The sequence below is a fragment of the Sulfitobacter sediminilitoris genome (genome assembly GCF_010667575.1).
GTDB lineage: Bacteria > Pseudomonadota > Alphaproteobacteria > Rhodobacterales > Rhodobacteraceae > Sulfitobacter > Sulfitobacter sediminilitoris.
In genome coordinates, this window is sequence record NZ_JAABNT010000009.1 from 1 (window position 1) to 115,343 (window position 115,343).

Annotated in this window: 108 protein-coding genes (1 of these 108 running past the window's edge); 43 read left to right on the top strand and 65 right to left on the bottom strand. The window is 58.1% G+C overall.

Going from position 1 to position 115,343, the window contains the following annotated elements; translation table 11 throughout:
• The 3 genes from GV827_RS23405 to GV827_RS14320 form a co-directional block, all read left to right on the top strand.
• Positions 1–1,084, top strand: a 1,084-nt coding sequence (locus tag GV827_RS23405; protein WP_204325902.1) for a hypothetical protein, incomplete at its 5' end; no start/stop codon positions are given.
• Positions 1,085–1,727: 643 nt separating this feature from the next.
• Positions 1,728–2,255, top strand: coding sequence for a hypothetical protein (locus GV827_RS14315; RefSeq protein ID WP_164354500.1), 528 nt, complete (start codon positions 1,728–1,730; stop codon positions 2,253–2,255).
• Between the two features lie 68 nt (positions 2,256–2,323).
• Entirely contained in the window at positions 2,324–4,444 is a 2,121-nt protein-coding gene (locus tag GV827_RS14320; protein WP_164354501.1) for a hypothetical protein, read from the top strand.
• 12 nt (positions 4,445–4,456) lie between these two features.
• Here the strand turns inward: GV827_RS14320 and GV827_RS14325 are convergent, their stop codons facing one another.
• The 4 genes from GV827_RS14325 to GV827_RS14345 all read right to left on the bottom strand — a co-directional run bounded on the left by GV827_RS14325 (position 4,457) and on the right by GV827_RS14345 (position 8,584).
• Positions 4,457–5,395, bottom strand: coding sequence for a phosphatase PAP2 family protein (locus GV827_RS14325; protein ID WP_164354502.1), 939 nt, complete (start codon positions 5,393–5,395; stop codon positions 4,457–4,459).
• A gap of 434 nt (positions 5,396–5,829) precedes the next feature.
• Positions 5,830–6,417, bottom strand: a complete 588-nt coding sequence (locus GV827_RS14335; protein ID WP_164354504.1) for a tetratricopeptide repeat protein — start codon at positions 6,415–6,417, stop codon at positions 5,830–5,832.
• Entirely contained in the window at positions 6,383–7,618 is a 1,236-nt protein-coding gene (locus GV827_RS14340; protein ID WP_164354505.1) for an adenylate/guanylate cyclase domain-containing protein, read from the bottom strand. Before GV827_RS14340 ends, GV827_RS14335 begins: the two co-directional genes overlap by 35 nt.
• A 318-nt stretch (positions 7,619–7,936) precedes the next feature.
• A complete protein-coding gene (locus GV827_RS14345) occupies positions 7,937–8,584 on the bottom strand; it encodes a GntR family transcriptional regulator (RefSeq protein WP_164354506.1) in 648 nt (215 codons plus the stop codon).
• Between the two features lie 142 nt (positions 8,585–8,726).
• Between GV827_RS14345 and dctP (GV827_RS14350) the strand changes: the two genes are divergently transcribed.
• The 8 genes from dctP (GV827_RS14350) to GV827_RS14385 all read left to right on the top strand — a co-directional run bounded on the left by dctP (GV827_RS14350) (position 8,727) and on the right by GV827_RS14385 (position 17,981).
• Complete coding sequence (dctP, locus tag GV827_RS14350) at positions 8,727–9,713, top strand: TRAP transporter substrate-binding protein DctP (protein ID WP_164354507.1); 987 nt, start codon at positions 8,727–8,729, stop codon at positions 9,711–9,713.
• 72 nt (positions 9,714–9,785) lie between these two features.
• A complete protein-coding gene (locus GV827_RS14355) occupies positions 9,786–10,334 on the top strand; it encodes a TRAP transporter small permease (RefSeq protein ID WP_164354508.1) in 549 nt (182 codons plus the stop codon).
• Positions 10,334–11,650, top strand: a complete 1,317-nt coding sequence (locus GV827_RS14360) for a TRAP transporter large permease (protein ID WP_164354509.1) — start codon at positions 10,334–10,336, stop codon at positions 11,648–11,650. Before GV827_RS14355 ends, GV827_RS14360 begins: the two co-directional genes overlap by 1 nt.
• Entirely contained in the window at positions 11,647–12,885 is a 1,239-nt protein-coding gene (locus GV827_RS14365) for a malonyl-CoA decarboxylase (protein ID WP_164354510.1), read from the top strand. The genes GV827_RS14360 and GV827_RS14365 overlap by 4 nt, the downstream gene beginning before the upstream one ends.
• 11 nt (positions 12,886–12,896) lie before the next feature.
• A complete protein-coding gene (locus GV827_RS14370) occupies positions 12,897–14,417 on the top strand; it encodes a malonate--CoA ligase (RefSeq protein ID WP_164354511.1) in 1,521 nt (506 codons plus the stop codon).
• 274 nt (positions 14,418–14,691) lie between these two features.
• On the top strand, positions 14,692–15,804 hold the full coding sequence (locus tag GV827_RS14375; protein WP_164354512.1) for a DUF4214 domain-containing protein: 1,113 nt from the start codon (positions 14,692–14,694) through the stop codon (positions 15,802–15,804).
• A 159-nt stretch (positions 15,805–15,963) separates the two neighbouring features.
• Positions 15,964–16,749 (top strand): HAD-IIB family hydrolase, encoded by a 786-nt coding sequence (locus GV827_RS14380; RefSeq protein WP_328823156.1) that lies wholly within the window; start codon positions 15,964–15,966, stop codon positions 16,747–16,749.
• An 11-nt stretch (positions 16,750–16,760) separates the two neighbouring features.
• Complete coding sequence (locus GV827_RS14385) at positions 16,761–17,981, top strand: glycosyltransferase family protein (protein ID WP_164354514.1); 1,221 nt, start codon at positions 16,761–16,763, stop codon at positions 17,979–17,981.
• Here the strand turns inward: GV827_RS14385 and GV827_RS14390 are convergent.
• The 8 genes from GV827_RS14390 to GV827_RS14425 form a co-directional block, all read right to left on the bottom strand.
• On the bottom strand, positions 17,978–19,726 hold the full coding sequence (locus tag GV827_RS14390; RefSeq protein WP_164354515.1) for a sugar phosphorylase: 1,749 nt from the start codon (positions 19,724–19,726) through the stop codon (positions 17,978–17,980). The genes GV827_RS14385 and GV827_RS14390 overlap by 4 nt on opposite strands.
• Positions 19,727–19,891: 165 nt before the next feature.
• Positions 19,892–20,317 carry a GlcG/HbpS family heme-binding protein gene (locus GV827_RS14395; protein WP_164354516.1) on the bottom strand — a complete coding sequence of 142 codons (426 nt, stop codon included), beginning with the start codon at positions 20,315–20,317 and terminating at the stop codon, positions 19,892–19,894.
• 85 nt (positions 20,318–20,402) lie between these two features.
• Entirely contained in the window at positions 20,403–21,620 is a 1,218-nt protein-coding gene (locus GV827_RS14400) for a CaiB/BaiF CoA transferase family protein (protein WP_164354517.1), read from the bottom strand.
• On the bottom strand, positions 21,605–22,390 hold the full coding sequence (locus GV827_RS14405) for an enoyl-CoA hydratase/isomerase family protein (RefSeq protein ID WP_164354518.1): 786 nt from the start codon (positions 22,388–22,390) through the stop codon (positions 21,605–21,607). The genes GV827_RS14400 and GV827_RS14405 overlap by 16 nt, the downstream gene beginning before the upstream one ends.
• On the bottom strand, positions 22,387–23,667 hold the full coding sequence (locus tag GV827_RS14410; RefSeq protein ID WP_164354519.1) for a TRAP transporter large permease: 1,281 nt from the start codon (positions 23,665–23,667) through the stop codon (positions 22,387–22,389). Before GV827_RS14410 ends, GV827_RS14405 begins: the two co-directional genes overlap by 4 nt.
• Entirely contained in the window at positions 23,667–24,233 is a 567-nt protein-coding gene (locus GV827_RS14415) for a TRAP transporter small permease (RefSeq protein WP_164354520.1), read from the bottom strand. Before GV827_RS14415 ends, GV827_RS14410 begins: the two co-directional genes overlap by 1 nt.
• 111 nt (positions 24,234–24,344) lie before the next feature.
• Positions 24,345–25,325, bottom strand: a complete 981-nt coding sequence (locus tag GV827_RS14420) for a TRAP transporter substrate-binding protein (RefSeq protein ID WP_164354521.1) — start codon at positions 25,323–25,325, stop codon at positions 24,345–24,347.
• Between the two features lie 76 nt (positions 25,326–25,401).
• A complete protein-coding gene (locus GV827_RS14425; RefSeq protein ID WP_164354522.1) occupies positions 25,402–26,559 on the bottom strand; it encodes a pyridoxal-phosphate-dependent aminotransferase family protein in 1,158 nt (385 codons plus the stop codon).
• A 154-nt stretch (positions 26,560–26,713) separates the two neighbouring features.
• Between GV827_RS14425 and GV827_RS14430 the strand changes: the two genes are divergently transcribed.
• From GV827_RS14430 to GV827_RS14455, 6 genes are all read left to right on the top strand, one after another.
• Positions 26,714–29,611 (top strand): FAD-binding and (Fe-S)-binding domain-containing protein, encoded by a 2,898-nt coding sequence (locus GV827_RS14430; RefSeq protein WP_204325903.1) that lies wholly within the window; start codon positions 26,714–26,716, stop codon positions 29,609–29,611.
• A gap of 13 nt (positions 29,612–29,624) precedes the next feature.
• Complete coding sequence (locus GV827_RS14435; RefSeq protein WP_235930370.1) at positions 29,625–30,320, top strand: GntR family transcriptional regulator; 696 nt, start codon at positions 29,625–29,627, stop codon at positions 30,318–30,320.
• A gap of 235 nt (positions 30,321–30,555) precedes the next feature.
• On the top strand, positions 30,556–31,605 hold the full coding sequence (locus GV827_RS14440; RefSeq protein ID WP_164354523.1) for a peptidase M29: 1,050 nt from the start codon (positions 30,556–30,558) through the stop codon (positions 31,603–31,605).
• 17 nt (positions 31,606–31,622) lie between these two features.
• Positions 31,623–32,930, top strand: a complete 1,308-nt coding sequence (locus tag GV827_RS14445; protein ID WP_164354524.1) for an acyl-CoA dehydrogenase family protein — start codon at positions 31,623–31,625, stop codon at positions 32,928–32,930.
• A gap of 4 nt (positions 32,931–32,934) precedes the next feature.
• Entirely contained in the window at positions 32,935–34,224 is a 1,290-nt protein-coding gene (locus GV827_RS14450) for an alpha/beta fold hydrolase (protein WP_164354525.1), read from the top strand.
• Positions 34,221–34,895, top strand: coding sequence for a TetR/AcrR family transcriptional regulator (locus tag GV827_RS14455; protein ID WP_164354526.1), 675 nt, complete (start codon positions 34,221–34,223; stop codon positions 34,893–34,895). Before GV827_RS14450 ends, GV827_RS14455 begins: the two co-directional genes overlap by 4 nt.
• 33 nt (positions 34,896–34,928) lie before the next feature.
• On the opposite strand, the gene GV827_RS14460 is transcribed toward GV827_RS14455, so the two are convergent.
• The 5 genes from GV827_RS14460 to GV827_RS14480 all read right to left on the bottom strand — a co-directional run bounded on the left by GV827_RS14460 (position 34,929) and on the right by GV827_RS14480 (position 39,652).
• A complete protein-coding gene (locus tag GV827_RS14460) occupies positions 34,929–35,810 on the bottom strand; it encodes an isocitrate lyase/PEP mutase family protein (protein WP_204325904.1) in 882 nt (293 codons plus the stop codon).
• A 4-nt stretch (positions 35,811–35,814) separates the two neighbouring features.
• A complete protein-coding gene (locus GV827_RS14465) occupies positions 35,815–37,089 on the bottom strand; it encodes a TRAP transporter large permease (RefSeq protein ID WP_164354527.1) in 1,275 nt (424 codons plus the stop codon).
• A complete protein-coding gene (locus GV827_RS14470) occupies positions 37,086–37,583 on the bottom strand; it encodes a TRAP transporter small permease (protein WP_164354528.1) in 498 nt (165 codons plus the stop codon). Before GV827_RS14470 ends, GV827_RS14465 begins: the two co-directional genes overlap by 4 nt.
• Positions 37,584–37,641: 58 nt before the next feature.
• On the bottom strand, positions 37,642–38,634 hold the full coding sequence (locus tag GV827_RS14475; RefSeq protein ID WP_164354529.1) for a TRAP transporter substrate-binding protein: 993 nt from the start codon (positions 38,632–38,634) through the stop codon (positions 37,642–37,644).
• Between the two features lie 124 nt (positions 38,635–38,758).
• A complete protein-coding gene (locus GV827_RS14480) occupies positions 38,759–39,652 on the bottom strand; it encodes a LysR substrate-binding domain-containing protein (protein WP_164354530.1) in 894 nt (297 codons plus the stop codon).
• Between the two features lie 172 nt (positions 39,653–39,824).
• Between GV827_RS14480 and cuyA the strand changes: the two genes are divergently transcribed.
• The 9 genes from cuyA to GV827_RS14525 all read left to right on the top strand — a co-directional run bounded on the left by cuyA (position 39,825) and on the right by GV827_RS14525 (position 48,640).
• Entirely contained in the window at positions 39,825–40,862 is a 1,038-nt protein-coding gene (gene cuyA, locus GV827_RS14485; protein WP_456243346.1) for a D-cysteate sulfo-lyase, read from the top strand.
• Positions 40,863–40,896: 34 nt separating this feature from the next.
• The gene (locus tag GV827_RS14490; protein WP_164354531.1) at positions 40,897–41,856 is read left to right on the top strand and encodes an ABC transporter substrate-binding protein; all 960 of its coding nucleotides are present in this window, start codon (positions 40,897–40,899) and stop codon (positions 41,854–41,856) included.
• 98 nt (positions 41,857–41,954) lie between these two features.
• Positions 41,955–43,010: a quaternary amine ABC transporter ATP-binding protein gene (locus tag GV827_RS14495; protein ID WP_164354532.1), complete on the top strand. Its 1,056-nt coding sequence runs from the start codon at positions 41,955–41,957 to the stop codon at positions 43,008–43,010.
• Complete coding sequence (locus tag GV827_RS14500; protein WP_164354533.1) at positions 43,007–44,548, top strand: ABC transporter permease; 1,542 nt, start codon at positions 43,007–43,009, stop codon at positions 44,546–44,548. The genes GV827_RS14495 and GV827_RS14500 overlap by 4 nt, the downstream gene beginning before the upstream one ends.
• Positions 44,545–45,105, top strand: a complete 561-nt coding sequence (locus GV827_RS14505; protein ID WP_164354534.1) for an alpha/beta fold hydrolase — start codon at positions 44,545–44,547, stop codon at positions 45,103–45,105. Before GV827_RS14500 ends, GV827_RS14505 begins: the two co-directional genes overlap by 4 nt.
• Positions 45,098–46,000 (top strand): L-threonate dehydrogenase, encoded by a 903-nt coding sequence (gene ltnD / locus GV827_RS14510; RefSeq protein ID WP_204325905.1) that lies wholly within the window; start codon positions 45,098–45,100, stop codon positions 45,998–46,000. The genes GV827_RS14505 and ltnD overlap by 8 nt, the downstream gene beginning before the upstream one ends.
• Positions 46,000–47,238 (top strand): 3-oxo-tetronate kinase, encoded by a 1,239-nt coding sequence (otnK, locus tag GV827_RS14515; RefSeq protein WP_164354536.1) that lies wholly within the window; start codon positions 46,000–46,002, stop codon positions 47,236–47,238. The genes ltnD and otnK overlap by 1 nt, the downstream gene beginning before the upstream one ends.
• Complete coding sequence (gene otnC, locus GV827_RS14520) at positions 47,235–47,882, top strand: 3-oxo-tetronate 4-phosphate decarboxylase (RefSeq protein WP_164354537.1); 648 nt, start codon at positions 47,235–47,237, stop codon at positions 47,880–47,882. Before otnK ends, otnC begins: the two co-directional genes overlap by 4 nt.
• Positions 47,879–48,640 carry a hydroxypyruvate isomerase family protein gene (locus GV827_RS14525; protein WP_164354538.1) on the top strand — a complete coding sequence of 254 codons (762 nt, stop codon included), beginning with the start codon at positions 47,879–47,881 and terminating at the stop codon, positions 48,638–48,640. Before otnC ends, GV827_RS14525 begins: the two co-directional genes overlap by 4 nt.
• A gap of 19 nt (positions 48,641–48,659) precedes the next feature.
• Here the strand turns inward: GV827_RS14525 and GV827_RS14530 are convergent, their stop codons facing one another.
• The 4 genes from GV827_RS14530 to GV827_RS14545 are packed head-to-tail and all read right to left on the bottom strand — an operon-like array spanning position 48,660 to position 57,302.
• A complete protein-coding gene (locus tag GV827_RS14530) occupies positions 48,660–50,642 on the bottom strand; it encodes a DNA/RNA non-specific endonuclease (RefSeq protein WP_164354539.1) in 1,983 nt (660 codons plus the stop codon).
• A gap of 43 nt (positions 50,643–50,685) precedes the next feature.
• Positions 50,686–53,826, bottom strand: a complete 3,141-nt coding sequence (locus GV827_RS14535) for an ATP-binding protein (protein WP_164354540.1) — start codon at positions 53,824–53,826, stop codon at positions 50,686–50,688.
• Positions 53,826–55,673 (bottom strand): trypsin-like serine peptidase, encoded by a 1,848-nt coding sequence (locus GV827_RS14540; RefSeq protein WP_164354541.1) that lies wholly within the window; start codon positions 55,671–55,673, stop codon positions 53,826–53,828. Before GV827_RS14540 ends, GV827_RS14535 begins: the two co-directional genes overlap by 1 nt.
• A 15-nt stretch (positions 55,674–55,688) precedes the next feature.
• A complete protein-coding gene (locus GV827_RS14545; RefSeq protein ID WP_164354542.1) occupies positions 55,689–57,302 on the bottom strand; it encodes a S8 family serine peptidase in 1,614 nt (537 codons plus the stop codon).
• 572 nt (positions 57,303–57,874) lie between these two features.
• On the opposite strand from GV827_RS14545, the gene GV827_RS14550 reads away from it, so the two are divergent.
• Together GV827_RS14550 and GV827_RS14555 are read left to right on the top strand one after the other, a co-directional pair.
• Entirely contained in the window at positions 57,875–58,276 is a 402-nt protein-coding gene (locus tag GV827_RS14550) for a c-type cytochrome (RefSeq protein WP_164354543.1), read from the top strand.
• A gap of 100 nt (positions 58,277–58,376) precedes the next feature.
• Complete coding sequence (locus GV827_RS14555) at positions 58,377–59,594, top strand: cation:proton antiporter (RefSeq protein ID WP_164354544.1); 1,218 nt, start codon at positions 58,377–58,379, stop codon at positions 59,592–59,594.
• Here GV827_RS14555 and GV827_RS14560 read toward each other — a convergent pair.
• From GV827_RS14560 to GV827_RS14580, 6 genes are all read right to left on the bottom strand, one after another.
• Positions 59,518–59,847, bottom strand: coding sequence for a TraR/DksA family transcriptional regulator (locus tag GV827_RS14560; RefSeq protein ID WP_164354545.1), 330 nt, complete (start codon positions 59,845–59,847; stop codon positions 59,518–59,520). The genes GV827_RS14555 and GV827_RS14560 overlap by 77 nt on opposite strands.
• Positions 59,848–59,914: 67 nt before the next feature.
• Entirely contained in the window at positions 59,915–60,340 is a 426-nt protein-coding gene (locus GV827_RS14565; RefSeq protein WP_164354546.1) for an ion channel, read from the bottom strand.
• A gap of 27 nt (positions 60,341–60,367) precedes the next feature.
• Positions 60,368–60,814 (bottom strand): YeeE/YedE family protein, encoded by a 447-nt coding sequence (locus GV827_RS14570; protein WP_164354547.1) that lies wholly within the window; start codon positions 60,812–60,814, stop codon positions 60,368–60,370.
• A 2-nt stretch (positions 60,815–60,816) separates the two neighbouring features.
• The gene (locus GV827_RS14575) at positions 60,817–61,248 is read right to left on the bottom strand and encodes a YeeE/YedE family protein (protein WP_204325906.1); all 432 of its coding nucleotides are present in this window, start codon (positions 61,246–61,248) and stop codon (positions 60,817–60,819) included.
• A gap of 3 nt (positions 61,249–61,251) precedes the next feature.
• Positions 61,252–61,464, bottom strand: a complete 213-nt coding sequence (locus tag GV827_RS23410; protein WP_204325907.1) for a YgaP family membrane protein — start codon at positions 61,462–61,464, stop codon at positions 61,252–61,254.
• A gap of 78 nt (positions 61,465–61,542) precedes the next feature.
• Positions 61,543–62,211, bottom strand: coding sequence for a Crp/Fnr family transcriptional regulator (locus GV827_RS14580; protein WP_164354548.1), 669 nt, complete (start codon positions 62,209–62,211; stop codon positions 61,543–61,545).
• A 162-nt stretch (positions 62,212–62,373) separates the two neighbouring features.
• On the opposite strand from GV827_RS14580, the gene GV827_RS14585 reads away from it, so the two are divergent.
• The 3 genes from GV827_RS14585 to GV827_RS14595 all read left to right on the top strand — a co-directional run bounded on the left by GV827_RS14585 (position 62,374) and on the right by GV827_RS14595 (position 65,765).
• Entirely contained in the window at positions 62,374–63,516 is a 1,143-nt protein-coding gene (locus GV827_RS14585; RefSeq protein WP_164354549.1) for a site-2 protease family protein, read from the top strand.
• A gap of 3 nt (positions 63,517–63,519) precedes the next feature.
• Positions 63,520–64,098, top strand: coding sequence for an NAD(P)H-dependent oxidoreductase (locus tag GV827_RS14590; protein ID WP_164354550.1), 579 nt, complete (start codon positions 63,520–63,522; stop codon positions 64,096–64,098).
• Between the two features lie 116 nt (positions 64,099–64,214).
• On the top strand, positions 64,215–65,765 hold the full coding sequence (locus GV827_RS14595) for a PAS domain S-box protein (RefSeq protein WP_164354551.1): 1,551 nt from the start codon (positions 64,215–64,217) through the stop codon (positions 65,763–65,765).
• On the opposite strand, the gene GV827_RS14600 is transcribed toward GV827_RS14595, so the two are convergent.
• Entirely contained in the window at positions 65,732–66,505 is a 774-nt protein-coding gene (locus GV827_RS14600) for a response regulator (protein ID WP_164354552.1), read from the bottom strand. The genes GV827_RS14595 and GV827_RS14600 overlap by 34 nt on opposite strands.
• A 168-nt stretch (positions 66,506–66,673) precedes the next feature.
• On the opposite strand from GV827_RS14600, the gene GV827_RS14605 reads away from it, so the two are divergent.
• On the top strand, positions 66,674–67,351 hold the full coding sequence (locus GV827_RS14605; protein ID WP_164354553.1) for a helix-turn-helix domain-containing protein: 678 nt from the start codon (positions 66,674–66,676) through the stop codon (positions 67,349–67,351).
• Between the two features lie 28 nt (positions 67,352–67,379).
• On the opposite strand, the gene GV827_RS14610 is transcribed toward GV827_RS14605, so the two are convergent.
• Positions 67,380–67,811, bottom strand: coding sequence for a DUF2267 domain-containing protein (locus tag GV827_RS14610; RefSeq protein ID WP_164354554.1), 432 nt, complete (start codon positions 67,809–67,811; stop codon positions 67,380–67,382).
• 23 nt (positions 67,812–67,834) lie between these two features.
• Positions 67,835–69,016, bottom strand: coding sequence for an EI24 domain-containing protein (locus GV827_RS14615; RefSeq protein ID WP_164354555.1), 1,182 nt, complete (start codon positions 69,014–69,016; stop codon positions 67,835–67,837).
• Between the two features lie 192 nt (positions 69,017–69,208).
• Here GV827_RS14615 and GV827_RS14620 point away from each other — a divergent pair, with 192 nt between their 5' ends.
• Complete coding sequence (locus tag GV827_RS14620; protein ID WP_164354556.1) at positions 69,209–70,048, top strand: universal stress protein; 840 nt, start codon at positions 69,209–69,211, stop codon at positions 70,046–70,048.
• On the opposite strand, the gene GV827_RS14625 is transcribed toward GV827_RS14620, so the two are convergent.
• Positions 70,038–70,748, bottom strand: a complete 711-nt coding sequence (locus GV827_RS14625) for an endonuclease/exonuclease/phosphatase family protein (protein ID WP_164354557.1) — start codon at positions 70,746–70,748, stop codon at positions 70,038–70,040. The two genes, GV827_RS14620 and GV827_RS14625, sit on opposite strands and share 11 nt — an antisense overlap.
• Positions 70,749–70,834: 86 nt before the next feature.
• On the opposite strand from GV827_RS14625, the gene GV827_RS14630 reads away from it, so the two are divergent.
• Positions 70,835–71,458: a hypothetical protein gene (locus GV827_RS14630; protein ID WP_164354558.1), complete on the top strand. Its 624-nt coding sequence runs from the start codon at positions 70,835–70,837 to the stop codon at positions 71,456–71,458.
• A 7-nt stretch (positions 71,459–71,465) separates the two neighbouring features.
• Here GV827_RS14630 and GV827_RS14635 read toward each other — a convergent pair whose 3' ends face one another.
• Together GV827_RS14635 and GV827_RS14640 are read right to left on the bottom strand one after the other, a co-directional pair.
• Positions 71,466–71,765 (bottom strand): chaperone modulator CbpM, encoded by a 300-nt coding sequence (locus GV827_RS14635; RefSeq protein WP_164354559.1) that lies wholly within the window; start codon positions 71,763–71,765, stop codon positions 71,466–71,468.
• Between the two features lie 4 nt (positions 71,766–71,769).
• Entirely contained in the window at positions 71,770–72,756 is a 987-nt protein-coding gene (locus GV827_RS14640; protein WP_235930371.1) for a DnaJ C-terminal domain-containing protein, read from the bottom strand.
• Between the two features lie 112 nt (positions 72,757–72,868).
• Here GV827_RS14640 and GV827_RS14645 point away from each other — a divergent pair, with 112 nt between their 5' ends.
• The gene (locus GV827_RS14645; protein WP_164354561.1) at positions 72,869–73,714 is read left to right on the top strand and encodes a universal stress protein; all 846 of its coding nucleotides are present in this window, start codon (positions 72,869–72,871) and stop codon (positions 73,712–73,714) included.
• Positions 73,715–73,748: 34 nt separating this feature from the next.
• Here GV827_RS14645 and GV827_RS14650 read toward each other — a convergent pair whose 3' ends face one another.
• The 20 genes from GV827_RS14650 to GV827_RS14745 all read right to left on the bottom strand — a co-directional run bounded on the left by GV827_RS14650 (position 73,749) and on the right by GV827_RS14745 (position 93,954).
• Positions 73,749–74,369, bottom strand: coding sequence for an ABC-type transport auxiliary lipoprotein family protein (locus GV827_RS14650; RefSeq protein ID WP_164354562.1), 621 nt, complete (start codon positions 74,367–74,369; stop codon positions 73,749–73,751).
• Position 74,370: 1 nt separating this feature from the next.
• A complete protein-coding gene (locus GV827_RS14655; RefSeq protein ID WP_164354563.1) occupies positions 74,371–76,086 on the bottom strand; it encodes an MCE family protein in 1,716 nt (571 codons plus the stop codon).
• Positions 76,086–76,880 carry an ABC transporter ATP-binding protein gene (locus GV827_RS14660; protein WP_164354564.1) on the bottom strand — a complete coding sequence of 265 codons (795 nt, stop codon included), beginning with the start codon at positions 76,878–76,880 and terminating at the stop codon, positions 76,086–76,088. The genes GV827_RS14655 and GV827_RS14660 overlap by 1 nt, the downstream gene beginning before the upstream one ends.
• Positions 76,880–78,013 carry an ABC transporter permease gene (locus tag GV827_RS14665; RefSeq protein WP_328823158.1) on the bottom strand — a complete coding sequence of 378 codons (1,134 nt, stop codon included), beginning with the start codon at positions 78,011–78,013 and terminating at the stop codon, positions 76,880–76,882. Before GV827_RS14665 ends, GV827_RS14660 begins: the two co-directional genes overlap by 1 nt.
• Before the next feature lie 131 nt (positions 78,014–78,144).
• On the bottom strand, positions 78,145–79,002 hold the full coding sequence (locus tag GV827_RS14670; protein WP_164354565.1) for a GNAT family N-acetyltransferase: 858 nt from the start codon (positions 79,000–79,002) through the stop codon (positions 78,145–78,147).
• Position 79,003: 1 nt separating this feature from the next.
• Complete coding sequence (locus GV827_RS14675; protein ID WP_164354566.1) at positions 79,004–79,768, bottom strand: polysaccharide deacetylase family protein; 765 nt, start codon at positions 79,766–79,768, stop codon at positions 79,004–79,006.
• A 213-nt stretch (positions 79,769–79,981) separates the two neighbouring features.
• On the bottom strand, positions 79,982–80,623 hold the full coding sequence (gene eda / locus GV827_RS14680; RefSeq protein ID WP_164354567.1) for a bifunctional 4-hydroxy-2-oxoglutarate aldolase/2-dehydro-3-deoxy-phosphogluconate aldolase: 642 nt from the start codon (positions 80,621–80,623) through the stop codon (positions 79,982–79,984).
• A gap of 9 nt (positions 80,624–80,632) precedes the next feature.
• Positions 80,633–82,441 (bottom strand): phosphogluconate dehydratase, encoded by a 1,809-nt coding sequence (gene edd, locus GV827_RS14685; RefSeq protein ID WP_164354568.1) that lies wholly within the window; start codon positions 82,439–82,441, stop codon positions 80,633–80,635.
• Positions 82,442–82,534: 93 nt separating this feature from the next.
• A complete protein-coding gene (locus GV827_RS14690) occupies positions 82,535–83,032 on the bottom strand; it encodes an OsmC family protein (protein WP_164354569.1) in 498 nt (165 codons plus the stop codon).
• A complete protein-coding gene (locus tag GV827_RS14695; RefSeq protein ID WP_164354570.1) occupies positions 83,032–83,958 on the bottom strand; it encodes a BKACE family enzyme in 927 nt (308 codons plus the stop codon). The genes GV827_RS14690 and GV827_RS14695 overlap by 1 nt, the downstream gene beginning before the upstream one ends.
• Before the next feature lie 3 nt (positions 83,959–83,961).
• Entirely contained in the window at positions 83,962–84,738 is a 777-nt protein-coding gene (locus tag GV827_RS14700; protein ID WP_164354571.1) for a cyclase family protein, read from the bottom strand.
• Positions 84,739–84,755: 17 nt separating this feature from the next.
• A complete protein-coding gene (locus GV827_RS14705) occupies positions 84,756–86,060 on the bottom strand; it encodes a TRAP transporter large permease (RefSeq protein ID WP_164354572.1) in 1,305 nt (434 codons plus the stop codon).
• Positions 86,047–86,580 (bottom strand): TRAP transporter small permease subunit, encoded by a 534-nt coding sequence (locus tag GV827_RS14710; protein ID WP_164354573.1) that lies wholly within the window; start codon positions 86,578–86,580, stop codon positions 86,047–86,049. The genes GV827_RS14705 and GV827_RS14710 overlap by 14 nt, the downstream gene beginning before the upstream one ends.
• 3 nt (positions 86,581–86,583) lie before the next feature.
• Positions 86,584–87,630 (bottom strand): C4-dicarboxylate TRAP transporter substrate-binding protein, encoded by a 1,047-nt coding sequence (locus tag GV827_RS14715; protein WP_164354574.1) that lies wholly within the window; start codon positions 87,628–87,630, stop codon positions 86,584–86,586.
• Positions 87,631–87,654: 24 nt separating this feature from the next.
• The gene (locus GV827_RS14720; protein WP_164354575.1) at positions 87,655–88,299 is read right to left on the bottom strand and encodes a TetR/AcrR family transcriptional regulator; all 645 of its coding nucleotides are present in this window, start codon (positions 88,297–88,299) and stop codon (positions 87,655–87,657) included.
• An 84-nt stretch (positions 88,300–88,383) separates the two neighbouring features.
• Positions 88,384–90,069 carry an amidohydrolase gene (locus GV827_RS14725; protein ID WP_164354576.1) on the bottom strand — a complete coding sequence of 562 codons (1,686 nt, stop codon included), beginning with the start codon at positions 90,067–90,069 and terminating at the stop codon, positions 88,384–88,386.
• A 52-nt stretch (positions 90,070–90,121) separates the two neighbouring features.
• Entirely contained in the window at positions 90,122–91,141 is a 1,020-nt protein-coding gene (locus tag GV827_RS14730) for an ABC transporter substrate-binding protein (RefSeq protein WP_164354577.1), read from the bottom strand.
• A gap of 25 nt (positions 91,142–91,166) precedes the next feature.
• On the bottom strand, positions 91,167–91,967 hold the full coding sequence (locus tag GV827_RS14735; RefSeq protein ID WP_164354578.1) for an ABC transporter permease: 801 nt from the start codon (positions 91,965–91,967) through the stop codon (positions 91,167–91,169).
• Positions 91,960–92,871 (bottom strand): ABC transporter permease, encoded by a 912-nt coding sequence (locus GV827_RS14740; RefSeq protein ID WP_164354579.1) that lies wholly within the window; start codon positions 92,869–92,871, stop codon positions 91,960–91,962. The genes GV827_RS14735 and GV827_RS14740 overlap by 8 nt, the downstream gene beginning before the upstream one ends.
• 3 nt (positions 92,872–92,874) lie before the next feature.
• Complete coding sequence (locus GV827_RS14745; RefSeq protein WP_408056271.1) at positions 92,875–93,954, bottom strand: ABC transporter ATP-binding protein; 1,080 nt, start codon at positions 93,952–93,954, stop codon at positions 92,875–92,877.
• A gap of 151 nt (positions 93,955–94,105) precedes the next feature.
• Between GV827_RS14745 and GV827_RS14750 the strand changes: the two genes are divergently transcribed.
• Complete coding sequence (locus GV827_RS14750) at positions 94,106–94,906, top strand: helix-turn-helix domain-containing protein (RefSeq protein ID WP_204325908.1); 801 nt, start codon at positions 94,106–94,108, stop codon at positions 94,904–94,906.
• 12 nt (positions 94,907–94,918) lie between these two features.
• Here GV827_RS14750 and GV827_RS14755 read toward each other — a convergent pair whose 3' ends face one another.
• The 6 genes from GV827_RS14755 to GV827_RS14780 are packed head-to-tail and all read right to left on the bottom strand — an operon-like array spanning position 94,919 to position 102,085.
• Positions 94,919–96,289, bottom strand: a complete 1,371-nt coding sequence (locus GV827_RS14755; RefSeq protein ID WP_164354581.1) for an FAD-dependent oxidoreductase — start codon at positions 96,287–96,289, stop codon at positions 94,919–94,921.
• Positions 96,282–97,145, bottom strand: a complete 864-nt coding sequence (locus GV827_RS14760) for an isocitrate lyase/PEP mutase family protein (RefSeq protein WP_164354582.1) — start codon at positions 97,143–97,145, stop codon at positions 96,282–96,284. The genes GV827_RS14755 and GV827_RS14760 overlap by 8 nt, the downstream gene beginning before the upstream one ends.
• Entirely contained in the window at positions 97,142–97,762 is a 621-nt protein-coding gene (locus tag GV827_RS14765; protein WP_164354583.1) for a cysteine hydrolase family protein, read from the bottom strand. The genes GV827_RS14760 and GV827_RS14765 overlap by 4 nt, the downstream gene beginning before the upstream one ends.
• Positions 97,759–99,822, bottom strand: a complete 2,064-nt coding sequence (locus GV827_RS14770) for a hydantoinase/oxoprolinase family protein (RefSeq protein WP_164354584.1) — start codon at positions 99,820–99,822, stop codon at positions 97,759–97,761. Before GV827_RS14770 ends, GV827_RS14765 begins: the two co-directional genes overlap by 4 nt.
• On the bottom strand, positions 99,819–101,522 hold the full coding sequence (locus GV827_RS14775) for a hydantoinase B/oxoprolinase family protein (protein ID WP_164354585.1): 1,704 nt from the start codon (positions 101,520–101,522) through the stop codon (positions 99,819–99,821). Before GV827_RS14775 ends, GV827_RS14770 begins: the two co-directional genes overlap by 4 nt.
• Entirely contained in the window at positions 101,519–102,085 is a 567-nt protein-coding gene (locus tag GV827_RS14780) for a tautomerase family protein (RefSeq protein ID WP_164354586.1), read from the bottom strand. Before GV827_RS14780 ends, GV827_RS14775 begins: the two co-directional genes overlap by 4 nt.
• 99 nt (positions 102,086–102,184) lie before the next feature.
• Here GV827_RS14780 and GV827_RS14785 point away from each other — a divergent pair, with 99 nt between their 5' ends.
• The 6 genes from GV827_RS14785 (at position 102,185) to GV827_RS14810 (ending at position 107,991) form a co-directional block, all read left to right on the top strand.
• Complete coding sequence (locus tag GV827_RS14785; RefSeq protein ID WP_164354587.1) at positions 102,185–103,006, top strand: GntR family transcriptional regulator; 822 nt, start codon at positions 102,185–102,187, stop codon at positions 103,004–103,006.
• Complete coding sequence (gene leuC, locus GV827_RS14790) at positions 103,003–104,409, top strand: 3-isopropylmalate dehydratase large subunit (RefSeq protein WP_164354588.1); 1,407 nt, start codon at positions 103,003–103,005, stop codon at positions 104,407–104,409. The genes GV827_RS14785 and leuC overlap by 4 nt, the downstream gene beginning before the upstream one ends.
• Positions 104,409–105,020, top strand: coding sequence for a 3-isopropylmalate dehydratase small subunit (leuD, locus tag GV827_RS14795; protein ID WP_164354589.1), 612 nt, complete (start codon positions 104,409–104,411; stop codon positions 105,018–105,020). Before leuC ends, leuD begins: the two co-directional genes overlap by 1 nt.
• Positions 105,021–105,112: 92 nt before the next feature.
• Positions 105,113–106,123 (top strand): TRAP transporter substrate-binding protein DctP, encoded by a 1,011-nt coding sequence (dctP, locus tag GV827_RS14800; RefSeq protein ID WP_164354590.1) that lies wholly within the window; start codon positions 105,113–105,115, stop codon positions 106,121–106,123.
• Between the two features lie 54 nt (positions 106,124–106,177).
• On the top strand, positions 106,178–106,684 hold the full coding sequence (locus tag GV827_RS14805) for a TRAP transporter small permease (protein ID WP_164354591.1): 507 nt from the start codon (positions 106,178–106,180) through the stop codon (positions 106,682–106,684).
• Positions 106,684–107,991: a TRAP transporter large permease gene (locus tag GV827_RS14810; protein WP_164354592.1), complete on the top strand. Its 1,308-nt coding sequence runs from the start codon at positions 106,684–106,686 to the stop codon at positions 107,989–107,991. Before GV827_RS14805 ends, GV827_RS14810 begins: the two co-directional genes overlap by 1 nt.
• Positions 107,992–107,995: 4 nt before the next feature.
• Here GV827_RS14810 and GV827_RS14815 read toward each other — a convergent pair whose 3' ends face one another.
• The 4 genes from GV827_RS14815 to GV827_RS14830 form a co-directional block, all read right to left on the bottom strand.
• Positions 107,996–108,664 (bottom strand): DUF1045 domain-containing protein, encoded by a 669-nt coding sequence (locus tag GV827_RS14815; protein WP_164354593.1) that lies wholly within the window; start codon positions 108,662–108,664, stop codon positions 107,996–107,998.
• Between the two features lie 61 nt (positions 108,665–108,725).
• Positions 108,726–109,733 (bottom strand): type I glyceraldehyde-3-phosphate dehydrogenase, encoded by a 1,008-nt coding sequence (gene gap, locus GV827_RS14820; protein ID WP_164354594.1) that lies wholly within the window; start codon positions 109,731–109,733, stop codon positions 108,726–108,728.
• A 106-nt stretch (positions 109,734–109,839) separates the two neighbouring features.
• Positions 109,840–111,612 (bottom strand): TRAP transporter permease, encoded by a 1,773-nt coding sequence (locus GV827_RS14825; RefSeq protein ID WP_164354595.1) that lies wholly within the window; start codon positions 111,610–111,612, stop codon positions 109,840–109,842.
• A gap of 52 nt (positions 111,613–111,664) precedes the next feature.
• Positions 111,665–112,621 (bottom strand): TAXI family TRAP transporter solute-binding subunit, encoded by a 957-nt coding sequence (locus tag GV827_RS14830; RefSeq protein ID WP_164354596.1) that lies wholly within the window; start codon positions 112,619–112,621, stop codon positions 111,665–111,667.
• A 371-nt stretch (positions 112,622–112,992) separates the two neighbouring features.
• On the opposite strand from GV827_RS14830, the gene GV827_RS14835 reads away from it, so the two are divergent.
• The gene (locus GV827_RS14835) at positions 112,993–114,012 is read left to right on the top strand and encodes an extracellular solute-binding protein (protein WP_164354597.1); all 1,020 of its coding nucleotides are present in this window, start codon (positions 112,993–112,995) and stop codon (positions 114,010–114,012) included.
• Between the two features lie 70 nt (positions 114,013–114,082).
• On the opposite strand, the gene GV827_RS14840 is transcribed toward GV827_RS14835, so the two are convergent.
• The gene (locus GV827_RS14840) at positions 114,083–114,856 is read right to left on the bottom strand and encodes an HpcH/HpaI aldolase family protein (RefSeq protein ID WP_164354598.1); all 774 of its coding nucleotides are present in this window, start codon (positions 114,854–114,856) and stop codon (positions 114,083–114,085) included.
• Between the two features lie 39 nt (positions 114,857–114,895).
• Positions 114,896–115,343, bottom strand: the 3' end of a protein-coding gene (ugpC, locus tag GV827_RS14845) for a sn-glycerol-3-phosphate ABC transporter ATP-binding protein UgpC (RefSeq protein WP_164354599.1). Its footprint extends 560 nt past the window's final position; the window shows 448 of its 1,008 coding nt (coding positions 561–1,008); its start codon lies off the right edge, out of view — the gene reads right to left on this strand; the stop codon is at positions 114,896–114,898.

Consider the following 115,343-nt stretch of genomic DNA (forward strand, 5'->3'; position numbering starts at 1 on the left):
CACCAAGGGTTCCGGCTCTGGCGGCACCGGGGGCTCAGGCTCAGGCGGTACCAAGGGTTCAGGCTCCGGCGGCACCGGGGGTTCCGGCTCTGGCGGCACCAAGGGCTCAGGCTCCGGCGGTACCAAGGGCTCAGGCTCCGGCGGCACCGGGGGTTCAGGCTCTGGCGGCACCAAGGGCTCAGGCTCCGGCGGCACCAAGGGTTCAGGCTCCGGCGGCACCAAGGGTTCCGGCTCCGGCGGCACCGGGGGTTCAGGCTCCGGCGGCACCAAGGGCTCAGGCTCAGGCGGTACCAAGGGTTCCGGCTCTGGCGGCACCGGGGGCTCAGGCTCAGGCGGTACCAAGGGTTCAGGCTCAGGCGGTACCGGGGGTTCAGGCTCTGGCGGCACCAAGGGCTCAGGCTCCGGCGGTACCGGGGGTTCAGGCTCAGGTGGCACGAAGGGAAGCGATCCGACGAACGATCCCGCAGGTGACGCCAAGACGACCTATACCTATCAGATGGGCGAGCCCGGAGATATTGAGGTCGACGTCACGACGACGCCTGAGGGGTCACTGTTCTTTGTGGTCAAACAAGGGAACTTCGACGGCAACGACAATGACATCGACGGAATGCTCTTTGATGTCGCCGATGAAAGCGCTCTGGACGACCTTGTCATCTATCCGGACGAGAACAATCCTGCGCAGGGCGATCTCACCGATCTGCAAGTGGACGCCAATGGTGTGACGGGCTTGTCGAACGGAGCGGAGGCCGGAGGCGCTTATGACGTCGGACTGCAATTCGGTTCTGTGCCTGACGAGGTGACCGGTAATATCACACAAACGAACTTTACCGTAAGCTCTGGAGACGGGACGGCTGTTGGTTTCGAAGACATCGACCTGAACAACATGAAGGTCATTGTGAATTCGGAAAATGGCACTCCCAACGTGCTGGGAGTGACCAACAGTAACGCTCCGGACTGGACACCAGCTGCTGCTGACCCTGAACCGACTGTCGAGGACTTTATGTCCCTGATGATCCCGGTGGAGGAAGACGGTGCAATGAGCGGAATGGCTGAAGAGACGATGGAAGACGAACTCTTCATCTGATCTTAGAAAAAGCGGATTTACGGGCAGGAGGCGCAGGTCTCTTGCCCGTTTTTCATTTCAGGATGACGCGCGGATTCTTTCAATTAAGAGCGCCATTCAGCACGCGCCGATTGCATAAGGGTATCGGTGTGGGTTTTGTAATGTCACCACAGCGAAACTCCGTTTGCTGGCAGCTCAAGCTACAGCGCTCCTTTCCGCAAGGTTCCTGACGGGTATGCATCAAACGTGCAGTCCAGGATCAGCGTCGCTAGATCCGCGCCTCACAAAAATCCGGGACGCGCAAGAAAGGACGTAGCCGTTGCCGCAAAGCGCGGCTGCGTGCTGACGTGAATCTCGTGCAGGTAGGCTCACGCCATAGTGCTCAGTCAAAACTGAGAGATGACGGGCAGTCAGAGATGGGGCCGGATCATTCGGTTTTCCTGAACTTACCCCAACTGGCCAATTCACTATCGGAATCACGATATTTCGGATAGTCTGGTGTTACTTGCCCCATCTTCATCAAACAAATGTTTAAAGGAAAGGGAGCAGTGTCTTGGCTTTTGATTTTCCAAGTTGGCCGAAGGAGCCGTACAACTCCAGCAGTTGGCCAGATCACTGGCTTCGATTTGAAACGGAATACCCCGGATCAGGACGGCCATCGTGTTTGGCGTCGCATTCTGTTGCCCCATACATCATTGAGGTAACCGGTGTGCAGCCGGAGCGGGACACTCTGGGTGCCATCGCATCGGACTACCTGAAGAAACTGAAGGAGTATCTGAGCAACCACCACAAGACGTTGAATGCTCCGATGGGATGGGATGGCAACCTGCTCAGAAACGCAGAGAACGAAGACGTCGATCTGATGCACTGGCTTCATGTCTGGCCACCGGTCGGCAGCGACGAAATCGAAAAATCCCCGCAGATTGCGTCGTGGAACCTGTCGCGCAACCCGCTTCATGATTTGCCTGCGACCATCGTGATGGTCGCAACGGAATTCCTTGATGGACAGGGCGACATAGCGCAGTTTACGAACGGTTTCACAGTTCCAATGCTTGTTGAGCCGATTGACGATGGGTTTCGCGTCATCATCCGGTCCATGACGGCGGAATATCCCAGTTTGTCTCAGCAAAGCTGGTCAACTGTTAAGGAACTTATTGAATTTCCCCCCACGTCACACGCCGGAGCCTATTAAGTGCCTTGGTCGGAAAGCTGACCGACAAGACATCTGACATTATCGATGCCATCGGCAAAGCGGCTTCCGTGAGTCCAAATTCCATCAGTCTCGAACAGATATATATCCTGTCGAGCCTCGGCCAGAATGTTGTAGAACAGCCGATCGTCATTGAAACAGTGTCCAAGGCCCGTGGGGCAATCAAACGGTTTCCCAATAAGCTGAGTTATTTGGTGGTCAACCGGATTGAAGTCACTGTGATTTCCGCAACTCTGCCAATTCAGGTCGATCTCAAACTTTTGGGCACGGAAACCTGTTCCTTGATCACGCATGTCGGTGCCGGAGAAGCAAAGGTTTTTGTGCAGACCCCGCCTGCCTCCGTCCGCCCCTTTGACCCGGCAGAGCCCGATGCTGCTTATCAATGGACACAGCGCCGTCCAACGCGCACCGACAACATTCTGGACAGATTCAGAGAGACGGTCGTAATTACCAACGGCACAAGCAAGACCCTTGAATATCCGGGGTTTCGGGTTCGGCTGTGTCCAAAGTTTGTCCCCCAAGACAAAGACCTTTTGGGGGCTCCCAACGAAACCAAGATTATTCATCTACCAGCGCACAAAGAAATACCGCCGCGCAGGGACGAGTTTTCCGCTCTGAGTGCGTATTACAATTCCGAGGACTTTTTTCAGGTGTTGGGTGCTTACGGCATTGATCCAGTTGAATTTGTCGCGCGTGCCGAACCGGATATTCAGGTCTATTACCGCTATGGCATTGCGCCGGGTCCCGGAAAGGACGGGCGAACTGTAAACGCGCAAGTCGCCTATGATTGTAAAGCCGATGGTGCAACGCGACCAGCCATTCGTATGAACCTCGCCTTGGCCGAGTTGTCACGGTGGGATCGTCCAAAGAACAGTGATGGAGATCGCACCTGGGCGCAACCGCTCGGGATTGCGACAGACAAACGCTGGATCCTGCACGAGTTTGGCCACTATCTGCTGGCCGCGCGCATCGGGAAGCTTGAATTTGATTTTTGCCATAGTGCAGGCGACGCGATGGCCGCCATTGCATGCGATCCGGACTCCCGTCTCGCTGACCCGCGCAATGGTGTTGCCGAAAGCTTTCGTGGGATCACTTATCCCTTCGTGTTCTCAAACCGCCGCCATGACAGATCACCCACCTTGGGTTGGGCCTGGTACGGCGAACTGAACCGGTCCGTGATCGAGGCGCCGCCAATCGGTTGTGATGACCTTAAAGGGTATCTGACCGAGCAGATCCTATCTTCATCTCTGTTCCGGCTTTATCGCGCATTGGGTGGGGATTCCGTGGCCGAGGACGACCCGGATATGTACTTGCGCCAACGCGCCTCATTTCTGACCCTGTACTTGCTGGTAAAATCCATTCACGCACTTGGACAATCACCTTCAAAAGCCGAGATGCTGGAGCTTGGCATGGAACAAGCCGGTCGATTGCAGGCCGGAGAATTGGACATGGTCCCCCAACAGCTTGCGCCTGCCGGTGTTGAGTTGCCCGATAGCTGGAAAGGTGGATTAACCCACAAAGTTGTTCGATGGGCGTTTGAAACGCAGGGGATGTTTGTCGCCCATCCTAAAGACACACATAACGGACCCGGCCGTCCACCCCTAGTCGATGTTTACATCGAAGATCAGCGCCCCGTCAGCGAAATGGTCAATGGCAACAGGTTTGAGTACGGTCCCGGCAGTTATTGCCCTGTCTCGCTTGATTGGGGCGATGCAGCCCTCTGGCAGATGTCTGATCAAGTCACATTGGGAAACCGCGGGTTTGCAACTGCGCAGGGGTGTACGTTGCGTAGATGGTTCGGGTTTGTCATGAATCCCGACGAGGATTGGGGTTTGACGTCCGAGATATTCTGGTTGTCAGTTTTCCTAGAAGGAACTGTACCAGATATCGCAGCAGGAGAACGGCGGTCTTTCCGGTCAGATGGTTCAGACGCGGCGATCGCCGAGGCGCGGCAACAGGCACAAGCACAGGCCCCAATGAATAGTTCCGCCTTTTTTCTGCAGCTTATTGAACTCACTTGCCCAGATGACCGGGCCAATACGGACCCTCTGCAAGCCCTTGCTGTGGCTGTTGGTCTCACCGTTGACAATCTGCCCAAGACGCCACGTGCGTTGACCGATCTGGTGGCCAACGACAACAACCTGGGACTAAGAGCAGACCGTCTTCTGTAGGCCTAACGCTGGCTATTCGATCCAGGGCGTTGGCCACTCGACCTTGGCCTGTTCCAGAACAGTATCAAGGGTCGGGCAATGTATAGGATGAATCACTGCTGCGGCATCGCTGTTTTGCATCGGCCGATTGATCAACGCATCCCAGACCCCAGCTGCCAGATGACGCCCACCAGAACTGTCGGACTGGTAGTGAACCCCGATACGCTCACGGTTAACAGCAATCCGGTGCGCAATCGACAGCAATGGCGATTTTATCGGCGCTGTTCCGGCCAAATCACTCCATACTGGCTTCCGAAGCAGATGCCCGTCCTGCGGACTGGGAGCAACGGTCACACCGTCAATCTCGACATCGTCTTTGAGGACACCGTTGCGGAAATAGATGCCGGGGATCTCAAGCAGCAGTAGCGAAATGAAATGCGCGAGGAATGAGTGGCCGCTTGGGAACGCCGGATGTGCGGGTGGTCCGAAAGGCACCGTCAGGCCGGGGCGCAGGATCGATGGACGAACCCTTTTGAAGTGCGCTTTATACGCCATGTAGATGACATTCCCCATCGCCAGACAGATGTCGATTAGCTGCAGCGTATGGGGGTGGTCGAACGCGTTTATCCCAAGAAAATGAACGAGGTAGTTCGGCAGGCCGTCGGCTTGAATATCACATTCCACCAAATAGTTCTGGCGGTCATCCTGCATGTAATAGACCAGTTTCTCCAACTCACCCTTGATGAAATCGAACGCGTTGTTTTCAGTGCGTTGCCATTTAAGGTCTTTTGGCTCCAGCCATTTCAAGGCTTTGGGGTCGATACCAGGTTGGCTACTGCCGATCACTTTGGGCAGCCACTTTTCGAATTGTCCCGCAAGTTCCAGCGCTGCCAGTGTCCCTGGTTCGGATCTGTCCGCTGCACGCAACCATTCGGTCAGGTGAGGATCGAACGTTAAGGTCCAGAACCGCAACGCGGGATCCCAGTCTGCGGTCGTCCACTCCAGCGGAGGAATTGGGCGCGGCGGATCGCCCTGCGTGCCAGGTTGATAGGGGTTGATAATGAACTCGAGAGGAAACGGTGAAACACCCGAGTTGTCCGGCGTAAAGTCAAGCGCCCATGGGAGAAGCGCCAGTTCAATCGGGGTCGCATAGTAGCTGCGAACCCATCCGATGCCACCGTCGGCGCCAACGGGAATAGCACTGGGAGAAAAACGGTGTTGCCCATACCCATGCCGTTGCCCATGCCGCTGCCCATGCCCATGCCGCTGCCCATGCCGCTGCCCATGCCCATGCCGCTGCCCATGCCCATGCCGCTACTTGTGCCTCGCCCGTTTCCCATCCCAAAGGCCATCTAAAATCTCCCTTCTAAATTCGGCGGAACGAAATATGCGACGTTCCAAGTCTATCAGCGCGGTAAGCCCGCAATGAATAGTCCGCTTTTCAGAGCTAATTTGTCTTCGCTCCGTACGAAAGGGTACCACGAAACGAAGCCATCAACGGAAAAGTTTTGATCAAGCGCCAATAGCTCCGCGCCAACGACGCGTGCCTCATCCTCTTGACCGGCCAATGCGAGGCTCGCCGCCAATATGCGCAAGGTTGCAATAAAGTGGGGATTGACGTGCCGCGCCTTCTGGAGCCATGACACCGCTTCGTCGTAATTTCCGGATACGAAACAAGCTATGCCCGCACCCGTCCACCAGGTGAAGTTCAATGTATCGAAAGGACTGAGCTTGAAGGCATTTCGAAACCTTAGCATCGCTTCTTCACCGCGGCCAAGATAGGATAACGTAACGCCACTTGTCGCCCATCCCAAAGCGTTGTTTTGATCAAGAGAAAGTGCCAAATCGAACATCGACATGGCTTGATGCGGATTTCCTTCGAGCAGGCTAGTAAGATGACCGGCAACCACCTGGCAGAAAGAGTCGTCGGGATCCAACGCAATGGCATGGCGCGCGTGTTCAATCGCGAGCTTTTTTGTCCCGATCAGGATCATTCGACCGTCCTTCACCAAAAAGATAGTTCAACCTCCAGGCCGAATAAGCATATGCGCGCGCATATGTTGGATCGAGTTCCATTGCCCGACGCAGGGCAAAACCTGAGTTGGAATAGCCTTGATCTTTAAAGCGGTAGAGTTCCGATGCCGCCTTTAGCACGCAATCATAGGCATCCAGACTATCAGTTGATCGGTTTCGAACCTTTTCAATGCCATGTGCTTTCAAGCGCGGCTCAAAAGATCCCACCACGGAAGCAACAATTGTATCCTGAAAATCGAAAAGATCTTCGGCATCCCCGTCGAAACGGTCAGACCAGATCGAACGGTTCAATGCGACATCAACCAACTCCGCTGAAATTCGCAGTTTGTCCCCGTGCCGACGCACACTGCCATCCATCACATAATTGACGCCCAACTGGGATGCGATGTCCCGAATATCGGTCGAACGGTCCGCAAACTGCAAAGTCGACGCGCGCGCAATAACATGAAACGCATGGCTACGGGACAAACCGGAAATGATGTCTTCGGTGATACCCGATCCAAAATACTCCTCCATTTCATGACCGGATCCAGCGCGGAAAGGTAAAATCGCGACCGCCGGGCGTGATGTCCATTCAATGAATGGTTGATGCAACGTCGATTCGTCTGCGTTAGTGCCTGTAACAGACGCGACCTGAAAAACATGAACAATGCGCTTGATGTTCTTTAGCCGAGGTGTCCCAAGATCAATGAACCGAGCATTGACCCTGTTTCCCACGAGTTCCCGGACCAGCCCCGTCGTCACGATTTGTCCCGGCTCTATGGCATCATGAATCCGCGACGCGATATTGACGCCGTCCCCCAATATGTCGCCTTCGTGCACCAAAACGTCCTCGATATTGACGGCGATGCGAAGCTGCAACGGGTCTTTGGTTCCGTCGCGCGCTTTACTCTTTGACGCCTTTTGTGCGTCCACCGCCCATCTCAGCGCCATTATGGTGCTTCTGAACTCAACCAGGATGGCGTCACCCGCTGTATCAACCAACCTGCCCTCGTACTGTTTCAGCAGTGGCAGCAACAATTCCTCACGCAATGAATCCCATTGACTGATTGCCCAAGCATCGTCTTCCGCTATGAGGCGGGAAAACCCCGCGACGTCAGCAAACGCCACAGCTGCCAGCCGACGCGTTTCCAAAGCGAGAGGTTTTTGTTCAACCACCATCAAAATATGCCTTAGAACAGACCCGGTATAAAGCCTATGCACGTTGGGTCACACCGCAGCTTAGCGTAACCTATCCCCTCGGTCCATGGATGCTGCAATTGAGAAGCGCCAAGTTGATGCCTGGCCCTCTTTCGAAGGATAGCACGAACTGGGTTTGCGCCGATCGAGCAGACGCGGTCAAAGCGCGTTGATGGCTCCTTGGGCCCTTTGGGTACACGGGTCTTGACCCTGCCACATACCGCTTGAAACGGACTTTCATCCAAGCGCTTGAGAGACTGCATACCCTGGGCCAGATCGTCATGGCACCTGTGGGACAACCTACCGCTTCAGGCTGGCCATCAGCTGATGAAACTTTTCACCCTGAACAGCGACGTGGCTGCGCAAGATATTGGCGGTTCTTTCCGGTTCACCGTCTGTGATTGCCGTCAGGATTTCTGAATGCTCATCCATGGATTGATCCAGTCGGCCCCGAAACCGAAGCTGCGTTTTCCGGTAAGCGCTCAACCTGTTCTGAAGCTGTAGCGTCTGTTTTTCCAGATATCTGTTTGCCGCGCCACGGTAGATGATTTGGTGGAACTTTTCATTTTCGGCGTAATAGCGGTCATAGTCCGTGTCTTGGATCGCTTGGCGGCAGTTTTCATTCGCAAGCGCAAGCTGTTCAAGATCATGATCTGTCATGCGCGTCGCAGCCAAACGGCCGCAGACGGCTTCCAGCTCTGCCATTGTTTCAAACATTTCCATCAATTCGACCGGACCGGGCTGCCTTATGAAGACACCGCGATGCGGGATCTGTTCAGCCATTCCGGAAGAGACCAACACCTGCAAGGCTTCGCGGATCGGAGTGCGGGAAACATGGAACTGTTCGGCTAATTTGAGTTCATCAAGCCGCTCTCCATCTTGAAACTCTCCCGCGAAAACGAGCTGTTCAAGCGTGTTGGCGATTTGATCTGCGCGTCTTACGTCCATGAAAATTTTCTAAACGGCAACCTGCAAAAATGCAATCACGGATTCATTGTATACAATATTGTTGACTCATTATGCGGAGCGTGAAACATTTCCCCGATCTAGAACCGGCTTAAAAAGTCCGTTCACACCTAGGGAGGATACGATGAAATTCAAAAAACTCACAGCAGCAGCAACGGCAGCTTGCCTGGCCCTTGGCGCTGCTGCGCAAGCAGAGACACTGCGTCTGTCGCACCAGTGGTCCAACAAAGATGTACGCCACCAAGTTGCGCAAATCGTCGCTGATGGCGTGGCAGAGGCCGGTGTGGACCTCGAGATCCAGATCTTTGGCTCAAAGTCGCTGTTCAAACCCCGCGAGCAGTATCGTCCGCTAAGCCGTGGTCAGCTTGATATGACCATTCTGCCGCTAAGCTATGCAGGCGGTCAACAGCCAGCCTACAACCTGACCCTGATGCCAGGCATGGTGAAAAATCATGATCACGCGGCACGTCTGAGCGCCTCACCTTTCATGGCCGCCCTCGAAGAAAAGATGGCAGAAGATGACGTCATGGTATTGGTCCACGGCTATCTGGCCGGTGGCTTTGTCGGCAAAGACAAGTGCATCACCAAGCCAGAGGATGTGAAAGGTCTGCAAACCCGGGCTGCTGGTAAAGCGTTCGAGCAGATGCTGGCCGGTGCCGGTGCGTCCATCGCGTCCATGGCCTCGTCCGAGATCTACAACGCCATGCAAACAGGCGTTCTGAACGCGGCGAACACGTCCTCTTCATCTTTCGTGTCTTACCGCATTTATGAGCAGGTCAGCTGCTACACACCAGCCGGTGATATCGCGCTTTGGTTCATGTATCAGCCCCTGCTGATGAACAAATCGAAGTTTGATAGTCTGACTGCAGACCAGCAGAAAGCCTTGAGGGATGCGTCGGCTAAAGCGCAGGCCTTCTACCTCGAAGAGGCGAAAAAGCAGGACGCCGCATCCGAACAGGTGTTCCGTGATGCTGGTGTCGAGATCGCCAACATGTCCCCTGCCGACTTTGATGCATGGCGCGCGCTGGCACAGGAAACGTCTTACAAGTCTTTCGTTGAAGAAGTCGAAGGCGGCCAAGAGCTTCTCGATATGGCGCTTGCTGTCGAGTAATCGATTCTTTGGAAGGTCGCGGACTTTGCGGCCTTCCATCCCAATTTAGTTACTTCATCCAAGGACGTTGCCATGGCGGGTCAAAGCCCTGCTGCGATTGCGCAAACCGGGAATAACCCGTTTCTGCGCCTTGTGGCTGCACTTTCTACACTTGCGGGGTGGTGCTCTGCGGCGATGATTGTCGCGGCCGTCGCAATCACCTGCCAGATGATTTTTGTCCGCTTTGTCCTGAACGGGTCCACTGTTTGGCAGACGGAAGCGGTGATCTACCTTGCGATTGCGGCGACACTGATCGGTCTGCCCTATGTGCAACGCTTGCGCGGTCATGTGAATGTGGATCTGATCCCTTTGTGGCTGGGCGCGCGGGCGCGTTTCGGTTTGGCCATGTTCACACTTTGCTTTTCCATCCTGATGGTCGCGATCATGCTTTGGTACAGTTATGAATTCTGGCACCTGACGTGGGAACGGAATTGGAAATCCGACACGGTCTGGGGTGTCCGGCTTTGGATCCCATATGCTGCGTTGCCGATTGGATTTGCCCTGTACCTGTTGCAATTGATCGCTGATCTTGTGGCAATTCTCCTCAAGATCGAGACGCCGTTCGGCTTGGAGGAGGGCTGATGGATCCGCTTACACTTGGCGCGTTTGTCGCTGTCTGCACTATCTTGGTCCTGTTCTCCGGCGTGTCGGTGGCCCTTGGGCTGTTGATGGTCTCGACCGGTTTCCTGATCGCTTTCGACGGGCTCCGCTCGCTGGAGCTTTTGCCGGAAATCCTGTTCGGAAAGCTTGATAATTTTGCGCTTTTGTCGATCCCGATGTTCATCATCATGGGCTCTTCTATCGCCTCTACCCGCGCAGGCGCCGATCTTTATGAGGCGTTGGAGCGCTGGTTGACGCGGGTGCCCGGTGGTCTGGTCATCTCGAACCTCGGGGCCTGCGCCCTTTTCGCGGCGATGTCGGGGTCAAGCCCGGCAACCTGTGCTGCCATCGGCAAGATGGGCATCCCAGAGATGCGCAAGCGTGGCTACCCTGACGGGGTCGCCGCGGGGTCCATCGCTGCGGGCGGCACGCTTGGAATCCTGATCCCGCCCTCTGTCACCATGATCGTCTATGGGATCGCGACTGAAACCTCCATCGGACGGCTTTTCCTTGCCGGTGTGATCCCCGGTTTGATGCTGGTTGGTCTGTTCATGGCATGGTCGCTGTATTCCACCTGGCGTTCCGGCGACCGGGCGTTGCTGGCCACTGGAAACTACACGTGGAAGCAAAAGCTGGAGATCCTGCCGCGGGTGCTGCCATTCCTGCTGATCATCATCGGCGTGCTTTATGCGATGTATGGGGGTGTCGCCACGCCGTCCGAGACTGCCGCCGTCGGTGCATTACTGTGCCTGCTGATTGCGATGATCATCTACAAGCTGTGGAACCCGAAAGACCTGTGGGTTGTGCTGCGCGACAGCACCAAGGAAAGCGTGATGATCCTGTTCATCATCGCGGCCGCCGGTGTGTTTTCCTATATGCTGTCCAGCCTGTTCATCACCCAGTCCATCGCCGCCTGGATCGGCACGCTTGACGTGAACCCCTGGGTTTTGATGGGCGCGGTGAACGTCTTTTTGCTGATCGCCGGTTTCTTCTTGCCGCCGGTCGCGGTGATCCTGATGGCGGCACCGATCCTGTTGCCCATCATCACGACCGCCGGTTTCGATCCGATCTGGTTTGCCGTTGTCCTCACGATCAACATGGAAATCGGTCTGATTTCGCCGCCTGTGGGTTTGAACCTTTACGTGATCAATGGAATCGCGCCAGACATCTCGTTGAAGACCATCCTGACCGGATCGCTGCCGTTCGTCGCCTGCATGGTGCTTGCAATCGTTCTGCTGTGCATCTTCCCCGGTTTGGCAACTTGGCTTCCTGATGCAGTGATGGGTGCGGCAGTATGAGCTTTTTCGGTGATCTGGTTTCAACAGTATTTGAGCGCCGCTACAGTCGGGCGGTGCCGTCGGATGCTGCAGGGCGGACGATCACCGAACTTGCACAAGATTTGCTGGGCGCAAAGGGAGAAGTGTCAGGCAGCACTTTGGCGCGTCTCATTTTGGATCAATACGCCGCGATGGAGGCGCAGGAGAAAAATGCGTTCTTTATGTTTATGCTTCAGGAGCTTGAGATCGATCCCGTTGATGTGGTCGAAAAGCTGAAGACCTACAAAGAGGCGCCATCGAAACGCAGCTACCGTGAATACGCCGCAGCAAGTGAGCCAAAACGGCAGGAGCTGTTGCGGCGGTTGAACCAAGTTCCCGGCGCCACTGGACTGTTGGTGTCAATGCGCAAAGACCTTTTGAGGATGATGCGTGACAACCGGGAGATTGAACCGCTTGATGTGGATTTCCAGCACCTGTTCGCCTCCTGGTTTAACCGGGGGTTTCTGGTGTTGCGGCCAATCAACTGGTCCAGCCCGGCGGAAATTCTGGAAAAGATCATCGCCTATGAAGCGGTTCACGCCATCGACAGCTGGGATGATCTGCGTCGGCGGCTGCAACCCAAAGATCGCAGATGCTTTGGGTTTTTTCACCCGGCAATGCCGGATGAGCCGCTGATCTTTGTCGAGGTGGCCCTGACGAAGGGCATCCCGAATGCCATCCAGTCCCTGCTGGCAGACATGCGTGATCCCATCGAAGCGGATCAGGCCGATACGGCTGTTTTCTATTCCATTTCAAACTGTCAGGCTGGCCTTGCTGGGATTTCGTTCGGCAACTCTCTGATCAAACAGGTCGCTGCGGACCTGTCCCGCGATCTTCCGTCGCTCAAGACTTTCGTGACACTCTCGCCCATCCCCGGCCTGAATGGCTGGCTGGATCAATCGGGACTGGCAGTGACACAAGATACTCCTGAGCACGCGCTTGCCGCGCATTACCTGCTTGAGGCAAAACTTCCCAATGGGCTGCCTGTTGATCCTGTCGCCCGGTTCCACCTTGGCAACGGAGCCGCCGTGCACGCGGTCCACGCCAAGGCGGACCTGTCGGACAACGGGCTTCGCCAGTCGGGCGGGGTCATGGTCAACTATTTGTATGACCTGTCGCAAATCACAACAAACCACGAACAATTCGTCACCGAGAAAACCGTCGCCGCATCAGCAGAGGTGCGCACGCTGAGTGCGACGGTTTCGTCCGCCAATTAAGGAATCGGGCCATGGCCAATCCGCTTTTTGACACCCTGTTTGGACAGCATATCGGCAGCGATGCCGTGTTCCTGCATTTGCCGGGCAATGAGACGCTGACATATGGCCGCTTCTTGCAGATGACCGCACAATATGCAGGGCTGCTGACCGACTTCGGGCTTGCGCCCGGTGACCGTGTCGCGGTTCAGATCGAAAAATCTCCACAGTCGCTGGCAGTCTATGCCGCCTGCGCACAAGCCGGTCTGGTGTTTCTGCCTTTGAATACCGCTTACACGGCGGATGAAGTTGCATATTTCATTGAGAATAGTGGAGCCGGTGTGGTGTTGGCGGATGACGCGAAGCGGGATGCGCTGGCCCCGATTGCGGAGCGTTGCAATGCGCGCCTTGAGACCTTGAACGCCGATGGCTCTGGCTCATTTTCGGACAAGGCCGCTGCGTTCCCTGACACGTTCGAAACCGTGCCTCGTGATGAGGACGACCTTGCCGCGTTCCTTTACACATCAGGAACGACGGGTCGGTCAAAAGGTGCCATGCTGAGCCAGGCCAACCTTTTGTCGAATGCCCAAGTCCTGCTGAAAGAATGGCGGTTCACATCCGAAGACGTTCTGCTGCACGCTCTTCCGATATTCCACACGCACGGGCTTTTTGTAGCGACGAACATCATTCTGCTGTGTGGCGGGCAGATGATCTTTTTGCCGAAATTCGACCTTGATCAGGTGATTGAAGCGTTGCCACGCGCAACAACAATGATGGGCGTCCCTACGTTCTACACACGCCTGCTGGGTGATGCGCGTTTTACCAAGGATCTTGCGCAACATATGCGCCTGTTCGTGTCAGGCAGCGCGCCTCTTTTGGCCGAAACACACATCCAGTTCGAAGCGCGTACCGGGCACCGCATTCTGGAACGCTACGGCATGACGGAAACCAACATGAACACCTCAAACCCTTATGACGGGGAACGACGGGCGGGCACTGTCGGCTTTCCGCTGCCCGGTGTGGAGCTGAAAATAACGGACAGCAAGACGGGCGAAACGCTCAAGCAAGGTGAGATCGGAGAGATCGAAGTCCGGGGACCGAATGTGTTTCAGGGGTATTGGCAGATGCCGGAGAAGACCGCCGAGGAACTGCGCCCGGACGGATTTTTCATCACTGGCGACCTCGGTCAAATTGATGCGGACGGATATGTCAGTATCGTTGGGCGCAACAAAGACCTTATCATTTCCGGTGGATACAACATCTATCCGAAAGAGATCGAACTGCTTCTGGATGAACAAGATGGTGTTCTGGAAAGCGCTGTTATCGGTGTTCCACATCCGGATTTCGGGGAATCTGTCGTCGGGATATTGGTAGCGCTGCCTGACCAAGACCCTGATCTGGAAGCCATCCGGAAAAACATTGGTTCGTCCCTGGCACGCTTCAAGCGACCACAAAAGCTGGTTGTTCTGCCAGAACTGCCCCGCAACACGATGGGTAAGGTCCAAAAGAAAGCATTGCGGGACATGTTCGCTTCCACGTTCACCACAAAAGACTGAGCTTTGCCTGCTGCCGGCCGATTGCTGCGGTCAATCATCAGGATCGACTTTGGGCGGATCAATGACGCGCCTGTTGGGGTGCGGCAGCCAAACGTGGTGCGGCGGGCATCGCCGCTTCGATATATCATCGCGCGCATGTGACCGAAGATTGCCCACCCTCACATCCTTTGAATGCCTCTTGATCCAGATCATTCCTGCGCTCAAAAACTAATATATTCTAAAAACTGAATATGACATGGCATTGCCGCCATGAGGCCCGGTACAGGAGACGGCGATGGATAATTCCGTGATAGAGCAGGTCGAACTGATCGCAGCAAGCGAGGTTACAGGCCTAGAAATCCTCGGCACCTCTGGGGATGACAACCTCGTCGGAACATCAGGCAGCGACTTGATCGACGGCGGTTTTGGACTCGACACCATTTCAGCAGGTGCTGGTGCGGACACGATTTCGGGCGGATCAAATTATGATGAAGGTGCCCCTGCCCTGCCGGGCGCTTTGGGATTTGGTGACAGTGGAGAAGTCATCGTGCTTCCGGGTCAGCCGGTAGAATTGATCAACGGCGGTGGTGGCACTGACACGGTCCTGCTGTCGGGTCCGCAGTCAAGCTATACGCTGTTGCTTGGAACAAATGGCATGACAATCGTGGATCGCCGTGCGGGAGGCGATGGCGTGGACAGTTTGACCAACGTCGAGTTTCTGGATTTTGCAACGGAACTGGATGTGTTCGCCGCGCTGCCGATGGACTTGGATTTGTTTGGACGTCAGCCCACAGTGGGGGCCGATGATCTGGAAAGCATCATTGAGCTGTATATCGCGTATTTTAATCGGGCCCCGGATGCCATCGGCCTGTCGTTCTGGGCCGACGCCTTTTCAAATGGCACCACGTTGGAAGAAATGGCCAGCCTGTTCATGCAGCAGGATGAAACGTCAGCCATTTTTTCGAGTAGCCTTTCGAACGGTGAACTGGTCGATATCGTTTATCAGAACGTGCTGGGCCGTGCACCAGACGAAGACGGGCGTACGTTCTGGGTAGACCTGCTTAAAGCGAGTGTCGTCAGCCAAGATCAACTGATCCTTGAAATCATCGCAGGTGCGCAGGCTGAACTCTACGATGATGCATCTCAGGGCTTCATGGATCAGCAACAGATCGACCGCTTCTATCTGTCCAACAAAACAGACATCGGTGCATATTTTGCGGTGCACCGCGGGATGTCAGATATCGGCAATGCCTCTGCTGTGATGGGTCTGTTTGATGGCAGCCTGACCAGCCAGTATGCGGCTGTCTCCGAGATTGATGACCTCTATGCAAGCGCCCTGGATGCGTTAGACGGGGAGTTCCTGATGCCCTTGGTCGGAGTGTTGGACAACCCGTTCGACTTTGGTTGATCGCCATGGTTGGCCCACACATACGCGCAGCTATCTGGCGACGCTTGTCGGCCGGTTGATTTATGACCTAAGGCGTAGGAGTCTAGAAAAGACCATGCAGGTACGACTTACCTCCCAATCCGGTTGCAACACCCAATGCCAGGGCGCAATGTACAAGGCGTGATTACCAAACTGCCGCTGCTTGTTTTTACCGATCTTGACGGGACGCTGATTTCCCATGCCGACTATCGTTGGGATGCGGCGAAACCTGCGCTGGATACCTTGAGGGCCATCGGGGCCGGGATTGTCATGGCCAGCAGCAAAACCGCGCCAGAGATCATCGCGCTGAGACAGCAGCTTGATCTTGAAGACTGGCCTGCGATTGTTGAAAATGGTGCCGGTGTGCTCGCACCGAACAGTCACGCCTCCCCTCCGACTGATGAATATTTGGCAGTGCGCAGCACGTTGAACCAGATACCCGCGAACCTGCGCCGCCAGTACCGCGGATTTGGCGACATGGACGTGGCGGAAATTGCGGGGATTACGGGGCTGACTGCGGAGGCTGCCGCCCTTGCGGCGCAAAGAGCCTTTTCTGAGCCGGGAGTTTGGTCAGGCACCCCCGAAGAGCGCAAAGATTTCTTGGCCGCACTTGCGCAGCACGGCGTAATGGCGCGCGAAGGGGGGCGGTTTCTGACCCTGTCTTTTGGACAGACAAAGGCGGACAAGATGGCGGAATTCATCGCAACATACAGCCCAAGGCATACCGTTGCTCTTGGCGATGCCCCGAATGATGTGGAAATGCTAGAGGCGGCAGAGTTCGGAATTATAGTTGCAAACCCTCATCGCAAGCCGCTGCCATTGTTGGATGGCGAAAGGCACGGCCGTGTTGTCCGGACCACGCTTGAAGGCCCAGAAGGCTGGAACAAGGCGGTTTTGGAGCTAATTAGTATACTCGAAGTGACGTAAGGAAGACCCACATGGCCGATTTCCATCAGAACGGAAATATTGCGACACTGCATAACCTCAGGACGCGGCCCATCGTTGAAATGACTTACGAACTTGAGACGTTTGCGCAAAACAAGAAGATGTCATTGATCCTGCCCTGTCTGTACTCGGAGCTGGAAACGGACGCGATGCCACGCATCTTGGACGAGTTGTCCAAGGTCACTTATCTGCATCGCATCATCATTGGTCTTGATCGCGCGGATGAAGCTCAATTCCGCCATGCCAAGAAATTTTTCAAAGGGCTGAACCAGAACCATATCGTCATTTGGAATGACAGCCCACGTATGCTGGAACTTGGGGCGCTTCTCAAGGAAATGGGGCTTGCCCCCAAGGAACAAGGTAAGGGCAAGAACGTGTGGTCAGCCATGGGCTACCTGATTGCCTGCGAAGACAGCGACGTGATGGCGATCCATGATTGCGATATCGTGACCTACACCAATGAGTTGCTGGCGCGTCTGATCTATCCGGTCGCGAACCCAAGTTTTCCCTATCAGGTCGCCAAAGGATATTATGCGCGGATCGGCAATGAAAAGCTGAACGGGCGCGTGACGCGGCTTTTGGTCAGCCCGCTGCTCATTGCGCTCAAGCGCGTGGTGGGTGACCGGGACTACATCGATTATTTGCGCAGCTTTCGCTATCCACTGTCAGGCGAGTTCGCGATGCGGACGAACATCCTGCCTGACCTGCGCATCCCTTCCGACTGGGGCCTTGAGATTGGGGTGCTGTCCGAGGCCTGGCGCAATCTGGCCCCCAAGGCCGTCTGTCAGGTTGAGATCGCCGATGCCTATGACCACAAGCATCAAACCCTCAGTGAAGAAGACGCGAATGCCGGGCTGAACCGCATGTCCACCGACATTTGCAAAGCAATCTTTCGCAAGCTTGCCGCCGACGGCACTGTGTTTACGGCGAATGTCTTCCGAACATTGAAAGCCACCTACTATCGCTGCGCGCTGGACCTGCTAGAGGCCTATTACAACGATGCCAGGATGAATGGCGTGAGCATAGATCGCCATGCCGAAGAAAGCGCGATCGAGCTGTTCGCGGAAAACATCATGCGTGCGGGCCATTTCTTTTTGGAAAACCCGCATGAGACACCATTCATTCCGACGTGGAACCGGGTCCATGCGGCTGATCCAACGTTCCTCTCCGCCCTGCGCAAAGCCGCTGCATCGGATGAGGCTGAATTCGCCTAACGCCGGTTGGTGATCCACATGCATTGGTATGGTAACAATGTGATATCCTCGGCGCTGGCATCAATAGACGCATTGCCGATCAGGTCAAACCAATCCTGATCCTCGATCAGGTTGATCGCGGCCGATGGAACCGTCACATGGTCATCACTGACGTTATGCAGCGCGAAAATGGATTGATGGCGATCAAGGCTTTGCCGCCAAATTCCGAAAACCCTGTCATCATTCAGATTGACGGTGAATTGCGTTGCGTTGGGATGGAACGCGGTCTGCTTTTTCCGCAACTTCAGGCGTGCCGACAGATCGTCCAAGACCCGCGCTTGGGGGCTTGCCGGGTCCGCCAATAGTTCGCGCAATGTGGGATAATCCCACCGGTGTCGATTGATGGCGCGATTCATACCACGGTGTTCGACCTGCCCATGATCGTTCGGTGTGGCCAGCATGGCGTGAATGTAGAACGCCGGAATACCCTCCAACGACATCACGATGGTCTGTGAACAGATGAACCGGGCATGGTGATGTTCATCCACCCCTTTAAAGGTACGGGACAAGGCATCATAGAAGGTGGTGTTCAGCTCATAGGGGTTCTCGCTGCCGTCAGGGAGGGCACGCATGGACACCAGCCCACCGATCTCTTTCACCGTTTCGATCATCTGCTGTTTTTCATCCTCAGGCAGCAATCCTTCGGCAGGGCGCATCCCGATGCCATCATGGCTTGCGGTGAAGTTCAGATAGGCACAGCCCATGGGCGCGGGCGGCATGCCCCTTTGCCAGCGCCGCAGATATTCGCCGTTGCCTGACATCATCGCGTGCAGGATCAGCGGCGGCAGTGGGAAATTGTAGATTGCGTGCGCCTCTTGGCCATTGCCGAAGTAGCTAAGGTTTTCGGCCTTGGGCACGTTGGTTTCGGTGAGCAGGATGATGCGTTCGGATGCGTAGTCACACAGCAGGCGCATCAGCTGGATGATCGCATGGGTCTGCGGCAAATGAATGGACGGGGTGCCGACCTCTTTCCACAGGAAAGCCACCGCATCCAGCCGGACGATCTGCACCCCGTTATCGACGTGCAAGCGGATGATGCGCAGGAATTCAAGCAGCACTTCAGGGTTGCGGAAATCCAGATCAATCTGGTCATGGCTGAAGGTGCACCAGACATGGCGCGGCCCATTTGCGGTTTCGACCTTTTTCAGAAGCGGTGTCGTGCGGGGGCGAACCACCTGCGACAGGTCGTCATCCGGCGACGCCTCAAAGAAAAACCGGTCATAGGAGGGCTGCCCCTGCAGGTAGGCGTTGAACCAGCTGCCCTGGCTGGACACATGGTTCAAAACGAGGTCGGACATCAGCGTAAATTCACCCGCGATCCGGTTGATATCGGGCCAATCGCCAAGCTGAGAATTAACCGACCGGAAGTCAGACACCGCGAACCCATCGTCGGATGTGTAGGGAAAGAACGGCAGAATATGGACGCTGTTCAGTGTTCCGCTGAGGTAAGAGCACAGGAAGTCATACAACAGGTCCAGCGGCTTGTGCGCACCGTCAATGATCGAATTGCCATAGGTGATCAGCAGTGCGTCCTGTTCGGACCACAGCTTGTTTCCGGAGACACGTGCGCGCTTGCGGCGGGTTGTCCCCTCGGGCCAGAAGGCGTCAATGACCATGCTTGAAAGGATGTCAGCGTCAACATCGGGATAGATTTCGCGCAATAAGCGGGCGATCCTTTGGCCAAGAAATCGCGAACGTTCTGTCATGTTTAGAAAGCCTTGGCTGCAAGAGATCACTGAAAGGCACTTAAACACGTCCGTTTGCACAAGGCGAGATCGACTTCCGCGCAAAAACGCCCGCGTCAGAGCCCTTGGCTTGTGACAGGCAAGGAACAGGCAAACTGTCTAAGGATTAAACGCCGGACAAATTCGTCAGCCCCCGTCCGCGACAAAACCCGCCTTTTCAATCGCGGCAATCGCGCAGGCCTCATCATTGTCGGAGTTATCACCGGTGATGCCCACGGCCCCAAGGATCACACCGTCTTTCTTGATCAGGACACCGCCCGCTACGGGAACAAGCGATCCATCCGACAGGGCATTCATGGCCTGAATGAAGAACGGCTCAACCTTTGCCCTTTCGTACAAGGCCCGCGACCCAAGACCCATCGATACCGCGCCGCGTGCTTTGCCTTGTGCAATTTCCGGTCTGAGCAAGCTGGTATTGTCCTCACGTGCCAAGGCCACAAGGGCACCCGCGTTGTCCAGCACGGCGACTGTCAAAGGTTTCAGGCCATTTTCCTGACGCCATTCAAGGCATGCGCTGATGATGGACTGGGCTTGCTGCAGAGTGAGGGTCATGGGCGGCTCCTTTTCTTCGATCGTTCAGGGATGGGCTTTGTGCAGGCCAAATAACGGACGGGTGAGCGCCCATCCGGAAAACAACTCAGGACGCGATAACGGCTTGAGAGGCGATCAGCGCGTCGATCTGGGCGGCGTCATAGCCGATCTCGGCCAAAACCTCGCGGCTGTGCTGCCCCAGCAGCGGGGCTGCCTGAGCGACTTTCGCAGGCGTGCGGCTGAACTTGACCGGATGGCCGATTGTCTCAACCTTGCCTGAGGTCGCATGATCCACCTCGACGATCATTTCGCGTGCGCGGGCCTGAGGGTCGGCATGCATCTCAAGGATATCATTGACCGGCCCGGCAGGAAGATGGGCCTTTTCCATACGATCAAGCCAGTTTTCGGTCGTATCCTTGGCAAGGTACCCATTCAGGATTTCAATCAGCGCAGGCAGGTTGCGCATCCGGTCGGCGTTCGAGCAAAACCGTGGATCATCGTTCAGCTCGGGTGCTGCGATGACATCCAGAAAGCGCAGCCAGTTGGCCTGATTGGCAGCACCGACATTGATCCAGCCGTCGCTGGTCTGAAACGCCTGATACGGCGCATTTAGCGGGTGGGCCGAGCCAAGGGGTTCCGGCTTGTCGCCCGTCGCCAAGGCGATTGCGGATTGCCAGTAGGTTTGCACGATCGCGGCCTCGAACAGGGAGGTATCAACCTTTTGTCCGCGCCCGGTTTTCAGCGCGTTGGCATAAGCCGCCGACACACCCATCGCGCCCAATATCCCGGCGTTGATATCCGAAATCGGGGCCGCAACCTTGACCGGGGGCCGCCCCGGCCCCTCTCCGGTGATCGACATCAGGCCAGACATGCCCTGCGCAATCAGGTCAAACCCGCCCCGGTCGGCATAGGGGCCGGTGCGGCCAAACCCAGAGATTTCGCAGTAGATGAGGCGTGGATTGACCGCAGCCAGATCCTCGTAGGACAGGCCGAGTTTCTCCATCGTGCCCTTACGGTAGTTCTCGATCACGACATCAGCGTGGGCAAGAAGCTTGCGCAGGATCTCTACCGCATCGGGGTCCTTGAGGTTGAGCGAAATACCGCGCTTGTTGCGGTTCATCATCATGTAGGCAGCGGCCTCACCGCCGATTTCGGGTGGCACGAACCGTCTGCTGTCGTCGCCTGTGGGCTTTTCCACCTTGATGACGTCCGCCCCCATATCCGCCAGCATCAGGCCGCAGACTGGTCCCGCCATGATGTGGGCCAGCTCAATCACGCGCATCCCGCTGAGAGGGCCGGACTTCGCGCTCACTTGCCTGTCCATTCAGGTTTTGTCTTGCCCAGGAACGCTTCCATGCCGATGCGAAAATCATCGCTCATATAGCAGGAGATGATCAGATCATCGTCATCCACCTTTGCGGCAGCGCGGTTGCGGCGCAGTGCCTCTTTCGTGGCCCGCAAGGTCAACGGTGCCATGGCTCCTACTTTGGCGGCAAGCTCGGCGGCGCGGGCTATCAAGGTGTCTTCGTCAGGCAGGATTTCACTGACCAATCCGACCGACAGTGCCTCGTCCGCTTCGATCAAGCGGGCGGTAAAGATGATCTCGCGGACACGTCCGGCCCCGATCAGTTCGGACAATCGCGCAAGGTTGCCTGCGGCCAGACAGTTGCCCAACGTGCGTGCAATCGGGAAACCGAACTTGAGGCTGGCCGACGCGATCCGTATGTCGCAGGCCGCGGCGATGGAGCCCCCTCCCCCCGTGCAGGCCCCGTTGATTGCGGCGATGGTCGGCACCGGACAACGTTCGACAGCTTCAAGAACCGCATCGATCTGATTTTCATAATCCAGCGCATCCTGCGGGGTCTCGAAAGCGCGGAACTGGGTCATGTCGGTACCGGCCGCAAAGGCCTTGCCGCCTGCGCCTGAAATGACCACGGCACGGACAGACCCATCGGTTGGCATTTCCCGACACAGTTGAGCCAGACGTTCGTACATTCCGAAGGTCAGCGCATTGCGGGCCTGTGGCCGCTGAAAGGTGATCCAGAGGACACCATCGCGCAGCTCATCGGTGATCTCGATTGATGGGTCAGTCATCGGTAGAAATACTCCACTAGGAACATCGGTACTGACGGCACGTAGGTACACAGCATCAGCACCGCCAGCAGCACACCAACGAACCAGATATTGACCTTGGACACTTCCCAAATGTTGGCGCGCGCGACCGAACAGGCGGTGATCAGAACCGATGCGACAGGCGGCGTCTGCTGTCCGATGGCAAGGTTCAGGGTGACGACAAGGCCGAAATGCACCGGGTCAATCCCTGCCGCCGTGATCAGCGGAATAACGATTGGAATAACCAGAATGATCGCCGCAGCGGAGTGCAGGAAGAATCCGATGATCAAAAAGAAGAAATTGAGAATCAACAGGATCGCCCATTGCTGGGTCGTGATGGACAGGATGCCTTCGGCCAGTTGCTGTGGAATTTGCGCCCGGGTCAGGAACCCGCCCATCAGCACCGAGGCCGCGACCAGCAGCATGACAACCGCCGTCTGGATACCCCCGTCCAGCATAGCGCGGCGCAGGTGCGAAAAGTCGAGGTTTCCGTACCACGCCGAGACAACAAGAGACGCCAGCACGGCCAGACCTGCCGCTTCGGTTGCCGTCACATAGCCGCCAAAGATGCCGCCCAGAATGATCACGGGCAATGTGAAGGCGGGCAAGGCATCCATGAAGGTTTCGCGCAGGCGGGCAAGGCGAAATGCGTCTTCGGTGGGGAAATTGTACCGCTTGGCAAAGAGGTATGCGACCAACATGAGGCCCCCTGCCCCCAAGAGCCCCGGCACGACGCCCGCGACGAACAATTGTTCAACGGAAGTGTTGGCCGAGGCTGCATAAAGGATCATCGGAATCGACGGGGGAATGATGATGGCAAGCGACGCCGAGGACGAAGTGACAGCGGCAGAGAATTCCTTGGAATAGCCGCGCTTTTTCATCTGCGGGATGAGGATGGACCCCATGGCCGCCACGTCGGCCACCGCAGAGCCAGAGATTTCAGCAAAAAACAGCGAAACCCCGATGTTGACCATCGCCAGTCCACCACGGATGAACCCAATGATTGCACTGACAAAGTTGATCAGCCGGTCGGTGATGCCGCCTGCGTTCATGATCGCTCCGGCCAGCACGAACATCGGAATAGCGATCAGGGAAAACTTGGTCGATCCGTCGTACATGTCCAGCGCGATGGTCACCAGACTGTCCGTACCTTCAGTGAACAAAAGGCCCAGCACGCCGCACATGGCCAGCGCGACAGCGATCGGGATGTTGATGCAGATCATGATCAACATCGCAGCGAAAATTCCAGCCATCAACATCAGGCGCGGTCCTTATTCTTTTCAAGCTCGGCTTCAACCTCTTCCTCGATCTCGGCATGCTCAAGCGAGATGCCGCCAGCCGTCAGCTTGAGGTATGCCGGAAGGCTCAGAAGCTGGCAGATCATGAAGAGGATTGCACCGATGGGGATAACCGACTGGGTGAACTGGATGGGTACCCAGGTGAGCGAGATCAGCGTATCGCCTGCCAGAACTTCCAGAACCTGCAAACCTGCCCGCGCCATCAGGAAGAAGAAGATCAGGACAATCGCCTCCCCCAGCAGAACAGCAGCGATGCGTGCCCGTGCCGGGATGGCCAGCAATACCGTGTCAAAGCCGATGTGACGTCTGTGCAGGGCAGCCAGCGCCGAACCGTAGTAAGTAATCCATGCCAGCATGATCGCGGCAACTTCGTCGTACCAAGAGAAGCTTTGGCCCAGCAAACGGGCGAGAACCGCGGCTGTGACGACTAGCGTCAAAAGGATCATCAGGCTGATGGTGATCCATTCAAGAACCCGGCTGAGCGCACGGTTAATCCGTGACAGCGTTGGGTAGGCTTCGTTTTCCATGCCGGCTGACCTGTTGGGTGTCGAATGTGTGCCCGCGCCCAAGGGCGGAGCGAAATGTATGGTGGAGCGAGTGAAAGCGCGGCAGGACCAGCCCTGCCGCGCCTCAGAATATTAGCCGGATTTGCCAAGGCCGAGGACGGTGTCGATCATGTCCTGACCACCTTCGACTTCATCCGCGAACTGCTTGTAGATGGGCTTGGAGGCTTCGATGAACGCGGCCTTGTCTGCTGTGTTCACTTCGACGCCCGCATCTTCGATCACCTTCAGCAGGCTCGCTTCCAACTCCGCTGCCTTTTCATAGGTGAAGTCCTGCGTCTTGTTTGCACAATCGGTCAGACCTGCCTGCACATCCGCATCCAGACCGTCATATTTCTTTTTGGACATCAGGATGTAGGCAGGCGTGTAGACGTGTCCGGTGACCGAAAGATACTTCTGCACTTCCTGGAATTTGGCCGAGGCGATCTGCGCGTATGGGTTTTCCTGACCGTCGATCACGCCGGTCTGCAGTGCGGTAAACACGTCAGAGAAGGCCATTGGCGTCGGGTTCGCACCGTATTCCTGGAACATCTTCAGGCGCCATACACCGTTCGGCGTGCGCAGTTTGATGCCTGCAAGATCGGCTGGCACATTGATGGGGCGCACGTTGTTGGTGATGTTGCGGAAGCCGTTTTCGGCCAGACCAACGATGTGATAGCCATTTGCGTGGGCCGCATCCTGAAACACATCCATCATGGCACCTTGTACGCGGCGCATGTGGTCGCGGTCAGAGATGATGTAAGGCATCTCGAAAATGCCGAAGGAATCGTCAACCGAAGACATCACCGATGACGGCAACGAGAAATCGACCTGACCCAGCTTGAGCTTTTGCAGCAGTTCCTTGTCCTTGCCCAACTGCGACGAGCCAAACGTCTGAACCTCGACCTTGCCGCCCATCGCTTCGTTGACGCAGGCAGCAAAATTGTCGACCGATGCCTCGAATAACGAGCCGGGCGCACCGACGTGTCCGAACTTCATTGTCATGTCGGCGGCAAAGGCGCTTGTGGCCATGCCGACGGCGGTTGTTGCTGCGAGTAGTTTTGCGATTACTTTCATCAGGTTCTCCTCCCAGAGATTTGCTGTTGGTATGCGTTATTATTATTCATCGTCCCCTTTGTCGGGGACTTCGGTCTTAGCTCAATTGGGCCATCGCTGCCTGTACGCCACCGGTTTCATGCGGCACGTTCGCCTGTTTGAGGCCCATTTCGACACCCGCCAAAGTCGCGACAAGCATCAGATCGTTGAAGTCCCCAAGGTGGCCGATCCGAAAGACCTTCTCCGCCACTTTGGACAGGCCGTTCCCCAAGGATATATCATAATGCTCAAGCGTCGTTGCGCGGAATGCATCTGCGCTGTGGCCTTCGGGCAGCTTGACCGCCGTCAGGACACCACTTTCCTGACCTTGCGTTGCGCAAAGCACCTCAAGACCCCAGGCCCGCACTGCCGCACGGGCCGCAGCACCATGCCGTGCGTGGCGGGCAAATACGTTGTCCAGCCCTTCTTCATGCAACATATCGACGGCTTCATTCAGACCGTAGAGAAGATTGGTTGCCGGCGTATAGGGAAAATAGCCGTTCTTGTTGGGACCCACCATTTCGGCCCAGTCCCAATATGACCTTTGGAGCTTTGCCGTTTTGTTTGCCGCCAATGCCTTAGCACTGGCCGCATTGAACGACAGTCCCGGCGGCAGCATCAGACCCTTTTGCGAGCCAGAGACAGTAACATCGACACCCCATTCATCATGCCGGTAGTCAAGTGAAGCCAAACCGGAAATCGTATCCACCATGAAAAGCGCTGGATGATTGGCCCTGTCGATGGCCTTGCGCACCTCTGCGATGGGGGACACCGAACCGGTCGAAGTCTCATTATGAACAACGCAGACCGCCTTGATCTGGTGTTCCTTGTCTTCGGCCAGATAGGCTTCGATCTTTTCGGGGTCAGCGCCGCCGCGCCAGTCCCCTTCGATGAACTCGGCCTGTAGACCCAGCTTTTCCGCCAATTTCTTCCAAAGGGTCGCAAAGTGACCCGTCTCAAACATCAAGACCCGGTCACCCGGTGAAAGCGTGTTTACCAGCGCCGCCTCCCATGCACCTGTGCCGGAAGCCGGATAGATGAAAACGTTCTCTTCGGTCTTAAAGATCGTCTTCAACCCGTTCAGGGCACGCAGTCCTACCTTGGCAAAGTCAGGTCCGCGATGGTCGATTGTCTGTTGCCCGATCGCACTTAGGATGCGGTCTGGCACCGCGCTGGGTCCGGGGATTTGCAGGAAGTGGCGGCCAGCTTTTCTCATGACAATCGGTCTCACATTCAGAGTGCTTTGGCTCGCCAAGGCAGGCGCCTTGGGTCACCGAATTTGCTTTTTTGTTGAACCAGCGTAATTTTGAATTCATAATTAAGTCAATCGAAATTATTTCATTTCCACCCTCAATCGCACTGGATGAATCATGTCCCAGCTCTCCGCCGCCCTGCAGAAACGCGTTCAGGGCGACGTCATGTTCGACACCTTTTCGCGCGGGCGATACGCGACGGATGCGTCGCTCTACCAGATGATGCCATTGGGCGTTCTGTCACCGAAATCCGAGGACGACATTCGGGCAGCAATTGACATCGCGGCTGAGCAAAAGGTGCCATTGCTGGCGCGTGGCGGCGGGACATCGCAGTGCGGCCAGACCGTGAATGAAGCGCTTGTTCTGGATAACACACAGTATTTCAACGATATCCTTGAGCTGGACGTAGAGGGTCGCAGATGTGTCGTGCGCCCCGGCATTGTGCTGGATGAGTTGAACCGTGCGCTCAAGCCACATGGCCTATGGTTTCCCGTCGATGTGTCAACGGCATCGCGTGCAACGATCGGGGGCATGACTGGCAACAATTCCTGCGGCGGAAAATCCCTGCGCTACGGAATGATGCGTGACAATGTGCTGTCGATTGATGCGATTATGGCAGACGGCAGCAAGCACCACTTTGGCCCGGTGGGCGAAACATCCTCCGCCGCCTTTGCCGCGCTGACAGATGATTTGCTGCGGCTTGGCGCCCGCGAGGCCGCCGAGATCGACGCGCGATTCCCCAAGGTGATGCGCCGCGTTGGCGGATATAACATCGATGCTTTGGTGCCCAAGGACATGCCAGCCAATCTGGCCCATCTTCTGGTCGGGTCCGAAGGCACGTTGGCCTACTCAACCGCGATTGAGTTAAAGCTCTGGCCGATCCTGTCGGAAAAGGTTCTGGGGGTCTGCCATTTCCCGACTTTCAATCAGGCGATGGATGCCGCACAGCATCTGGTGACCCTCAAGCCACAGGGCGTTGAACTGGTTGATGCCACGATGATCGCCCTCGCCCGCGACATCCCCATGTTCCGTCAGACAATCGAAGAGTTTGTGACCGGAAAGCCTGATGCGTTGCTTTTGGTAGAGTTTGCAGAGGAAGACCCCAGCCTGCATCCGCAAAAGCTTCGGCAGCTTGAAGAGATGATGGGCGATCTGGGGTTCTCTTGGTCAGGCACCGGCAAGAACTGGGGCGGCATGACCGCCGTGCCAGACCCGAAAATGCAAGCGCGCATCGCCGATCTGCGCAGTTCGGGGCTGAACATCATGATGTCGATGAAGGCTGAGGGGAAACCCGTGTCATTCGTCGAGGATTGTGCAGTCGAGCTGCCGGACCTTGCAGATTACACGGCGGGCCTGACGGACATTTTCGATAAGTACGGAACGCGAGGCACATGGTACGCGCATGCCTCGGTCGGCTGTCTTCATGTACGACCGGTTCTGAACCTCAAACTTGATCAGGACGTCAAGAAAATGCGCGCCATCGCCGAGGAATGCTTTGATCTTGTCGCGAAATACAAAGGCTCTCATTCCGGAGAGCACGGCGATGGGCTGGTGCGCTCAGAGTTCCACGAAAAAATGTTCGGCGCACGCATGGTGGAAAACTTCCGCGAGGTGAAAACACGGTTTGATCCCACGGGGTTGTTTAATCCGGGCAAGATTGTTGACGCGCCGAAAATGGATGACCGCAGCCTGTTTCGCTACAGCCCGGATTACGACGTACCCGAATTCGAGACAAAGCTCGACTGGACCGATTGGCCCGGCAGCGGCGGCGGTTTTCAGGGTGCTGTCGAGATGTGCAACAACAACGGGGCCTGCCGCAAGCTCAAGGGCGGCGTGATGTGTCCGTCTTTCCGGGTGACCCGTAAAGAGCAGGACCTGACGCGGGGCCGTGCAAACACGCTGCGGCTCGCAATCTCGGGACAACTTGGGCCTGATGCGCTGACGTCGGACCAGATGGCCGATACGATGAAGCTTTGCGTCTCGTGCAAGGGGTGCAAACGGGAATGCCCGACCGGCGTTGATATGGCACGCATGAAGATTGAGGTGCAATCAGCAAGGGCCAAGAAACACGGCATCAGTTTTCACGACCGGTTGGTCGCCTATCTGCCGCGCTATGCGCCTTGGGCCGCGCGCCTGCCGTTTCTGGCGAACCTGCGTAACACGCTGCCGGGATTTGCCAAATTGACAGAAAAACTCACCGGCTTTACGGCGACACGTGACTTGCCGACATGGAGCGCAAAACCTTTTAAGGATGCCGAAGTTGCAAACACTGCCGCCCCCAAAGCGGTCCTGTTCGCCGATAGTTTCAATCGCTATTTTGAGCCGGAAAACTTGCGCGCAACGGTCAAAGTTCTGGCGGCGGCAGACATTCCGGTCCAAGTGGCGTCCGCGCCCAAGGGGGAGCGGCCCTTGTGCTGTGGTCGGACCTTTCTGTCAGCTGGGTTGGTCGAAGAAGCCAAGCAAGAGGCACAAAGGCTGGTGGACGCCCTGTTGCCCTATGCGCAGCAAGGTCTGCCGATCATCGGGCTGGAGCCCAGCTGCCTGCTGACCCTGCGTGATGAAATACCCGCGCTGCTGCCCGGCAAGGACACGGAGCTTTTGGCCCAGCATGCGCGCATGTTGGAGGAATACATCGCCGATCAGGAAGACAACCCTGACTTCAACCTTCCGCTCACGTCGCCCGCCCCCAAGGTGCTGCTGCACGGGCACTGCCATCAAAAGGCGATGGGGGTCATGTCCAGCATCGAGAAAACCCTGTCTCGGCTGCCCGATACTGAGGTTGAAGTGGTTGAGACAAGCTGTTGTGGCATGGCTGGCGCATTTGGGTATGGTGTGGAAACACATGAAGTGTCGCGGAAAATGGCGGAGTTGGACCTCGCGCCTGCTGTGAGGAAGGCGGACGAAGATACATTGATCGTTGCAGATGGCACATCATGCCGCCACCAAGTGGCCGATACGACCGCGCGCAAGCCCATCCATGTTGCGCGCCTTCTTGAACTTGCCCTGCAAAAGTGAGGTTTGGCCACTAATGATGCATGCGACACAATCCGTCCAGACGATCACGCGAAAGTCCCTCCATCACGAACTGGTGGACAGGTTACAGACGTTGATCATCAATGCAGAATTGGCGCCGGGGTCCAAGGTCCCTGAAAAGGTGCTGTGTGATCAGTTCGGCGTCTCACGGACCCCGCTCAGAGAGGCGTTAAAGGTTCTCGCCTCTGACGGGTTGGTGCGGCTGGAGCCGAACCGGGGCGCTTGGGTCACGCAGGTCACCGAAGAAGAAGTCGAAGAGGTCTTTCCTGTGCTCGGCGCATTAGAGGCTCTTTCGGGGGAGTTGGCCTGTAAACATATCACGGACCCGGAAATCGAAGAGGTTCGTGCGCTGCATGACCAGATGATGCAGAGTTACGAGAACCGCGATCTGGACGCCTATTTCAGCATTAATCAGAAGATCCACCGCGCCATCCTGCTTGCTGCCAGAAACAGGACGTTGACGACGTCCTGTCAGGCCCTGTCCTTGCGGATGCAGCGGGCGCGGTACCTGGCCAATATGACGGAAGGCCGCTGGTATGACGCGGTGCAGGAACATGAGAAAATCCTCGAATTCCTGATTGCACGGGATGGTGCGAATTTGGCGTCGACCCTGCTGCAACATATGGATGCCAAGCGGGCGTCGGTTGTGAAATGGCTTCAGACGCGCGAGGCGGCGACTGACGTTCAGTGACAGATGGTTCGGATCCAGATGTAGTGCGGCACCTCTACCTAGCGACTTTCGGATGAGCCATTCCCCCTGCTTCTTCCGCGCTCTGACTGTTAGAAAATCCCCTGCGCTGCGAAACCGGCAGCCAATTCTTCTCGCGTTGTCGGTGGGCCTTGGTCGCAGACTGAGTGCAAAGTTTTCCTTGACAGAATCGCAACTTGCCCAAAAACTTAACTCACCAGTTAAGAAAAGGCATGCAATGCTACAGGAACGGATCGAGGGGAAATGGCTGGCATCCTTCCGACGTGTGTTCGCGCTCAACGGGATCGGCAAAGGCACCACCGTTGCACTCATCTACGAAACGCAGTCGCGCCCCGTGCTCGCGCATCTGTCTGAACTTGCACTCTACGATCTGGGTGCCGATTTCTGTATGTTGAAGATGGTCACACCGCCGCAGACCGCCCCTGTCCCGGTCAAGGGAACAGGCACCTCCTTAGCTGTTCAGGGCAATCGCGCCGCAATCGAAGCGATGAAGCAGTGCGAGATCGTCGTTGATTGCACCGTCGAAGGCATGATCCACGCCCCTGAGTGGCCCGAGATCGAAGCCGCCGGTGCGCGCATTTTGGTTGTCACCAATGAACACCCGGAAATCCTTGAGCGGACAGAACCTTTCGCGGAGTTGGGCCCAAAGGTGGACCTCGGCGTGCAGATGCTGCGGGAGGCGTCAGAGATGCATGTCACCTCGGCCGCCGGAACCGACCTGATCGTTGATCTGACCGATGCCCCCTGCGGAGGCACTCCGGGCTTTGGCACAACGCCGGGCCATGTGGCGCATTGGCCGGGCGGCCTGTGCCTTGCCTTTCCGGGCACCGATTGCGTGAATGGTCGGATTGTCATGGATGTGGGCGACATGAACCTCACGTTCAAAAGCTACCTGACCAGCCGGATCGATTTTACAGTCGAAAATGACTTTGTCACAGATATCAAGGGCGACGGTTTGGATGCGGAATTGTTCCGCGACTACATGGCGGCCTGGGAAGACCGGGATGCCTATGGTTTCAGCCACGTGGGATGGGGGATGAACCCGCGCGCGCGCTGGGTCAGCGGCGCTCTTTATGACAAGCGCGACATGCAGGCGGTGGAATTCCGCGCCTGGGCCGGGAACTTTCTATGGTCAACCGGCGCCAACCAATACGCGGGCCGGTTCACCGAAGGCCACTTCGATCTGCCGATGCGCAACTGCACCATCGCATTGGACGGCAAAACGGTCGTGAAAGAGGGCGTCCTGCAAGGGGATTTGGCGCTCTGACGCGCCGGGAGGAAAACATGAGCACACCTGCTGACTACTACGATTTGAACCGCATCCGCCCCGAAGTGCTGGCTGTGCTGAACCGCATCAACGAGATGGGGCCGACGTTCGCGGAACGTGCCTTTGCCATTGATGAGGCGGCAAGCTTTCCGGTGGAGAACTACAGAGATTTGGCGGCAGAAGGTCTGATGACCCTTACAGTGCCCGAAGAATACGGCGGTCACGGTTTCAGCCTTGGTGAATATGCGATGGTCGGCGCGGAAATCGGCAAGTATTGCGGGGCCACAGCACTGACGTTCAACATGCACAATTCCACGATGATGTGGGCGCGTTTCATGTACGAAATGCCACATCTGACCGAGACAGAGCGCGCCGCCTTTGCCCCCTTGCGCGAACGGCAGTTTCGGCGCGCGGTCAAAGAACAGGGGATCTATTCCCAGCCAATCTCGGAAGCGGGCCAGAACTGGACCTCGAAACCTGCGCAGACCCAATGCCGCAGGGTCGAAGGGGGCTGGAAGATCAACGGGTTCAAAAAGTTCGCCTCACTTGCCGGGTATTGCGATTACTATTCCATCGTCTGCACCGAAGTCTTTGACGGACAAGATCCGCGCCACGAGGACACGATGAACTTCATTGTGCACAAGGATGCCGTGGGGCTGTCCGTTCAGGGGGACTGGGATCCGCTGGGGATGCGCGGCACTAATTCCCGCGATCTTGTCCTCAAGGATGTCTTCGTAACCGAAGACGACCTGATGATGCCGCCGGGGATCTTCATCAAGACGCTGCCGAATTATCCGCATATGATGGCGACGCTGACGCCAACCTACATGGGCGTGGCGCAATCCGCCTTTGATTTCACGGTCGCCTATCTGCGGGGCGAAGTTCCGGGGCACCCCCCCATTGACCGGCGCATGTTCACCACAAAGCGGCTGGCAGTGTCCAAGATGTACGCGCGGCTTGCCCCTGTGCGCGCGCTGTGGTGGCAGGCGTTTATGGAGGCCGACGCTTTTCCATCGCAGGCGCAGGTGCTGCGCATGTATGCCGCCCAGTACAACGTGATGGAGGCCGCTCAGGAAATTGCGGCCCTTGCCATCCGCACCTGCGGCGGCCAGTCGATGCTAAAATCACTGCCCTTGGAACGCATCTACCGCGACAGCCGCTGCGGTGCGCTGATGCTGCCCTATACGTCTGAGATTATGGAAGACTATATGTCCGTGCTCACACTCTATGACGTCGATGAATTCGATGATGCACCGGGAGATGAGCACGGTGCGCGCACCTCGCTCTGGCGTGGCGCGGCAGAAATGCCACTGGCTGCGGAATAGCGTCTTGCCCCGTCTCACGGTTCAAAGCCACAAGCTGATCAAGGCGACGCCTGAGCAGGGTTGGGCCGTGGTGCGCGACTTCTGTGCGCCTTGGCATCCGGCAATAGAGCGTATGGCGGCAGAGCGCGGTGTACGCGGCGGGCTGGTGCGCCGTTTCGAAGTGTCGGGCGAGGAAACCATCTATCGTGAGCGGCTGACTTACTTCAGTGATAGCGAAAGGGTCATGGCCTACAGGCATCTCGATGGCATCGCAGGCGTGGATCATTACGACGCGCGAGTGGTGATCGCGCCCGCGGCAGAAGGAGCAAGCGTAACGATGCGGGCGGACTTCTTTGCCCCTGCCCCGCGCGCGCAGGAAATTGCCGAAGGCACGCAGGTGATTTTCGATACGGGCACCAAGGCGATTGCGGCGCAGGCAGCAACTGCATCGCCATGGTCCCTTGCCGAGACATCCCCGGCGACCGTGCCAATACAGATCGTCGAGATTGACAGCCTGCCCCGGCTGGCGCTGAGTACGGCGGGCGGTAGTGGTGACACGCTTTGCCTTTTTCTGCATGGGATTGGTGGCAACCGGACAAACTGGGACCAGCAGCTTGCCGCCGTTGCAGGGCATTGCCCGGTGGCCGCGCTGGACCTGCGCGGTTACGGCGACAGTTCATTAGGCGCGGCGCAGTCTACGGTCGATGATTACTGTGCCGATATTTTGAGGGTGATGGATGTGCGGGGGGCGAAACGGTTGATCCTTTGCGGGCTTTCCTATGGCGCCTGGATCGCCACCACCTTCGCGATGCGCCACCCCGAGAAATTGGCCGCACTGATCCTTTCCGGCGGCTGTACCGGCATGTCGGAGGCCGGACCCGATGAGCGCGAGGCCTTTCGGTTAAGCCGCGAGGTGCCGATGAATGAAGGTCAAACACCGGCTGACTTTGCCCCATCGGTGGTCGAGGTGATCGCGGGGCCAAAGGCCAGTGCGGAAGACCGGGCGACCTTGCACGCCGCGATGGCAGCGATCCCGACAGAGACCTACGCAGATGCACTGCGATGTTTCACCAACCCGCTGGAGACCTTCGATTTTGCGAAGCTGACAATGCCTGTCCTGTTGATAACCGGAGAGCATGACCGCCTTGCCCCACCCGCCGAGATCAAGCGCGTTAGCGAACGCATCTGGGATGCGTCACCCGAACCCGATGTGCGATTTGAGGTGATCAGCGGTGCGGGCCACGTCTGCAACATCGAAAAACCGGGGGCGCATAACAGCATTCTGACGGAGTTCCTGGCAAGGGTGTTGCCATGAACCAGTTGTCGCGCCGCGAGCGAAACCGGCTGGAGCGGCAAAACCGCATTCTGGATGCTGCGATCAAGGTCTTTGCCGAGGCTGGTTTTCCGGGCGCATCGATGGACGAAATCGCCCGCCAGGCTGGCTTGAGCAAACCGACCCTATATCAATATTTTACCAGCAAAGAGGCGCTTTTTGAGGCGATGATGGCCGCCCCCCGCGAAGGAATGATGCTGACCTTTGATGACGCGGCCAACCCGGACATGGTCGCGCAGTTGCTGCGCTTTGCATGGTCCTACGCCGAGACAGTCATGCGGCCGGAGTTCCTGTCACTGGCCCGGCTGATCATCGGTGAGGCACAAAGGTTTCCAGACCTGGGGCGGGACTATCAAGCGTCGGGGCCGGATCAGGTGCTGCAGGGTTTGATAGCCTTCATGGAGGCGCAGCGCAACGCAGGACGTCTCGTCTTTGACGATGCAGAACTGGCGGCAGAGGATTTCTGGGGCCTGATACTGTCGGCCCCGCGGAACCGGGCGCTGCATATCCCGGACACAGACGTCAGCCGCGCGTCACTGGCGCGGTACATCCATAACGGATTGCGGGTCTTCCTGAGGGCCTATTCTGCGCAGCCGGATCAGGATCTTGCGCGTCTAGACAGGGCAACTGTTGCCGAGACGGCGCAAAACTGAAACCGGCTCACTCTCGGAATTGAAAAGTAGGGACTAATCGATGTCACGGCGGGCAGACACGTATTTCTCCGACTCTTCATAGTAATCGTCAAAACCGATCCGTCTGCGCAGTTCGACAAAATCCATCTGTCCGGGCCGCGCATCATCCCGCATCGATCGCAACGATGTCACCATCGCCTGCATCGCAGCCGCCATCAGCGAAAGAGGATAGGCCGCGATGGCATAGCCGATCTCGTGCAGTTCAGCATTGGGCAGATCAGGCGTCGCACCGCCCTCGACGATGTTTGCCATCTTTGGTCCGGGCAATGCCGCGCAGACCTCGCGCATCTCCGCTTCATTCTGAGGTGCTTCGACGAAAAGGATATCGGCACCCAGTTCGGCGAACATGGCGGCCCGGTCGATGGCTTCGGCCAGCCCGTGTTCATGCCGCGCATCGGTGCGGGCAAGGATCAGGATATCGCCCCCCTGCGCGCGCAATGCCTCGCGCGCATCCACGGCGGCGCGGATACGATCACAGGCCTCATCGCGCCCGACAACAGCTTTGCCCGGCGTGTGGCCACAGCGTTTGGGCGCAAGCTGATCCTCGATCATGACTGAGGCGCAGCCAGCCTTGGCGAAACCTGTCACGGTACGGCGCACGTTCATAGCGTTGCCATAGCCGGTGTCACCATCTCCGATCAGCGGGATATTGATGGCATCTGTAATGTTGCGCGCCTGATCGACGACTTCACCGTAGCTCATCAGCCCCAGATCCGGCGCGCCGATCCGGCTGGCCGAGGCGGCAAACCCGGACATGAACGTAAGATCATAACCTTCCTGCTGGATCAGCTTGGCCGACAGCGCGTCGAAACAGCAGGGCATAACGTGGCATTTATCCTGCGCAAGCAGGTCACGAAGAGTTTGGGCTGGGGTCATTATTCTACCACTTGAAAGGAATGTAGAGGACAAGGTCCGGGAAGATATACAGCACGGCAACCGTGACCAGCATCAGCACAAGGAACGGCCAAACGCCGCGCGCAACGTTGCCCAGTGTTGTTTGTGCCACGGACTGGATCACATAGAGGTTCAGGCCAACCGGCGGCGTGATCAGCGCGCATTCGACCATGATCACCATATAAATACCGAACCAGATGGGATCAAAGCCAAGTCCGAGCGCTGCGGGCAGCAGAACCGGGGTCATGATCAGGATCATCGAAAGCGCCTCGAACACCAGCCCCATCAGCAGCAGCACGATCGACACCACGATGATGAACATCACCGGACCGTCGATGGTCTGGGCAAGGAAGGCCGAGATATCCTGCGGGATACGGTATAGCGCGATAGCTTTGCCAAAGACTTTGGCGCCGGCAACGATCAACAGGATCGCCACCGTGGTAATCGCGGATTCGCGGACAGCCTCCCAAAGGTGTGCCCAGGTCATGGAGCGCAGCCAGAAGGTCGTTATCAGCAGCGCTGCCGCAAATCCGACTGCCGCAGCCTCGGTTGGCGTGAAGGCACCAGAGTAGAGACCCACAATAACAAGCGCGGCCAAAGCAACAGAGGGCAGTGCCCGGGCCGAAGCCGTAATGCGTTCTTCCATGGTGGCTTTGGCAACCGGGGTATAGCCGCCGGAGAGACGCGCGTGCAGCATGGCAAAGACGACAAAGAGCGTGACCAGCAAGAGGCCGGGACCAATCCCTGCTAAGAACAACGCGATGACGGATTGTTCGGTGACGAACCCGTAGACGATCATCGGGATAGACGGCGGGATCAGGATCCCCAATGTTCCGCCTGCGGCAAGCAGTCCGTAAACGAACCGTTTTTCATAGCCCCTATTGATCATTTCAGGGATCGCCACGGTTCCGATCGTGGCCGCCGTTGCAACCGACGACCCTGAGATGGCCGCGAACAGAGCGCAGCTCAGGATGGTGGCCACCGCCAGCCCGCCGGGCCAATGCCCGACCCAGGCCTGCACAGCTGCAAACAGATCGCGTCCGACGCCGCCTTTGAGCAGCAGATTGGACATCAGCAGAAAGAGCGGCACAGCCAACAGAATGAAGCCATCGAGCGTTGACAGAATGGATTGCGGGGCCATCAGCGGAGAGAAGCCGCCAATCAACAGCATGCCAAGACCCATGCCGCCCAGCGCAAAAGCCACCGGCACACCGATCAGGAGAAGGGCAAAAAGCGTCGCCAGTATCAGAATTATGGTCATTCGTGTGTTGCCCCAAGACTGGTGGTGTCAGAGCCGCGCAAGCCGATCAGTTCTACAAGCGCCTGCAGGGTCAGCAGGGCAAAGCCCAAAGGCACCGATGCTTCGGCGATCCAGACAGGCAGGTTCAGCAAAGAGCCTGTTGTGCGGCCGCGCACGAAGCTGTCGTGAAAGATCTCGTAGCCCCAGAACGCGACGATCCCGGAAAAAACGATAACAACGACAAGTGCGATTGCGGTACATACCTTTTGCGCGGCATGCGGCAACAGCCCGGTAACAGCGTTCACAGTGATATGGCGGCGCAGGGTCAGCAGATGCGCCATCGCCAGCAAGCAACCCCAGATCAGGCAAAGCTGGCTCAGTTCAGCCGCCCAGATGGTCGGGCGGATAAAGAAGTATCGCGCAATGACCTCGTAGGTCAGCATCACGCCCGTTGCCGCCAGCAAAAGCGCGGCTACGACACAGGCGAATCGGGAAACAGCGGTTATGAATGTCATGACATGAAAAGGCGGACGGCATGAGAGCCGTCCACCCTCTTTGAGTTGAGCATCAGGTTCAGGAGCCGGAATTCACGCCAAGAGCGTCGAGAATTTTCTTGCCGGCGTCCCCCGTCGCTTCGAGGTACCGGTCATAGACCGGCTTGGCCACGGCTTGCCACGCGGCCAGTTCTTCGTCGGTCAACTCGACAATGGTCATCCCATTTTCTTCGGCAGCGGCATAGGCATCCGCTTCGATCTGGGACATCCGGTCACGCACGTCGTCCTGTGCAACCTTGGCTGCGTCACGGATGTGGCCCTGCGTTTCCGCGTCCAGACCGTCCCACCAGTCGCTGTTGACCACGACGACGAATTCGATATCCGCATGGTTGGTCTTGGTAATGGTATCCATCACTTCCCAAAGTTTGCGAGACTTGACGCCGGACACCCCGGTCATGCCGACATCCACCGTACCGCGCTGGTACGCCAGATATTGTTCAGACCCGGAAATCAGCGTTGGCGCACCACCGGCAGCAGTCACGAAGTCGCCAAGCGTCTTGCCAAAGACACGGGCCTTTTTGCCTTTCATGTCCGCGGGTGTGCGGATCGGGCCGCCTTGAGACAAAAGGATCGCCCCGCCATAGGCTTGCCAATAAAGCACCTGACCGCCCGTCTTTGCGATCTCAGCCTCAAGAATTTCGCGCACTGGTGAGCCTTCGGCCACCGCAGCACGTACTTTTTCCTCAGTGTTGAAAAGGAATGGCATGTAGAAAACATCCACCACCGGCGCATCACCCACGTAGCGCGTCAGAGAGGCAACACCCGCCTCGATCGAGCCGGACCCGACAGCGGCAGGTACCTCTTTGTCCTTGTAAAGGGTCGCGCTGTCGTAAATCTCAACGTCAATCGCGCCGCCTGTCCGCTCTTCTACTTCCTCTTCAAATAGCACCAGATTTTCACCCAAGTGACTGGTCAGCGGCAGCTGCAGCGATATCCGCATCTTTTCCTGCGCAGCAGCGGCAGTGGCCATCAGCGATGCACAGACGGCTGCGGCGAGTGTTTGCTTGATCATTCTTTTTCCTCCCGTTTGTTCAACAGAAGCAGAGTACAAATCGCGGGAGCTTTGGCAATTGCTTTCACAACTGACGCTGGTTTGGCTTGCTGTAAACCCTGTCGGTACAGACCGTTTTAGCAGGTTATGGCTGCGGAACTTTCCAGCTTTTAAGCAATTCTGCGGATGCCTCGTGCTTGATGTCTGCATAGACCGCGACATCAAGCCGTTCGCGTCCATAGCGATTGGACAGCGATATCAGTTCACCGCTCTCAATTTCACGGTGGATCATGCTGTACGGCAACCAGCCGACCCCGATCCCTTTGAGAACCAGTTCCTTGATGCCACTGGAAAAGGCAGTTTCGCAGACCGGGTTCCCGCTGAGCCTTTGTGTTGAGAAGGACCGCTCCCCGGTATCCAGCACCTCGCCGAAATAGCTGTTGTCGGGATAGACAATGGCCGGCGTGTCTGCCGCGATCTCGCCCGTGTCCCTGACAGCGTAGCGCAACTGGCCGCCGACAACCGGCGTGAGGTAATCAATCCCGGACAGCTCGCGTTGAATAGCCGGGCCAAAGGGCAGCGGGTCTGCGTTCTCGGATTCGTAGCACAGCAACATGCTGGCATCACCGCGCAGGAACATGCTGACGCAATCGCGCAGGTTGCCCGCCCGAAGCCGAAATCTTAGTCCCGGAAAACTGCGTTTGGCGCGCAATGCCATGTCGGGAAAGGTTGAAAACACCGGCGCGTGCTGGGCCGCGATGGATACGGTCGAACTGGCAGGGTCGAATTTCGTAATTTTTGTGCGCAAATCCCGGATACGCGCGACAAGGGCGCGGATCTCGCTCTCGTTCGAAAGAAGGGCCGCGTTGATGTCAACGCGATTGGCACCGCGTTCCAGCACATCCACCCCCAGCCAGTCCTCAAAACTGCGAATTCGTCTTGAAAACGCAGGTTGCGTGATGTTTCGCCGAGCCGCGGCACGGGTCATGTTGCCCTCTTCCAGCAGCACCAGAACATCATCCAGCCATTGCATATCCATTTGGTTAACTCCACCAGCCAAAGAAATGGTATGAGCAGACCAAGCAAAAAGCATTATTTTTCTTCTCCGCCATTGGCGACACTTTGCCTCGACTCAAAGTGGAGGATGTCTGGGCGTGGCAGAAACTGATCAGATCGCAAATCGCGATGCGCAAATCTCACCCGAAATGACCATGAGCCTGTGCAAGGAGCTTTCGGTCGCGCTGTCCCGCTTTCCGAAAGTACGGCTGGGACATTTGCCCACGCCTTTGGAACCCATGGACCGGCTGAGCGAGATGCTGGGCGGGCCACGCCTTTGGGTCAAGCGGGACGATTGCACCGGCCTGTCATCGGGCGGCAACAAGACCCGCAAGCTGGAATACCTGATGGCGGACGCACAAGAGCATGGGGCCGATACCATCATCACCCAGGGTGCCACCCAGTCAAACCATGCACGCCAGACCACGGCGGCAGCGGCAAAGCTGGGCATGGGCTGTCACATCCTGCTGGAAGACCGCACCGGATCAAATGACCCGGATTATATTCTGAACGGCAATGTCCTGTTGGACCGGCTGCACGGGGCGTCCGTGTCCAAACGTGCGGGCGGCACGGATATGAACGCCGAGATGGAAAAGCTGGCCGAACATCTGATCGAAGATGGCAAGCGCCCCTACATCATTCCGGGAGGAGGCTCCAATCCGATTGGCGCGCTGGGGTACGTTAACTGCGCGCGCGAGCTGGCCGAGCAAGCCATGGGGATGGGACTGAACATTGATGCGTTGGTACATGCGACGGGCAGTTCTGGCACGCAGGCGGGGCTGGTTGCGGGACTGGCCGCCATCCAGAGCGATATGCACCTTTTGGGCATCGGGGTCAGGGCGCCGCAAGAAAAGCAGGAACAGATGGTGTTCGATCTGGCCCAGCGTACGGCGGACTACCTTGGCACAGGATTGAAGATTGACCGCAGCGAGGTGCGGGCCAACTGCGATTACGTGGGGCCCGGTTACGGTTTGCCGACACCGGGCATGATCGAAGCGGTCAAACTGCTTGCCCAGACAGAAGGGCTTTTGTTCGACCCGGTCTATTCCGGCAAGGGACTGGACGGGCTGATTGACCAGATCCGCAAGGGATATTTCGACGGCATGGACAACGTCGTCTTTCTGCATACCGGCGGCAGCGCGGCCCTTTTCGGCTATCCCGAAACTTTCGATCTGCCCGGATACACAGACTAGAAAACAAAAAAACACACAACAAGGAGACCAACATATGTCACTGAGGAAGACTTTGATCACAGCCACACTGCTGAGCGCCATCAGCGCACCTGCCTTTGCCGAAGAGGTCAAGATCGGCGTGCCGTCCTGGACCGGCGCGCAGGCGATTGCGCACCTGCTGGGCGCTGTCGTTGAGATGCGGATCGGTGGTACCGTGGAGTATGTCCCCGGCAACAACGCGACGATCTTTCAGGCGATGGATCAGGGCAAGGGCGACATCGATGTGCATCCGGATGTTTGGCTGCCCAACCAGGAAAGCTTTACCAAGAAATACGTGGACGAGGCAGGCACCGTGACGCTGTCCTCCAATCCTTACGAGGGCAATCAGGGCTTCTGCGTTTCCAAGGATTTCGCCGCAGCCAACAACATCACGGATATCGCCGATCTGGGCCGTCCCGATGTGGCCGCGCTGATGGACAGCGATGGCAACGGCAAGGGCGAGATGTGGATCGGCGCGCCCGGATGGGCGTCGGCCAACGTGAACGAGGTCAAGGTGCGCGATTACGGCCTGCTTGATTTCATTGAGCCGATCCGGGCTGAAGAGAGCGTCAAGACAGCACGCATCAAGGATTCGATCGCCAAGGGCGAAGGCTATGCCTTCTATTGCTACAAGCCGCATGCGGTCTGGTACATGTTCGACGTTGAGATGCTGAGCGAGCCGACGTTTGATCCTGCCAAGTACGTTATGGTCCAACCCTCCGACGATGCCGACTGGTATGAGAAATCAAGCGTTGCGACGAAGGATGCGCTGAAAGAAGTGCAGATCGCCTGGTCGAACTCTCTTCCTGAACGCTCGCCCGCGATTGCGGAGTTTTTCGAGCGGTTCGCGCTGACTGCCGATGACGTCAGCAACTTTGCCTATGAGATCAGCGGCAAGGGACGTGAGCCGGCTGAGGTTGCCCGCGAATGGGTCGAGGCAAACCCCGACCGCGTGGACGCTTGGCTGGGTCTCTGATCCGCCATTAGTGTTGCGAAATCTGGTGGCCCTGCTTTCGGTGGGGCCACCCTACGCCCAGTCGGCCTTGCGCTGAGCGAACGGATATATCCCCTGACATGAGCGATGAAACCGTCATAGAAATCTCCAACGTCTGGAAAATCTTCGGCGCGCGGCCTGAAGAGGCCCTGCGGGCGATACGCGAAGAAGGCCTGACGAAAGCGCAAGTGCTGGCGAAATACAACGCTGTCGTGGGCGTGGCGGATGTCAGCCTGTCCGTCAATCGTGGTGAGATTTATTGCATCATGGGCCTGTCAGGCAGCGGCAAATCCACGCTGGTGCGCCATTTCAACCGGCTTTTGGAGCCGACGGATGGCAAGATCCTGATCGAAGGTACGGACGTGATGGGACTGGGGCCAAAGGACTTGCAGACCTTTCGCAACCGCAAGATCGGGATGGTGTTTCAGAACTTTGCCCTGATGCCGCACCGGTCGGTGTTGGACAACGTGGCGATGCCGCTTGAGATCCGTCAGATCAGCAAGAATGACCGCATGCGTCAGGCGGCGGCAATCCTTGATATTGTTGAGCTGGGTGCATGGGGGTCCAAATTTGCGCATGAGCTATCCGGCGGCATGCAGCAGCGCGTAGGTCTGGCGCGTGCGCTGGCGGCGAACCCGGATGTGCTGTTGATGGATGAACCTTTCAGCGCGCTTGACCCGCTGATCCGGCGACAGTTGCAGGATGAGTTTATCCGCCTGTCGAAAATCCTGAAGAAAACCACTGTCTTTATTACCCATGATCTGGACGAAGCCGTGCGGATCGGTGACCGCATCGCGATCATGCGGGACGGAAGGCTGGTACAGACGGGCACTGCCGAAGAGATCGTGATGAACCCGGCGGACGACTATGTCTCTGACTTCGTTGCGGGGATTTCACGGCTCAAGGTCGTGCATGCCCACGCGGTGATGCAACCGTTTGATGCCTACATCCAAGACCATGGCCCGCTGTGGGAAGATGCGCCACGCGTCGATCCGGGCGAAACGCTCAGCACGCTGATCAATCTGGCGATAGACAAGACCGATGCGATCATCGTCTCGAAAGACGGCAAAGATATCGGGGTGATCACCCGCAGCGACATCCTCAGAACTGTTGTCGAAGGGACGGAAATGTCATGACCGAGACCACGCAGAACCCGCTTGAGGCCACCGATACCGAAGCCGCGCTTACCTATGCCGCAGAACGACGCGAAAACATCCGCACTTTTGTGCGCACGCATCCTGAATATTACATCGCGCAGTTCGACAAAATTGGGGAAAGCGCCAAGTTCACCCCCACATTCAACCTGATGGCCGGTATTTTTGGCCCGATCTGGTATGGTGCACGGGGGCTATGGTCATGGGCGCTGCCGTTTCTGATCCTTGAGACGCTCGCCTTTGTGCAGATGGCTCGCGGGCTGTTTGGTGATCTGGCCGCCGATGCCTTTGCGCGGATTGCGTCCATCGAAGGGACGCTTGAATTGCGGCGTCAGCAGCTTGCAGCGGCGATTGAGAATAATTCCGACAAGGTCGATGTCTATCAAAGGACTGTCGAGTCACTGGAAGATGCCATAGGTGGCATCCGGGCAGAGGCGGAAGCGCTGTCAGAGCAAGGCATCTGGATTGCCCTTTCAGGCCTTGCGGTGTTGTTAATCGTCAAAGCGGTACAAGCGATCGTGGCCAACTGGGCGTTGGAAGCGCGCTTTTCGGACTGGCTGTCAAACCGCACCGTGCGCTCTGGCCTCCCGGTGTCACAGATGATCTTCAGCGCCGTTTTCATGGTGTTGATCGTTATTGCCGCGATGCTGCACTACAGCTTCCCGGGCCGTTTCAATCTTCTCAGCGAATTCCCAACCGATCCAGACTATCGGCTGGTCAGCATCTCTTCGGTCGAATCTTTCTTTGCTTTCTGTGTCGCAAACGGTGAGGTGCTGTTTGACATGATCACCTACGGCATCCGCCTCATTCTGGATGCTCTGGAACTGGTGTTTGTCAAAACACCCTGGATCGTGATTGCCAGCCTGATTGTCCTGCTGACCTGGCTGACCGCTGGGGTGCGGACAGCGATCTGGTCCGCGGCGTTCCTGTCCTACATGGGTCTTCTGGGCTTTTGGGAGAAAGCGATGACCACGCTGGCGCTGCTGGGTACAGCGGCTTGTCTTTCGATCCTGATCGGAATTCCGCTGGGCATGTTCTGCGCCCGCAGACCTCGGTTCTACGCCTTTATCCAGCCCATCATGGATTTCATGCAGACCATGCCGGCCTTTGTCTTCATGATCCCGGTGATCGCCTTTTTCGGCACGGGCAAGCCCGCTGCCGTTGTCACGACGATGATCTTTGGGGGCACACCGGTGGTGCGTCTGACGGTGCTGGGGCTGCGCGGGGTGCCCGAAAGCGTGCGCGAAGCTGCGATCTCTTTCGGGGCGAACAAATGGTATCTGCTGACCCGTGTCGACCTGCCGCTGGCCAGCCCATCGATCCGTGCTGGCATCAACCAAACGATCATGCTGTCGCTGGCCATGGTCGTCGTCGCCTCGCTGATCGGGGCAAAGGGGCTGGGCGAGGACGTGCTGGAAGCGCTGCAATATGCCAACGTGGGTCAGGGCATCCTTGCCGGTTTCTCCATCCTGTTCTGCGCCATGATTCTTGACCGCATCGTGCAGGGTCAGCGCAAATGATCCCACTGGTGCTGGTCCATGGGTTCATGGGTTCATGGTGGGGCAGCGCACATTGGGAACATTTGATCAAGAGTGTCGAAAGCCGTCGCGATCTACTTGCCATTGATCTGCCCGGTTTTGGCAAGAACAACCCACTGCCTGCAATTGACCGCATTGATAATTTCGCGGAATGGGTGATTGCTGAGCTGCGCAGTAACGGCGTGGAGCGCTATCACCTTTTGGGTCATTCGATGGGCGACATGATCGTCCGACCGGATCAGCAGAATATCGAACATCTGATCCTCTATGGCATTGGTGGTTTCGGCACCCTGCCGGACCGCTTTGAGACGATCGCGAAAAGCAAGGCCCGCGCTAATACGGATGGCATCGTTGCCACCGCACGCGGAACTTGCCGTCGGGCGGGGCTGCAGCGATTTGGTTTCATGCGCAAGAAGCCACAGCGAAAGATAGGAATAGATGTCCTTCCAAGATCATCGCGAAGTCTCTGGATAGTCGCCCTGCGATACCAGTACGATGGCAAAGAATCTCTATCGGGGAAAACCAGCGACAATGACTGAGCAAAAAAGAGCAGCGATCATCGGCCTCGGCTCGATGGGCTATGGCATGGCGCAGTCCTGCCTGCGGGCAGGATTGCAGACCTACGGGTTTGACGTGGTTCCGGCGCAGATGGACAAGTTTTTGTCTGAAGGCGGCGCAGCAGGTGCATTGGACAACATCGCCGGAACGCTGGACGCTGCCGTTGTCGTGGTCCTCAATGCCGCCCAGACCGAAGAGGTGTTGTTCGGAGCGCAGGGCATTGTGCCGCTGATGCGCAAAGGCGCGGTCGTGATGGCCTGTGCAACTGTCCCGCCGGACTTTGCCCGCCAGATGCAGACACGCTGCAACGAAGGCGGAGTACTTTATCTGGACGCGCCGATTTCGGGCGGGTCCATCAAGGCGGCAAATGGTCAGCTTTCGGTGATGGCATCTGGCACGGCAGAGGCTTTTGCGGCAGCGCGCCCTGTTTTGGATGCAACGGCGGAAACAGTGTTTGAACTGGGCGACACTGCCGGGGCGGGGTCCGCGATGAAAGCGGTGAACCAGTTGCTTGCAGGTGTTCATATCGCGGCAATGGCCGAAGCGCTGACCTTTGGAATGACCCAAGGGGTCGACCCGGAGCAGTTCGTTGAGGTCATCAGCAAATGTGCGGGGACCAGTTGGATGCTGGAAAATCGCGCACCACATATCGTTGCCGGGGACTACACGCCGCATTCATCTGTCAACATCTGGCCCAAGGACCTTGGCATCGTGTTGGACATTGCCCGGTCTGCAAATTTTGCGGCCCCGATCACCGCAGCGGCACTGCAGCAATATCTTGCCGCAGCCGGGATGGGGCTTGGGCGCGAGGATGACGCGGCAGTGGCCAAAGTCTATGCCCGCAACGCGGGGCTTACCCTGCCGGGAGAGGCATGATGCTGCTGGGCTGTATCGGGGATGATTTCACAGGCTCCAGCGATCTGGCAAATACGCTCGCCAAGGGCGGGATGCGCACGGTTCAATACACAGGCGTACCCAATGTCCCAGCGGCGCAAGACGTGCAGGCCGGGGTCGTCGCGCTCAAGTCCCGGTCAATTGATCCGTCAGAGGCAGTGACACAATCGCTGGCAGCGCTTGAATGGCTGCGCGCGCAGGGCTGCGAGCAGATTTTTTTCAAGTATTGCTCAACTTTCGATTCCACCCCTGAAGGCAACATCGGACCGGTTGCAGATGCGCTGGCCGACACGCTTGCCGCTCACAAGGTTATTGTCTGCCCGGCCTTTCCCGGCACCGGGCGATCCATCTATCAAGGGCACCTTTTCGTTAAGGATCGGTTACTGAACGAAAGCGGGATGCAAAATCATCCCCTCACCCCAATGACGGATTCCGACATTCGCCGCTGGCTGGGTCTTCAGACGCGGCACACCGTCGGCCATGTGCCAGCCCAAGCCGTCTTTGACGGCGCGGCACGGATTTCCGAAGTGCTGGAGGCAGAGCATGAAGCGGGTCACCGGCATATCGTGGTGGACGCCATTCACGACTCTGATCTGATCGAGATTGGTAAGGCGGCCAAAGGCCTTCCCCTGATCACGGGCGGGTCTGGCGTGGCCCTTGGCCTGCCTGCAAATTTCGGCTGCAAGGCGTCCGAGGTCCCTTGGCAAGGACAGTCAGGCAAGGCACTGGCGCTGTCGGGCTCCTGTTCCGCAGCCACCCGGTCTCAGGTTGCCCTGCACGCGGCACATCATCCGTCGAGAGAAATTGCAGCGGCATCTGTGATCGAAGGTCGGCTGACACCACAGGAGGTTGCCGACTGGCTGCTCGATCAGTCGGGCCTGCCCTTGGCATACAGTTCTGCCGACCCTGACGCCGTCGCTGCCGTACAGGCGCAATTCGGGCGCGACAGGTCGTCAAAGGCTTTGGAGACGTTTTTTGCTGAAGTGGCGCGTTTGGCCGTTGCAGGCGGCGCCACGAGGATCATTACCGCCGGGGGCGAGACATCAGGTGCGGTGGTCGAAGGGCTGGCGCTTGGCAGTCTTGAGATAGGCCCCGAAATCGATCCCGGCGTTCCTGCTTTGCGTGCCGGTTCTGATTTGGTGGTGGCGCTAAAATCGGGCAATTTTGGTGCCGAAGATTTCTTTGAAAAGGCAGGCAGGGTTTTGGCGGGCACGGCATGAGAGAGGCAGCATTACGCGAACAAGTGTGCATGCTGGCCAAGTCGTTGTTTGACCGCGGTCTGACGCATGGCAGCACTGGCAATATCTCGGCCCGGACCGAGGATGGGGGGCTGCTGGTTTCTCCGACCGGGACCAGCTTTGGCAGGCTTGATCCCGGACGGCTCAGCCGTTTCAATTCACAAGGCAGGCTGATCTCTGGTGACCCACCGACCAAGGAAATGCCGCTTCATTCCGCGTTCTATGATACACGCGGCACTGCCGGTGCGGTGGTGCATTTGCATTCGTGCCACTCAGTCGGGCTGTCCATGATGCCTGATGTTGACGCAGATGATTTTCTCCCGCCGCTCACGCCATATGCGATCATGAAGTTAGGCAAGGTAAAGCTTTTGCCGTTCTTTTTGCCGGGCGATCCGGCGATGGGTGATGCGGTGCGCGGATTGGCAGGCAAGCGCAGCGCGGTGATGCTGGCCAATCACGGCCCTGTGGTGGCGGGTAAGGATGTTGAAGCCGCCTGCAACGCCATCGAGGAATTGGAAGAAACAGCGCGGCTGGCGATGATGTTGCGCGGCACGGGTGCCCTCGGCCTGAGCGCAGAGCAAGTCCGTCAGGTTGTCACCAAGTTTGACGTGGAATGGGACGAATGACCGCCTTCTCTGCCAACCTCGGGTTTCTGTGGGCCGACAGGTCGTTGCCCGATGCCATCCGCGCCGCCAAGGCTGCAGGATTCGACGCAGTGGAATGCCATTGGCCCTATGATACCCCTGCCCCAGATATCAAACAGGCGCTCAAGGATACCGGTCTGCCGATGCTGGGCCTGAACACCCGGCGGGGCGACGTGGCCGCCGGAGAGAACGGACTTTGCGCCCTGCGAGGCCGTGAGCAAGAAGCGTTGGCGGCCATCAACGAAGCCGTGGAATATGCGGGTGCCATCGGTGCGCAGGCGATCCATGTCATGGCCGGAGTCACCGATGACCCCGCTGCGCACGATGTCTTTGTCGGCAATCTGCGGGCGGCGACTGACCTTGCAAAGGACCACGGCCTGACCATCCTGATCGAACCGCTGAACCGCTTTGACGCGCCCGGATACTTCCTCAAGGACACAGCACAGGCGGTCGGAATCATCGAAGAGGTGGGGGCCGATACTCTCAAGCTGATGTTTGACTGCTATCATATAGGCCGCACCGAGGGTGACGTGACCGGCTGCTTACGTGCGGTTTTCGATCACATCGGACATATCCAGTTTGCATCGGTGCCCGACCGGGGCGCGCCTGACCATGGCGACGTCGATTACGCGGCTGTTTTCGCCCTCATCGAGACCCTCGGATGGGAGCGTCCCTTAGGTGCGGAATATAAGCCGGGGCTTGATACGGACGCGAGCCTGGGGTGGTTGCACAACATTTGAGCTGACCAGCGGCGCCCGATCAAAGCACGATATTGGCGTAACCTTCCACGGTGACAAAAGGTGTCGGTGCCGGACCCTCTACTGCCATCTCTTCCACGCGGCGCGCCAGCGGGTCGGCATCCTTGAGCGTGCCAAAGTCAAAGCCGCTCATTTCTTCCAGATCGACGATACGGGTCTGGAATGTCTTGAACTCTCCAAACGCGAAGCCTTCGGTGCTTTCGGTATCCCCCTGCCCGATGAGCAGTTGCTGGATCAATTGGCCCTGACTCAACACGTAAGCGGTCGCGTGCAGCCGCAAGATACCAAGTGAGCCTTCTTCCTCGGCAAGCATGGTGACGACCTTGAAGTAGTTGAGCGGAATCGGAGAGCCTGTGTTCTTGAGCGGAGGCTCTCCGCCGACAATGATCGGCCCCGTGAATACGCAGCAGCGAAATCCATGGGTGCGCGCGTTGCTCATGATGTAATCCTCGATTCCGAGCCATTGGGAACGGCTGCGGTTGAATGACATGTGCTGAGGGCTGGCGATTGTATAATGAAAGCTGTCCGCGTTTGAGAGTTTCGCCTCTGCTTCGGTCTCTCCCCAGTTGGTTGCTGCGCGGCGGATCAGATGGCCCCTGTCGATCGCGGGATCGTCGTAGTCGTCTTTGCCAAGCTGGTCAGTGGCAGGCAGACGCCCGTCAGAATACCATTTATCGCTTCCGCGTTTTTGCGGTCTGGTCAATGCGCCATCCAGATTCATCGCAGCAAGGACCGGGCTTTTGAGCTGGCCTGAGTAAAGGATGCCGAAGTTCTGGTAGCGCAATTCGTGCGGACGCTCTGCCGTTGCGTCAGACGGCTTGGAGAGCGTGATGTTCGCGGGAGTTTGCGGCAGGGGCACGGAAACGACCTGCAGAAAGTCCGGATCATACCCGCCACGCCCGTTGAAATGATCGGCATCATGAACGCCATCGGGCCTTTCCGGCGCTGAGAGTTCGGCCCCCGGAACGTGGGTCGGCACTGTCCCATCGAGCACCGACCTCAAGGTACTGACGCGCACGGCGGAATTGCCCACGGCGAACCGGCCTGCAAAATGCAGACCCACCACCTTGGCATCCTCCAACCGGATGACCGGGCTGCCGGAATTGCCACCAAGGGTGGTGCAGTCATGACTGAGAATGCTCACCCCACCCTGCGCCTGCAGGAATCCGGGGGCAAACCGTTTCACGTCATAAAGACCCTTAAAGTAGTTCTCCATCTGGCTGAGGTCGTTGCGCAGGCTGTCGCGTGCCGGGTATCCGACAACGGCGACAATCTCACCATCCTCACCATCAGCCTCGGCCAGATCAAGCGGCATGAGCGGATAGGCTGCGTTGTCGTCCGGTTTGGCAATTCTGCCGATCGCCACATCGGCAGAGGCGTCATCCGCCAGATACGTGAACTTCTCAATCCGGAAAACCGCATCCGGGTTGGGATCGCCGTCCACTTCCTCAATAAAGTCGACCTGAGCGCCGTAGGGCAAATTCGCGGGGGCGAACATATAGACCCCATCGCCGCGGAACGTTCGGCGGGCGACAATCTCGGCCACATGGCGATTGGTGCAGATCAGCAGATGGTCGGCTTCTTCGGCAATGACCCAAGCGGTGCCGCCCCACGCCATGTCGTGATTGAGAAACTCGACCCGTCCCACATACGGCAGAAACGGCTCTACCCCGGCAATCTTTACATCTGTATCAGGCGGGAAATCAGCGTTTAGCGTGTGTTTCCCCTGAACAATGCCCCCCGTCACAATCAGTGGCGGACGGCCCACCGCCTTGACAATGGCTTCAAGCTGCGAGGGCTGGCCACCTGCGGCCTCAAGACCCGAGATTGGGGTGCGCAGCAATTCACTGGCCTGATCTACCGTGATGCCAAGCTCTTTCAACACCGGCGGAGAGGCGTCAATGACTGCGCGCACCTTGTCGATCTGGCCCTCTGCGCCCATAGCTTCCAAGCGGCTGCGGCTGGCTTCTTCACGACTGGTCATATCAATCTCCTTTGCACAAATTTGGGCTGGCCCTGAGGGCCATTCAGAAAATCTCCTTGGCGGGAACGCCCATCTCTGACAGGACGGCCACTGGCGCCTGTAACACGGACGGCAGGCCGGACTTTTCCAGCTTTGCGATGCGCGCCTCCAACCCTTTCAGGGCTGATATATCTGCGTAGCGTTTTGCCAGACGACGTTTCAGAATGGCCGAGCCGGAGCCGCCAGTGTCAGATGCAGGATCATCCCAGATACGGATCATCCGCACGGCGCGACGAACAGGGTCCGGGTCACGCATCAGGACCTGCGCACGCTCAAATACCAGCGGATCAAACTCTGTCTGCGTCCAGCCATCCGGCCGATGTGTTCCAAATTGCCAGTTTCCAAGCGTCGCTTGTTGCCAGCGCTCGGCGGCGCGGGCAATGGTGGGCAGGTCCGGGATCGGCGAGACGAAACTGTATCCGGTCGCAAACTCTGCTGTCAGCCCGGTGGCCGCGAGCAATGCATTGGCCTCAAGCGGGGCGCCGCCTGCCCGTTCCTGCGCCTGTGCAACACCATCGACATCCGGGGCAAAATACGATGCCAGTTCGGTTAGGTTTCCGCCCAGCGCGGCAACATCCTGCAGCACCTTTCTATCGGGGTCGTCCATCAGGTCTTCGAGCAAGGCGCGCACAGGTTCTGCGTAAGGGTTGAGAGGTGCCATCACCTGTGCAAACCCGGTGGGCGGCAAGCTGCGCGGGTCCGCCTGATCTGCTTTGAAATCAAGGCCAAACTCTGCTCGCTGCGCATGACTGCGTTCCGCCATGTTCCGGTCCATATAGGTCGGCTGTTCAGACAGATAGGGGGACAGCATCCCGACACCGCCATGTTCGCTCGCCATTTCGGAGCCTGCCACAACAAGATGGGCAAAGGCCAAGGCCCCTACATTGATCCCGCTCCGTTGTGTCAGGCTAAGCGCGTGTTGTGTCGCGTCAAAGATATGCGGCTCTGCCAAGCGGTTGCACAACTCATCAAATCGAAACTCTGCCCACATCTCCAGCAGGGCAAGACCGCTGAGACCGATGTCTTCTTGTACGGCACTGTCCAAAGTATCATCGGACAAACGGTCGAAAAGAACCTTTGCCATGGACCAATGCCCTGTTTGCCACTGGTGGGTCAGCGCCAGAAGACCCGCCTCCCCTTCCAGGCGGAATGGCGTGGCCATAACCTGCTTGAGGATGTACGTCGCCTCGCGACCTTGCCGGGACTCCAGCATGTTGCGCAGATCTGCAAGACCGCCCGGGTCGATCGGCGGGGCATCACCGGTGTGATCGACAAGAATGAGACGGCCCCCGCCCACGTCCGGGACAGCGCGCAGCAAGACGGCACCGATCTCAGCGGCCCCCGCCTTTCTAACCGCCACGCGGTCATACCTCTGCGCGGAGGGCGCTGATTTTTCAGCCCCCTCATCCACCCGCGATCGTTGCCCCCGCGCGCGCAGTACAGCGTCTTGGGCGGCTGGCGGAAGGTCCTCCATCAAAGCATCGGTCAATCGCCGCGCATATTCGGGAGGGATTTCAGGCATCGAGCGACCATCGCGAGAGAGTTGCAGACGATGATAAAGAGCCTGTACCGGATCACCGTCTGCCAACATTTCAGCGGCACGTTCGTTGATCCTGCGCGTAAGGTCCGGACTTTCCTGATATGTCAGTTCCAAGATCTCGCGACGGACTTCATCGATATGAGCGAAACGATCTTCGCCCGTCTGCCGGATCATCCAGCGCTGCTTTTCCAGCATTTCCAGAAGTTCGGCTGCCCGTTCATCGTCAATGTTGATATCCAAGGCAGGGCCAATGATGTTACGCAGCTCCCAGCTCCCCACCTCGGGCAGGATCAGCCCTTCGGCAGCTATTTCGCGAATGTCGGCGGGTACCCGTGACAGGATTGCACGATAGAGGTACCCGTTGCCCGCATCGCGGATTTCAACATCTCCGAGCACACCGTTGCTGCCATCTTCCTGCACTGCCCGGGCAACAAGGATCAATCGCAGCGGATTGCCACCTGACAGTTCGATGATGCGTGCGTGAAGTTCTGGAGGCACGTTGCGCTTGTTGAGGATGGCAACTGTTACTTCGCGGTCCAGCTCTTCCAGCAACATCAGGTCACGCAGCCGCTTGTCCCCTTGCGCGAAAATCGGTCCGCGACCTGCAGATATCACGCTGATGTCGATCCGCTCTTTGTCAGCAAAGCGGTCAATCTCTGACAGCAATCGGTTGACGAATGTCGCGCCATGACCATGCAGAACTTCGAGCGTGTCCAACAGCAAAAGAAGCTGCCGGTCCCTTTCTGCCAATATCTCGATCATCCGGTGCAGCAGATCAAATGGCACAGACGGTGTCGATTCTACACCGATCCGGGTACGCCGTTCCGCCGTGCGCAGACGCAAATCGTGCAATTCGGCCGAAACTTCGGGCATCGCGGTCCCAATCTGTCGCGAGATTTCGTCAAAGACTGCCTCCGTCTCACCGTCACTCAAAGAGGACCGGTCAAAGTCGAGCCTGACCATCACGATGCGTGGTCGCTCCCGGCACAGCCGACTGAGTTCTTCCAACAGGAATGTCTTGCCAACCCCAGGCAGGCCCTGAATATGCAAGGCATGCAGGGGTGCCTGACGCTCAGGATTGTCCAGCACATCAAGAAGGCGTCTGATTTCAGCGTCCCGCCCTACGAAGTCATCCCCCAAAAGTGTATCGGTCGCTTGCTCCTTGCGCAGCTTGTCGAGCTTGCTGCTGAGCGCGACGAGCTGCGCATGTCCGGGAGCGGATGGGCCAGCCTGTTCCAGCGTCGCAACAGCAACCGACAGCGTATCAATCGGAGCGGTGTCTTCGACCATTTTGCGCAAGGCATCCGGAGCGTAGATACTCTCGGCCTTCAGCGCTGCACTGATTTCAGTGTCCGGCAGACTGTCCTGCGAGGTCTGCTTGCTGAGCAGTTTGCGTCGCGCAATCGGCCGCATCTGCCACATATCACCTTGTGTCGAACACTTCTCACGCAGGGCCGACATAAGCTGCGCGCGCAGCAGGATGTCCTGGGCGTATTCTGCGGGGATGACCTGCTTCAGCAGATCGCGCGGCAGGAAGTCATCCATCAACGCCGCTTGCATAAAAAGCGCGTCGCGGAGGTTCAGGTATTCGGCGGTTTCAACCATCAATCCCACCCTAGCCGTGCTTTGACGATCCGGCGGATCCGTGTCACCGCTTCGCCCAGTTCGTCGAATTCGTAGATACCTGTTGTATGATCAACCAATTGCCGCGTCACTTGCCCAATCAGGTCGTCCATGACCACCGGATTGATGTTATCTTCATTCCGCAGATCGGACAGCATGGCCTGAAGCGTCACCTTGACATCGGTATTCGTGAACCGGCCCAACGCATCGACCAAAAGGCCCGGACGGCGCGCCGTGTCTGCCTCCTCAGGCCGCTGAAATTTGAGGGGGGCAAGGGCGTATTGTTCGAAACCGGCGAGCACGATGCGCAGGTTCCTGTGCGTGACCAGCCATTCCGTCAGATGTTCGAACTGGGTGCGGGCCGCGTCAGACAATTTGCCGTCCGGGGGTGGTTCAAAAAATATCCAGTATGTAGCCTGCTCGTCCGCGGCGCGTTGTTGTAAATCCCGCGCCAGACGCATGGCGCGGTCACGTTCCTCCGCAACATCGCCGGTCTCTCCGGCGCGCACCCCGGCTGCGGCCTCTGCCGCAAGCGCGCCCAACACTTCCCGCGCGAGTGTCGAGATCAGGTCAAGTTCTTCAAGGTCGGTGGGGATTTGGAAACAGACGTGCTTTGTCTTGGCATCCGAGGGGCGAATACGGTTCATGAGAAAAGCAGTCAGCATCTCAAAGCTAAAGCTGAGCCCGGTTGTCTGAGTCACATCCGTCCGCCGCACCCAGATCCCGCGCAGCAGTGACCCGGGTTCTTCGATCATCTTGGCAAGCCCCGCAAAAAACTGGCTGCGGCCGATGATCAGTTGACCCTCAATACTGTCATCCAGCGACCAGAGATATCGCGTGGGCTGATCCCGTTTGATGGCATCGACGAAACCGGGTGCTTTGGCAAAAACACCATGTGGCACCAACTTGCGAAAGTCGTTCCAGCGGCCTTGATGGATGCCGATGAATTCCAGATCATGATCGAAAGCCAGCCCGCCGGATGATCCGCCGGCCGTGTCCACGTCGTGCCGCAGCCGGATGTCGCCGGGCGTATCGCGCTGCACGCGGCCTTTGGTCAGCCCTTTGATATTCCCTTGCGGATAATGCACCAATGTCATCAGGCGCGGGCCAATCCAGTCGATCGGCTTATCTGGCAACTCGCAATATCCATAGCTCAGGCCCAACGGCAGACCCACACGAAGCACCGCCACATCCTTGTGTTTGTCGACCTCAGCCTGCGGAGGCAGATCGCCGTTACGTTCATTGTCATGTACGGGCGAATACCAGACACACCGCGCCGGAAAGGTTTTTCCGTCGGACGCCTTCACGGTGATCCGGGGCAGATCGGGATCGTCCTGACCATTCGCCAACGCGGTTTCCTGCGCTTTGATCACCTTATCAATGACATGCGCGGCGGTCAGGACAAGGCGCTTGGAAATGAACGCACCAGAGCCCTGCGTTGTGTCGTCCACTTCAATACGACACCGAAACGCAGAAGCGCGCAGCGCGAAAAGTCCTTCTTCTTTCATCGGGATTTCGTTTGGATCAGGTTCGGCGATGGCCGCTCCCGGCAGCGGGGGAATATTCTGGTCCCAGATGTCGGATCGATTCTTTGCGGTCAGTGCGATGCCGCGCGCATTAAGGAAAGCCTCAAGGCTTTCGCTCAGTTCTTTTTCTTCGATTACCAGTTTCAGGACATCGGCAAGATCCTGACCATCTTCGATCAGCACCCGAAGTGCATCTAGGCTGACCGGCCGTGTCGGATCGGGAAAAAGCTGCTCAAGCGCCAGATCAACGACCGAAGCGTGGCGTTGCAGCACATCGCGCAGGTTCTGGACCGGGATCGTCATGTCGGCCCTTTCCGCTCAGCCGCCAATGGCCGCACGCAGGGCTGGCGTATTCGCCAGCGCCTCGGCCACGGCGGGGCTGGGCACATCAGGTTGGATCACCGCTTCGCTGTCGGTCTCCAGCATCCGCTTCTTGGCGCCGGTGCGGTAGCTGAGCCAGATCAGTTCTGGCGCAAGATCGGCCATATCGGCGCTGACGGCGTCAGCCGCCATTGCCTCGCTGCTGCCTATCAGATGCAGTTGCAGGATGTTGAGGGTCGAGACCGCATCGGGTGATGGTGCGGCTGGCGCCTCCGTCGCGGCGGGCAGGCTGGCCTCAAGCGCGGCGCGGGCATTCAGAACGCCCGCGCCAAGATCAGAGGCACCGTTCCAGACCGATGGTGGCTGCATTCCTGCAGTGGCACATTTGACCCACATCGCCTGCACCGTCGTCCCCCGTTGGTCCGCGATCTGTTTCAGCGGTGCGCGCCCACCGTGTTTGGCAACCCACAGCGCCGCTACCCCAGCAGTCATAGATGTGGCCAGGGTTGTCCCCTGACTGGAACGGATGCCGCCCGCGGGATCGCTGGCCTTGTTCTTGGCCGCTCCCCAGACCTGTTCTCCAAAGGCTGAGAAACTGACCTGCCCACCGCGTCCGCTTTTCTTCCAAGGACGGCGGTCCGGTTGTAGCGCTGCTACAGCGGTGCAAATGCCAAGGGCCGCATAGGCTGCGGGGAACACCACGGACGGCCAGCAATTCCCAGCCGCACATACGATCACGACACCAGCGTTCGTGGCGCGACGCAGGGCGGCCTCGGTGCTGGCCACGCGGCTGGGGCCGCCCAGCGCCATCGAAATCACATCCGCACCATGCGCCACCGCATGATCAATCGCCGTCGCAATGCGGCGCTGGTTAAAATCAATCACAGAGCGGATCGCGCGGATCGGCATCACCTTGGCTGCAGGTGCCGAGCCTGTGATCGCTCCCGGCACTCCGGTCTGGCCTGCCGCATTTGCCGTGCCGCGAGAAGCAACGACAGACATCACCAGCGTACCGTGACCGGGATGCTTCATCAGTCCGGTTGAAAAACGGTCACGCGCATCCGTGCCCCCTTCGACAAGGTTGATTTCTCCATTTGAAGTGCTGACGCCGTGTAGCTCGGCATGGTCGCTATAGCCCGTGTCGATCACCGCGACGGTGGATCCATTCCCCTTGGTATGCTGCCATGCGCCGATGGTATCAATTTGGGGATGATGCCAGCCAAAGGGCAGGGAATTGTCCCTTGGTGTCTCACACAGGCTGAACAGACCTTCGGTCTCTCCGGCGACGTGATGCGCCCCGTAAAGGCTGTCGGGCAACACGGGGTTGGCTTCCTGCGTTTGCGTGGCCGCGCGCAGGTCGCGGGCAAATGCGAAAATGTCTGCTTCCTGTCCATGCGGGTCGATGTCGGGAAAATCGACGAAATGGTAGCGATCTGCGTCTGCGTCAAAGGCCGCTTCGACGGCAAACGTCGCGTCTGGGAGCGCATCGCGCACGCGTGCCGAAATCTCGTTTTCAGAGACCGGCTCCGCCGTGACCAGTTCAATGGAAAGCGGGTCTCGGCCTTGGGGGATGGGACCACGCTGGAGGTCTGCGTATCTCTGCTGGGCCATAATAAGTATCCCTTCTTGTGATCGGGCCACAGCGGCCCCGTCATAATTCAGAGCAAGGTCAAACGAATGAGCGGGCTAACCACCTGCGTCAGCCTAAGGTATCCAAGGTCCGACACGATTTAATGCACGCGGCGTCTGTTTCCTTGCGTTTCCAACCCTTCATCCGCGACAGCACATGCGGCCATCTTTACACGGTCTCTGGGCGAACCCTTGTCGAAACGCTGCGCATCCCAGACTTCGCACCCTTAATTTCTTTTCGGGCGTAGCCGTCTGAGCCGCGCAGGTGATGCGTCACTGAATGGCCTCCATTCAAAATCCCTCTTCTTAAATGCAGACAAGCTACCACCGAATCGAGAATTCGCCAAATGCGGGAACACGGGGGCAACGGGGGGCCGGGCGTTGTCAAAGAATACGCACCTGTTCCTATGCCTGCGGCGTCAGTCACGGTCTTGGGTTTTGCTATGCGGTTCAGGAGGATTGCGGTAGATCAATGCAAGGGCTCTCGCCCGCATTAACTCTGTAAAAACCGCACTATCGAAAGGGCGCGAATGCCAATGCGATCCAAAGTTATCTTGAAGCTACTCCCCTTTCTGGCCTTGGCTATTGCAGGATGCACACCTGAGCCAAAGGCGGTCGGCACTGACGTTGAGACAGGGGCGATGCTGTTTGCTGCCAATTGCGCGGCCTGCCACGGTGCGGATGGGCGCGGGGCGGGCCCGGCATCATTGGGCCTTGGCGAAGCGCCGCCCGACCTTACCCGCCTGACACGACAGAACAAAGGGCGGTTTCCGCGGGCCTATTTGATGGAGATCATTGCAGGCAAGGTGGGGCCGGATCATCCCACGGCTGCGATGCCTGTATTTGGGACCGCAGATCTGGGCCGGTTGGTCACCGTGCAAAGCGATGGCAAGGAAATCACGGTTCCTGCGGGCATGTTGGCCGTGGCCAATTACATAGAGAGTATTCAGGAGTGATCGGGCCACACCCATCTGACAGCCACTTGTGCACGAACGTAAAGCCCGCAAGTAAGACGGCCTTTGCCCTGCGACAGGTCAAGGAGCGCGGTGCAATGGTATGATCTACTCCGATACGCTTTTGGCCTTGGGAATTCTGTTCTTTGCGGGGCTGCTGGCCGATCAGATCGGACGTAGGACACGGGTACCGCGTGTTACACTTTTGCTGATGTGTGGTTTGATTGCCGGATGGCTCGGATTGTTGCCCGAACGGATCGAAGCACTGACGGATACCATCATGGTCGCCGCGCTGACCTTTGTTTCATTTCTGCTGGGTGGATCGCTCAAGGCTGACAGCCTCAAATCGCACGGGGTCGAGATCCTCCTGATCTCAGTTGCGATTGTTCTGTCGACCCTGAGTGTGGTGACGCTTGGCCTCCTGCTCCTGAAGGTCGATCTGGCACTGGCGCTGGTCTTGGCCAGTATCGCCACCGCAACCGCCCCGGCTGCCACACTGGACGTGATCCGACAGTCCGGCATCGATAACGGGTTTGTCCGTAGCGTCAAAGGCATCGTGGCAATTGACGACGTTTGGGGGCTGATCGCGTTCAGTCTTTGCCTGAGCATCGCAACACACCTGAACGGGACAGAAAATGCCGTACCGCTATCGGCCACCTACGAGATCGGCGGCGCAATTTTTTTGGGCCTGGTGATCGGTTTGCCGGCGGCCTTTCTCACCGGTCGGATCGACGACGGAGAGCCGCTTGAAGTCGAGGCACTTGGCATCGCGTTTCTCACGGCAGGGCTGGCGCTTTGGATGGAGGTGTCCTTCCTGATCGCTGGCATGGTCGTCGGTGCGCTAATCGCCAACGTGGCAAGCCACCACAACCGCGCATTCCATGAGATCGAGCACATTCAGTGGCCGTTCATGATCCTCTTCTTCATCCTTGCCGGTGCATCGCTGAATCTGCCGTCAATTGCGGCTTTGGGAGGCATTGGCATTGCATTCGTGCTGCTTCGCACGGTTTCAAGACTTGCTGGGGGGTGGATCGGGGCGTCGCTGGCCAAGTCAACAGAACGCAACAAGCCGCTTTTTGGCATAGCGTTGCTGCCGCAGGCCGGGGTTGCGATTGGCATGGCACTGCTGGCAGGTCAGGCCCTGCCAGCGTGGAAGGATCAGATCATGATCCTGACCGTTGGCTCAACAGTCGTGTTTGAATTGATTGGCCCGTTTTGCACCATGTGGGCCATACGGCTGAGCGTCAGCCAGTCGCAGCCGTCGCACAGTTCTTGCACAACGGCGCATAAGGAACCGCCTCAAGACGCTCCTGAGAAATAGCCTCTCCGCATTGAAGGCAGGTGCCGTAGGTGCCGTCCGCGATCCGGTCAAGCGCGGCCTTAAGCAGTGTGACTTCTTTTTCTGCCGCGTGGCCGAGACCTTCCAGAACCTCGTCATCCTCAAGATCAATGGCCTGATCTGGCAGATCCTTTGTCATCTGGTGTCCCAGTTCCTCGTCAATGTCATGAATTCGCAAGCCCAGTTCAGACATGCGGTCCATGATGATCTTTTTGAAATGCGCGTGATCAACCATTGGTGTTTCCTTTTTGCTCGCTGGATATCAGATTAGGACGGCCACGCGAGGCACATATTGAGACAAATCAACCGCGCCGGGACCGGACCGGCAGGTTGAATACTTCGACAAGAAAGGCGGTGAATAGACCAAAGGTCAAGAGCCCGTGTGTCGCCGTCATCCCGGCCAAGAGGCGCCAGCCCGGTTCCAGCACGACATCACCGTAGCCGACGGTCGTGAAGGACGCGATGGCGAAATAGAGCGCGGGTTCAAGCCCGGTGAACAGATCAAGCGACAGGTAAAGCGCAGCCCAGCCCCAGACTGAGAAGGATAGGACGAACAATATCCAGACAAAAGTAACCGCCAGTTCAAACAAATTGGTGAACCGGCGGTAGCCAAAGGCTTGCGTCTCTTCCAGCCAACGCAGCACACGTGCGGCGACGCCGAAAAAGAAGATGGCCGCCGCAAGGCAGCCGATCATCATTGTGGATCCGATCAGTAGGGCAAAAAGCATTCAAGGTGCCCTTTTCTGGTCTCGACGTTACTCTGCCGGTTGCGCGGTCTTTCCGCCTGCCCCACCCCGGGTCAGCATGAAACGGGTGAAAAACATACCCGCAATCAAGGCAACAACGAAGATGATAACATTCGTGTTGCCTGTGCCAAGGGCAGGCAGTGCACCACCCGGACAAAAACCCGCGATGCCCCAGCCTACGCCAAAGATAGCAGATCCTCCGATCAGCTTGACGTCCAAGCGACGGTTGGTGGGAATATCGAACTGCGGCTCAAACACGGGCCGCTCGCGCTGCAGCACCAGCCGGTAGCCGATGAAGGTAACGATCACCGCACCGCCCATCACGAAGGCAAGGCTGGGATCCCATGATCCGGCGATATCGAAGAAGTTGATGACCTTGGCAGGGTTGGCCATGCCAGAAAGGGCAATACCCGTGCCAAACACGACACCGGTCAGGAGTGTAAGCAAATTACGCATGATCAGGCTCCAAACACGTGACGAACAAGGTAAACGGTAATGCCGGTCGTCAGCATGAACGTTCCCGTTGCAGCAAAGGACCGAGGCGACAGCCGCGCCATACCGCACACACCGTGACCAGAGGTACAGCCAGACCCCAAGGTCACACCGATGCCAACCAGAAAGCCGCCGATCAGCAGCATCACGGTGGATACCGGCACATCAATCGCCGGCAAGCTGCCCGCAAAAACAAGATAGACCCAAGGGCCGGTGAACATGCCAAGCAGCAACAGGGCCCGCCATGTCCAATCATATCGGCTGGCAGGTCTCAGGGCACCGGCAAGAACACCGGTGGCCCCCATGATACGACCACGCAGAAACATCAGCATGACCGCAGCCAGACCGATCAGAATGCCGCCACCCAGCGACGCGAAAGGGGTAAATGAAGTTTCCATGGTTCAGAGCTTGCAGGTTGAGACGCCAATGAGGCGATAGAGGGGACAAAAACGGAAAAGCGATGTTGCGATCAATATCACACCCACCGCCATACTCGCATAAGCGAAGCCGCTGCTGGACCAGATTGCAGGCATATTAAGCAACGGAGAGAGAAGCAGAATGATACCGACCACAAGCCGGAAGAGGCGGTCGGCATTACCAACGTTGGCGCTCATTTCGAAGTCCTTTCAGTTAGGTTAAACTTCATCCTAACCGTCACAGGGACGGCGTTCGGTGAGTTTGTCACACAAATGTCAGGCTGTGTCAGCCAGACGTTTGATTGCGACCGGGTTACGTAGTTCGATAACGCCCCGGCTGAGGGTCAGCCAGTTGCGGCGCTCGAATTCCTTGAGTTGACGGGAAATCACTTCCCTTGCGGTGCCAAGTTCGACCGCCAGTTGCTGATGGGTGAGATGCAAAGTGCTGTCTTCACCACTCAACTCTAGCAATTTTTGCGCGACACGGATGTCCATGCGTTTGAACGCAATTTCCTCGATCACAAGGAAAAGATCCGTGATCCGCTTGGAATAGGCCTCAAAAACGAAGGCGCGGAATTCCTTTGAGATCGACATGAGTTCGTCAAAGTCATCTCTTGGGATCAGGATCGCCTCGACATCTGTCTCAGCGATGCCTTCGGCGGAATAGTCTTCGAACGCCAGAAGGCACGCAGTGGTCAGAACGCAGCTTTCACCTGCGTGTACACGATAAAGCACGATCTCGCGCCCTGCTTCTGACAATTGCTGAACCCGGACCGTTCCCTTGACCAGCAACAGGAGGTTTTCGGCCGGATTGCCGGGACCAAATATAATCGACCCCTTGTCGAGCTTCACAGTCCGCGCTTTGCGATCAAGAAGGCGGGACACGTCGTCGGAAATTCCGCCAAGACCGGGAAAATGCGCACGCCAAGTCGGTTGTGTCAGCATAGGAGGTCATCCTTCGTTGGGGCGTTGATAGCCCGGCCATAGGGCTTTTCCATTGATATTTGTCAACGCGAAACCTGCTTTTGGATTGTTCGTCCGGTTTTTGAGACAGATCAATTCGGCAACTTCTGTGCGCTTTAGAGTGAAAAGAAAAAAGGCTGCATGATGTTCTCAAACTCAGTTAAGATCTTCTCTTTTGCCGGCTTTGACATCAAATTGGACCCAAGCTGGCTTTTGATTGCCGCGCTGATCACCTGGAGCCTTGCGCAACAGTATTTCCCTTCAACCATGCCCGGCCTCAGCCAGCAAACCTATCTGCTGATGGGCGTCTTTGCGATGCTGTGCTTCTTCGCCTCGCTCTTGTTGCATGAGATGTCTCATTCAGTCGTGGCGCGGCATTTTGGGATTGAGATCAAGGGTATCACCCTGTTTCTTTTCGGCGGCGTGGCAGAGCTGGAGGCAGAACCGAAATCAGCCGAAGTTGAATTGCTGGTAGCAATTGCAGGACCGCTGATGAGTCTCCTGCTATCACTCGGTTTTTGGATCTTGGCAGGGGTATCGACCCTGGCCATTGGCTCATCACCACTGACCGAGGTCCTGTCCTACCTGTCGATGATCAATCTTGTGCTGGCCCTGTTCAATCTCGTGCCCGCCTTTCCGCTTGACGGTGGCCGTGTGTTGCGCGCGTGGCTGTGGCATCGCCACGGGGATATTCTGCGTGCCACGGAAACAGCGGCAAAATCAGGTACCATCTTTGCCATGGTGCTGATGTTCTTTGGCGTTTTGGCGCTTTTCCAAGGCATCATTGCTGCGGGCATATGGCAGATCATGATCGGTTTGTTCATCTTGGCGGCTGCGCGCTCAAGCTACCAGCATCAGCTCGCACAGAGCGTGTTCGCAAACAAATCAGTGCGTGAACTTATGGTCGCGGATCCGGTTGTCGTCTCGCCGGGCATGACGCTCTCCGCCTTCGTCAATACGGTGATGCTACAAAAGCATGTGCAGTTTGTTCCAGTTGTCGAAGACGGCGCGCTGCTTGGGCACATGGACGCGGGCGTCCTCGCTTCCATCGACCGCGAAAATTGGGCCAACACGCAAGTCGGGGATGTGTTTGCCGGGCTTGAAAACGCCTCGATGGTGTCGCCGGACATGGCTGCTCAGGATTTGATGTCACATATCTCCAAGACCGGAAGACGCAAGTTTTTGGTCGTGGATGATCACAAGCTGTTAGGCGTCATCACCTTGGCTGACCTCACAGACTATCTACGGATGGCCGATATTCTGCGTCACCCGCAAACCAATGGGTGAGCCATGAAGAATATCGTGATCATCCTGGGACATCCTGACGCCGCCGGCGGCCATTATTGTCACGCTGTTGCCGAGGCTTACCGCGTTGCCGCAGCGCAGGCAGGGCACATGATCACGGTCTTGGATGTTGCCCGGTCAGAAGTGACTTTCCTGCGTACCAAGGAAGAATGGGAAAGCAACACGGTCCCTGACTACGTCCGCGACGCCCAGACCGCGATCAAGGATGCGGATCATATCGTGATGATCTATCCGCTGTGGATGGGCGATGTGCCTGCCCTGCTGAAAGCATGGATAGAACAGGTCTTTCGCAAAGGCTTTGCCTTCGAAATGGACGGTCAAAACTGGCATGGCGCGCTAAAGGGTAAATCAGCGCGGGTTATTGTGACCATGGGCATGCCGGGATTTTTCTATCGCTGGTTCTTCTTCGCTCACTCCCTGCGAAGTCTTGACCGCAACATACTGAAATTCTGCGGCATCAGACCCGTGCGCTGGAGCATTGTCGGCAACGTCGAAGACCCAAGCGGCAAGGTACAGAAGAAGTTTCTTGAAACAGCAGGCCTGCTTGGGAGCAAGGGAATGTAGCAATGGTTGTGCGTCGGCACGCAGAATGGTCTCAACTGGCTCATGCTAAGCACTGCACTTCGCCCTTGCCGAAGACCCCCTCAATTTGGCAGGCTGACCTGAAAGTCGGAGGGGGCATGGAACCAGAAATACAAAACAGCGCCCTGCTTGACGCCATTCTCGAAGCTGCGGTGGATGCAATCATAGTTGCGGATAAGCACGGCGTGATTCAACGGGCAAACGGTGCTGCCTTTGCACTGTTTGGATACCCTGCTGAGGAAATGCTTGGCCAGAATGTGAAGTCGCTGATGCCCATGGACATGGCTGCCCAGCATGACGGGTTCATGCAGCACTACATGGAAACCGGCGAAAAGCGGATCATCGGGATCGGTCGCGACGTCGAAGGCCTACGCAGGAACGGTGCCGTCTTTCCGCTAAATCTGTCAGTCGGCCATTCTCGGATCGACGAACAAGACATGTTCGTCGGCATCCTGCATGATCTGACGCAGCGCAAAGCAACTGAAGATGCGCTGGCCCGTTCTCAACGACTTGAGGCCATTGGCCAGATGACCGGCGGCATCGCGCATGATTTCAACAATCTTCTGACAGTCGTTATCGGCAATCTCGAACTGATGGAGATGCGCAGCACCGATAGCCGTCAGTTAAGCCTGTTGCGCGACGCCCTCGATGCAGCAGAGCTTGGGGCCGAATTGACATCGCGGCTGCTGGTCTTTGCCAGAAAGAGCAATCTGAAGCCTGTCAGAACCAACTTGGGCAAACTGTGCGAGAAGACGCTGGCCATCATTCGCCGCACGGTCGGGTCCGCCATCACGATAACAGCAGAATGTGATCCTAACGTTGATCCGGTTCTTATTGATCCGTCAGAGCTGCAATCTGCCCTGATGAACCTTGCTCTTAATGCCCGCGACGCCATGGGCAAGGGAGGCGATTTGTTGATATCGGTCTCTAATGTCGCGATCGACGATACATACATCGCGCAGGAAACCGATATTGCGCCGGGCAAGTATGTGCGCCTTTCTGTCAGCGACGATGGCGCGGGAATGAACGAAGAAGCCCAAAAACGCGCCTTTGAGCCATTCTTTACAACCAAGTCCGAAAGCTCTGGCACCGGTCTGGGACTTGCTATGGTCTACGGGTTTGTCAAACAATCAGGCGGCCATATCACACTTTACAGTGAGCCCGGTCTGGGCACCAGTTTCGGCCTCTATTTCCCCGCGATCACGTCAGATAGGTCGGAAGAAAAATCAGATCAGGCTTCTGTATCTGAAAGTGGTTATCTTCCTACACAAGAAAAAACCATCCTTGTCGTCGAAGACAACGAAAAGGTCAGAAGGCTCTCTCTGGAACGTATGCGCAATCTTGGTTTTAGGGTGTTGGAAGCCGAAAATGGCGATGCTGCATATGCCATGCTCAAGAATGGCGCTGAGGTCGATCTTGTCTTTTCGGACCTAGTAATGCCCGGCGATCTGAACGGTTATGATCTTGCAGCCAAAATCAACGCTGAATTCCCAAAGGTCAAAGTACTTTTGACTTCTGGCTATGTAAGTGACGTCATTACACGCGGTATGGCACATTCAAAACCATATGATATCCTTCACAAGCCTTACCGTCAGCCTGATCTGGCCCACCGGATTCAGGCGCTCTTGGCCGAGGTCGACGACGACTGAACCTCTTTGACATCGCAGGCAAAGGTATACCCGACCCCGCGGACGGTCTTGATAAGTTTAGGATCGGACGGATCCCGCTCGATCTTTTTGCGCAAGCGGGCTATCTGATTGTCGACTGTGCGGTCCATCGGGCTCCAGCCCTGCCCGCCAATCAAATCCATCAACTGATCCCGCGAAAGGACGCGTTTGGGGCGCTCCATAAAGACGGAGAGCAATTTGAAATCTCCGCTGGTCAGCCCGCATTCCTTTCCGTCGCGGTCCATCAGTTCCATCCGATCCGGTACAGCGACCATACCATCGAAGCTGAACTTAGGACTTTCGTCTGTCCGCTCGGCTATATCTCCAGATCTTGAGGAAATGGTTTTCCCGCCCGCCTCACCCGTGCGGCGCAACACGCTGCGGATCCGTGCGACGACCTCGCGAATGTGGAAGGGTTTGGTGATATAATCATCCGCGCCAACCTCAAGCCCGACAACGCGATCAATGACATCATCCTTGCCGGTTACCATGATAATCGGAACGGCAGATTTCTGCCGAATCTGTCGTGCGATTTCCACACCACTTTCAGAACCAAGCTGAATATCGAGCGTAATGAGACTGACATTTGTCTGATCCAGCGCCTCAAAAACGCCCTCGGAGCAGTCGGATTCAATAACCTCGAACCCTTCTTCCTCCATCACATTACGGAGTAGCTTTCGGATTTTCGGGTCGTCTTCGACGACTAGAATGCTTTGTTTCATTGGTCAAAACTGCAATTTTCTACATCGGTGCCTCACCGACAGATCAGGCCTTACCCGCGATTTGTAACGTGGCGCATACAAACTGATACAAAACTTCTTACGTTAAGAAGTACGCTGGTTACACAGCGTGTTCAAGTTCCCCCGATACAACCAATGGGGGTCTGCACTATGTACGTCACAATTCCATCCGATATTACGCGCCATCGTCCTGTCAGCCCGATCACAACGACGGCACCCAAGAGCCACGAGACTCATTTGAAAGCTGAGTCCTATCTCTATTTCGAAGGTGATCCGGTCGACTGGCTTTATCAGGTCAAGACCGGCGTGCTGCGCCTGACACGCCTTTTGGAAGATGGTCGTCGTCAGGTCATCGCCTTTGGCTATCCCGGAGATATTGTTGGGTTTCCCTCTGGCGGCCTGCATCATACGGATTGCGACGTATTGGTCGATGCCACGCTTCAGCCCTACCGTCGCTCTGCGCTTGAATCAGGCGAAGGCGATCCAGCGCTACATTCCGCACTGCTTCAGGCCGCACTAAGCGAAATCAGCGCGATGCAGGATCACTTCATGATGCTGGGCCGCAAGTCCGCAGTTGAAAAGATGGCCTCATTCCTTTGTGTTCTGGCTGACAGGGTCGGCGAAGACCAAGGCGATCAGCGCAGGATCGACCTGCCGATGCGGCGTGGGGACATCGCCGATTTCCTTGGCCTAACCACTGAGACCGTGAGCAGAACGCTGACCCAGTTGCGCAAAAGCGGTGTCATCGCCGTCCAGAACATCCACACTGTCGCTGTACTGCGCCCCGAGGCCCTGCTTCATCTTTCGCGGGGCAGTCACGACAATTGAGACACGTTACTCAAGACTTGCCCCCTGTTCAGGGGGCAGGCCAAAGGCTTCGAATGCCTTCGGGCAGGCTCGCACGCACATCCTTGATTTCGCCTGCGCTCAATCGGTTATTAAGCATTTCGAAAACATAACGGATGTCTTCAGCGCCGCGATACTCAGGTGTTTTACCCAACCCTTCTTCAATTGCAGCAACAAATGCGGCGGTACTGCGCTCTCTAACCGGCGTACGCTTGGGCACCCAACCTTCAAAGAAAATGCCCCGGATCAAGAGTGGAAGCTGAGCGGATAGCTGAGCCAGTTCATCTGGCAACAGGTGGTCGCGCACGTTGTGCAGGGTGACCCGCATCATCCGCAGCGCACTGCGCTTTGACGACCAATCCAGCCGCTCAGAAAGTTCATTCACCCATTCGTGGGCTACCTGTTCAGCACGGTCGATGACTTGCAGGCCCTGGTCAGACATGGCGTTTCTCCTGTAGATTTGTTTCAGTCTTTGATCGGTTTCATATCGACGTCGAGGACCACATCAGGTGAGCCCAGCAACGACTGGAAGATCGCGTTCGTCATCGCCCCCATTCCCAGCAGGACCAGCGTATAGTTCGCCACCCAACCGACGAAGGGAATGAAGTTGAGCAAGGCCACGAGTGTGATGGCCCCAGCAAACACCAGCAGACGCACGACTGCCCCGGGATCCTTCGTACCGCCCAATCCGGCAAAGACCCACATCGCGATGCTATAGGCCCCCAGCGCGTAGGCGAGCGTCCAGAACAACACGATGGCAAGAATTGCGATCGGAACAAAAGGCAGTCCGACAATGGTCATCGCCGTGATCGGCACCATACCGAACAGCAGCGCAAGACCAACAATGCCCAGCACGATGGATTTGCCCGGCGCCTTTGCAACGCTGCTGCGCATCCGTTCAAGCCTGTGGGGCATGAACGTCAGCATTAACGCACCAAGCACCACAAAGAACAGCAGTGACACGATAAAACCAAAGAACATGGAGGCGAATGTTGGCAGGACCGGCATCTCCTTGCGCACGTCTTCCCATTCGTCCCAGGCATCTCCAAGATCCAGCTTCTCAAAGATCACGCGATCGTCGGGTGCAACGCGTTCAGGGACGGAAATCTTTTCCTCGGTGCTGTAGGTCAGGATGCCGTCGATCACAGCCTCGGACCCGAACGACAAGGAATTCGCTGTGATGCGGACATCACCCTTTATAGGCGCGTTCACAATGACATCCATGCCCATTGCAGCAAGCGAACCCAGAATAGGGCCCTCAATTGTGATCGTATTCCCAATCAGGCGCGCGTTGCCCATTGTTTCGGATGCAGGATCAGTCCGCAGCGAAAAACCTGCAGCGGTAAGATCCTCTGAAACCTTGCCACGGACGACAACCGTGCCGCCCACGGCATAAAGATCCTGAGCAGTATCCGCATTGATCGTAATATCAAATCCCGTGACATGCAGATCACCTTGGGAAACACCTCCCGTGACTATCCTGCGACCAGAGACAAAGGCATCGCCTGTGCTATCCAATGACTGGGTTATCGTGCCACCTGACAGATAAGTATCCCCGCCATGAACCAAACTTACGTTTTCCGACAAAGCGACAGTGGCGAGCAATGCCATGAAAATGCTGGCAAAACAGGTGCGGAAACAGGGCATGACGTGCTCCTTTTTAAGAGGAAGGTTTGATTGGGTACTACACCCCGTTCGGCGGATGGGATTGATCCGGATCAATCCCTAAATCGGCTGTTTTGCTAGTTTCGTCTGTGGCAGGGCTCCGATTGTCGGTGTCTTGCTGAAATAAATTCGCGGGGCGTGACGCTCTGCCCTGAAGTCAAAAGGATGAACACCATGGGCCTCAAGACGATCCTTGTCTGCCTCACCACGCCAGATCACGCCGATACCCTGATGAATGTCGCGGTCCCATTGGCACGTCGGCACAATGCCCATTTGATTGGTTTGCATACAGTTGAGGCGCTTGTTGTCTATCCCGGCATCGCAATGCACATTCCTGATCCGGCGTTCGCCGCTTTCAACGAAAGCCAGAAAGAGGAAAGCGCGAAGATCAAGAATACCTTTGAGAAAAATACGCAGAATGAAGATTTTCAGAGTGAATATCGCCTGGTCCGCGCCGAGGCCGTTTCAGCGAACGAACGGATGGTCGAAAGCGCGCGCGCCGCTGACATCGTCATCATGGCGCATGAAGACAAGGCCGCCGACCGCTATGATCAGCGCAACGCGCAGGTGCAGGTGATCCGCGAAAGCGGCAGGCCGGTGATTGTTGTGCCCCTTGGCTATGACGGACCCGAAGTCGGCGCGAATATCGTGGTGGGCTGGAGCGACACCCGCGAGGCAGCGCGCGCGGCACACGACATGCTGAACATCGCACGGAATGATGCAGAGGTGACCGTGCTGCGGGTTGGGGAAGGCCCCAAAAACGCTCTTAAGGACGTGGATGCAATCGACGTCGCAGAGACGCTCGCGCGGCATGGGCTAAAGACAACGTTGCAGCACCGAGAAGCATCGAGCAAAGGGATCGCCGACGTTCTAAACTCGGTCGCTTTTGAGAACGGCGCTGATTTGATCGTAACCGGCGCCTTTGGACATTCCAAAGCCTATGACTTTGTGATCGGGGCGACCACCTATGCGTTGCTAAAGGACGCGAAGCTGCCGGTCCTGTTCAGCAAGTAGAAAGCTCAGCAGGAACCAGAATGTCAGACCAGATCGGAAGGTGATCTGAGGCCATCTTGGCGATATCCCCTTCTTCTACGCCGCCGTCGCGAAGTTCGAGGCCATGGCTTAATGCGAAACGATCCAGTGCCGCCAGCGGTCGGCGTGCGTGAAAAGATCGGCCCGGCGCGTATGTCGTGAACCGATCCTTCAGTGGTTCAAGACCTTTTGTGTTGGACCACTCGTTGAAATCGCCTGCGATCACAGTGTTTTCAGTCTGGGAAGTTGCGCCGCTCAGGGTCTCCAACTGCGCGCGTCGGTCGCGACGCATAAGACCCAGATGGGTGGCAATAACGCACAGACCATTTCCCACATCCAGATCAACAAGAACCGCGCCGCGCGGTTCGGTTCCGGGCAGATCGATATGCTGGACACCGCGCAGCCCTATGCCACCACGGACCAGAACAGCGTTGCCATGCCATCCCAGACTGACCCCATTCTTTGCAAGGTCCAGAACTGAGAAGTCCGTCTCAGACGCGATCATCTCGCGAGGCAGCGCCGGTTTTCTGACGCCAAGGCGCTTGTCCGCCTCTTGCAACAGTACGATGTCCGCATCGAGCCGGTTGATGACGTCCAGCGTACGCTCAGGATTGCGTTTTTGATCAAGCCCGCGGGCCTTGCGGATGTTATAGCTGGCAATACGTATTTGGGTGCTGCGCATATTTACCATATATGTTCAGGTAGGAACAAATTAAACATCAGGACCGTCGCAAAGTGCTCAGCCGGCTCAAGGAAAACAATCCGATCATGTTGACCATCTGGGCAATGCTGCTTCTGGGCACGCTTGTCTCGCTGGGATTTGGCCGCTGGTCCATGGCATTCGTCAGTTTTTCCACGCTCGCGCTGGCCTTGGTGCCCCCGATCCTTGCATCGCGCTGGTCGCTCACCCTACCCATGCCGTTCCTGCTGGCCACGACGCTTTTCGTATTCGCGTCGATCTTCCTGGGCGAAGCGCTCGATTTCTATGAAAGGCTGTGGTGGTGGGATCTGTTCCTGCATGGCTTCTCGGCTGTGGGCTTTGGGCTGATCGGGTTTCTCTTTGTCTTTATGCTGTTCGAGGGTGACCGTTTCGCGGCCCCACCTTCCGCAATTGCTTTCATCACCTTCTGCCTTGCGGTCACCGTCGGTGCGATCTGGGAAATCTTCGAATACGTGATGGACATGACCTTTGGCCTGACCATGCAAAAATCGGGCCTGGATGACACCATGGGCGATTTGATGATTGACGCTGCGGGCAGCTTGTTTGCATGCGTCACCGGATACATCTATCTCAAGCGCGACTCTGCCGGGCCGATAGGCCATGCCCTGTCGCAATTCATCGCGCTGAACCGCAGGCTTTATCAGAAATCCAAGAACCGTCTGAAGCGCTAGACAAGGGTCAAACGGGTTCGTAGCGGGACAATCTGCGCCGTATCTCGTCGCGTTCCTCCAGCAGTTCGATGACCATCGCCACGCCTGCCGCGTTGATGCCAAGGTCACGGTTCAGCCTGCGGGCTTTCTTGGCCCTCACGATGTTCGCCCCGCGAAAGCGCCAGCTTTCGACATGCGTGCCTTTCGGCTCCAACACACCATATTCGACCAGCTCTATCACCCAGTCTTCATCCGCATGGCAGAAGCGGCACAGATCCTGCAGGCTCAGGGCATCGACGATCTCGCTTTGATGGGTTGCGCGTTTCATGGGTTTATCCTCCAAGATTGGCACGTGGATCGAAAGGCATCGCCTTGGCCATGTCTTCAAAAAAGCGGCGGCCTTCGTCCGTGGTGACGTTGGGATTCACGATTTTCAGGGTAGCATAAATATCGCCTGGCGGCTTGCCCGGCAGGCCTTTGCCCTTTAGGCGCATCTTCTGGCCACTCCGCGCGTTCTTGGGAATGCGCAGCTCAACCTTGCCTGCGGGCGTTGGCATGACAACGTGCCCGCCCAGTGCGGCCTCCCAGGGCGCAATTGGCAGATCAAGGTGTAGATCCCGACCTGAGGCACGATAAACAGGGTGCGCGGCAAAGCTGATCTCAAGAAAGAGATCACCGGCGGAGCCACCCCCCAAGGACGGCGTCCCCTGTCCGGCAAGCCGGATGTGCTGGCCTTCCTGAACGCCCTTGGGAATGTGTACCGCGATATTGCGGTCTTTGACGGTCACGGTGCCATCAGGGTTCACCACCGGTGCACGAATTCTGAGCGTCCTGCTTGCTCCGCGGTAGGCGTCTTCGATCGAAATCTCGACCTTTGCGTGGGTATCCGCGCCGCGCCCTGCGCCCATGCCACCCCTGCTGGCGCGGGCATCGCCACGGCGGAAAAGCGACTCGAAAAAATCGCTGAAAACGGAGTCATCCTCTGGTGCCGCACCCGTAAATTCAAAGCCACCGTCCCAGCCCGGCGGAGGCTGGAAACCGGCGCCGCCCGCACCGGGCGGTGGAGTCTTGCCTAGCTGATCGTAAGCCGCCCTTCTCTCCGGGTCTTTCAGCACTTCGTATGCCTCGTTCACGTCCTTGAACTTGACCTCAGCATCGGCGTCGGTGTTCACGTCGGGATGGTACTTCCGTGCACCCTTGCGAAAGGCCTTCTTGATCTCATCGGCACTGGCATCGCGTTTGACACCGAGAATTTCGTAGTAGTCTTTGAATTCCATCGCATATGTTTCCAAAATCTTGGCTCGGAAATGAAATGCCATAGAAAGGGTGGCAAAAATTGATCTTAGTCAGTTTACGTCGCTGAAAAACCTGTCACTTGTTGTGCAACCGGGCATGCAAAAGGCGCGCCTGTACCTTGAATGGAGAACAACCATGAGCAATCTAACATCGCTGTTCCTGATGAACGCTGACACGCCCGATGAGACGATCCGCGAGATGGCTGAGGCCGCGGCGTCAACCCATACGCACCTGAGTTGCCAATTGCTGGGGCCAGCGCCTGCTTTGCCGATGTATGCTTACGGCGTCCCCCCCTATGGCGGGATGAACATTCCTGACAATTGGGCCGAGCTGGTCGAGGAAGCGCACCAGAAACACCGCGCCCGCGCTGAAGAGATCGAGACGTTTCTGGCCGACGCCAATGCACCCGGCGACGTACAGCCGGTACTTTGCGTACCTGCCGAGATGAAAAGGCAGGTGGCACGGCGGGCCCGGGTCTGCGACATAGCTTATCTGGCCGACAATCTGCGCGGCACCCCGGACATTTTTCGCGAGGCCGCAAATGGTGTGCTTTTCCATTCGCCTATCGGACTGATGCTGAACCGTTCCCCGATGGCACCGGCTGAACGGATCTTTGTCGCTTGGGACAGCAGCGAGGCTGCAGCAAAGGCCGTGCATGTTGGACTGCCGCAACTCAAAGCAGCCAAGGAAGTCACGATCGGTTGTTTCGATCCGGTCATGACCGAGGAAATGCAAGGCGTGGACCCCGGCACGGATGTGGCGGCATGGCTCAGCCATCATGGCTGTCACGTGACGCTTTCGCAGTTCCCTAGTGGCGGGCGCGAGATTGGCAAATGCATTCAGGACCGCGCCAAGGAAACAGGTGCCGATCTGGTGATCATGGGATCATATGGCCATGCCCGGCTGATCGAGACCGTCTTTGGCGGTACCACCCACACAATGATCGAACAAACGGATATGCCGATCCTTCTAGCGCATTAAAGTCTGAGGGCGCGCCGGCCAACGCACAGTATTCTCAGGCGCGCCCGGCCGCCCAATTTGCCATTTCAGGCAGTAGGACATCCAATACACTTTGGAATGCAGTGACGATGGCCGTGGGGCTGTCGTCCACCGCAACGGCGGCCTGTGCAAAGCTGCGCGTGCCAGTCACCCGCTGTGTGCGATCATCCAGCAAAGTGAGCGCGACATCCACCACCACCTCAAAACTGCCCTCGCCCAATACGCGGACTTCAAAAGCATCCATCCGCACCAGCAGCGCGGTATTGGCAATCGGCCCGCCTTCGCTGCGCCCGACATAGCCCAGCCGCCCGGTACCCGAGATGCTGCGCACCAGCAGGGACTGAAATACGGCGGGCAACTCATCGCTCCACCGTGCATCCGGCAGATAGGTGACCGACGTGGCATCGGGTTTTACCATGATCCTGTCTGTTCCAATCGCCGCAGAGGCTTCGGGGCGGGCAACCAGAAGCGTTCGGCTGCTGCGCCGCCCACCGGTCGCACCGACAGCAGGTGCCAGGTCATAGGTATCAAGCGGTTGCGCTGCTGAATTCAGCGCCGCAACAGCGCTGCATCCGCCCAGTGCCGTCATCGCGCCAAGCATTGCCAGCCTGCGGGTCAGTTTGATCTGTTGCGTCATGTCATCTCCGATAGTCCGGCACACGGTCATCCAGTATGAAGCGCGCCGGATCACGTTCAATCCGCCTTACAAGAGAGTTGAGCGAATTGACAAGGTTGCGCGCCTCCGCGCCAAAGCGGGTCAGTTCCGGCAGGCCGGTGTTCGTGAAATCGCGAATGCCCGGCGTGCTGGACGCAACTGTACGCTGCACCTGTGCCACAAGGTTATCGGCGCGGGTAATGAGACTGCGCAGCTCTTCGGCAATGGCAGGCACATCGCGGGTCACATCCTCGACCGCGACACTGATCCTGTCGGACGCAACGCGTATGTCCTCAAGCACCGGACCCAGATCGGTTTTCATCACACCAGTTGCCGCATCAAACGCGGATTCGGCTGCGGTAATTGCCCCCTCCGCCCCGGTGAGGGTGGAATCGATGGTATCAAGCGTGGTGATGGACCTGTCGAACAAGGCGCTTGCCGATGTCAGCGCCTCCTTGGCGTCTTCCGCCAGAGGCTCGAACTGACCGGTCAACCCTGTCAGATCGCTTGCAACCCGCTCCACTGCGGCGGAGCCTGCCGCGATTGCTTCGCGGATGTCCGTCACGGTCGCTTCAAGATCGTCTAGGACGACACGCTCAATGGTCGCAATCGCCGATTTTGTATCCGCCACGACCTCCCGCGCTTCTGCCACCAGCAAGGTTCCGTCGCCATCAACCAACAGATCGAAACTGTCCGAAGCATCCGTCACAGCAAGAAAGGCAGTATTGGCGTTCTCCAGCGTCGTTTCCAATTCGGTCAGTCGCCCGTTCAGCAATGCCGCCGTGTCGGCGAAACTGTCGATTGTCGTACCTGTGCGATCCTGCAAATCAGCAATTGCGCCATCGGTGCGGGAAACGACATCACGGACCTCTGCCAAGATACCTGGCAGATCTTCCCGCATCATCTTTTCAGCCTGAATAAATGCGGCCTTGGCGCTATCAATTGCTTCGGTCGACGTTGAAAGCACGGAATCCGCGGTCTCAAAAGCTGATTGCGCCGAAATCAACGCCGCATCCGCGTTCTCAAGCGTGGTCGTAACCGTCTCGCCTATGCTGTCCAGCCGGTTGGTGAAAAGCGTGATTTGCGCCGTGGCCTCGCTGACCGTGCCTGTTATCTCGGAAAAATCGTTCAGCGCCTGATCCAGCCTGTCGGACGACGTATCAAGGTTTTGCAGAATGTTGCGCACATAGGTCTGGTTTTCAGGACCGGTCAGGGCCCGAAACTGTTCAAGCAGTTTGGTCGCCTCTGCCAGCAGATCCGGCGCGTCCTCCACAAGGGTTTGCACCGTTGACCGACGCGAAGGAATGATTGGCAGATCTCCTTCCGTTGCAACCAACGGGGCCGCCCCCGGCGCACCGCCCGCAAGCGAGATATACGAGACACCTGTCACGCCTTGAGATTGTAATTGTGCAACGGTGTTCGACCGAATGGGCGTGGTCGAGTCAACCTCGATCGTGGTGAAGACCTTCGACGGATCTTTGTCATAGATGCTGAGCCCGATGACCTTGCCCACCGAAATTCCGTTGAACAATACGTCCCCCGATGGATCAAGGCCGGACACATCCTCGAACAGGATGCCGTAAGTTGCGTATTGACGATTGATCTGGACGCTGGCCAGCCAAATGAAAAAGGCCAGCGTGCCAAGGATTGCCAAGAGGGTGAAAACACCGATCAGGATATAGTTCGCGCGGGTCTCCATCAGGCGGCACCTTTCGGCCGAGAAGACTCGATTGCCGCACGCGCACGAGGTCCGTGGAAATATTCACGCACCCAAGGGTGTTCGACTTCGAGCATCTCTTGCATCGTCCCCACTGCCAGCACCTTTTTATCCGCCAGAACCGCCACGCGGTCACAGTTTGCGTGCAGGCTGTCAAGGTCATGCGTGACAAAGAAAACCGTAAGACCAAGTGCTGCCTGAAGCTGTTTGATCAGAATATCAAAAGCTGCTGCGCCGATGGGATCAAGCCCCGCCGTCGGCTCATCCAGAAAGACGATCTCGGGATCAAGCGCAATCGCCCGGGCGAAACCGGCACGTTTGCGCATGCCGCCTGACAGTTCGGATGGGAATTTGGTCATCGCGTTCTCGGGCAGGCCTACCATACGCACCTTGATGCCTGCCAGCGTCTTGCGCAGATCATCGTCCAGCTTCAGCTGTTCGCGCATGGGCGCTTCGACATTCTGCCGCACGGTCAGCGATGAAAACAATGCACCATCCTGAAACATCACGCCCCAGCGGCGGCGCAACTGGCGGTATTCCTCTTCAGGTGTGTCGCGCACGCTTTGCCCGAAAACCTCGATATGCCCGGCGTTCGGCTTCAACAGACCGACAATCGCGCGCAGCAGCACGGATTTTCCGGTGCCCGACCCGCCAACAACGCCAATGATCTCTCCGCGCCGAACGTCCAGATCCAGACCGTCATGGACGGTGTGCGTGCCGAACCGCGTTACCAGCCCGCGTACCCGGATTATATGATCGTCGTCCGTGTCTTCCATCAGACCCCCAAGATCGCAAAGAAGATTGAGAACAAGGCGTCAACCACAATAACCATGAAAATCGACAACACGACAGAGGTCGAGGTCAACCTGCCCAAGGATTCTGCATCGCCACCGACTTTCATGCCTTCATAGCACCCGATGATGCCGATAATCAGCGCAAAGAAGGGCGCTTTGATCATGCCAACACTAAAATGCCATACATCGGTATTCGAGACGAGCCGCGACTGGAACACCGCCGGAGAGACACCCAGTTCGATCCACGACATCAGCGCGCCGCCGAGAAGACCGGACAGGTTCGCGATGAAGCCAAGCGCAGGCAGCATCAGGATCAGCGCCAGCACGCGCGGAACCACAAGGATCGTGACCGGCTCAAGACCCAGCGTGCGCATGGCGTCGATTTCCTCACGCATCTTCATGGACCCGATGGCAGCGGTAAAGGCGGATCCTGAACGGCCCGCGACGATGATCGCGGTCAGCAGGATACCCAGCTCGCGCAGGATCGAGATGGCGATCAGGTCAACGACAAACACCTCTGCTCCGAACTGGCGCAACTGGGCGGAGCCCTGAAAGGCGAGCACTACGCCGATCAGAAAAGACATCAAGAAGACGATCGGAATGGCGTTGATCCCGATCTCCTGGCAGTGATGCACCATCGAGGTCAGGCGCAGTCTGCGCGGGTGGATCAGTATTCCCCCGATCGTGGCAATGACCTGACCCAGAAAGGACGTCAGTTCAATGGCGGTCTTTGTCCCCCTGACCACCATCTGTCCGTAGTCTTCCAGCCGGTCAATCGGTGTCTTTGTCTCGCGCAATGGTTTCTCATCGGGTGGCATGTTCTGACGAATGGTTTCGATCAGTTGTTCCTGCGCCTCCGATGCGCCCCTGATCGCGACCTCAGCCGCGTGCGCTGCAACAGACTTCTGGATATCGACCAACAACCACGCACCAGCGGTGTCCATCCGCGTCAGCGCCTCGATATTGATCTCGGTGATACCTTGCGCCATTTTCATCACGGCAGCCCGGTCTACATCGCCAACGGCCTCGATTTGCAGCTCACCACTTAACAGCAAACGACTGCCCTCAAGGGACAGCGTGACCTTGGCAGTGCTGATCTGTGATGCGGCCTTCACGTTGATCTACATTCCTGAGCGGTACATCGCTTCGCAACCTTAGAGTAGTCGCGCGTCACGCTCCACAGGGCCTTTGTTAGATGTCCCATGCTATTGCCTGTCCTCTTATGCCACTTGGATGCCGCACATTGTCAGTGGATCTTGATGTTGAGCAAAACGCATTCGGAATAAAGCATGTCGATTTCAGACGGGTGCAGCAGGCCCGGCTGGCAATAGCGCGGCGTGGCGAAGGGGCGCACTTCGTCAGGTATTATCCCCTCAGCCGCAAACCGCCGATCCAGTGACAAGATTGCGTCTCTTTCAGGCAGGACCGCCGCAGCGATCTGCGGTGCGTATTGCGCAAAGAGCGGTTGATTGCCGAGGTACATGATTTCATGCGTCACCCAGTCCCCATGCTTGTTTTGTGGATAAAGCACCATTGCCACCGGCCCGTCAGGTGTCTCAACCGCAAGATGGCGCAGCTTGAGCCCCTGATGATCACCGATGATCTTGCGATCTTTCGCAGGCAACCTGTCGCCAAGCGACAGCGGGTCGTCATGGACGATGAGCCCCGATGGCGTGACGCGCGGATGCCATACCAGCCGCTCTTTATCGAGCACTGTCAGGCCGGCGCTGACCAAGACGCTGACGGCTGCCTTGGCGGAAGAAAAGTTCGTAACCGTGACAGTCGGATCAGACGTCGCCAGTGCGAGCATCTTCTGCCCAATCCCCTGCCCGCGATACTCCTTGAGGATATACCACGAGGTCATGTCCGCAGTGGTCCGCAGCCCGCCGCTTGTCATGCGGTCGGCATAGACCAGCCCCAGCACGCCCACCAGCTTGCCATCATCCCGAACGGAAATCGCATAGCGCCCGTCAGGCCCGCACCAGCGCCCCGCCAGCAATCGACGCCAGCCATCGATATCCCATTTCGCCTTGTGGAAGACGACGTTCATGAACTGCGCGATTTCCTCACGCTCTTCGGGGCCAGCGTAGGCGATATTGACCATGTCAGGACATCCTCAGCAGGGGTTTCAGCGCGATCCACTCCGCACGCTGTTTGTGTGCAAGGCGCTCTCCAAGTGCATCGCAGAAATCCCAAACCTCGTCCGGCGTTTGCAGATGGTGCGTCACCAGCCCCGTTGGCTCGTCCTTTTCAGCGATCCCGGTGCGGCGTTCTTTCAGATGGGTCACACATTGCGCGAGGGTTTTCTCAACCCCTGCGAATATCGCGTCAGGACGCCAGCGGAGCGGTTCGATGTGCCCATTGAAGTGCTGAAGGTCCGGATAGGGTGCCGGGTTGACCCGACGCTCAAAGCCGGACAATGCCGCAAAGCCCCAGGACGCCAGATGGGGCACGACCTGATCGCCGATGCGGTTCCACGGCGGGACCATGATGGGCAGCATGTTCGGCAAGCCCGCAGACGCCATCCGCTGCCAGCCTTCGCGAAGGTCCGCTTCCTGCAACGCCAAATCGCGTGTTTTACCGACTTCCGACGCACGTTCGCCCTTGGGCTCGTGGTTTTTGTGCGCAAACCCGTGCTGCATCGCATACACATGTGGAGCGGCCTTCAGCCGGTCTGCAAGTCCGGGATCAATGTCTGCGGGGATGACCGCCAGATGCAACGGGGCATCGTACTTCGCACTCAGCGTGATCAGACGATCCAGCTCAGGTGTGGGAGCCTCCGTATCGTCGTCACGCCACCAGAAGGTGGGGCGTTCGCCCGCTGCTTTCCACTGGTCCAGTTCTGCGTCCAAATCTTCCCATGTGGTCACGCGAGAGACTCCATTCTGGCTGTTTGCCAGCCGTCTGGCCAGCTTCATCGTTACTCGGATACACCACCGGGCTGGCCTGTAAAACCAACATTGCATAACAGGTCGACCGCGCCGTCGACTGCCAAAGAGGTACAAACAGATTTCAATGACTTCTCACATACTTCGAAGAAATCTCATTGATGAAAATCAAAGGCAGTCAGTGACCAAATTGTGCTAGCGGCCCAGTTGTGCCGCCGCAGCAGCCAGCGCTTCGATCTCATCCCATTTGCCATCTGCAACCAGATCATCCGGAGCGACCCAGCTGCCGCCCGCGCAGATCACATTTGGTAGCGCCAGGTAGCTGGACGCATTCTCCGGCTTGATCCCGCCAGTCGGGCAAAAGGTGATCTGTGGCAGCGGACCGCCGATCCCCTTGAGCGCTGCCACGCCGCCGGAGGCTTCAGCCGGGAAAAATTTCAGCACATCGTAGCCACGCGCCAAGAGGCGCATCGCCTCTGATGCTGTCGCAGCGCCCGGCAACATTGGCAATCCAGCTTCTTCTGCCGCGTCCAGAAGGGCGTCCGTGGCACCGGGCGACACGCCAAAGGTGGCACCCGCGGCCTTTGCGGCATGAAGATCCTCCGGCGTGACCAGCGTCCCTGCCCCGACATGGCCTCCTTCAACCGTGGCCATCTCTGCAATCACATCAAGTGCCGCATCGGTGCGCAACGTTACCTCCAACACCGGCAGCCCACCGTTGATCAGCGCCTGCGCCAAGGGGCGGGCATGCGCCACGTCCCTCACCACCAGTACCGGAATGATCGGAGCAAGGGCGCACAGGCGGCGCACCGCGGCGGATCGGGTGGATGTGCTCATCATATTCTCCTACCAGCCAAAGACGGCAGCGCCATTGTCTGCCGCGCCGACAGCCGCACGGAAAGGTGCGAAAAGCTCTCTTCCCGTTCCATGCTCGTTGTCGCTCAGATCAGCGGTCGCCGAGGCACGCTCCATCACGCCCTCCGTCAGGATATCCAGCCTGCCCGTGGTCGCATCAAGCCGCACCATATCGCCGTCCTGAACATAGGCGATCGGACCCCCGTCCAGAGCCTCGGGACAGACGTGTATCGCGGCAGGCACCTTGCCGGATGCGCCGGACATGCGCCCGTCGGTCACCAGCGCCACCTTCTGCCCCCGACCCTGCAGGATCGCCAGCATCGGCGTGAGACTGTGCAATTCCGGCATGCCGTTTGCCTTGGGCCCTTGGAACCGGACAACGACGATCACGTCACCGGTCAACTCACCAGCCTTGAAGGCCGCTTTCGCATCTTCCTGAGAATGAAAGACCCGCGCAGGCGCTTCGATGATGTGAAATTCCGGTGCCACCGCAGAGACTTTGATCACCCCGGTGCCCAGGGACCCTTTCAGACGCTTGAGCCCGCCAGACTTCTGGAAAGGCTCCGACAGCGGGCTGAGGATTTTCGGGTTCAGACTTTGCGCTGTGCCGGGCCGCCAGGTCAGCTCCCCATTCTGCAAGAACGGCTCTTGCGTGTAGTGCTCAAGCCCCTCTCCCGCGACGGTCTTGGTGTCGGGGTGCAACAGCCCCCCGTTCAGCAACTGCCCGATGAGGTAGCTTAGCCCCCCTGCCGCGTGAAAATGGTTCACGTCGGCCAATCCGTTCGGGTAGACCCGCGCCAGCAGCGGCACCAGATCGGACACATCAGAGAAATCTTCAGGTGTCAGGATGATCCCACCGGCACGCGCCATCGCAACCAGATGGATCAGCAGGTTGGTTGATCCCCCCGTTGCCATCAGTCCGACCATGCCATTCACGAATGCTTTTTCGTCAAGGATGTCACAGACCGGCGTGTAGCTGTTGCCCAGCGCCGACAATGACAAGGCACGACGTGCGGCTTCGGCAGTCAGCGCCTCGCGCATCTCCGTGTTTGGGGTGACGAAACTGGACCCCGGCAGGTGCAGGCCCATGAATTCCATCAGCATCTGGTTCGTATTGGCCGTCCCAAAGAACGTGCATGTGCCCGGCCCGTGGTACGCGGCCATCTCCGCTGCCATGAGCTTGTCGCGGCCCACTTCGCCTGCGGCGAATTGCTGTCTGATCTTGGCTTTTTCGTCATTCTCCAGACCGCTGGTCATCGGCCCGGCGGGCACGAAAACAGCAGGCAAATGGCCAAAAGTCTGCGCACCGATCACAAGGCCCGGCACGATCTTGTCACAGACGCCGAGAAAGACAGCCGCATCAAAGACATTGTGACTGAGGGCGACACCTGCGGCCATCGCAATCACATCGCGCGAGAACAGGCTCAGTTCCATACCGGCTTCGCCTTGCGTGACGCCGTCGCACATCGCGGGCACACCGCCTGCAACCTGTGCGGTGCCGCCAACGCTCCGCGCCGCTTTGCGCAGCACCTCGGGGAACCGCTCAAACGGCTGGTGGGCCGACAACATGTCGTTGTAGGCGGTCACGATGCCAAGATTGCCATTTGACCCCGTGGCCAGTGTGTCCTGATCCGGACCGGCAGCGGCATAAGCATGCGCCTGCCCGCTGCAGGAAAGATGCGCCCGGGAGGGCCCCTTGCTTTGCGCGGCGCGCATTCGGCTGAGGTAGGTTGATCGGCTTTCTGAACTGCGCTCTATCACGCGGTTGGTGATGTCCTGCAATTTGGAATGAACGGCCATGCGTCTCTCCGATTGTTAGCGCTAACGGACCCTGTTTATAGTTTCATTACTTGTTTTGCAACACTGCAAGAGACCCGTAGCACTGGCGATCTCTCAGTCCGCCGGAATAAATCCTTCTTCTGTCTTTAATCGATGGCGGATCGCGTTTTGCTGCCCAAGTGTCTGCTCCAGAAAGCAGCCCTTCTTTGCAGCGGCAATCAACGCAAGCTGGTCTTCGATCGGACTAGGGCTGTCCAGCAAGACGTCAATTTCAAACGACTTCGGCGCTGTCTCGTATATCCGACCCTTGGGCGTCCACTGCCAGACGACTTTGCACTCCGCTTGTAGATCGTCGATCTGCACATCCATCCTTTTCGCAAAGGCCCGCAGCTGCGTCATGATGCACCCAGTCAACCCACCAATGAACAGCGCAAGCGGTGGCGGAGCGGAGGCATCGCCGCCGTGAAACGGTCCCTCATCCGTCGCCAGGGTAAATGTCTCGTGCATCGGCTGGGTCATCTGAACGTCCAGCTCGTTGCGCATCTTGCCGACCGCCTGCCCGGCGCAGGTAAAAACGACCTCCAGCGGCTCGCTTGGTTGCTCAACGCGCATCAGAACGCCACCTCGTCCGCGCCTTTCAGCCCCAGCATCTCGCGCGCTTCGGCTGGGGTGGCAACCTCGTTGCCTTGGGTCTCCAATATCCCGCGCATCTTCTCGACCTGCTGCGCGTTGGAAGAGGCCAGCACCCCCCGCTTGATGAACAGTGAATCCTCCAGCCCCACCCGCACATGCCCGCCCATCTGGGCGGACACGGCGCCCAGCTTCATCTGCTGTGCACCGGCACCGATCACGGACCATTGGTAATCAGTCCCAAACAGCCGGTCAGCAGTCTGTTTCATAAAGACAAGATTATCGATGTTTGCCGTGATGCCGCCCAGAATACCCATCACGAACTGCAGGAATATTGGCGCCTTGAACATCCCCTGATCGACACAGAATTTCAGGTTGTAAATGTGCCCGACGTCGTAGCATTCATGCTCGAACTTCACCTGATGGTCGCCACCCAGCGTCTGCGCCACCTTGCCGATATCATCAAAGGTATTGCGGAAGATGTTCCCTACGGAGCCACGCACGTAGGCTTCTTCCCAGTCGTACTTCCATTCCTTGTACCGGTCGGCCAAGGGGTGCATCGCAAAGTTAAGCGAGCCCATGTTCAGCGAACACATCTCCGGCGAGGCCGCCACCGCCGGGGCCATACGCTCTACAATCCCGGTCGACAGGCTCCCCCCGGTCGAGATGTTCACGATGGCGTCTGTTTCTGCCTTGATGCGCGGCAGGAACTCCATGAAATGCGCCGGGTCAATGGAGGGCGCGCCGTTCGCCGGGTTGCGCGCGTGCAGGTGCAGTATGGCGGCCCCGGCCTTGGCCGCGTCGATCGCCTGTTCGGCAATCATCTCGGAATTGATCGGCAGCGCGTCCGACATGGTGGGCGTATGGATTGCGCCGGTGATGGCACAGGTGATGATGGTCTTGGCCATGGTCTATTCCTCCATGATCGCCACGGCCCGGATGAACCCGGCCGAGGCGGCTTTGATCTTGAACGGGAAGCAGGACATGGTCCAACCGGTGGCAGGCACCTGATCAAGGTTTGCCAGCTTCTCGATGTGGCAATAGCCGATGTCCATGCTGGCGCGGTGGCCTTCCCAGATGATCGACGGGTCGCCTTCTTCTGCAAACCGCTTTGCGGTCAGTGGGAATGGTGCGTCCCAGGACCACGCATCGGTCCCCGTCACCCGCACCCCCTGTTCCAGCAGATGCATGGTGGCGTCGCGCCCCATACCACACCCTTTGACCAGATAATCAGGTTTGCCATAATGCGACCCGGCAGAAGTGTTCACGACGACGATATCCAAGGGCTGCAACTTGTGCCCGATCCGCTCCAACTCTGCGTCGATGTCATCGGGCGTGACTATGTACCCATCGTCAAAATGGCGGAAATCCAGTTTCACGCCGGGATTAAAGCACCATTCCAGCGGCACCTCATCAATCGTGATCGCCCGCTCGCCCCCGTTCATGGTGGAATGATGGTGGTAAGGCGCGTCCAGATGGGTGCCGTTGTGGGTGTAGATCGTCAGTTTCTCCAAGGCCCAACCGTCACCGCCTGGCAATTGGTCAGCCGTCATGCCCGGAAAGAACCCGGCCATCTGTTCAGCAGTATCCTTGTGATCAAAGTATTCAATCTGCGGCAACATGATCTCAGGGTCAGAGGGAATGTCCGCTTCGAGCGGGACGGAGAGGTCAATGAATGTTCGGGGCATGGGCGTCTCCTCGCGTGTTACAAAAGGCCGGTCGCGATGACCGGGAAGGCGATGATCAGGGCAAGACACATCAGCATCATCAGCGCAAAAGGTGCCGCGCCCAGAAAAATATCCGACAGGCTGATGCTGTCATCGTCGAGCGTGGATTTGATGACGTAGACGGAAATGCCAAAGGGTGGCGTGAGCAGACCGATCTCGATCGCAACCACAGTGACGATGCCGAACCAGATCAGGTCCACCCCCATCGGGTTCAGGATCGGCAGCATCAGCGGGACAAGGATCAGCATGATTGACGAACTATCAAGGATCATGCCCATGAGGATCACGACCAGCACATACAGCAGGATCAGTCCCATCAACCCCAGATCGGCGGTCGCCGCCATTTGTCCAAAAGCGTTCGGCACACCCGAAAACGCAAGCATCCGCGAATACATCTGCGCTGCGATGATAAGAAAACAAACAGCGGCGGTCACAAGCCCGGTTTCGACCAGAACACGCCACAGGGCGGCAAGGTTCAAGCTGCGCTTTGCAAGTCCGATGATCAGCGCGCCGATGGCACCTACCGCACCAGCCTCGACCGGTGTGAAAAACCCGGCATAGATGCCACCCAACACAACCAGTATAAGCACGGTTAGGGGAACAGATTTGCGGATCAACTCCCGCCCCGTCAGTTTTTCGTCACCAGCACTCAGCGTTTCGCCGGTAAACTTTGGCGTGAAGGTCGCCATCAGGACGACGCCGATGGCAAAGAAGACCGACAACAAGATACCGGGTCCGATCCCGGCAAGGAAGAGGTCACCGATAGATTGTTCCGTCAACAAACCATAGAGGATCAGCAACAGTGAAGGCGGGATCAACATCCCAAGCACGGAACTTCCCGCAACCACCCCGACCGAAAAACGGCTGGTATAACCATGTCGCCGCATCTCGGGCACAGCGATTTTCGTGAATACAGCTGCGGAGGCGATGGAAATACCCGTGACCGCCGCAAAAATCGCATTCGCTGCCACCGTGCCCACGCCAAGCCCACCCTTGATCTTGCGGAACATGGCATTCGCCACGTCAAACGCGTCCCGGCCAATCCCGCTTTCCGAGACAAGAAACCCCATCAGGACGAACAGCGGAACGACCCCGAAGAAATAGCTGGCAATCGCATCGTTTGCTGCAAGACCCAGCATTTTGGCGGCCAGCAGTGGAGAGCCCTTGATCGCCCAGACCCCAACGAAAGACATCAGGATCAGGGCGATGGGCACATACATGCCCGCCATCACGAACACGCCCATGCCGCCCAGCGCCATCAATCCGATCTCAAACGGGGTCATGCGCGCCCCTCATATAGCGTCGTGCGATGCGCGCAAGGAACTGAAGCAGCAGCAGCGCGGCCCCGATCAGGATCATCAGCTTGACGGGCCACGTGGGCGCAGTGAAATCTCCTGCCGCGCCGACAAAATCACCGCGCGACCAGGATTTGATGAAAATCGGATAGGTCGCGTAAAAGATCGCACCGACAACGGTAACCGCCAACATGTCAAACAGAGTCTCCATCGCGCCTCCCAGTCTAGGAAAGCGGTTGGTGATCCGTTCAATCAACGCATCCGAACGCGTCATGCGTCCGGCTTTCAACGCCTGCGGTGCCTGCAGGAATACAATCGCAACGATCGACAGCTTCACCATCTCAGGCACGCCAGAAATCGGCGCCGAGAAAAGGTTCCGTCCCAGCACATCCGCGCCGATCAAAAGCACCAGAGCGACGATCAGCAGCGAACCCACCACGTTCGCCACCTGCGTGCAGGTGTCCAGCGCCCGCAAAGGCGCCGGATCGTTTCGAGAGGCAAGCGCCACTGTCTATTCTTTGTCCCAATCGCGCAGGGGCGTGGCACCCGCCGCCCGCATTTCCTCCATGTAGGTGGAAAGTACTTCGGTCCCGCCGGGGATTCCTTCGGCCCAGGCTTTCGCCGCGTTGTCCATACCAGCGGCCCAGGCATCACGCATGTCCTGCGGTGCATCGGTGATGGTGGCTCCTGCCCCGGCCATCGCCTCGAACGCCCCTGTTACGGCCGCTTCAAGGTTGGACACATACCAATCGCCCGTCTCTGCCGCAGCCTCGGTCATCGCGGTCTGCACCTCAGCGGGCAAGCCATCCCACCAATCCGCGTTGGCACAGATCGACCCGGCGTATTGCGCACCAAGCCCGGCGCGCGTGATATAGGGGGCCACCTCAAAAAGCTTGCCCGGCAAGGCAGCGGATGCAAAGACGATCACCCCGTCAAACACGCCTGTCTTGATCTCGTTGTAATAGGTGGTGAGGTTGCCGGACACGCCGACCGCGCCCGTCCCTTCAAGCCAGTTCAACGCCGCACCGGGTGCGCCGATCTTCTGGCCCTCCAGATCAGCGAGTGAATTCACCGGAAAGTTCGTCATCAGCAGGTAGTCGTCGATCACGATGGGCGCGCCAACATAGACCACGCCGTTGTTGTCATAGCTCGTCTGCATGTTGGCATCTTCCAACTGCAACCGGTGCATCAGGTCACTGACCTTACCAACATCATCGCTGACGAATGGCGTGTAGTATGTGACGTTCTGCGGCGCCATCTTGGCCGGATCGAACAGCGCCTGACACGTACCAAGCTCGGCCAGACCCGCCTCGACCGCTTCCAATTCCTCGCCCACCTTGGCAATGGCCCCACCGTATTGACCGGTGAAGTTGACGCTGTGATCTGTGCCCTCAAGCTTGGTATTGACCGCTGGCACAAAGACCTCATCCAGCATTTTCACCCAGCGAAAGACGGGCGGATGCCCCGCAGCAATCGTGGCATTGAATGTTTCGGCCATTGCGCCGACCGGCAGACAGGCCGCCCCTGCCAAAAGCAGTGCTCTCAGTTTTCGTGTCATGGTTTCCTCCCAGTTTCCATTGTGTCAGTCTTCTTGCGTTGCAAGGGCCATGATCCCGGCCTTTGCAAAGGTAATCAGGCCCTGCAAAATCTCTTCGGTGTCCCGCATTTCTCGCTGGCCCATCAAACGCTCCACCCGGCCATCCCTGCTGATCATCACGACGAGTGTTCCAAGGGCGAGGGTATAGGCATGCGCAGCAGTCTTTTGACTGATGTCCGGCAAAGCGCCCTGAAGCGCGCGGATGAATTCCTGCGCCGTGGGGTCATAGAATTCCTTGACCAAGGCGCGGTCGCGCTCGCGCCCGACAATCAGGCCGCCAAAAATCCGCGTATAGGATTGATCCCCACCAGCCGGACCCAGTGGTGGCCGAAAGAGCGCGTCAAGGATGCGCTCTACCGCGTCGCTGGCCGTCAGATCGACCTGCTCCAATAGGGCCTGTCGTTCGGTGTTGATCAGCTTGGACCGGCGGCGCACGACCTCGGAATAAAGGTGGTCCTTGTTGCCAAAATGGTAATGCAACAGCGCCTGAGAGACGTCAGCGCGTTGTGAGATTGCTTTCATCCCTGCGCCTTCAAAGCCGCGCTCGGCAAATTCGACCTCAGCCGCCCGGACAATACGGTCGCTTGTTTCGACCTTGCTTTGACCGCGTGTTTTTACGTCATCCCCCATATTGGAAAGGATATCCTGACTAACCGATCAGTCAACTGATTCTACCAACGCAAGGCGACCGCGAATTGTGCCGCCCGTCACCGTTCACGCGCGCTGGAAGCTCACTTTGCCGTCGCAGATCGTGGTCATCGCCTGAACACGGGGGAGGTCTATGGGATCAACCTTTGCCAAGTCCTCGCTCAGCACAACCACGTCTGCCATCATGCCGACCTTAAGCTGGCCCTTGCGATCTTCGTTGAATTCCACCCATGCGTTGGCCTGGGTATAGCTGGACAGCGTGTCATGCAGGCTTTGTGTCTGTTCACGCCAATCCGGCCCCAGATCGAGCGGCGCCATCGCAGCGCGCAGCGTATCCATCACGTCAACCTGAATGACCGGCCAGTCGGTGGAAAATACGACGCGCGCGCCACTGTCCCGGATGTCCTGCCATGCGTATGCCCCCGCGATTTGATGCGGGTGCAAGTATTGCCCGACTGCGCCGGGAGGAAAGATATGGCCCATCGGCGCATGTCCCGGCTGGATCGAGGCGACGATATCGAGTGCCGCCAGACGCGGAATATCGTCGGGGTGCATCACCTCAAGATGTTCGATGCGGTGACGGCTGTCACGCTTGCCGTTGGCCTCCCGCGCTGCCTGATATGCATCAATCGTGCGTCGTACTCCTGCATCCCCGATCGCATGGACGGCGATCTGAAAGCCGAGGCGGTCTGCCTCCTTGGTTGCCGCCACGAAATGATCCTGGGTGAATACTTCATCGCCCATATTGCCGTCTTTGCCCATGTCACCGGGATACGGCTGCAACATCAGCGCGGTGCCGCTTTCGACGACGCCGTCAATGAACATCTTCATGTGACCACACCAGACCTTGTCCCCTTGGAAGCGGTCGCGCATGGGCACACCTTCGGCGGCGATACGCGCAATATCGTCCGTACCTTTGAAATGGAACGGCACCATCGTCCGGCAATGCAAGCGGCCTTCGGCCTCAAGCTCGGACAACAGTTCCAACTGAAAGACATTGCCGTCCATCAGATGCAAGCCCGTGATCCCCTTTTCAGCGCAATGGCGCAAGCCCGCCTCGATCACGTCCTTGTCCATCTCGCGCTCTTGCGGGGTCGGCACAGGTTCCGGGTCACGTCCGGTGACCAGCCCCAGCATTTCGCGGCCCTTGTGGCGGGTCATTTCAAGGATCGGACCATAGGCACCCGGTTCCAAGAGTTCACCGTTCGCCTTGCCATCCTCGCCCATGCGGATCTCTGAACCGGCGTCTACCTCGCCTCCGTTGATCAGCCCTGCCGCCTCCAACGCGGCGGTGTTGGCCCAGACCGTGTGATGATCCGGCGAAAACATCGCCAGAGGGCGATCATCAACGATGCGGTCAAGGTCATGTCGTGTCGGTGTCTTGCCCGTGCCAAGAATGCCGTAGTCCGCCATGACGCAGAACACGAGGTCCGCGTCAGGATTTTCCTCTGCGTAAGGTCGGATGCGCTTGGTCATCTCGCTCAGCCCGCTGACCCCGTAAAGGTTCAGGCAGGACAGTTCGAACGAACCACCGAACAGATGCACATGACTGTCGATGAAGCCGGGCATGACTGTACCGCCCCTTGCATCAATCACCTTCGTGCCGTCAGCCGCCTGTTCGGTTATCTCGGCATCCGTGCCGACGGCCGTGATCGTCCCCCCAGTAATCGCTAGGGCCGTGGCCGCCGATTGTTCCGGATCGAAGGTGATCAGCGTACCGTTGTGGATGATGATATCGGGGCTGGCTGTCATGGCGGCTCTCCAAATGGAAACGGCCCCGGTGCTGCACCGGGGCCGAAAGGTCTTACTTCTGAAGCTCTGTCCAGATCGCGGTATAAAGCTTGGTCGCCTCAGGCGGGCAGGTCTTGGCAACATAGGCCGCCGCTTTGAGGTTTTCAGGCACCACAACTTCAGGCGCCGTTTTCATATCCTCTGGCATGAACTCTTCCGAACCCTTGATGCCGTTGGCATAGCGCGCAAAGGACGACAGCATCGCGGCATTCTCAGGGTCCATGATGAAGTTGAGGAAGGTCTTGGCCTCCTCCACGTTCTGCGCGTCAGAAAGGATAGCCGCATTGTCCATCCAGACAGGGTAGCCTTCCTGCGGATAGCCGAAGGCGATGTCCGCATTCTGGTTTCTTGCGCGGAACGACGCGCCATTCCAGTTCACCCCGGCAGAGAGATCGCCCTTGGCGTATTTCTCGATATTGCCATAATCCATCGACAGCCAGTGCGGCTTGGCGGCCTGCAGGATGTCGCGCACCTTCTTGAGGACTTCCTTATCCGCCGTACACTGTTCGCCGCCCGCGTATTGGATCGCCATACCCATCACATCGTTCATTTCCGGCACAACGTTGATCTTGCCCTTCAGCTCTTCCGGCGGGTCAAAGATCAAAGCGGCGGTATTGATGTCGCCGCCGTAAACGGCGGTGTTCACCGTGACACCCACCGTACCCCACTGCCATGGAACGGTATACTTGCGGCCCGGATCGAAATCCACATCCACCCACTGCGGGTCCATGTGCTTGAAATTCTCCATCTGGTTCGGATTGCTTTCCATCAGCAAACCTTCGCCTACGAAGATCGGGATATAGGTGCCCGATGGCACGACGATATCGAACCCATGACCGCCTGCCTTGATCTTGGCCAGCGCGGTGTCATTGCTGTCATAGTCGGTGATCGTGACCTTGATGCCGGTCTCTTTCTCGAACTTTTCGATCATCTCCGGACTTGTGTAGTTTCCCCAGTTGAAGATGTTCAGCTCGCCTTCGGCAAAGGCCGGGCTGGCCAGCGCCAGTATCATGGCCGTCAGTGTCTTTTTCATTTGTTTTTAACTCCCTTTGGTTGGCTTAGTTCTTGATCTTGCTCAGCACCGTAAAGGCGATCACGAATGTGACCGAGATGCCAAGAAGCACGGTCGAGATCGCATTGATCTCGGGCGTCACAACCCGGCGCAACTGGCCGAGCATATACGTGGGCAGCGTATCCTGCCCGGCGGATTTTACAAATTCGGTGATCACCACGTCATCAAGGCTGATCACGAAGGCCAGCATCGCTCCGGCAAGGATACCGGGCCAAAGCTGCGGCAGGGTGATGCGGCGAAACACCTGAAAGGGCGTGGCGTAAAGATCGGCGGCGGCCTGCTCCAGGCTCAGGTCCATACCCTGAAGACGCGCGCGGATCGGCAAATAGGCGAAGGGGATGCAGAACGCGGAATGCGCGATGATCAGATAGGCAAGCCCGGTGTACCCGGTTGCGACCTTGATCATCGCAAAGAAAATCAGCAGCGCAACGGCAGTCACAATCTCGGGCACCATCAAGGGCTGGTTGATCATGGCAAAGACCGCCGACTGTCCCTTGAACTTGCGGGTTCTCGTGGTTGCAAGTGCGGCCAGTACCGCCACCGACGTGGAAATCCCCGACGCCCAAAGCGCGATGATCAGGCTGCGCACGGTCGCCTCTTGCACCTGCTCGTTCTGCCACGCCGACTGATACCAGCGCCAAGAGAACCCTTCCCAGATCGCAATCGAATTACCGGAGTTAAACGAATAGACCACCAACAGGATGATCGGCATGTAGAGCAGCACGAAACACGTCACGGCGATGGTGGTGAACCCGGTCTGGCGGCGGATGTTGAACGGGCTAGCCATGGCGCGGATCCTCGTCCCCGGCGGTGCGCACGTAAGCCATCAGGGCGACCATGACGATGGCCAGCAGCGTGATCGACAACGCCGCGCCCAGCGGCCAGTTGCGCCCCTGTCCGAACTGCAATTCGATCAGGTTGCCGATCATCAGCTGATTGCCCCCGCCCATGACGCGCGGCGTCACGTAAGCCCCCAGCGATGGTACGAAAACAAGGATCGACCCGGCAATAACACCGGGCTTTACCAGCGGCAGGATCACACGCCGCAACACCTGAAACCGGCTCGCATAAAGATCATAGCCCGCTTCGACCAGGCTGAAGTCGAGCCGCTCCATTGAGGCATAAAGCGGCAACACCATCAGCGGCAGATAGACATAGACCATACCGACAAGGATCGAAAACTCGGTAAACAGCATCTGGATCGGCTCATCAACGATGCCCAGCGCAATCAGAACCGTGTTCACCGTGCCCTCGTTCCGGATCAGCTCCACCACTGCAAACGTACGGATCAGAAGGTTCGTCCAGAAAGGAATGATGATCAAAAGCATCCACAGATCGCGCTGCTTTTTCGGGCGTGTCGCGATGAAATAGGCCGTCGGAAACCCGAAAAACAGACACAGCACCGTCGTCATCAGCGACAATTTCACCGACCGCCAGAAAATGCTCAGATGGGCATCGGAAAAGCCAAGCGTGTCCTCGAAAATGTCCCTCTCCATGAAGACGTTGAACCACGCCGACCAAGAGAACTGCCACTCGACCCCACCGTAATCGCCGGGTGTCAGGAAGGAATAAACCAGCGTGATCAGCAGCGGACCACTGGCCGCGAAAACCAGGATGACCAGCGCCGGGGCCAGCAACAGCCAGCGGGTGCGGGCAGCGCGTCTGTCAGCGGCGGTGGTCAGGTCAGCCATATATCAATCCCTCAGCACCTGACCGACGTCCGGCGCAAAACTGATGCTGACCATATCTCCGGTCGCCAGATCGTCCGCCCGGTCTGGGCGGTTCTGTTGACGCACAACAAAGGCGGTCCCGTCTGGCAGCGCCACGTGGTAATGGGTATCCGTCCCGAAATAGACGACTTCGCCCAGCGTACCAGATAACAGCCCGCCTGACCCAGCCTCGATACCCGCATGCTCGGGCCGAATGGCAAGCGTGACACTTCCGGCAACGTCAGCCCCCTCCGGTGTGCGTGCGGCAATCGTCTGCCCCGATGCCAAGCGCACCATCGCAGTCTGCCCTGCGACCGAGACCACATCCGCTTTCAGGAAATTCGTATCACCTATGAAATCAGCCACGAACCTTTCCGCCGGATGGTCATAGATATCGCGCGGCCCGCCGATCTGGCGGATGGTTCCGGCGCTCATCACCGCAATGCGGTCGGACATGGTCAGTGCTTCTTCCTGATCGTGGGTGACAAAGATGAACGTGATGCCCGTCTCGGTCTGCAGACGTTTCAGCTCCAGTTGCATGTCCTTGCGCAGCTTGAAATCCAGCGCGCTAAGCGGCTCGTCCAGCAAAAGCACCTTGGGCTTGGGGGCAAGGGCTCGCGCCAGCGCCACCCGCTGCTGCTGGCCCCCGGATATCTGCGACGTCTGGCGATCCGCCATTTCGGTCATTTTCACCAGCGCCATCATTTCATCGACAGTGGCGGCAATCTCGGCCTTGGGTTTACCCAGCATCTCAAGCCCAAAGCTGATGTTTTGCGCCACCGTCAGATGCGGAAACAGCGCGTAGCTTTGAAATACTGTGTTGATGGGCCGCTTGTAGGGCGGCAATTCAATCAGGCTTTGCCCATGCATCTCAAGGCTGCCGCTTGTCGGGTTCTCGAAGCCGGCGATCAGGCGCAGAAGCGTGGTCTTGCCACACCCCGAAGGTCCCAGCAGCGTGAAAAACTCATTGTCCCTGATCTGGATACTTGCGTCCGCCAAGGCAACGACAGGGGGTTGCCCCGGATAAACCTTGCGCAGATTGCGCACGTTGATGGCGGTCGTCACGTATTGGCACCTCACCCCAGTTCGCCTGTCCATGAAACCCCCGCGCGGGCCTGTTTGCCAGACGTAAGACGATCATCGCGCCAAATAGACTGGTCAAAAATACCCCCACAGGGGTAGATTGATTAGGTTTTAGGCTGCTGAAGGGGTAGAAATGGCCGTGCAGTTGATGCCCAGAGACATTCAGCGTCTGCAAAAGGCGATGGCACAGGTGCGAGACGAATCGTTTTTCCGCAGCTTCCGCAACCTCCTGCGCGCCCGGCTTTCGTTCGATACCTTTCTCATCCTGATTTTTCCCAAGGACGGCGCACCGGAACCGCTGGAGACATGGATCAAAGACCCCGTTCTGGCGCATAATTATCCGCGTCTTTACACCGCCGGTGCCTACCGGCTTGATCCATTCTTTCAATACCGAAACCAGATCGGCGATGGCGGCTTGTACCTGTTGTCAGAGATTGCCCCGGACCGTTTCTTTGCGGGCGAGTATTACCTTCAATACTACAAACAGACCAAGATCATCGGCGAGGTGGGCTTGCTCGTCCCGCTGTCTGACGGATCGGTTGGCCATCTGTCTTTCAGCCGCCGTGAGGGACGCGGGACGTTCAAACGCAAAGAAGTAAACTGCCTCAAGCAGGCCAGCCCCATCCTTCTTGAATTGCTACGCCAGCATTGCGAACACCGCATGGCCCTGCGCAGCACCCAAGGTCCTGACAATAAGTCCAGACCACTGGAAGACCTAATTCGTGCGCATGTCGCAGAAAGCCAAAAGCCGCAATTGACGCGGCGCGAGGCTCAGATGGCGGGGTTAATTCTACAGGGGCATTCCAACCTCTCCGCAGCACTTAGCCTTGGAATATCGCGCGAGACAGCGAAAGTGCATCGCCGCAACATCTATAGGAAGTTGCAAATTTCCTCGCAGACCGAACTCTTTGTGCTCTTGGCAGACCTCTTCTGAAACATGGTGCTCTCAGACAGGCTTGGCACGCCCCGCTATACGCCCCAGCACCACCGCACTCAGCAATCCATTGCCTGACAGATAACCGCTGTCGCCCCGCCCTGACACGCCACAGGCCGCACCACCCCCGGCGAAAAGGTTGAAAAATACGCTACCGTCCTCTCGCACGACCTGACAACGCTCATTCACCCGCAATCCGCCCTGCGTGTGGAACAACGCCCCTGTGACACGCACGCCGCAGAAAGGCGCTTCAAGCGGCGGGCCGGAAAAAGTTCGGCCAAAGTCATCCGTGCCATCGAGGGGCAACGCCTGAATGGTTTCGGTCAACGTGTCAGCAGGCAGCCCCAGATCCTCGGCAAGTGCATCAAGCGTATCATGCATCCGTATGGCACCAACGGCCTTGGCCTGCTTAAAATCCTCGAATTGCTCCGCAATCGCGGCGATCCGCGCGTCGAAAATGGCGAAAGCCTCGCCGCCGGGCTGGCTCAACACCGCACGGGCCGCTTCGGAATAGCCCTGCGCCTCGTTCCAAAAGCGTTCGCCATTGCGATTTACCTGCACGCCACCTTGGGTGATCACCGCCCATGTAATCAGGATCCCATGAGGATGGGCCACATTGCCGTGACCTTGATAAGCACCAAGATGATCCAGTGCCGCGCCCAGTTCGGCACCCCACCGGATCGCTTCGCCTTGATTGCCGCCATGACCGAACCACAGGCCGTCCTTGATCTCGGGCATATGCGCGGCCACCAGATCGCTGTTTCCCCCAAATCCGTTGCACGCGAGAATGAGTTTGGCACAGCCAATCGTCTCTACCCCGCCGTCAGGGCGTTCGACCCGTATGCCACGGACCTGATCCTTGTCTCGGAAAAGCGTCGTCGCCCGACGCTCGCAGATGATGTCGATGCCCGCGTTTTCACACGCCGCCCGCAGGGCATTCACCAGCTCTGCCCCCGCCCGCGTTGGCAAGCCGTGCATCCGACGGCGGCTGTGGCCCGGATAGTCAAAGTTCGTCACGACCGAGAACGGCAAGCCATGCCGCTCCATCAGCCAGTCAATTGCTTCGGCGGCGTTTTGCGCCATCAGATCAACCAGCGCCGGATCGTTTTCCCCATGCGCCTTGGCCTGAATGTCTTGCGCGAACAACGCGGCATCGTCTTCGATTCCCGCCTTCTGCTGCACCTTGGTCCCAGCGGCAGGGATCAGCCCGGCAGAAAGCGCCGTAGATCCGCTTGGCACCGCGTCTGCCTCAATGACCAGTACTTCCTGTCCTGCTTCCTGCGCCGACAGTGCCGCAACCAGCCCACAGGCCCCGGCACCGATGATCAGCGTCTCGCAATCCAGATCAAAGGCAGAGGGCGGGGAAGAGACAAGATCAGTCATCGCGGCTGTAGCGCTCCCCTTTTTCAAGCATCGCGGCGGTTCCGATCACGTCGTTCAGACCATCGAAATCAAACATCCGGTCCGAGAAAGGACGGTTGCTGCCATTGGCCCGCAAGCTGCCGTAATAATCTTGAGCGGTCCGTGCGATGGCGCGGACGATGCCGCCCGGAAAAATCGCGATGGAAAAGCCACGGTCCTGAAGATCAGCAGCATTCGTGATGGGCGTCGCACCGCCTTCGACCATATTGGCCAGCAGTGGCACACGATCTCCGAACATATCCGTAATCTTGGCCATTTGCTCGTGCGACTGCGGTGCCTCGATGAACAGCACGTCAGCCCCGGCCTCAAGATAGCGTCCGGCACGATCAAGCGCCGCATCCAGTCCCTCGACCGCAATCGCATCCGTGCGTGCAACGATCAGCGTCTCCTCCGACCGACGGGCATCGGCCATTGCCTGCACCTTGCCCACCATCTCGCCTGCCGGAATGAGGGACTTGTCTTTCAAGTGACCGCACCGCTTGGGATAGGTCTGATCCTCGACCTGCAAGGCAGAAGCCCCGGCTCGCTCGTAGAGCCGCATCGTCCGTTGTGCATTCAACGCGTTGCCGAATCCGGTATCCGCATCAATGATCACCGGCAGATCAACCCTGTCCGCGATCAGGGTCATCGTGTCGGCCATTTCGCTGACTGACGTCAGGCCAATGTCGGGGCGGCCCAACCGGGTATAGGCAACCGCCGCACCGCTCAGATATAGCGCCTCGAACCCGGCTGCCGCGGCCAGTGACGCGGTCAGACCATCATAAACGCCCGGCGCCACCACGATTTCTTTGCGCGAAAGCCGCGCCTTAAGGCTCATGCCCCGCCCTCCAGCCAGTCAAGCGTGTCCGCACAGGTCATCTGATGGGTCACCGTTCCAAGGGATAGTATCGTTGCGTCATGGACATCCTGCCGGAATGCCGCGCACCCGTCTGTCAGCATCACCGTTTCGATATTGCGCAGATGCGCGTCCCGCAGGGTCGAGGCGACGCCGCCATTCGTGACAATCCCCCCGACGATCAGATGCTCTATGCCCATCGCCCGCATGATGTACTCTAAACGGGTCTGGTAAAAGGCAGAGTAGGCGACCTTTTCGATGACGAAATCCGCCGGATGGAGCGTGTCAACGACCGTATGTCCAAAGCTCCCCGGCTCAAAGTCACCCTTGCCCAGAAACGGGCGAAGTTCCTTGAGATGCGGTGCGATCAGCGGCTCACCGTCTGGCCCCGGCACCAGTGTGAATTGCGCCGAGATATAATGCCCGCCCTGCGACCGCAACGCCTTGACCAGCGGTGCCACGCGATCAGGCAGCGCTGCGATGCTCGGCGCGCCCTGCCCCGCCCGGCCATAGGCTCCTTCGGGATGGATAAAGTCATTCTGCAGATCAATCGTCAGCAGCGCTGTCTTTTTCAGGTTCCAGCTTTTCGGGTCGCTCATGCTTTGCCCTCCGCAGGTTCGATGATTGTGTTCCCGAAACTGTCAACGCGGCCCTGCAGATGGGGTTCGATCAATACAGTCGTATCGGGCTGTTCCAGAATGGCGGGGCCGGTGATCACTGTCCCGACCGGCAGGGCCAGACGGTCATAGATCGCCGTTTCATGCCAATCGTCTTCGAAATGCACCTGCCTTTTTGATTTTGGCACCGCCTCTCCGCTGGTGGTTGGCGCAAGGGTGGACAGATCAAACTTGGGCCGCTTGCCCGTCACTGCGCTGCGCAGGTTCAGAATCCGCCGGGTGCCGCCCTTGAGAAGCCTGCCAAATGTCCCCTGATACGCCGCGTCAAATGCCTTCTCGATTTCGGCCTTGCTGGGCGGCGTGACCTGCCAATCCTGCACCGCAACCGTCAGCGGCACAGCAACCGTGTGCGTCTGACCGACATAGGCCATGTCCAGCTCAAAGCTGACTTCGCGGGCCTCAAACGTCGTGCGTGCTGCATCCAGCAGGGCCATCCCCTGATCGGTGTGGGATTGCATGTAGTCCCCCAGTGCCGCCTCGTTCAATCCGGACACCAGCGTGTTGATCGTCTGCACGAAATCCTGCCGCATGTCCGCGATCACGCAGCCCATGGCCGAGGTCACACCGGGATAGCGCGGCACGATGGCACGCGCGATGCCAACCTCCGCCAGCATAGCGCCCGCATGCAGTGCGCCGCCACCGCCGAAGGGCATAAACGCAAAGCGTTTCGGATCAAATCCGCGTTCGATACTGACAAGGCGGATGGCACCAGCCATGCGGCTGTTGGCCACTTTCAGGATCGCCTCTGCCGCCTGCATGGTCTCAAGCCCCAGTGGCTTGCCGACATGTTCATCGATCGCCTTTTTTGCCGCCTCTACGTCCAGCCGCTCCAGTTTTCCGCCGATGGGATTGTCCGGGTCGATCCGTCCCAGAACGACATTTGCGTCGGTCACCGTGGGCCGGGTATTGCCCTGACCATAGGCCACCGGTCCGGGCGTTGATCCTGCACTTTCCGGACCGATGTTCAGCAGTCCACCCTTGTCGACCCAGGCAATGGACCCACCACCCGCACCGATCGTCGTAATCTCGATCATCGGCGCACGGACCACCATTCCGAAATCAATCGAGGTCTGGGGCGACAGCATCGAGTGACCTTCCGCGATCAACGACACGTCGAAACTGGTGCCGCCCATGTCGCCGGTGATGATGTTATCAAAGCCTGCCGACTGCGCGATATAACCCGCTGCGATCACCCCGGCCGCAGGGCCAGACAGGGCCGTGCGTACAGGAAGACGGCAGGCGGTATCGACAGCCATGACCCCGCCATTCGACTGCACGATCATGAACTCACCGTCGAAACCTCCGCGTTTCAGCGCGTCTTCGAGGCGGCCAAGGTAGCCGGAGACTTCAGGCTGCAAATACGCGTTGAGCGCCGTGGTAGAGAACCGTTCGAATTCGCGGATTTCCGGCAGGATTTCAGAGGATGCCGAAACATGCGGATTGGGCCAGATCTCTCGAACCGCCGCAACTGCCGCCGCTTCATTGCTCGGGTTGGCATAGGAATTGGCAAAGAGGATAGAGACTGCCTCGCATTTCTGATCCAGCAATTGCTCAGCCGCCTTGCGCACGGCGTCCAGATCGACAGGCGTGCGAATGTCGCCACTGGCCAAGGTTCGCTCCGGCACCTCAAGGCGGTCACGCCGATCCACGACCGGCTCGAAATCACCGCGCAGACCCCATGTCCTTGGCCGGTCGCGGCGACGCATCTCAAGCACATCGCGCAGACCTTCGGTGCAGATCACACCCGTCTTGGCACCCTTGCGTTCCAACAGCGCATTGGTGCCCGCCGTCGTCCCATGCACAACGACCGAAATTTCAGACAGGTCGGATACTTCGCGGCCAATGCCATCCAGAAAACCACCGGACTGGTCGGGCCGTGTCGTTGGCACCTTGGCCACGGCAGCAGTGCCGTCTGTTTCATTCAGAACGAACACATCCGTAAAGGTGCCGCCCACATCCACGCCGATCATGCGTCCACTCATTGGCCTGCCTCCCGCCATGCGGTGCCGTATGTTTCATCCGCCATGTCTGCACTCATCAACCCGCGCGCGACATCCCTTGCGATACTGTCCGCCACCCGCTCCTTGGCGCTGCCATATCCGCCACCGCCCGGCGTTTCCAGCCGAACCGCCTGCCCCTGTCTCAGCTTGATGCCGAGCATCTTCGAGGCCAGCGGCGGGGTGTCCCAGCCATCGTCCTGTTCAAATGAGAAGACGTTGAGCGCAGCATCGCCGCCGCCCGCGATGCCCTTCGGTGCAAAGCGTCCGCGCTCTCCGAACAGAAAGGCCTCCGCGCCATTTTCTTCAAGCACCTCGATTTCGTAAACCGCACCAACCCCGCCGCGATGCTTACCGGCTCCGGCACTGTCAGGCCGCAGCGCCCATTGCCGGAACATCACCGGATAGGCGGCTTCGAGAATTTCCATCGGCGGAATTGTCGCCGTCGAAATCGGCGCATTGCCATGGTTCAGCCCATCGCTCTCGGGCGACCCACCGTGACCACCGCCGTAGAAAGAGAACATGACCCAAGGCTGCCCATTGCTCCGTTTGCCCGCAATCGACAGCGCATTGATCGTTCCGTACGCGTTGGCCACCACGCGGTCCGGTGCGGCCTGAGAAAATGCGCAGAACATCACGTCGATCATCCGCAGGATTGTTTCGGTATATCCCCCCGTAGGTGCAGGAAACTCAGCCGACAGGAGCGAGCCTTCGGGCACTTTGACCTCGATCGGTCGCATGACACCCGCGTTGGCCGGCAGCCCCGGAAAGATGTGCTTGATCGCCACATAGGCGGTGGCCACCGTTGTGGGCAGCGCGATGTTCACGGGGCCTGCACATTGTGGCGCGGACCCCTCGAAATCCAATGTCATCCGGTCGCCACGGATCTCCATCGCCACCTTGATCTTGAGCGGCTCATCGGTGATCCCGTCATTGTCGAGGAAATCCTCGGCCTCCCAGCGTCCGTCGGGCAGCCCCTCCAGCTCGGAACGCATCAGAGCCTCGGCCCTGTGGCCCAGCGCGTCCAGCGCCGCCGCCACCGTCTCGGCCCCGTATTCATCCAGCAATTCGTCCATCCGCTTGATCCCCAGATCCAGCGCACCCATCTGGCCATTCAAATCGCCCATCGCGGATTGCGGCAAACGCGTGTTGCGCAGCAGGATGTCGATGATGTCCTGATTGACCTGTCCGGCCTTCGCCAACTTGACAGGGGGCAGAATGAAAGCCTCCTGAAAAACCTCGGTCGCCGCCGGATTATAGTTTCCAGGAACCGCGCCGCCCACGTCATGCCAATGACCGACAGAGGCCAGATAGCAAAACAGCTTCCCGTCCCGGAAATAGGGCCGCACCAAGCGCATGTCGCTCAGATGCGTGCCGCCGATATGGGCATCATTGAAAATGTAGATGTCCCCGTCTTCAAGATCGCCATCCGCGGCCGCTTTCTCGATCACGGCCTGCACGGCAAAGGCCATAACGCCCACAAAGATCGGCAAGCCCGACTTGCCCTGTACCAGCGTGTCGCCAGTCGCCGCATGGTAGAGACCATGACTTGCGTCATGTGCCTCGGCGATGATCGGATTGAAGGCCGCACGAAACAGAGTTGCATCCATTTCATCGGCGATCTGTTCCATCCGGCCTGCAAGGACAGATAGTGTGATCGGGTCGATTTCGGTCTTGCTGGTCATGCCTTGCCCTTTACCTCTGCAATGTCATTCCACACGTCTTGCCGCGTGATCTTGCCGCCATTGACCTCGAACCGGTCGATAAAGCGGATACCCTCGAAAGCTGTGCCATGCGGCCATTCGCCCGCCAGCGTGCCGCGACAGTAGACAAGCGCCGGCGCGCCCTCTGACTGCATCGCGTCAAATCCCTCGTAGGTCTTGGTTACAAAACGATAGCGCGGCGCGGCCCAGTCGATCAGTTCTTGCAGTTCCGTCATCGGGGCCGCACCCGGAAATTGCATCACGAACCCTTCGCCCAGCATGGCCGTTGCGGCAGGCAGGTCGCGCGCCTCCATTGCTGCAAGATAGGAATGCACTAATTCTTTCGGATCAGGCAATGCTGGCGCGCCGCTGCGCTGGGTCCGCCCCCGGTAATAGTCCTCGGTAGGCATCTCGTGGATCATGACGGTAATCGCCTCGGGCGGTGCCGGCACAACGAATCGCACCGCGTCCGTCAGGGCCTCACCAAGGCGGCGTTTGTCCTCAGGCCCATAGCCCTCAAGCACATGCAATTCGACAATCGGCATCGCACCCTCCCAAAATCTGTATTATCTATAATACTAATTTAAGTGATCTGTTAAGACAATAACTTGCGTTTTTCCAAATCGCAGTTAAGGTCATCGCAAATGAGGGGAGTCTCGGACGTGCAGACAAACAGGGCAGATACGCTTCCTGAGGGTGCCAAGGCACAGCGCGTCTACCTGTCGTTGCGCGATCAGATTACCGGAGGTGCGTTGTCGAATGGCGACAGCCTTCCGGGCGAACAACGGCTGGCCGAAACCTTCGGTGTCTCCCGTGTGACCGTGCGCCGTGCGCTGGATGCCCTGGCAGGGACCGGTCTGATCGAACGGCGCGCAGGCAGTGGCACGACCGTGCGAAACGGCCAAGGCGAAGACAAGCCTGTGGCGATGAACTTTACCACCCTGATGCCGCAGCTTGTCGAGATGGGCCACAGCACCACTGCTAGGCTTTTGTCTTTCTCCTACGGCACAGCACCGGATTTCGTCGCCCGCGCCATGGGTCTTGCCGCCAATGACGAAGTGCAGATCGCAACCCGCGTGCGCAGCGCCGACGACACGCCCTTCTCGCATCTGACCACCTACGTCCCGGCCGCAATTGCACGCAACTATTCAGAAGATGATCTGGCCAGCCAGCCGCTGTTCGCGCTGCTGGAACGCAGCGGTGTTGAAATCGAAGAAGCGCACCAATCCGTATCCGCCACGCTGGCCGGACCGGAGGTTGCCGACGCGCTGGGGATTGCTGTCGGATCCGCCCTTTTGTCGCTGCGCCGCGTCGTGCGTGACATCAATGGCAACGGCGTGGAATACCTTTCGGGCCTGTATCGCCCGGACATGTTCCGCCTCGAAATGCCGCTGACCCGCGTCGGTCAGGGTGCAGCGCGGCACTGGGAACCGGCCATCGGCCAAGACGGCGAGGGCACCGCATGACTGCCCCCCGCACGCTTCTCGATAAACTCTGGTCGGCGCATGAGATTCTCTTGCGCGAAGACGGCACATCCCTGCTCTGGGTTGATCGGCATCTTGTGCATGAAGGCTCGCACCATGCCTTTGCCAAACTCGCCGCACGCAATGCGAAGGTCGCCGAGCCTGACCTGACTTTCGGGGTCGTCGACCACTATGCGCCGACGCGCGACCGCGACAAGGGCATGGCCCCGGACATTGCCCGGATGATCAAGACACTGACCCGGAACGCCGAGACCCATGGAATCCGCCTGTTTGATCTAAGAGACCCCGGCCAGGGCATCGTGCATGTGATCGGCCCGGAACAGGGGCTGACCCTGCCCGGCCTTTTGATCAATTGCGGTGACAGTCATACATCCACTCACGGCGCGTTCGGCGCGCTTGCCTTTGGCATTGGCGCGACCGAGGTGGCGCATGTGCTGTCAACGCAAACAATCTGGCAGAAAAAACCAGACGCCATGCGTATCACCGTTAACGGTGACCTTGGTCCGGGCGTGTCCGCCAAGGACATCGCTTTGAACTGGATTGCCAGACTGGGCACCGGGGGCGCACAGGGACACGCGGTCGAATACACGGGCAGCACCATCCGCAACCTCAGCATGGAAGGCCGGATGACGCTCTGCAATCTGTCGATCGAGGGCGGTGCGCGCTTTGGCATGATCGCGCCGGACGACACGACCTTTGCCTACCTCAAAAACCGGCCTTTCGCGCCAAGAGCGTCAGACTGGGATGCGGCGATTGTGGCGTGGAAAGAACTGCAATCAGACACAAACGCCGTGTTTCACCGCGACGTGTCCATCGATGCGGCAGAAATCTCGCCCACGGTCACATGGGGCACAAGTCCCGAGCAGGCCGTCCCGGTCGATGCCACAATTCCAGACCCTGCGAGCCTTTCGAACGGAAAATCCGCCGCAGCCGAGGCCGCGCTGGACTACATGGGGCTCACATCGGGCAAGCCAATCGCAGGCACCCCGGTTGATCAGGTCTTTATCGGTTCCTGCACCAACGGCCGGATCGAGGATCTTCGCGCGGCAAGCGCTGTCCTCAAAGGGCGTAAGGCCAAGGTACCTGGAATCGTCTCACCCGGCTCTGCCCTCGTCAAAGCGCAGGCCGAACAGGAGGGTCTGGACCGCATTTTTATTGACGCGGGCCTTGAATGGGTCGCCTCCGGCTGTTCGATGTGCGTGGGCATGAACGGCGATCTTGTGGAAAGCGGCAAACGTTGTGCCTCTTCCACCAACCGCAACTTCCGGGGTCGGCAAGGCCGCGGCGCACGCACGCATCTGATGTCGCCCGCCATGGTCGCGGCTGCCGCTGTGCAGGGTGAGATTACAGATGTGCGCCCTCTGCTGATAGATCGGGCGGCATGATGGCGGGTTGGCGGACACATACCGGCACCGCCCTGCTGCTGCCGCTCGACAATGTCGATACGGACCAGCTTATCCCGGCGCGTTTCATGTCAACGCCGCGCAGCGAAGGCTACGGGAAATACCTGCTGCACGATCTGCGCCACGACGAGGAAGGCGTGCAAAAGCCTGACTTTCCTCTCAATACCTGCCCAAATGCATCCATCCTTGTCGCGGGCCGCAACTTCGGCAGTGGTTCGTCGCGCGAAGCAGCCGTCTATGCCTTGGTCGACGCGGGCATTCGCGCGGTCATCGCGCCCAGCTTTGGCGATATCTTTGCCAGCAACGCGGTGAACAACGGCCTGCTGCCTGCGCGTGTCGACGAGGATGCCGCATCAACGCTGCACGCGGCGCTTGCCAACAATCCCAGCGAGGTCACCATCGATCTTAACACAGGGACCGTGACGCTGGGCCAGCACACCATTGCTTTTGCGCTGCAAAACAACTGGCGTACGAAACTCATCAACGGATGGGACGACATCGACCTGACCCTGCAACATGCGGACGCGATCCGCAGCTTCAGGGACAGCAGACATTCGACCGATGGTTGGGCATGGCCCGCCACGCCGAATTGAGAACGGCCAGCTTGCTGGCAAAACCGGGCACGAGGGAGTTGCCTATCAACCAGGGGGTCGCGACAGCGGCTTCCATATGTGGAGGAAGACACATGAAAATGAACCTGATGGGCGGCTTTGTTGCCGCTTCCACGCTGATCGCATCAGCAAGCTATGCCGAGGACACGGTCACCGCAGTCCACGCGTTTCCAGAAACGCTGATCTATACGAAAAGCTTTTTGTCCTTTGTGGACAAGGTAAACGAAGCCGGTAAAGGCGTCGTTCAGATCGAAGTGCGCGGCGGCCCAGAGGCCATCGGCATGTTCCAGCAGCCAGACGCGGTGCGCGACGGCATCGTCGACATGGTCTATACCCCCGGTTCTTTCTATGGCGGCGCGCTGCCCGAGAAGGACGCGATGGTCGCATCCAACCTCACAGCGGTAGAGACGCGCGAGAACGGTGGCATCGAGCTGATCGACCAGATCCATCAGGAGAAGATGGGCCTGAAATACCTTGGCTGGTTCGACAGCGGCGTGTGCTACAACCTCTGGACCCGTGATGAGCCGTCCTTCGACGCCGATGGCAACCTTGAGGTCGAAGGCCTCAAGCTGCGCGGCAACAACGTCTACAACGCCTTCTTCACCAACTACCTTGGCGCACAGGTGATCGACCTGCCAACTGGCGAAGTCTACTCCGCGCTTCAGCGTGGCGTGGTCGACGCGACAGGCTGGACCCAGATCGGCCTGATTGACCTGAAGTGGAACGAATTCCTGAACTACCGGATCGAGCCTTGCTTCTTCTCTACCGACCTCGGCGTGATCGTAAACAACGACAAGTGGAACAGCCTGTCTGACGAATCCAGGAAGATTCTGCAGGACGTCGCAATCCAGCATGAAAAAGACAGCGTCGAAGCCCTGCGCGCAAAGCGTGACGAGGATTTCGCCGCCCTTGAAGCGGCTGGCATGAAGGTCGTCTCCCTTGAAGGCGAAGCCAAGGCAAACTACCTTGCCGCGGCCCGTGAAAAGACATGGGAGCGCATGCAGTCCGTGATGGCAGAGCAGCCCGGCGGGACAGGCAATTACGACCGCCTGATCGAGCTTTTCTACGATCTCGACGCGAACTAAAGCACCATCGGGTCCGCCGCCTCAGGCGGACCCATCACCTTGCGGGCAGGCACCATGGCAGCACTATACAGGATCTACAGCGCGCTTGTTTACGTGATGGCTTTCATCGCGGGGGCCACGCTGGTCTGGCTGATGATCTCGACCATCACATCGGTGATGATGCGCAACCTTGGCCTGCAACCCGCCGCGTGGCTTTTCACATCCGCCGAATACGGCATTCTTTACATGACGATGCTCGGCGCCCCTTGGCTGGTGCGCGAAAAAGGGCATGTGCATATCGAACTGGTCACCTCAGCCCTGCCCGACGGTCCGCGTAAAATTGTCAGCCGCTTGGTCGCCCTTGGCTGCGTGATCGTCTGTCTGATCCTGACATGGAAAGGCATCGAGCTGTTCCTGACCAACATCGAGCGCGGCGACTATGATACCCGCGCTTATTACTACCCCCGCTGGCTTCTCACGATCACCTTTCCGCTCAGCTTTGGGATCATGGCGATTGAATTTTCCCGGTTCATCTTTGGATCGGATCTGATGCACACCGGCGAAGCAGGAATTCACGAATAATGGAATGGTTTGAAGCTCTCGCCCTGCTGTTGGGCGCCATCATGTTCCTGATGGCATTGGGGATGCCTGTCGCCCTTGCCTTTCTCGCGGCGAACATCATCGGTGCATGGGTATTCATGGGGGGCGAACGTGGCGTGGGTCAGCTTCTCAACAATGGCCTTGGATCGCTGACGAAATATGCGCTGGTGCCGATCCCGCTGTTTTTGTTGATGGGAGAGATTTTTTTCCACACCGGCCTTGGCGGACGCATGTTCAACGCCATCGACAAATTGCTGGGCCGCCTGCCCGGCCGGCTTAGCTATGTCACGGTGTTGGGTGGTACTGCGTTCTCGACCCTATCGGGATCTTCCATGGGCTCCACGGCCCTGCTCGGTTCTCTCATGGTGCCAGAGATGAACAACCGCGGCTACAAATCCCACATGAGCATCGGCCCGATCCTTGGCACGGGCGGACTGGCCATCATCATCCCGCCCTCCGCGCTCGCGGTTCTGCTTGCGACGCTTGCGCAGATCGACGTTGCCGCTTTGCTGATCGCGGGCGTCGTTCCCGGCCTTATCCTTGCGTTCTTCTACATTGCCACGATCTGGATACAGACCAAGATCGACCCCACAGCCGCGCCAGCATATGACGTGATACCGCTGTCGTTCGTGCAAAAGCTTAAGCTGCTGCTGACCGAGGTCGTACCGATGGTCGGCGTCATGGTCGTGATTATCGTGCTGATGATCAACGGCATCGTCACCCCGTCAGAGGCCGCTGCCTTCGGTGCCTTCGGTGTCCTGATCCTTGCCGCTGCGTTTCGGTGCCTCACGTGGGATAACATGAAGAAATCCATCATCGGCGCGATGCGTGTGACCTTGATGGCTTATCTGATCGTCTTCGGCTCGGCCACGTTCAGTCAGCTTCTGGCCTTCTCGGGCGCGTCGCGCGGGTTGGTCAACTGGGCCACGTCCTATGATCTTGCCCCTCTTGTGATGCTGCTGGTGATGTTCGGTGTATTGCTGCTGCTTGGCATGTTCATGGAGCAAATCTCGATCATGCTGCTGACCGTGCCAATCTTTTTCCCATTGGCCTCCACCCTCGGCTTCGATCCGATCTGGTTTGGCCTCATCATGCTGCTCGCGCTTGAGATCAGCTTTACCACGCCCCCTTTCGGACTGCTTCTGTTCGTGATGAAAGGCGTGGCCCCTCCCGGCACCACCATGCGCGAGATCTATACTTCGGCCTTTCCGTTCATCGGATGTTCGCTGCTGTTGGTGGCGCTCCTGATCGCCTTTCCGCAATTGGCGCTTTGGCTGCCGGGGCTTTGACCCATCAACCTGTCAGCGCGATGCGGTCAATCTCACAGAACATGCCGTCGGGGCGCTCACCAACCAAGGCAAGCGCGTCAAGGTGCAAGCTGTCTGGTACAATCGGCGCGAAATGGGCCTGCGCCGCGGCCTGAGCTGCGTCCAGGTCCTTGAGCGGCCCGGTCAGTGTCATGTGAAACCGGAACTGGTCCATCACGTAAGGGTATCCCCACAAAACAAGGTTCTCCTGCTGTGCAGGTGATAGATTGACCCGTTGTCGGCGGGCAATCTCGGCCTCCAACACGGGGGCGCGAAACGGGTCGAGCTTCCGCACGACAACAGCGGCTAGTGCCCTGAGATCGCTTTGGTCTCCCGCTGGCGTCAGAGCAAGAAACCGGCCCATCGTGGTGACGGACAGACCGCCCAGACTGATCGGCTTGATTGTTGCGCACAGCGCCTCGAACGCGCCGTGCAACTCCCGTTCTGTTTGTCCGGATTGCAGTCCGAAGGGCGGTTTGATGGTAGCGTGAAACCCGTATTTGCGCGGCCGGTCTGTTGCCGCATGCAAATCCAGACCGGTAATCTGAGGCTGCGCCACGGCCTTGCCGGTCGCGATGTCCCAGCCCAGCCAGGCGGCGCCCCGCACTGCGAATGCTGCCTCTGGGGTGAAGTAAACGCCATAGCGTGTGTACATCCGTCGGCTCTCCTCTGACGGGTCCAGCCATAGCTATGGCACAGCGCAACCGGTGCGCCAATCAGCCTTTGAGCAGACCTGCCATATAAGCCGAGGTATCCAGCATCCGGCAGGAGAACCCCCACTCGTTGTCATACCAGCTGACCACGCGCACCATACCGCCGCCCGTGACACTAGTGAGCGCGGGCGCATAGATCGATGACATCGGGTTGTGATTGAAGTCAGAGGACACAAGCGGTGCCTCCTCGTATCCCAACACGCCCTTAAGCGGCCCCTCGGACGCCTTGCGCATCGCCTCGTTCACCGCGTCCAAGCTCGCTGCTTTGTCGGTCATGACGTTCAGATCGACCAATGACACATTCGCCGTTGGCACGCGGATCGCGGACCCTTCCAGCCGACCATCGAGATGTGGCAACACCAGTGAGATGGCGCGCGCGGCGCCGGTCGAGGTGGGCACCATGGACAAGGCCGCGGCCCGCGCCCGGTACAGATCTTTGTGATCCCGGTCATGGGTCGGCTGATCCCCGGTATAGGCATGGATGGTGGTCATGTAGCCGGTCGCGATGCCAAAGGCGTCGTCCAGCACTTTTGCAATAGGGGCCAGACAGTTTGTCGTGCAAGATGCGTTTGAGACGACAACATCGTCTGCCGTCAGCTCCGCGTGGTTGACCCCGTAGACGACAGTCTTATCCGCCCCGCTGGCAGGCGCTGAAACCAAGACGCGTTTGCTGCCGTTCTCCAGATGCTTGGCCGCCGCCTCACGGCTGTTGAAACGTCCCGTGCATTCCAGCACGATATCCACGTCGCTCCAGTCCAGTTCTTCGGGTTTTGCAATGGCGCTCAGACGGATCTTGTGCTCGCCCACCTGCATCACGTCCCCGTCGACCTTCACGTCAGGGCCAAAGGTGCCATGTACGGAGTCGTATTTCAGCAAATGCGCGAGGTGATCAGGCGGTGCCAGATCGTTGACGGCGACCACTTTCATGTCGTCGCGGCCGGTCTCAAACAGGGCGCGCAGAGTGCACCGACCGATCCGGCCGAACCCATTGATTGCGATATTCGTTGTCATGGCACACGCCCCCATCCAAACACTTGCAAGCATTCTGACCGCTTGTTAGCGCTAACAGGTCAGCAAATCAAGGAAAGTTCAGCCAATCCGTTCAATTGTCCGAATATCAGAACCAGGCGCCCGCAAAGATAACGATGAGGCCCGCTGCACAAAGAACGACGCGCAGCAACACAGTGACCTTGCCGATCAATCCGTAGGATATCAGCGACAGCCCCACCGCCATCCGCAGCGCCGCCCAAATTGCTGCCAAGGGCGCGTCTCCCAGCGCGATCAACTGATCGTTGGCAATCATCCCAAGCGGTATCAGATACAGCCCGACACCCAGCGCCATCGCGGTCAGGGCCACCTTCAGCCAGTTCTCTCCGATCATGCCCGCAGCAATGAAAACCGCACCGCAGACCGGGGGCGTGATCGTGGAAAGCAACGCGAACCAGAACACAAACAGATGCGCCTGCAAGGGCGCCAAACCCAATTCGATCAGGGCTGGTCCGGCGACTGACACGCAAATCACGTAGGCCGCCGTCGTCGGCACCTCCATGCCCAGCAAAAGACAGGCCAGGGCGGTCAGCAAAAGCGCAGGCCAGAGCGACCCGCCCGAGCCAGAGAGGATCACGCTGGTCAGCTTGACACCCAGCCCGGTGATCCCCAGCACCCCGATGATGATCGACGCGCAAATGATGATCGACGCGATCATCGCGACCTGCTTGCCTGCAGACAGCGCCGCATCTGCCAGCCGCGTTCCCCACTGCCGCAGGTCCAGACCGCGCTTTCCATCCACGGCCAGCGCCAGCACCGCGACCAATACCGCCACACAGGCCGCGTATTGGGGCGTAAACCCCAGTGCGAACATCGCGGTCAGCAGCACCGTGAACGGCACAAGAAAGAACGCCGAAGTCACGATCACATCCCGCATACCGGGCCGCTCGTCCTCTGGCACACCTTTGAGATCGTAGCGGCCCGCATAGGCGTTGATCCCCATCCAGACCGCAAAGAAATAGAGCGTCGCCGGCAGGATCGCCGCGACCATGATCTGCGTGTAGGGCACCCCTGTCAGTTCAACCATGACAAAGGCCCCCGCCCCCATCAACGGCGGCATGATCTGCCCGCCGGAGGAGGCCACGGCCTCCACCGCAGCCGCCAGCCGCTTGGGGTATCCCAGCTTGGTCATTGCGGGCAGCGTGATCGCCCCGGTCGAGGCGACATTGGCCGAAGCCGAGCCTGAAATCGACCCGAACAGCGCCGATGACAGCACCGAGACTTTCGCCGCGCCACCTTTCAATCGCCCCGCCGCTGCCGAGGCAACATTCATGAAACCCTGCCCTGCTTCGCCTGCGTTCAGCACGGCACCAAAGATCACAAAGATCGACACCACGCTGACAGAAACTCCTGTCAGGCTCCCCCACAGCCCGCCTTCGGCTATTGTCAAAGTCCCCAGAAACGACGGCAGCGGCGTGCCCGAATGTCCGAACTCCCCCGGCAGGTATTGCCCGTATAGCCCGTAAGCCAGCGCCGCGAGGGCGACCAGAGGCAAGGGCCAGCCGATCATCCGTCGCGCCCCCTCGATCGCGATCAGCAACAGGGCAACCGCCAGCCAGACCTGAGCCCGGCCTTCAAGAAACCCATATTGGTTGCGCAGCATCTGGTGGTTCCACGCAATCCACAGGCAGCACCCCACCCCGATTGCGGTGATCACCCAGCCGCTGACCCGGCTGACAGAACCTGTTGCCGCAAACAGAAATACCCACGGCAGCACCAATGCCATGTGCAGCGGGCGGCTGACCAAGTTCGGCACCAACCCGTAGAAGATCAGCCCAAGGTGAAACGCACAGGTGATCACGCCCAGCGCCACCCAGATGGCGGGTCTTGATGTTTCTGTCATGTCGGAAACCACGTGATGACCCCGGCCAGCCACGCCAGCCGGGGTGGTGTCGTTACATATGCGCGTCGCTCAGTTCGACGCCCACTTCCTTGTAATACTTCACCGCACCCGGATGGATGGCGCTGGTGATGTTGCTCAGCATGTCGGGCGTCACACCCTGCCACCAGGCAGCCGCCTCACCCAGTTCTGCCTGACGCTCCCAGAAGGTCTTGGTCAGCAGGTAGGCTGTCTCATCATCCATCTTGGTCGTCGCAAATGCGGCCACCGGCAAGGATGTGGTCACGATATCCGCGTCCTGTCCGGCATAGGTGCCCGCCGGGATCACCAAGCGCGTGCGCTTGGATGCCGCGACCTGATCATCGCTCATCGAGATCACATTCACCGGCGTCGATGCTGCGGCCTCAATCACGTTCGGCGCGGGATATGAGCCGGCCGTGACAAAGCCATCGATCTGGCCGTTTTTCAGCGCCGACACTGCGTTCGACAGTTCACTGTCCGCGATGGTGACCTTGCCTTCCAAACCGAACAGCTTGAGGTACTTCTCCCCTTCACGCGCCCCGAAAGAGCCGCTACCCAGCAAGATGGTCTTGCCCTCCATATCGGCAAAGTTTTCTACGCCCGACTTTTCAGCCATCACAAAATGCATGGTCAGCGACGGGATGGGAAACAGCGCGCGGATCTCATCGAACGCCGGGTCGCCCTTGCCCTCGAACATGGCTTTGCCGCCCTGTGCCAGACCGACCAGCGCGGGCGGCGTGGTAAAGACGTAGTCGCCCCCGCGTGCGCGCGCCTCCATCACGTTCTGCACGGACCCTTGGCTTTCCTCGACCGTGACAATCACATTACCATCGGTGCCTGCCTTCATCGCTTCGGCAATCTGCACGCCCATCTGGTAATAGGATGAACTGCTTTTGGCGGACTTGTAGGTCACGCGCGTCTCGGCCCAGGCGGTGGGTGCCAGCAGGCTGAGCGTTACCGCTGTCCCGGCAAGAATCTTGGTGAATTTCATGTCATTTCTCCCTTTTTTCTGCGGTGATCTTTTCCCATCACCTTCGCAATGACAAGGCGTCGTGGAACGACAGCGGTGTGGCAATCGATGATTGCTCCCTGCGGCGGGCAGATTACCACACGCTGGACAAATGGTGGCATAACCGTGCCTTCTGACCGACATCACTTGGCAAAAGTGTCTGGCCGTGACGCAAGAGATGGCGTGCAACCGCCACTCCAAGATCATAATTCTCCGGCCCGTGGAATCGACATTTCAAAAGCAGCTTATGAGCGCCTCATTCAATTCCGACTATTTTGATAAAGTATATTGCGTCCGCCTGCGAATCTGTTACTTGAGTAAATCAGTAAAGAATTCCAAGACGGGGATCCCACATGACCACTTTCACTCAGGCTACTCTTGCGTTTGCGGCAGCGACAACGTTGTTTGGCAGCGCAGCAGTCGCGCAAGAGCTTAACCTCTACTCGTCGCGCCACTATGACACCGACGAACGTCTTTATACCGATTTCACCGAAGCCACGGGCATCACCATCAACCGGATCGAAGGCAAGGCCGATGAGCTGATTGCGCGGATGCGGGCTGAGGGGGCGAACTCGCCTGCGGATGTCCTGCTCACCGTGGATACCTCCCGTCTTGAACGCGCCAAGGACGCAGGCGTATTGCAGTCGATCGACAGTGCCGTGCTCGAAGAGCGTATCCCCGGCAACCTGCAGGACAGCGATAACCAGTGGTTCGGTTTTTCCCAGCGTGCGCGCATCATCTTCTATGACAAGAATGAGGTGACCAACCCGCCGACGGACTACATCTCGCTTGCTGACCCTGCGTACAAGGGCATGATTTGCCACCGTTCCTCTTCCAACGTCTACAGCCAGACCCTTTTGGCCTCGATCATCGAAAACCACGGTGCCGAAGCCGCGAAGGAATGGGCCGCAGGCATGGTCGCCAACTTCGCCCGTGATCCAGAGGGCGGCGATACGGACCAGCTGCGCGGTATCATCTCGGGCCAGTGCGAGATTTCGGTCGCCAACACCTATTACTTCGCCCGCGCCCTGCGCATCGATGTTGACGGTGTCAGTTCAGACATTGACCAGATCAGCTGGATCTTTCCCGCGCAAGAGGCTGAAGGCGCCCACATGAACCTGTCTGGCGGCGGCGTTGCGGCGCATGCACCGAACCGCGAGAACGCCATCAAGTTTCTTGAGTATCTGTCTTCCGATCAGGCGCAGCAGTATTTCTCTGCCGGGAACGATGAATTCCCCGCCGTACCGGGCGTGACCCTGAGCGAAAGCGTGGCAAAGCTGGGTGAATTCAAGGCCGACGACGTCAACCTGTCGGACGTGACCAAGAACCTGCCCGAGGCACAGAAAATCTTTAACGAGGTCGGCTGGAAATAAGCCACCAACCAAGATTGTTGAACGGGCGCGCCTCCGGGTGCGCCCTTTTGCCGTGGCGCGCGCATCCACCCTACTTCAACTGGTTCTTCACTTTGGCCAAAAGCGCGTCGGACGCCCGCGCCAGCAACGACGCATCCGTGCCGCAGGCCACAAAGGTAAATTCATCATTCAGCAGTTCCGCCGCAAAATCCGCGTCCAGCACCAGCGTGCCACAGGCCACGCCCTTGGCCGACAATTTGCGCGCCGTGGACCGGATCAGGTTCCAGACCTCAGTGTCCATCGACTGACCAACCTTGCCCATGTCCGCCGCGATATCCGCCGGACCAAAGAACACGCCTGACACACCATCTACCGCCGCGATCTCTTCGGCCTGCGCGATGGCGGCCTGTGTCTCGATCTGCAGGATCACGGTCAGTTCTTCTTCGACCCGCGCCACGTAGTCCTTGATGCGGCCAAACTTGTTCCCACGCATCGCACCCGACACGCCCCTGAACCCGCGCGGTGGATACCGGGTCGACGCGACAGCCTGTTCGGCCTCCTCCACCGACTGGATCATCGGGAACAACAGCCCCCGCACACCAAGGTCCAGCAGGCGCTTGACCATCACCGGATCATTCCACTCCGGCCGCACGATCGCTGTCGTGTCGCTGTCGGCAAATGCCTGCAATTGCCCCAGCACCGTGAAATAGTCATTTGGCGCGTGTTCCATATCGATCAGCGCCCAATCAAAACCGGCAGGCGCCGTTACCTCGGCTACAAAGGGGCTCGACAGACTGACCCAGAGGCCCAGTTGCTTTTGCCCAGCAGCCAGCGCACGGGTGAACGGATTGAGTGGGAACTCCATCAACAGCCTTTCTTTCCTAACTGGCCCGTGCTTCGATCCTCAGCATCGCTGCCCATGTGCATCAAAGGTGATCTGATCTGCCTTGGACCAAGCCAGACCAACTTGCGCCCCTTCTTCGGGCTGGGCAAGGCTCGCATCCTGACGGACCGTGGCGAAACTGCCATCAGCCAGTTTGACATGTACCAGCGTCTCGGCCCCCAAGGCCTCCGAATACAACACCTTGCCGTGCGCCTGCGCACCGGTCTGCGCGATCTGAATATGTTCTGGCCGAACGCCCAGCCGAGCCGCCTGCGTCGGCATGTCCTTCGCCAGCGCGACGTCAAGGAAGTTCATAGGAGGCGAGCCAATGAACCCGCCGACGAATTCCGTCTGGGGGTTGCCGTAAACCTCCAATGGTTTACCGATCTGGTCCGCAACCCCGCCGTTCATCACGATCATCCGGTCCGCCATCGTCATGGCTTCAACCTGATCGTGCGTGACGTAGAGC

Excerpts from the sequence above, each read along its gene's own strand:
- GV827_RS14335 (WP_164354504.1), bottom strand. The coding sequence starts at position 6,417 with ATGATCCTGATCGGGACAAAAAAGCTCGCGATTGAACACGCGCGCCAT.
- GV827_RS14340 (WP_164354505.1), bottom strand. The coding sequence starts at position 7,618 with ATGGTGGTTGAACAAAAACCTCTCGCTTTGGAAACGCGTCGGCTGGCA.
- GV827_RS14345 (WP_164354506.1), bottom strand. The coding sequence starts at position 8,584 with ATGGACGTAAGACGCGCAGATCAAATCGCCAACACGCTTGAACAGCTC.
- dctP (WP_164354507.1), top strand. The coding sequence starts at position 8,727 with ATGAAATTCAAAAAACTCACAGCAGCAGCAACGGCAGCTTGCCTGGCC.
- GV827_RS14355 (WP_164354508.1), top strand. The coding sequence starts at position 9,786 with ATGGCGGGTCAAAGCCCTGCTGCGATTGCGCAAACCGGGAATAACCCG.
- GV827_RS14360 (WP_164354509.1), top strand. The coding sequence starts at position 10,334 with ATGGATCCGCTTACACTTGGCGCGTTTGTCGCTGTCTGCACTATCTTG.
- GV827_RS14365 (WP_164354510.1), top strand. The coding sequence starts at position 11,647 with ATGAGCTTTTTCGGTGATCTGGTTTCAACAGTATTTGAGCGCCGCTAC.
- GV827_RS14370 (WP_164354511.1), top strand. The coding sequence starts at position 12,897 with ATGGCCAATCCGCTTTTTGACACCCTGTTTGGACAGCATATCGGCAGC.
- GV827_RS14375 (WP_164354512.1), top strand. The coding sequence starts at position 14,692 with ATGGATAATTCCGTGATAGAGCAGGTCGAACTGATCGCAGCAAGCGAG.
- GV827_RS14385 (WP_164354514.1), top strand. The coding sequence starts at position 16,761 with ATGGCCGATTTCCATCAGAACGGAAATATTGCGACACTGCATAACCTC.
- GV827_RS14390 (WP_164354515.1), bottom strand. The coding sequence starts at position 19,726 with ATGACAGAACGTTCGCGATTTCTTGGCCAAAGGATCGCCCGCTTATTG.
- GV827_RS14395 (WP_164354516.1), bottom strand. The coding sequence starts at position 20,317 with ATGACCCTCACTCTGCAGCAAGCCCAGTCCATCATCAGCGCATGCCTT.
- GV827_RS14400 (WP_164354517.1), bottom strand. The coding sequence starts at position 21,620 with ATGGACAGGCAAGTGAGCGCGAAGTCCGGCCCTCTCAGCGGGATGCGC.
- GV827_RS14405 (WP_164354518.1), bottom strand. The coding sequence starts at position 22,390 with ATGACTGACCCATCAATCGAGATCACCGATGAGCTGCGCGATGGTGTC.
- GV827_RS14410 (WP_164354519.1), bottom strand. The coding sequence starts at position 23,667 with ATGTTGATGGCTGGAATTTTCGCTGCGATGTTGATCATGATCTGCATC.
- GV827_RS14415 (WP_164354520.1), bottom strand. The coding sequence starts at position 24,233 with ATGGAAAACGAAGCCTACCCAACGCTGTCACGGATTAACCGTGCGCTC.
- GV827_RS14420 (WP_164354521.1), bottom strand. The coding sequence starts at position 25,325 with ATGAAAGTAATCGCAAAACTACTCGCAGCAACAACCGCCGTCGGCATG.
- GV827_RS14425 (WP_164354522.1), bottom strand. The coding sequence starts at position 26,559 with ATGAGAAAAGCTGGCCGCCACTTCCTGCAAATCCCCGGACCCAGCGCG.
- GV827_RS14430 (WP_204325903.1), top strand. The coding sequence starts at position 26,714 with ATGTCCCAGCTCTCCGCCGCCCTGCAGAAACGCGTTCAGGGCGACGTC.
- GV827_RS14435 (WP_235930370.1), top strand. The coding sequence starts at position 29,625 with ATGATGCATGCGACACAATCCGTCCAGACGATCACGCGAAAGTCCCTC.
- GV827_RS14440 (WP_164354523.1), top strand. The coding sequence starts at position 30,556 with ATGCTACAGGAACGGATCGAGGGGAAATGGCTGGCATCCTTCCGACGT.
- GV827_RS14445 (WP_164354524.1), top strand. The coding sequence starts at position 31,623 with ATGAGCACACCTGCTGACTACTACGATTTGAACCGCATCCGCCCCGAA.
- GV827_RS14455 (WP_164354526.1), top strand. The coding sequence starts at position 34,221 with ATGAACCAGTTGTCGCGCCGCGAGCGAAACCGGCTGGAGCGGCAAAAC.
- GV827_RS14460 (WP_204325904.1), bottom strand. The coding sequence starts at position 35,810 with ATGACCCCAGCCCAAACTCTTCGTGACCTGCTTGCGCAGGATAAATGC.
- GV827_RS14465 (WP_164354527.1), bottom strand. The coding sequence starts at position 37,089 with ATGACCATAATTCTGATACTGGCGACGCTTTTTGCCCTTCTCCTGATC.
- GV827_RS14470 (WP_164354528.1), bottom strand. The coding sequence starts at position 37,583 with ATGACATTCATAACCGCTGTTTCCCGATTCGCCTGTGTCGTAGCCGCG.
- GV827_RS14475 (WP_164354529.1), bottom strand. The coding sequence starts at position 38,634 with ATGATCAAGCAAACACTCGCCGCAGCCGTCTGTGCATCGCTGATGGCC.
- GV827_RS14480 (WP_164354530.1), bottom strand. The coding sequence starts at position 39,652 with ATGGATATGCAATGGCTGGATGATGTTCTGGTGCTGCTGGAAGAGGGC.
- cuyA (WP_456243346.1), top strand. The coding sequence starts at position 39,825 with ATGAGCCTGTGCAAGGAGCTTTCGGTCGCGCTGTCCCGCTTTCCGAAA.
- GV827_RS14490 (WP_164354531.1), top strand. The coding sequence starts at position 40,897 with ATGTCACTGAGGAAGACTTTGATCACAGCCACACTGCTGAGCGCCATC.
- GV827_RS14495 (WP_164354532.1), top strand. The coding sequence starts at position 41,955 with ATGAGCGATGAAACCGTCATAGAAATCTCCAACGTCTGGAAAATCTTC.
- GV827_RS14500 (WP_164354533.1), top strand. The coding sequence starts at position 43,007 with ATGACCGAGACCACGCAGAACCCGCTTGAGGCCACCGATACCGAAGCC.
- GV827_RS14505 (WP_164354534.1), top strand. The coding sequence starts at position 44,545 with ATGATCCCACTGGTGCTGGTCCATGGGTTCATGGGTTCATGGTGGGGC.
- ltnD (WP_204325905.1), top strand. The coding sequence starts at position 45,098 with ATGACTGAGCAAAAAAGAGCAGCGATCATCGGCCTCGGCTCGATGGGC.
- otnK (WP_164354536.1), top strand. The coding sequence starts at position 46,000 with ATGCTGCTGGGCTGTATCGGGGATGATTTCACAGGCTCCAGCGATCTG.
- otnC (WP_164354537.1), top strand. The coding sequence starts at position 47,235 with ATGAGAGAGGCAGCATTACGCGAACAAGTGTGCATGCTGGCCAAGTCG.
- GV827_RS14525 (WP_164354538.1), top strand. The coding sequence starts at position 47,879 with ATGACCGCCTTCTCTGCCAACCTCGGGTTTCTGTGGGCCGACAGGTCG.
- GV827_RS14530 (WP_164354539.1), bottom strand. The coding sequence starts at position 50,642 with ATGACCAGTCGTGAAGAAGCCAGCCGCAGCCGCTTGGAAGCTATGGGC.
- GV827_RS14535 (WP_164354540.1), bottom strand. The coding sequence starts at position 53,826 with ATGGTTGAAACCGCCGAATACCTGAACCTCCGCGACGCGCTTTTTATG.
- GV827_RS14540 (WP_164354541.1), bottom strand. The coding sequence starts at position 55,673 with ATGACGATCCCGGTCCAGAACCTGCGCGATGTGCTGCAACGCCACGCT.
- GV827_RS14545 (WP_164354542.1), bottom strand. The coding sequence starts at position 57,302 with ATGGCCCAGCAGAGATACGCAGACCTCCAGCGTGGTCCCATCCCCCAA.
- GV827_RS14555 (WP_164354544.1), top strand. The coding sequence starts at position 58,377 with ATGATCTACTCCGATACGCTTTTGGCCTTGGGAATTCTGTTCTTTGCG.
- GV827_RS14560 (WP_164354545.1), bottom strand. The coding sequence starts at position 59,847 with ATGGTTGATCACGCGCATTTCAAAAAGATCATCATGGACCGCATGTCT.
- GV827_RS14565 (WP_164354546.1), bottom strand. The coding sequence starts at position 60,340 with ATGCTTTTTGCCCTACTGATCGGATCCACAATGATGATCGGCTGCCTT.
- GV827_RS14570 (WP_164354547.1), bottom strand. The coding sequence starts at position 60,814 with ATGCGTAATTTGCTTACACTCCTGACCGGTGTCGTGTTTGGCACGGGT.
- GV827_RS14575 (WP_204325906.1), bottom strand. The coding sequence starts at position 61,248 with ATGGAAACTTCATTTACCCCTTTCGCGTCGCTGGGTGGCGGCATTCTG.
- GV827_RS23410 (WP_204325907.1), bottom strand. The coding sequence starts at position 61,464 with ATGAGCGCCAACGTTGGTAATGCCGACCGCCTCTTCCGGCTTGTGGTC.
- GV827_RS14580 (WP_164354548.1), bottom strand. The coding sequence starts at position 62,211 with ATGCTGACACAACCGACTTGGCGTGCGCATTTTCCCGGTCTTGGCGGA.
- GV827_RS14585 (WP_164354549.1), top strand. The coding sequence starts at position 62,374 with ATGTTCTCAAACTCAGTTAAGATCTTCTCTTTTGCCGGCTTTGACATC.
- GV827_RS14590 (WP_164354550.1), top strand. The coding sequence starts at position 63,520 with ATGAAGAATATCGTGATCATCCTGGGACATCCTGACGCCGCCGGCGGC.
- GV827_RS14595 (WP_164354551.1), top strand. The coding sequence starts at position 64,215 with ATGGAACCAGAAATACAAAACAGCGCCCTGCTTGACGCCATTCTCGAA.
- GV827_RS14600 (WP_164354552.1), bottom strand. The coding sequence starts at position 66,505 with ATGAAACAAAGCATTCTAGTCGTCGAAGACGACCCGAAAATCCGAAAG.
- GV827_RS14605 (WP_164354553.1), top strand. The coding sequence starts at position 66,674 with ATGTACGTCACAATTCCATCCGATATTACGCGCCATCGTCCTGTCAGC.
- GV827_RS14610 (WP_164354554.1), bottom strand. The coding sequence starts at position 67,811 with ATGTCTGACCAGGGCCTGCAAGTCATCGACCGTGCTGAACAGGTAGCC.
- GV827_RS14615 (WP_164354555.1), bottom strand. The coding sequence starts at position 69,016 with ATGCCCTGTTTCCGCACCTGTTTTGCCAGCATTTTCATGGCATTGCTC.
- GV827_RS14620 (WP_164354556.1), top strand. The coding sequence starts at position 69,209 with ATGGGCCTCAAGACGATCCTTGTCTGCCTCACCACGCCAGATCACGCC.
- GV827_RS14625 (WP_164354557.1), bottom strand. The coding sequence starts at position 70,748 with ATGCGCAGCACCCAAATACGTATTGCCAGCTATAACATCCGCAAGGCC.
- GV827_RS14630 (WP_164354558.1), top strand. The coding sequence starts at position 70,835 with ATGTTGACCATCTGGGCAATGCTGCTTCTGGGCACGCTTGTCTCGCTG.
- GV827_RS14635 (WP_164354559.1), bottom strand. The coding sequence starts at position 71,765 with ATGAAACGCGCAACCCATCAAAGCGAGATCGTCGATGCCCTGAGCCTG.
- GV827_RS14640 (WP_235930371.1), bottom strand. The coding sequence starts at position 72,756 with ATGGCATTTCATTTCCGAGCCAAGATTTTGGAAACATATGCGATGGAA.
- GV827_RS14645 (WP_164354561.1), top strand. The coding sequence starts at position 72,869 with ATGAGCAATCTAACATCGCTGTTCCTGATGAACGCTGACACGCCCGAT.
- GV827_RS14650 (WP_164354562.1), bottom strand. The coding sequence starts at position 74,369 with ATGACGCAACAGATCAAACTGACCCGCAGGCTGGCAATGCTTGGCGCG.
- GV827_RS14655 (WP_164354563.1), bottom strand. The coding sequence starts at position 76,086 with ATGGAGACCCGCGCGAACTATATCCTGATCGGTGTTTTCACCCTCTTG.
- GV827_RS14660 (WP_164354564.1), bottom strand. The coding sequence starts at position 76,880 with ATGGAAGACACGGACGACGATCATATAATCCGGGTACGCGGGCTGGTA.
- GV827_RS14670 (WP_164354565.1), bottom strand. The coding sequence starts at position 79,002 with ATGGTCAATATCGCCTACGCTGGCCCCGAAGAGCGTGAGGAAATCGCG.
- eda (WP_164354567.1), bottom strand. The coding sequence starts at position 80,623 with ATGAGCACATCCACCCGATCCGCCGCGGTGCGCCGCCTGTGCGCCCTT.
- edd (WP_164354568.1), bottom strand. The coding sequence starts at position 82,441 with ATGGCCGTTCATTCCAAATTGCAGGACATCACCAACCGCGTGATAGAG.
- GV827_RS14690 (WP_164354569.1), bottom strand. The coding sequence starts at position 83,032 with ATGCGCGTTGAGCAACCAAGCGAGCCGCTGGAGGTCGTTTTTACCTGC.
- GV827_RS14695 (WP_164354570.1), bottom strand. The coding sequence starts at position 83,958 with ATGGCCAAGACCATCATCACCTGTGCCATCACCGGCGCAATCCATACG.
- GV827_RS14700 (WP_164354571.1), bottom strand. The coding sequence starts at position 84,738 with ATGCCCCGAACATTCATTGACCTCTCCGTCCCGCTCGAAGCGGACATT.
- GV827_RS14705 (WP_164354572.1), bottom strand. The coding sequence starts at position 86,060 with ATGACCCCGTTTGAGATCGGATTGATGGCGCTGGGCGGCATGGGCGTG.
- GV827_RS14715 (WP_164354574.1), bottom strand. The coding sequence starts at position 87,630 with ATGACACGAAAACTGAGAGCACTGCTTTTGGCAGGGGCGGCCTGTCTG.
- GV827_RS14720 (WP_164354575.1), bottom strand. The coding sequence starts at position 88,299 with ATGGGGGATGACGTAAAAACACGCGGTCAAAGCAAGGTCGAAACAAGC.
- GV827_RS14725 (WP_164354576.1), bottom strand. The coding sequence starts at position 90,069 with ATGACAGCCAGCCCCGATATCATCATCCACAACGGTACGCTGATCACC.
- GV827_RS14730 (WP_164354577.1), bottom strand. The coding sequence starts at position 91,141 with ATGAAAAAGACACTGACGGCCATGATACTGGCGCTGGCCAGCCCGGCC.
- GV827_RS14735 (WP_164354578.1), bottom strand. The coding sequence starts at position 91,967 with ATGGCTAGCCCGTTCAACATCCGCCGCCAGACCGGGTTCACCACCATC.
- GV827_RS14740 (WP_164354579.1), bottom strand. The coding sequence starts at position 92,871 with ATGGCTGACCTGACCACCGCCGCTGACAGACGCGCTGCCCGCACCCGC.
- GV827_RS14750 (WP_204325908.1), top strand. The coding sequence starts at position 94,106 with ATGGCCGTGCAGTTGATGCCCAGAGACATTCAGCGTCTGCAAAAGGCG.
- GV827_RS14755 (WP_164354581.1), bottom strand. The coding sequence starts at position 96,289 with ATGACTGATCTTGTCTCTTCCCCGCCCTCTGCCTTTGATCTGGATTGC.
- GV827_RS14760 (WP_164354582.1), bottom strand. The coding sequence starts at position 97,145 with ATGAGCCTTAAGGCGCGGCTTTCGCGCAAAGAAATCGTGGTGGCGCCG.
- GV827_RS14765 (WP_164354583.1), bottom strand. The coding sequence starts at position 97,762 with ATGAGCGACCCGAAAAGCTGGAACCTGAAAAAGACAGCGCTGCTGACG.
- GV827_RS14770 (WP_164354584.1), bottom strand. The coding sequence starts at position 99,822 with ATGAGTGGACGCATGATCGGCGTGGATGTGGGCGGCACCTTTACGGAT.
- GV827_RS14775 (WP_164354585.1), bottom strand. The coding sequence starts at position 101,522 with ATGACCAGCAAGACCGAAATCGACCCGATCACACTATCTGTCCTTGCA.
- GV827_RS14780 (WP_164354586.1), bottom strand. The coding sequence starts at position 102,085 with ATGCCGATTGTCGAATTGCATGTGCTTGAGGGCTATGGGCCTGAGGAC.
- GV827_RS14785 (WP_164354587.1), top strand. The coding sequence starts at position 102,185 with ATGAGGGGAGTCTCGGACGTGCAGACAAACAGGGCAGATACGCTTCCT.
- leuC (WP_164354588.1), top strand. The coding sequence starts at position 103,003 with ATGACTGCCCCCCGCACGCTTCTCGATAAACTCTGGTCGGCGCATGAG.
- leuD (WP_164354589.1), top strand. The coding sequence starts at position 104,409 with ATGGCGGGTTGGCGGACACATACCGGCACCGCCCTGCTGCTGCCGCTC.
- dctP (WP_164354590.1), top strand. The coding sequence starts at position 105,113 with ATGAAAATGAACCTGATGGGCGGCTTTGTTGCCGCTTCCACGCTGATC.
- GV827_RS14805 (WP_164354591.1), top strand. The coding sequence starts at position 106,178 with ATGGCAGCACTATACAGGATCTACAGCGCGCTTGTTTACGTGATGGCT.
- GV827_RS14810 (WP_164354592.1), top strand. The coding sequence starts at position 106,684 with ATGGAATGGTTTGAAGCTCTCGCCCTGCTGTTGGGCGCCATCATGTTC.
- GV827_RS14815 (WP_164354593.1), bottom strand. The coding sequence starts at position 108,664 with ATGTACACACGCTATGGCGTTTACTTCACCCCAGAGGCAGCATTCGCA.
- gap (WP_164354594.1), bottom strand. The coding sequence starts at position 109,733 with ATGACAACGAATATCGCAATCAATGGGTTCGGCCGGATCGGTCGGTGC.
- GV827_RS14825 (WP_164354595.1), bottom strand. The coding sequence starts at position 111,612 with ATGACAGAAACATCAAGACCCGCCATCTGGGTGGCGCTGGGCGTGATC.
- GV827_RS14830 (WP_164354596.1), bottom strand. The coding sequence starts at position 112,621 with ATGAAATTCACCAAGATTCTTGCCGGGACAGCGGTAACGCTCAGCCTG.
- GV827_RS14835 (WP_164354597.1), top strand. The coding sequence starts at position 112,993 with ATGACCACTTTCACTCAGGCTACTCTTGCGTTTGCGGCAGCGACAACG.
- GV827_RS14840 (WP_164354598.1), bottom strand. The coding sequence starts at position 114,856 with ATGGAGTTCCCACTCAATCCGTTCACCCGTGCGCTGGCTGCTGGGCAA.